This window comes from Aeromonas sp. Y318-3 (assembly GCF_027706185.1).
GTDB classification, from domain to species: Bacteria; Pseudomonadota; Gammaproteobacteria; order Enterobacterales; family Aeromonadaceae; genus Aeromonas; species Aeromonas veronii.
This window is the reverse complement of sequence record NZ_JAPDCN010000008.1, coordinates 1-113959: the sequence shown is the minus strand read 5'-3', so window position 1 is coordinate 113959 and position 113959 is coordinate 1. Positions and strand designations below refer to the sequence as shown.

General features: G+C 59.4%; 106 protein-coding genes, 2 other RNA genes, 1 pseudogene and 1 riboswitch (1 of these 110 cut by a window edge). Of the genes and pseudogenes, 24 read left to right on the top strand and 85 right to left on the bottom strand.

The annotated features are described in order from the left end of the window. The 7 genes from OKB77_RS12875 to OKB77_RS12845 form a co-directional block, all read right to left on the bottom strand. A protein-coding gene (locus tag OKB77_RS12875; protein WP_270817789.1) for a YfcC family protein crosses the window boundary here: on the bottom strand, positions 1 to 1408 show its 5' portion. 68 nt of this gene lie to the left of the window's left edge; the window shows 1408 of its 1476 coding nt (coding positions 1-1408); its start codon is at positions 1406 to 1408; its stop codon lies beyond the left edge, outside the window. A 162-nt stretch (positions 1409 to 1570) separates the two neighbouring features. Then, positions 1571 to 2764, bottom strand: coding sequence for an enoyl-ACP reductase FabV (gene fabV / locus OKB77_RS12870; protein WP_270817788.1), 1194 nt, complete (start codon positions 2762 to 2764; stop codon positions 1571 to 1573). Positions 2765 to 3051: 287 nt separating this feature from the next. Beyond that, the gene (locus tag OKB77_RS12865) at positions 3052 to 4677 is read right to left on the bottom strand and encodes a methyl-accepting chemotaxis protein (RefSeq protein WP_064340992.1); all 1626 of its coding nucleotides are present in this window, start codon (positions 4675 to 4677) and stop codon (positions 3052 to 3054) included. 323 nt (positions 4678 to 5000) lie between these two features. Beyond that, the gene (locus OKB77_RS12860; protein ID WP_270817787.1) at positions 5001 to 5588 is read right to left on the bottom strand and encodes a histidine phosphatase family protein; all 588 of its coding nucleotides are present in this window, start codon (positions 5586 to 5588) and stop codon (positions 5001 to 5003) included. Positions 5589 to 5741: 153 nt separating this feature from the next. Next, positions 5742 to 6395: a helix-turn-helix transcriptional regulator gene (locus OKB77_RS12855; RefSeq protein WP_005334376.1), complete on the bottom strand. Its 654-nt coding sequence runs from the start codon at positions 6393 to 6395 to the stop codon at positions 5742 to 5744. A 64-nt stretch (positions 6396 to 6459) separates the two neighbouring features. Then, entirely contained in the window at positions 6460 to 7749 is a 1290-nt protein-coding gene (locus OKB77_RS12850) for an L-cysteine desulfidase family protein (RefSeq protein ID WP_201991871.1), read from the bottom strand. Between the two features lie 22 nt (positions 7750 to 7771). After that, positions 7772 to 8155, bottom strand: coding sequence for a Rid family detoxifying hydrolase (locus tag OKB77_RS12845; protein ID WP_101530446.1), 384 nt, complete (start codon positions 8153 to 8155; stop codon positions 7772 to 7774). A 251-nt stretch (positions 8156 to 8406) separates the two neighbouring features. Between OKB77_RS12845 and OKB77_RS12840 the strand changes: the two genes are divergently transcribed. The 3 genes from OKB77_RS12840 (at position 8407) to OKB77_RS12830 (ending at position 12466) form a co-directional block, all read left to right on the top strand. Next, positions 8407 to 9702, top strand: a complete 1296-nt coding sequence (locus OKB77_RS12840) for an amino acid permease (protein WP_021229327.1) — start codon at positions 8407 to 8409, stop codon at positions 9700 to 9702. Between the two features lie 201 nt (positions 9703 to 9903). Continuing rightward, a complete protein-coding gene (locus OKB77_RS12835) occupies positions 9904 to 11910 on the top strand; it encodes a methyl-accepting chemotaxis protein (protein ID WP_270817786.1) in 2007 nt (668 codons plus the stop codon). A 268-nt stretch (positions 11911 to 12178) separates the two neighbouring features. Next, on the top strand, positions 12179 to 12466 hold the full coding sequence (locus OKB77_RS12830; protein ID WP_270817785.1) for a hypothetical protein: 288 nt from the start codon (positions 12179 to 12181) through the stop codon (positions 12464 to 12466). A gap of 80 nt (positions 12467 to 12546) precedes the next feature. Here OKB77_RS12830 and OKB77_RS12825 read toward each other — a convergent pair whose 3' ends face one another. Further along, complete coding sequence (locus OKB77_RS12825; RefSeq protein ID WP_216950434.1) at positions 12547 to 12735, bottom strand: hypothetical protein; 189 nt, start codon at positions 12733 to 12735, stop codon at positions 12547 to 12549. Between the two features lie 283 nt (positions 12736 to 13018). Then, a complete protein-coding gene (gene speA, locus OKB77_RS12820; protein WP_005344160.1) occupies positions 13019 to 14920 on the bottom strand; it encodes a biosynthetic arginine decarboxylase in 1902 nt (633 codons plus the stop codon). A 1014-nt stretch (positions 14921 to 15934) separates the two neighbouring features. Between speA and pepT the strand changes: the two genes are divergently transcribed. Then, a complete protein-coding gene (pepT, locus tag OKB77_RS12815) occupies positions 15935 to 17158 on the top strand; it encodes a peptidase T (protein ID WP_247823124.1) in 1224 nt (407 codons plus the stop codon). Between the two features lie 202 nt (positions 17159 to 17360). Then, complete coding sequence (locus OKB77_RS12810) at positions 17361 to 19070, top strand: lysophospholipid acyltransferase family protein (RefSeq protein ID WP_270817784.1); 1710 nt, start codon at positions 17361 to 17363, stop codon at positions 19068 to 19070. 114 nt (positions 19071 to 19184) lie between these two features. On the opposite strand, the gene OKB77_RS12805 is transcribed toward OKB77_RS12810, so the two are convergent. From OKB77_RS12805 to OKB77_RS12790, 4 genes are all read right to left on the bottom strand, one after another. Further along, the gene (locus OKB77_RS12805; RefSeq protein WP_158112392.1) at positions 19185 to 19493 is read right to left on the bottom strand and encodes a SelT/SelW/SelH family protein; all 309 of its coding nucleotides are present in this window, start codon (positions 19491 to 19493) and stop codon (positions 19185 to 19187) included. 76 nt (positions 19494 to 19569) lie between these two features. Further along, positions 19570 to 20694, bottom strand: a complete 1125-nt coding sequence (locus tag OKB77_RS12800; protein WP_139731826.1) for an adenosylhomocysteinase — start codon at positions 20692 to 20694, stop codon at positions 19570 to 19572. Between the two features lie 182 nt (positions 20695 to 20876). After that, positions 20877 to 21614 (bottom strand): hypothetical protein, encoded by a 738-nt coding sequence (locus OKB77_RS12795; protein ID WP_270659762.1) that lies wholly within the window; start codon positions 21612 to 21614, stop codon positions 20877 to 20879. After that, positions 21614 to 22174, bottom strand: coding sequence for a YceI family protein (locus tag OKB77_RS12790; RefSeq protein WP_005334411.1), 561 nt, complete (start codon positions 22172 to 22174; stop codon positions 21614 to 21616). The genes OKB77_RS12795 and OKB77_RS12790 overlap by 1 nt, the downstream gene beginning before the upstream one ends. A gap of 109 nt (positions 22175 to 22283) precedes the next feature. Here OKB77_RS12790 and OKB77_RS12785 point away from each other — a divergent pair, with 109 nt between their 5' ends. Further along, a complete protein-coding gene (locus OKB77_RS12785; RefSeq protein WP_270817783.1) occupies positions 22284 to 23183 on the top strand; it encodes a LysR family transcriptional regulator in 900 nt (299 codons plus the stop codon). A 58-nt stretch (positions 23184 to 23241) separates the two neighbouring features. Here the strand turns inward: OKB77_RS12785 and OKB77_RS12780 are convergent, their stop codons facing one another. Continuing rightward, complete coding sequence (locus tag OKB77_RS12780) at positions 23242 to 23670, bottom strand: hypothetical protein (protein WP_042054625.1); 429 nt, start codon at positions 23668 to 23670, stop codon at positions 23242 to 23244. 67 nt (positions 23671 to 23737) lie between these two features. On the opposite strand from OKB77_RS12780, the gene OKB77_RS12775 reads away from it, so the two are divergent. Then, positions 23738 to 25468 (top strand): formate--tetrahydrofolate ligase, encoded by a 1731-nt coding sequence (locus tag OKB77_RS12775; protein ID WP_270817782.1) that lies wholly within the window; start codon positions 23738 to 23740, stop codon positions 25466 to 25468. 71 nt (positions 25469 to 25539) lie between these two features. Here OKB77_RS12775 and OKB77_RS12770 read toward each other — a convergent pair whose 3' ends face one another. Further along, positions 25540 to 27195: a methyl-accepting chemotaxis protein gene (locus OKB77_RS12770; protein WP_064339754.1), complete on the bottom strand. Its 1656-nt coding sequence runs from the start codon at positions 27193 to 27195 to the stop codon at positions 25540 to 25542. A gap of 411 nt (positions 27196 to 27606) precedes the next feature. Then, a complete protein-coding gene (folE, locus tag OKB77_RS12765; RefSeq protein WP_270817781.1) occupies positions 27607 to 28263 on the bottom strand; it encodes a GTP cyclohydrolase I FolE in 657 nt (218 codons plus the stop codon). A gap of 309 nt (positions 28264 to 28572) precedes the next feature. Here folE and moeA point away from each other — a divergent pair, with 309 nt between their 5' ends. Continuing rightward, positions 28573 to 29799, top strand: coding sequence for a molybdopterin molybdotransferase MoeA (gene moeA / locus OKB77_RS12760; RefSeq protein WP_270817780.1), 1227 nt, complete (start codon positions 28573 to 28575; stop codon positions 29797 to 29799). Beyond that, positions 29796 to 30551 (top strand): molybdopterin-synthase adenylyltransferase MoeB, encoded by a 756-nt coding sequence (gene moeB / locus OKB77_RS12755; RefSeq protein ID WP_270817779.1) that lies wholly within the window; start codon positions 29796 to 29798, stop codon positions 30549 to 30551. Before moeA ends, moeB begins: the two co-directional genes overlap by 4 nt. Before the next feature lie 70 nt (positions 30552 to 30621). Here moeB and OKB77_RS12750 read toward each other — a convergent pair whose 3' ends face one another. The 16 genes from OKB77_RS12750 to moaA form a co-directional block, all read right to left on the bottom strand. After that, positions 30622 to 31398 carry an alpha/beta fold hydrolase gene (locus tag OKB77_RS12750; protein ID WP_270817778.1) on the bottom strand — a complete coding sequence of 259 codons (777 nt, stop codon included), beginning with the start codon at positions 31396 to 31398 and terminating at the stop codon, positions 30622 to 30624. Positions 31399 to 31483: 85 nt separating this feature from the next. Then, positions 31484 to 32584, bottom strand: coding sequence for a molybdenum ABC transporter ATP-binding protein (gene modC / locus OKB77_RS12745; protein ID WP_270817777.1), 1101 nt, complete (start codon positions 32582 to 32584; stop codon positions 31484 to 31486). After that, a complete protein-coding gene (gene modB, locus OKB77_RS12740; RefSeq protein WP_139398562.1) occupies positions 32581 to 33261 on the bottom strand; it encodes a molybdate ABC transporter permease subunit in 681 nt (226 codons plus the stop codon). Before modB ends, modC begins: the two co-directional genes overlap by 4 nt. Positions 33262 to 33372: 111 nt before the next feature. Then, positions 33373 to 34101 carry a molybdate ABC transporter substrate-binding protein gene (gene modA, locus OKB77_RS12735; protein ID WP_270817775.1) on the bottom strand — a complete coding sequence of 243 codons (729 nt, stop codon included), beginning with the start codon at positions 34099 to 34101 and terminating at the stop codon, positions 33373 to 33375. Positions 34102 to 34188: 87 nt separating this feature from the next. Continuing rightward, complete coding sequence (gene moaE / locus OKB77_RS12730; protein ID WP_064340972.1) at positions 34189 to 34662, bottom strand: molybdopterin synthase catalytic subunit MoaE; 474 nt, start codon at positions 34660 to 34662, stop codon at positions 34189 to 34191. A gap of 2 nt (positions 34663 to 34664) precedes the next feature. Further along, complete coding sequence (gene moaD / locus OKB77_RS12725; RefSeq protein WP_005353453.1) at positions 34665 to 34910, bottom strand: molybdopterin synthase sulfur carrier subunit; 246 nt, start codon at positions 34908 to 34910, stop codon at positions 34665 to 34667. Beyond that, positions 34907 to 35431, bottom strand: a complete 525-nt coding sequence (gene moaC / locus OKB77_RS12720) for a cyclic pyranopterin monophosphate synthase MoaC (RefSeq protein ID WP_270817774.1) — start codon at positions 35429 to 35431, stop codon at positions 34907 to 34909. Before moaC ends, moaD begins: the two co-directional genes overlap by 4 nt. A gap of 9 nt (positions 35432 to 35440) precedes the next feature. Next, positions 35441 to 35947: a molybdenum cofactor biosynthesis protein B gene (gene moaB / locus OKB77_RS12715; RefSeq protein ID WP_005344126.1), complete on the bottom strand. Its 507-nt coding sequence runs from the start codon at positions 35945 to 35947 to the stop codon at positions 35441 to 35443. A gap of 242 nt (positions 35948 to 36189) precedes the next feature. Continuing rightward, positions 36190 to 36780 carry a cytochrome c3 family protein gene (locus OKB77_RS12710; protein ID WP_005353459.1) on the bottom strand — a complete coding sequence of 197 codons (591 nt, stop codon included), beginning with the start codon at positions 36778 to 36780 and terminating at the stop codon, positions 36190 to 36192. Positions 36781 to 36791: 11 nt separating this feature from the next. After that, the gene (locus OKB77_RS12705; RefSeq protein ID WP_005334452.1) at positions 36792 to 37247 is read right to left on the bottom strand and encodes a nitrate reductase cytochrome c-type subunit; all 456 of its coding nucleotides are present in this window, start codon (positions 37245 to 37247) and stop codon (positions 36792 to 36794) included. Beyond that, positions 37247 to 38122, bottom strand: a complete 876-nt coding sequence (gene napH / locus OKB77_RS12700; RefSeq protein WP_270817773.1) for a quinol dehydrogenase ferredoxin subunit NapH — start codon at positions 38120 to 38122, stop codon at positions 37247 to 37249. Before napH ends, OKB77_RS12705 begins: the two co-directional genes overlap by 1 nt. Next, a complete protein-coding gene (gene napG / locus OKB77_RS12695) occupies positions 38119 to 38856 on the bottom strand; it encodes a ferredoxin-type protein NapG (protein WP_151287295.1) in 738 nt (245 codons plus the stop codon). Before napG ends, napH begins: the two co-directional genes overlap by 4 nt. A 16-nt stretch (positions 38857 to 38872) precedes the next feature. After that, on the bottom strand, positions 38873 to 41362 hold the full coding sequence (napA, locus tag OKB77_RS12690) for a nitrate reductase catalytic subunit NapA (protein ID WP_270817772.1): 2490 nt from the start codon (positions 41360 to 41362) through the stop codon (positions 38873 to 38875). A gap of 101 nt (positions 41363 to 41463) precedes the next feature. Further along, complete coding sequence (locus tag OKB77_RS12685; RefSeq protein WP_031227438.1) at positions 41464 to 41718, bottom strand: chaperone NapD; 255 nt, start codon at positions 41716 to 41718, stop codon at positions 41464 to 41466. A 29-nt stretch (positions 41719 to 41747) separates the two neighbouring features. After that, positions 41748 to 42290, bottom strand: coding sequence for a ferredoxin-type protein NapF (gene napF, locus OKB77_RS12680; protein ID WP_139493418.1), 543 nt, complete (start codon positions 42288 to 42290; stop codon positions 41748 to 41750). 239 nt (positions 42291 to 42529) lie between these two features. Continuing rightward, a complete protein-coding gene (moaA, locus tag OKB77_RS12675; protein WP_270817770.1) occupies positions 42530 to 43525 on the bottom strand; it encodes a GTP 3',8-cyclase MoaA in 996 nt (331 codons plus the stop codon). Then, a riboswitch (molybdenum cofactor riboswitch) is annotated at positions 43513 to 43653 on the bottom strand. It overlaps the preceding gene by 13 nt. Before the next feature lie 78 nt (positions 43654 to 43731). Here moaA and narQ point away from each other — a divergent pair. The 3 genes from narQ (at position 43732) to OKB77_RS12660 (ending at position 46761) form a co-directional block, all read left to right on the top strand. Next, complete coding sequence (gene narQ / locus OKB77_RS12670) at positions 43732 to 45444, top strand: nitrate/nitrite two-component system sensor histidine kinase NarQ (RefSeq protein WP_005334468.1); 1713 nt, start codon at positions 43732 to 43734, stop codon at positions 45442 to 45444. After that, complete coding sequence (narL, locus tag OKB77_RS12665; RefSeq protein ID WP_005334471.1) at positions 45444 to 46082, top strand: two-component system response regulator NarL; 639 nt, start codon at positions 45444 to 45446, stop codon at positions 46080 to 46082. Before narQ ends, narL begins: the two co-directional genes overlap by 1 nt. 103 nt (positions 46083 to 46185) lie before the next feature. Then, positions 46186 to 46761, top strand: a complete 576-nt coding sequence (locus OKB77_RS12660) for an LON peptidase substrate-binding domain-containing protein (RefSeq protein WP_005334473.1) — start codon at positions 46186 to 46188, stop codon at positions 46759 to 46761. 248 nt (positions 46762 to 47009) lie between these two features. On the opposite strand, the gene OKB77_RS12655 is transcribed toward OKB77_RS12660, so the two are convergent. Then, positions 47010 to 49106, bottom strand: coding sequence for an ATP-binding protein (locus tag OKB77_RS12655; RefSeq protein ID WP_270817768.1), 2097 nt, complete (start codon positions 49104 to 49106; stop codon positions 47010 to 47012). 17 nt (positions 49107 to 49123) lie between these two features. Beyond that, a complete protein-coding gene (locus OKB77_RS12650; RefSeq protein ID WP_270817767.1) occupies positions 49124 to 50308 on the bottom strand; it encodes an FIST signal transduction protein in 1185 nt (394 codons plus the stop codon). 113 nt (positions 50309 to 50421) lie between these two features. On the opposite strand from OKB77_RS12650, the gene OKB77_RS12645 reads away from it, so the two are divergent. After that, positions 50422 to 51336 (top strand): gluconeogenesis factor YvcK family protein, encoded by a 915-nt coding sequence (locus tag OKB77_RS12645; protein WP_005334480.1) that lies wholly within the window; start codon positions 50422 to 50424, stop codon positions 51334 to 51336. Between the two features lie 42 nt (positions 51337 to 51378). Here OKB77_RS12645 and OKB77_RS12640 read toward each other — a convergent pair whose 3' ends face one another. The 3 genes from OKB77_RS12640 to lpcA all read right to left on the bottom strand — a co-directional run bounded on the left by OKB77_RS12640 (position 51379) and on the right by lpcA (position 53553). Continuing rightward, positions 51379 to 51714, bottom strand: a complete 336-nt coding sequence (locus OKB77_RS12640) for an Hpt domain-containing protein (protein WP_270817766.1) — start codon at positions 51712 to 51714, stop codon at positions 51379 to 51381. A 291-nt stretch (positions 51715 to 52005) separates the two neighbouring features. After that, positions 52006 to 52815 (bottom strand): class II glutamine amidotransferase, encoded by an 810-nt coding sequence (locus OKB77_RS12635; protein WP_005334483.1) that lies wholly within the window; start codon positions 52813 to 52815, stop codon positions 52006 to 52008. Positions 52816 to 52974: 159 nt separating this feature from the next. Then, positions 52975 to 53553: a D-sedoheptulose 7-phosphate isomerase gene (gene lpcA / locus OKB77_RS12630; RefSeq protein ID WP_005334485.1), complete on the bottom strand. Its 579-nt coding sequence runs from the start codon at positions 53551 to 53553 to the stop codon at positions 52975 to 52977. Positions 53554 to 53807: 254 nt separating this feature from the next. Here lpcA and fadE point away from each other — a divergent pair, with 254 nt between their 5' ends. Continuing rightward, positions 53808 to 56264, top strand: a complete 2457-nt coding sequence (gene fadE, locus OKB77_RS12625) for an acyl-CoA dehydrogenase FadE (RefSeq protein WP_042054645.1) — start codon at positions 53808 to 53810, stop codon at positions 56262 to 56264. A 179-nt stretch (positions 56265 to 56443) separates the two neighbouring features. After that, positions 56444 to 57718 carry an amidohydrolase gene (locus tag OKB77_RS12620; protein WP_270656078.1) on the top strand — a complete coding sequence of 425 codons (1275 nt, stop codon included), beginning with the start codon at positions 56444 to 56446 and terminating at the stop codon, positions 57716 to 57718. Between the two features lie 81 nt (positions 57719 to 57799). Here the strand turns inward: OKB77_RS12620 and OKB77_RS12615 are convergent, their stop codons facing one another. Next, a complete protein-coding gene (locus tag OKB77_RS12615) occupies positions 57800 to 58147 on the bottom strand; it encodes an RnfH family protein (protein WP_270817762.1) in 348 nt (115 codons plus the stop codon). After that, complete coding sequence (locus OKB77_RS12610; RefSeq protein ID WP_005334496.1) at positions 58140 to 58574, bottom strand: SRPBCC family protein; 435 nt, start codon at positions 58572 to 58574, stop codon at positions 58140 to 58142. Before OKB77_RS12610 ends, OKB77_RS12615 begins: the two co-directional genes overlap by 8 nt. A gap of 169 nt (positions 58575 to 58743) precedes the next feature. On the opposite strand from OKB77_RS12610, the gene smpB reads away from it, so the two are divergent. Further along, positions 58744 to 59232 carry an SsrA-binding protein SmpB gene (gene smpB / locus OKB77_RS12605; protein WP_005334498.1) on the top strand — a complete coding sequence of 163 codons (489 nt, stop codon included), beginning with the start codon at positions 58744 to 58746 and terminating at the stop codon, positions 59230 to 59232. Positions 59233 to 59398: 166 nt separating this feature from the next. Further along, positions 59399 to 59758: a transfer-messenger RNA gene (gene ssrA / locus OKB77_RS12600) on the top strand. A 208-nt stretch (positions 59759 to 59966) separates the two neighbouring features. On the opposite strand, the gene OKB77_RS12595 is transcribed toward ssrA, so the two are convergent. From OKB77_RS12595 to OKB77_RS12550, 10 genes are all read right to left on the bottom strand, one after another. Continuing rightward, the gene (locus tag OKB77_RS12595; protein ID WP_265182620.1) at positions 59967 to 60089 is read right to left on the bottom strand and encodes a hypothetical protein; all 123 of its coding nucleotides are present in this window, start codon (positions 60087 to 60089) and stop codon (positions 59967 to 59969) included. A gap of 206 nt (positions 60090 to 60295) precedes the next feature. Continuing rightward, the gene (locus OKB77_RS12590; RefSeq protein WP_270817760.1) at positions 60296 to 60580 is read right to left on the bottom strand and encodes a DUF2845 domain-containing protein; all 285 of its coding nucleotides are present in this window, start codon (positions 60578 to 60580) and stop codon (positions 60296 to 60298) included. Positions 60581 to 60629: 49 nt separating this feature from the next. Next, positions 60630 to 60866 (bottom strand): hypothetical protein, encoded by a 237-nt coding sequence (locus OKB77_RS12585; RefSeq protein ID WP_005346850.1) that lies wholly within the window; start codon positions 60864 to 60866, stop codon positions 60630 to 60632. Then, positions 60867 to 62774, bottom strand: coding sequence for a hypothetical protein (locus tag OKB77_RS12580; RefSeq protein WP_270817759.1), 1908 nt, complete (start codon positions 62772 to 62774; stop codon positions 60867 to 60869). Beyond that, positions 62774 to 63322: a hypothetical protein gene (locus tag OKB77_RS12575; protein WP_270817757.1), complete on the bottom strand. Its 549-nt coding sequence runs from the start codon at positions 63320 to 63322 to the stop codon at positions 62774 to 62776. Before OKB77_RS12575 ends, OKB77_RS12580 begins: the two co-directional genes overlap by 1 nt. 7 nt (positions 63323 to 63329) lie before the next feature. After that, entirely contained in the window at positions 63330 to 64382 is a 1053-nt protein-coding gene (locus OKB77_RS12570; RefSeq protein WP_270817755.1) for a hypothetical protein, read from the bottom strand. After that, positions 64383 to 64643, bottom strand: a complete 261-nt coding sequence (locus OKB77_RS12565; RefSeq protein ID WP_270817753.1) for a hypothetical protein — start codon at positions 64641 to 64643, stop codon at positions 64383 to 64385. It lies immediately after the preceding gene. A gap of 42 nt (positions 64644 to 64685) precedes the next feature. Beyond that, entirely contained in the window at positions 64686 to 68156 is a 3471-nt protein-coding gene (locus OKB77_RS12560; RefSeq protein WP_270817751.1) for a hypothetical protein, read from the bottom strand. 3 nt (positions 68157 to 68159) lie between these two features. After that, positions 68160 to 68525 carry a hypothetical protein gene (locus OKB77_RS12555; RefSeq protein WP_076495072.1) on the bottom strand — a complete coding sequence of 122 codons (366 nt, stop codon included), beginning with the start codon at positions 68523 to 68525 and terminating at the stop codon, positions 68160 to 68162. Continuing rightward, positions 68522 to 71353: a tape measure protein gene (locus OKB77_RS12550; RefSeq protein ID WP_270817749.1), complete on the bottom strand. Its 2832-nt coding sequence runs from the start codon at positions 71351 to 71353 to the stop codon at positions 68522 to 68524. The genes OKB77_RS12555 and OKB77_RS12550 overlap by 4 nt, the downstream gene beginning before the upstream one ends. Positions 71354 to 71505: 152 nt before the next feature. On the opposite strand from OKB77_RS12550, the gene OKB77_RS12545 reads away from it, so the two are divergent. Next, the gene (locus OKB77_RS12545; RefSeq protein WP_270817748.1) at positions 71506 to 72237 is read left to right on the top strand and encodes a type II toxin-antitoxin system death-on-curing family toxin; all 732 of its coding nucleotides are present in this window, start codon (positions 71506 to 71508) and stop codon (positions 72235 to 72237) included. Positions 72238 to 72300: 63 nt separating this feature from the next. Here the strand turns inward: OKB77_RS12545 and OKB77_RS12540 are convergent, their stop codons facing one another. The 32 genes from OKB77_RS12540 to OKB77_RS12385 form a co-directional block, all read right to left on the bottom strand. Further along, a complete protein-coding gene (locus OKB77_RS12540; protein ID WP_333563163.1) occupies positions 72301 to 73050 on the bottom strand; it encodes a hypothetical protein in 750 nt (249 codons plus the stop codon). After that, positions 73050 to 73496 (bottom strand): phage tail terminator protein, encoded by a 447-nt coding sequence (locus OKB77_RS12535; RefSeq protein ID WP_270817745.1) that lies wholly within the window; start codon positions 73494 to 73496, stop codon positions 73050 to 73052. Before OKB77_RS12535 ends, OKB77_RS12540 begins: the two co-directional genes overlap by 1 nt. After that, complete coding sequence (locus OKB77_RS12530) at positions 73493 to 73906, bottom strand: gp436 family protein (protein ID WP_016350132.1); 414 nt, start codon at positions 73904 to 73906, stop codon at positions 73493 to 73495. Before OKB77_RS12530 ends, OKB77_RS12535 begins: the two co-directional genes overlap by 4 nt. Position 73907: 1 nt before the next feature. Next, positions 73908 to 74369: a Rho termination factor N-terminal domain-containing protein gene (locus OKB77_RS12525; RefSeq protein WP_270817744.1), complete on the bottom strand. Its 462-nt coding sequence runs from the start codon at positions 74367 to 74369 to the stop codon at positions 73908 to 73910. A gap of 103 nt (positions 74370 to 74472) precedes the next feature. After that, on the bottom strand, positions 74473 to 75381 hold the full coding sequence (locus OKB77_RS12520; protein WP_270817743.1) for a Mu-like prophage major head subunit gpT family protein: 909 nt from the start codon (positions 75379 to 75381) through the stop codon (positions 74473 to 74475). A gap of 44 nt (positions 75382 to 75425) precedes the next feature. Next, positions 75426 to 76574 carry a phage protease gene (locus OKB77_RS12515; RefSeq protein WP_270817742.1) on the bottom strand — a complete coding sequence of 383 codons (1149 nt, stop codon included), beginning with the start codon at positions 76572 to 76574 and terminating at the stop codon, positions 75426 to 75428. 223 nt (positions 76575 to 76797) lie between these two features. Next, positions 76798 to 77244, bottom strand: coding sequence for a phage virion morphogenesis protein (locus OKB77_RS12510; protein WP_270817741.1), 447 nt, complete (start codon positions 77242 to 77244; stop codon positions 76798 to 76800). Then, positions 77244 to 77444 carry a hypothetical protein gene (locus OKB77_RS12505; protein WP_016350127.1) on the bottom strand — a complete coding sequence of 67 codons (201 nt, stop codon included), beginning with the start codon at positions 77442 to 77444 and terminating at the stop codon, positions 77244 to 77246. Before OKB77_RS12505 ends, OKB77_RS12510 begins: the two co-directional genes overlap by 1 nt. Positions 77445 to 77463: 19 nt before the next feature. Beyond that, positions 77464 to 78933, bottom strand: a complete 1470-nt coding sequence (locus tag OKB77_RS12500) for a phage minor head protein (protein ID WP_270817740.1) — start codon at positions 78931 to 78933, stop codon at positions 77464 to 77466. Then, the gene (locus OKB77_RS12495) at positions 78933 to 80510 is read right to left on the bottom strand and encodes a DUF935 domain-containing protein (protein ID WP_058059544.1); all 1578 of its coding nucleotides are present in this window, start codon (positions 80508 to 80510) and stop codon (positions 78933 to 78935) included. The genes OKB77_RS12500 and OKB77_RS12495 overlap by 1 nt, the downstream gene beginning before the upstream one ends. Then, on the bottom strand, positions 80510 to 82063 hold the full coding sequence (locus OKB77_RS12490) for a terminase large subunit domain-containing protein (protein WP_270817739.1): 1554 nt from the start codon (positions 82061 to 82063) through the stop codon (positions 80510 to 80512). Before OKB77_RS12490 ends, OKB77_RS12495 begins: the two co-directional genes overlap by 1 nt. Further along, positions 82063 to 82638, bottom strand: coding sequence for a DUF3486 family protein (locus OKB77_RS12485; RefSeq protein WP_058059546.1), 576 nt, complete (start codon positions 82636 to 82638; stop codon positions 82063 to 82065). Before OKB77_RS12485 ends, OKB77_RS12490 begins: the two co-directional genes overlap by 1 nt. Positions 82639 to 82640: 2 nt before the next feature. Next, positions 82641 to 82937: a VpaChn25_0724 family phage protein gene (locus tag OKB77_RS12480; protein WP_005345917.1), complete on the bottom strand. Its 297-nt coding sequence runs from the start codon at positions 82935 to 82937 to the stop codon at positions 82641 to 82643. A gap of 79 nt (positions 82938 to 83016) precedes the next feature. Further along, positions 83017 to 83319 carry a DUF2730 family protein gene (locus OKB77_RS12475; RefSeq protein WP_081042918.1) on the bottom strand — a complete coding sequence of 101 codons (303 nt, stop codon included), beginning with the start codon at positions 83317 to 83319 and terminating at the stop codon, positions 83017 to 83019. Next, positions 83300 to 83527, bottom strand: coding sequence for a TraR/DksA C4-type zinc finger protein (locus tag OKB77_RS12470; RefSeq protein WP_076495051.1), 228 nt, complete (start codon positions 83525 to 83527; stop codon positions 83300 to 83302). The genes OKB77_RS12475 and OKB77_RS12470 overlap by 20 nt, the downstream gene beginning before the upstream one ends. Before the next feature lie 10 nt (positions 83528 to 83537). Beyond that, the gene (locus OKB77_RS12465) at positions 83538 to 83759 is read right to left on the bottom strand and encodes a hypothetical protein (protein ID WP_058059549.1); all 222 of its coding nucleotides are present in this window, start codon (positions 83757 to 83759) and stop codon (positions 83538 to 83540) included. Beyond that, positions 83752 to 84054, bottom strand: a complete 303-nt coding sequence (locus OKB77_RS12460; protein ID WP_270817737.1) for a hypothetical protein — start codon at positions 84052 to 84054, stop codon at positions 83752 to 83754. Before OKB77_RS12460 ends, OKB77_RS12465 begins: the two co-directional genes overlap by 8 nt. After that, on the bottom strand, positions 84051 to 84626 hold the full coding sequence (locus OKB77_RS12455; RefSeq protein WP_270817736.1) for a glycoside hydrolase family 108 protein: 576 nt from the start codon (positions 84624 to 84626) through the stop codon (positions 84051 to 84053). The genes OKB77_RS12460 and OKB77_RS12455 overlap by 4 nt, the downstream gene beginning before the upstream one ends. An 83-nt stretch (positions 84627 to 84709) precedes the next feature. After that, positions 84710 to 85630 (bottom strand): hypothetical protein, encoded by a 921-nt coding sequence (locus OKB77_RS12450; RefSeq protein WP_215783554.1) that lies wholly within the window; start codon positions 85628 to 85630, stop codon positions 84710 to 84712. Positions 85631 to 85780: 150 nt separating this feature from the next. Next, positions 85781 to 86218: a Mor transcription activator family protein gene (locus OKB77_RS12445; RefSeq protein ID WP_333563162.1), complete on the bottom strand. Its 438-nt coding sequence runs from the start codon at positions 86216 to 86218 to the stop codon at positions 85781 to 85783. After that, on the bottom strand, positions 86208 to 86834 hold the full coding sequence (locus tag OKB77_RS12440; RefSeq protein WP_058059554.1) for a gp16 family protein: 627 nt from the start codon (positions 86832 to 86834) through the stop codon (positions 86208 to 86210). Before OKB77_RS12440 ends, OKB77_RS12445 begins: the two co-directional genes overlap by 11 nt. Continuing rightward, positions 86831 to 87001 (bottom strand): hypothetical protein, encoded by a 171-nt coding sequence (locus tag OKB77_RS12435; protein WP_162838756.1) that lies wholly within the window; start codon positions 86999 to 87001, stop codon positions 86831 to 86833. Before OKB77_RS12435 ends, OKB77_RS12440 begins: the two co-directional genes overlap by 4 nt. Continuing rightward, on the bottom strand, positions 86988 to 87224 hold the full coding sequence (locus OKB77_RS12430) for a hypothetical protein (protein ID WP_270817732.1): 237 nt from the start codon (positions 87222 to 87224) through the stop codon (positions 86988 to 86990). Before OKB77_RS12430 ends, OKB77_RS12435 begins: the two co-directional genes overlap by 14 nt. Before the next feature lie 40 nt (positions 87225 to 87264). Then, an RNA gene (locus OKB77_RS12425) (hammerhead ribozyme type II) lies at positions 87265 to 87334 on the bottom strand. A gap of 7 nt (positions 87335 to 87341) precedes the next feature. Further along, positions 87342 to 87536 carry a hypothetical protein gene (locus OKB77_RS12420; protein WP_182932662.1) on the bottom strand — a complete coding sequence of 65 codons (195 nt, stop codon included), beginning with the start codon at positions 87534 to 87536 and terminating at the stop codon, positions 87342 to 87344. A gap of 14 nt (positions 87537 to 87550) precedes the next feature. Then, positions 87551 to 88171, bottom strand: a complete 621-nt coding sequence (locus OKB77_RS12415) for a DUF3164 family protein (protein WP_182932663.1) — start codon at positions 88169 to 88171, stop codon at positions 87551 to 87553. Between the two features lie 10 nt (positions 88172 to 88181). Further along, positions 88182 to 88361, bottom strand: coding sequence for a hypothetical protein (locus OKB77_RS12410; RefSeq protein ID WP_076495035.1), 180 nt, complete (start codon positions 88359 to 88361; stop codon positions 88182 to 88184). Positions 88362 to 88372: 11 nt separating this feature from the next. Continuing rightward, positions 88373 to 88615 carry a hypothetical protein gene (locus OKB77_RS12405; protein WP_016350110.1) on the bottom strand — a complete coding sequence of 81 codons (243 nt, stop codon included), beginning with the start codon at positions 88613 to 88615 and terminating at the stop codon, positions 88373 to 88375. A 64-nt stretch (positions 88616 to 88679) separates the two neighbouring features. Then, positions 88680 to 89231, bottom strand: coding sequence for a hypothetical protein (locus OKB77_RS12400; RefSeq protein ID WP_058059561.1), 552 nt, complete (start codon positions 89229 to 89231; stop codon positions 88680 to 88682). Then, positions 89215 to 89847: a hypothetical protein gene (locus OKB77_RS12395; protein ID WP_152985928.1), complete on the bottom strand. Its 633-nt coding sequence runs from the start codon at positions 89845 to 89847 to the stop codon at positions 89215 to 89217. The genes OKB77_RS12400 and OKB77_RS12395 overlap by 17 nt, the downstream gene beginning before the upstream one ends. A 45-nt stretch (positions 89848 to 89892) precedes the next feature. Then, the gene (locus tag OKB77_RS12390) at positions 89893 to 90615 is read right to left on the bottom strand and encodes an AAA family ATPase (protein ID WP_058059563.1); all 723 of its coding nucleotides are present in this window, start codon (positions 90613 to 90615) and stop codon (positions 89893 to 89895) included. 42 nt (positions 90616 to 90657) lie between these two features. Next, entirely contained in the window at positions 90658 to 92871 is a 2214-nt protein-coding gene (locus OKB77_RS12385; protein WP_270817729.1) for a DNA-binding protein, read from the bottom strand. Between the two features lie 444 nt (positions 92872 to 93315). On the opposite strand from OKB77_RS12385, the gene OKB77_RS12380 reads away from it, so the two are divergent. The 4 genes from OKB77_RS12380 (at position 93316) to fdhF (ending at position 104338) form a co-directional block, all read left to right on the top strand. Then, positions 93316 to 93996 (top strand): LexA family transcriptional regulator, encoded by a 681-nt coding sequence (locus tag OKB77_RS12380; protein ID WP_270817728.1) that lies wholly within the window; start codon positions 93316 to 93318, stop codon positions 93994 to 93996. 337 nt (positions 93997 to 94333) lie between these two features. Further along, positions 94334 to 98431 (top strand): ATP-binding protein, encoded by a 4098-nt coding sequence (locus OKB77_RS12375; RefSeq protein WP_270817727.1) that lies wholly within the window; start codon positions 94334 to 94336, stop codon positions 98429 to 98431. Further along, on the top strand, positions 98424 to 99635 hold the full coding sequence (locus OKB77_RS12370) for an EAL domain-containing response regulator (protein ID WP_270817726.1): 1212 nt from the start codon (positions 98424 to 98426) through the stop codon (positions 99633 to 99635). The genes OKB77_RS12375 and OKB77_RS12370 overlap by 8 nt, the downstream gene beginning before the upstream one ends. Before the next feature lie 536 nt (positions 99636 to 100171). Then, positions 100172 to 104338 (top strand): formate dehydrogenase subunit alpha, encoded by a 4167-nt coding sequence (fdhF, locus tag OKB77_RS12365; RefSeq protein ID WP_270817725.1) that lies wholly within the window; start codon positions 100172 to 100174, stop codon positions 104336 to 104338. Between the two features lie 95 nt (positions 104339 to 104433). On the opposite strand, the gene OKB77_RS12360 is transcribed toward fdhF, so the two are convergent. From OKB77_RS12360 to OKB77_RS12350, 3 genes are all read right to left on the bottom strand, one after another. Next, positions 104434 to 105291 (bottom strand): aldose 1-epimerase, encoded by an 858-nt coding sequence (locus tag OKB77_RS12360; RefSeq protein ID WP_158112416.1) that lies wholly within the window; start codon positions 105289 to 105291, stop codon positions 104434 to 104436. After that, complete coding sequence (locus OKB77_RS12355) at positions 105288 to 106739, bottom strand: sugar porter family MFS transporter (RefSeq protein ID WP_270817724.1); 1452 nt, start codon at positions 106737 to 106739, stop codon at positions 105288 to 105290. The genes OKB77_RS12360 and OKB77_RS12355 overlap by 4 nt, the downstream gene beginning before the upstream one ends. 81 nt (positions 106740 to 106820) lie before the next feature. Further along, the gene (locus OKB77_RS12350; protein ID WP_270817722.1) at positions 106821 to 110099 is read right to left on the bottom strand and encodes a DUF5107 domain-containing protein; all 3279 of its coding nucleotides are present in this window, start codon (positions 110097 to 110099) and stop codon (positions 106821 to 106823) included. 119 nt (positions 110100 to 110218) lie between these two features. Between OKB77_RS12350 and OKB77_RS12345 the strand changes: the two genes are divergently transcribed. Together OKB77_RS12345 and OKB77_RS12340 are read left to right on the top strand one after the other, a co-directional pair. Continuing rightward, positions 110219 to 111415 carry an ROK family transcriptional regulator gene (locus tag OKB77_RS12345; protein ID WP_270817721.1) on the top strand — a complete coding sequence of 399 codons (1197 nt, stop codon included), beginning with the start codon at positions 110219 to 110221 and terminating at the stop codon, positions 111413 to 111415. A gap of 253 nt (positions 111416 to 111668) precedes the next feature. Beyond that, complete coding sequence (locus OKB77_RS12340) at positions 111669 to 113021, top strand: tyrosine-type recombinase/integrase (RefSeq protein WP_042054129.1); 1353 nt, start codon at positions 111669 to 111671, stop codon at positions 113019 to 113021. A 352-nt stretch (positions 113022 to 113373) separates the two neighbouring features. Here the strand turns inward: OKB77_RS12340 and OKB77_RS12335 are convergent. Continuing rightward, positions 113374 to 113959 (bottom strand): annotated as a pseudogene (locus OKB77_RS12335) (hypothetical protein); the annotation flags it as partial.

Sequence of the window (113959 nt, the reverse complement as noted above, 5' to 3'; positions counted from 1 at the left end):
GCAGCACCCAACGCACGAAGCGATCGTAGGGGATCTTGGCGAGCGCCAGACCGGCCACCAGATGAGCGGCGGTGGGGGCAAACAGGTTGATCCAGCCGGAGGCGGACTGATAGGCAGTGATCACCAGATCCCGGGAGATGCCGGAGAAGTCCGCCAGCGGCCCCATCAGCGGCATGGAGACGGTCGCCAGCCCCGAGGTGGAGGGGATGAAGAAGCTCAGGATGATGTGCACCAGATAGGCCATCAGGATGAAGACCGACGAGGAGAGTCCGCTCACCAGCCCTTCAGCCCAATGCAAAATAGTGTCGATGATGACGCCCTGCTCCATCACCACATAGATGCCGCGCGCCACCGCAACCACCAGAGCCACCCCGATGAGATCCCGAGCGCCGCTCAGGAAAGTCGCCACATAGTTGGACTCCGGCATCCGGTTGATCAGCGCAATCAGGATGGAGGCACTGAAGAACAGGGTCGAGAGCTCGTCAAACCACCAGCCAAAGGTGGGCAGCACGTCGATCCCCAAATCCGACCAGGGCACCACCGCATAGATCATCAGCAGGAAGGTGCCGAAGAAGACCAGCATGGTGAGTTTCTGCTTGCCGGTGAAGGCGAGGTTGCCGCTCTTCATCTGGGAGAACTCGTCGTCATAGACGATGTCGGCCAGCACGGAGCGGGATTTGTCCTGTTGCACCTGCTTGGCGTAGCGCATCACGAACCAGGAGGCGAAGATCACCAGCAGCAGCCACTGGATGACCCTCAGGCCAATCCCCTCACCGATGGGGATACCGGCAAAACCGGAGGCGATGCCGGTAGCAAACGGGTTGACGGTGGAGGCGAGCACCCCGACCCCGGAGCCAAGCAGGATAATCCCCGCCGCCACCATGCGATCAAAGCCCGTCGCCATCATCACCGGCACGATCAGCGCCCAGAAGGCCACCGTCTCCTCCGCCATGCCGAAAGTGGAGCCACCGAGGGCAAACAGGGCGATCAACACCGGGATCAGCAGCCGCTCACGGCCGGCAAAGCCGCGCACAATGGCCACCACCCCGGCATCCAGCGCACCGCTTTGCATGGTCACCGCGAGAAAACCACCGATGATGAGCACGAACAGCGCCACGTCGGCCGCCTTGTGAAAGCCCTGAATGGGGGCCTTGAGCACCTCGAACACCCCCTGCGGGTGGGCGGGTAACTCGGTGTAGCTGCCGGGCACCGGCAACAGCCGCTCGTCGCCGCTGTAATCGGCCACGGCCGCAGCCGCCACCGGCTGCTGGGTCTTGGCGGTGACATAGTCATATTTGCCCGCTGGCAGCACCCAGGTCAGGGCGGCCATCAGCGCGATGATGATAAAAAGCAGGGTATAAACTGTGGGGAGTTGGCGCTTCTTGGGCGCCTCGTTTGGAGTGGTCATAGCTTCCGTACCTCGGCAATGCCGTCTGTGATCCGATCAGCGCAAGACTAGCGGGTTTGATATGGGAAAAAGGTGATCGCTGATAATAAAATTCCGCAAATTAGCGGAATGTTTGCCAAAAAAACAGGGCCCCGCGGGGCCCCGTTTTCACTTGAGTCAGACTCAGAGCTCGACCACGTCGAATTTCACATCCGGATTTACATCCGCATCGTAATCGACCTCATCCAGACCGAAACCGAACAGGCGCAGGAACTCCTGCTTGTAGCCGGTGTAGTCAGTCAGCTCGGAAAGATTCTCGCTGGTGATAGATGGCCACAGGTCGCGGCAGGTCTGCTGCACATCTTCACGCAGTTCCCAGTCATCCATGCGGATGCGAGCCTGATCGTCCAGCGCCATGTCGGACGCGTAGAGACGGGTGCGCATCATGCGATCCACCTGCTCCATGCAACCCTCGTGAATGCCCTTCTCCTTCATGATTTTGAAGGCCATGGAGATATAGAGCGGCATCACCGGAATGGCGGAAGAAGCCTGGGTCACCACGGATTTGAGCACGGCCACGTGAGCAGTGCCGCCCTTGGCAGCCAGATCGCCACGGATGGCGGCGGCGGCGCGATCCAGATCTTCCTTGGCGCGGCCCAGGGTGCCATGCCAGTAGATTGGCCAGGTCAGATCGGTACCGATGTAGGAGTAGGCCACGGACTTGGCGCCGTCAGCCAGCACGCCGGCATCACGCAGGGCAGCCATCCACAGCTCCCAATCCTGACCGCCCATCACTGTGATGGTGTTCTGGATCTCTTCCTCGTTCGCCGGCTCGACGGTAGCGGTGATGATCTGATCCTTGTTGGTATCAATGGCGGTGGTGGTGTAGACCTCGCCGATCGGTTTGAGGGCAGAGCGCACCACTTCGCCGGTTTCCGGCATCTTGCGCACCGGAGAGGCCAGGGAGTAGACAACCAGATCGATTTGACCCAGATCCTGCTTGATAAGCTCAATCACCTTGGCGCGGCACTCGTTGGAGAAGGCATCGCCGTTGACGCTCTTGGCGTAGAGGCCCGCCTCTTTGGCGGCCTTGTCGAAGGCGGCAGAGTTGTACCAGCCGGCGGTACCGGTCTTGGACTCGGTGCCCGCTTTTTCAAAGAAGACGCCGAGGGTGGCGGCGCCGCTACCGAAGGCAGCCGCAATCCGGGAGGCCAGGCCATAACCGGTGGAAGCGCCGATCACCAGCACCTTTTTGGGACCATTCTCGATGGTGCCCTTGGCTTGGGTGTAAGCGATCTGGCGACGAACATTGGCTTCACAACCGACCGGATGAGTGGTGGTGCAGATAAAGCCGCGAACCTTGGGTTTGATGATCATATGGGGTCTCGGATCCGTTTAATGGATGAAATCGGGGCATAAGATACCTCATCTTGCCGCGATAAGGTGCTCTGATGTGTTGAACTGCGGCAAAAATGGCCATTCAGGGTGACGGCTGCCGTCAAAAATGCACAATTTTTCGGAAAGCGTCACTTCATCAGTCCGGTAATGAATCTTCACATATCTATGGAAACCGATGACATGTTTCAACGCAGGTGCAGTACGACCAACATGATACAAAAAGGCCCCGAACTCTCGGGGCCTGGGGGTAATGTCATCGAATTATATCAAGCGGCATGTGAGCGCCATTTAAAATGATTAATCTGTGTTCTCATTGACTTGGCCATCTCATCAAGACGCTGACACTTGGCCGAGACATGGGCTGCCGAGTCCGAGGTATGTACTGCGATATCGGCAATATTGACCATGCTGCGCGTCATCTCTTCGGTGACTTTGCTTTGCTCTTCGGCTGCAGCAGCGACTTGCACATTGAGATTATTCAGATCATCCACCGCACTCACAATTTCTTCCAAAGAGACGCCGCAGGTCAGCATCAGGGTATTCGTCTTCTCCACTTCAGATAATCCGATATTCATACTATCAACAGCCATAGTTGCATTCTGTTGCAGGCGATTGACGGTGTTCTGGATTTCTCCGGTAGAGTTTTGGGTGCGCTGAGCAAGTACCCGGACTTCATCAGCCACCACCGCGAAGCCACGCCCCTGCTCACCCGCTCTGGCGGCTTCAATTGCCGCATTCAGTGCCAGTAAATTGGTTTGTTCGGCAATCGAGCGAATAACCCCCATCACTTGGGTAATGTTATTGCTTTCGATAGCCAGGTTTTGCAGCACAGTGGATGTATTTTGCAATTGACCAGAGAGCAGAGCCATATTTCCAATGGTCTCCTTGACAACCGCTTGCCCCTCTTCTGCCTTGTTTTCTGCCTGACGGGCGGCAATTGCAGCACTATTTGTATTCTGGGCGATTTCGTTAACCGTTGCGCTCATCTCATTCATCGCCGCAGCGCTCTGATCTGTCTCCAGACGCTGCTGGGCCATTTGCTCTGCACTGGTTAGCCCCAGCTCGTTCAGTGCATCGGCGCCTGTCGATAACTGTTCGGCCACGTCATCCATTTCGCCAATCAATCTGCGGAAATGGCTAACCATATCATTCAGCGCCCGTGCGACTTGCCCCAATTCATCTTCCCGAATGACGGGGACGGTGACGGTCAAATCCTGCTCATGCTGCAATTTGTAAAGCGCTCTGCGCAAAGCGGTGAGCGGTTGACTGATCCCGCGAAAAATCCAGATCCCCAGCACGGATAAAGCGAACAGGGCAATCCCGGTGATGGAGAGGAAGGCAAATGAGAAATCAACGGCCAGACTTTCCAGGGTACCAACATGCTCATCTGCAAATCTCAGCTGGAGTTCAACCAGCTTGCCCAGCTCCTCATTAAAAGGATCAACCGTGCTGTATAACTGATGAATTGCCTTATCAAGAGGAGCTTTTAATGAAAGCTCACTTTTAATACCATCCAGTGTAATGTCGGCTTTGTTCATCAATACCTGGGCAGACTCCGCAATCGCCCGTTCTTCCGCAGACATCTTCTGGGCCATGTAACGCTTCCATTCCGTTGCGGCTTTTAACTGCGCTTCAGTAACGGAACGTTTTGCCTCTTCACGGGTGATTAATCCAACATGCGCTTTATTGATCGCATCAACGACACTGACCGCATACAAGTCTGAAATCAGCTTCAGTTCGGATAACTGCTGCACCTCCTCTTCATTCACCTGATGGGCAGCCTGATTCATCAGGCGCATCCCCCAAAGGGAGAGAGTGCACAGCAAAATCATACAAAACAGCGGTACCACAACCAGCATCAATAATTTGCTACGAACCGAGATCCCTTTCATGGTGTCGTCCTCATACTCAAGCCACTGGTCGTTTAATATGCAATTGATACACCAAGCATCACGCGACCACTCATTTCAATACAATCTCCCGCTTACCTCATTAAAAAGCGCGGTCTGTGCACCATAGTGCAATGCAAGTTGCAACCTGTTCGCAAAACCAGACCTTAAACACATCACCGCAGGAGAAGGGCTAATGCCCTTATTGATAAGGCGCTTTTTGAGTCTATTCATCATTTCGTTGATGTCTAATCTTCGCAAAGCAAAATCCGTAGCGCGTTGCAGCCTGCGTCGTCCATGCACTGATGGCGGCAACGTCCACGAAACTAGCAGGCAATGCGGGTGATGTGGCCATCCTGCAGCTTATAGAAGGCATCTTGGGGCAACTCCTGTGACCAGGTCGCCTCATAGTCGAGATCGGCATAGACGCCTCGCAACATGGCACCGAGCAGACCGTGGGAGATAACGATGGCCCGCTCGGCGATGGCAGGATCCTGCAACCACTGGTGTGCCCGGCGCTGAATGCTCTCGAAGCTCTCGGCCCCCGGTGCCTGCAGATACCAGTCCCCTTTGCCGGTATCGAGCTCGGGGTGGGCAAGACGCAGCGCCGGGATCTGGCAACTCTCCCACTCCCCCATCCCCAGCTCCATCAACCGATCGTCCCAGACGATGCGATCTGCCGCCAACCCCAGTTGCTCGCACACCAGCAGCGCAGTCTGACGGGCACGGCCAAGCGGGCTGGCATAGACGATCCAGCGGGCGGGATCCGCCAGTTCGGCGGCAAGGCGCCGCCCCATGGCGATGGCTTGCGCCTCACCCTTGTCGGTCAGCTCGGAGTTGCAACGCCCCTGCAGACGCTGCTCGGCATTGAAGCGGGTCTGGCCATGGCGCAGCAGATAGATGAGTCGGGACATGATTTCTCCAGCACGTTCAGATAGATAGAAGAATAAGGGGGGCGATGATAGCAGATGAGCCCGAAGGATGGCCCAAACAGAGAGGCTAAAGCGGGCGTAAAAAACGGGTCAAGGCTGACCCGTTTGCTGCCAATTTGGCCAGAGTGTATCGGCTCAGCCCTTCTTGATCTCCCGCAGATAGCGGTAGATGGAGTGGACCGAGATCCCAAGCTGGCGCGCCGCAATCTGGGCACTGTCTTTTAACTCGAAGATCCCCATGTCGTGCAGCTGGTTGACGATAACCCGGGTCTTCTGGGACGGAGGCACCGCCTCGTTGCCACGCACCTCGGCACTGACGGTGTCGATGGTGCTGTTGAGCGCTTCGTCGATGTTGCGGGCGAACACCTCCGGGGTGGCATGGCTCTCGTGGGGATGCATGCACTCCGGCATCATGGTGCGCAGCACGGATTGCAGCGGAGCATCCATGTCGCTGTTGATGCAGAGCAAGCCGATGGCCCTGTGCTCCCCGTTGCGGATCACGGTCGTGATGGAGCGCAGGGTCTTGCCGGTGGCGCACTTGGTCATGTAGGGGCTGGAGATATCCTGCCCGCTCTTGAGCTTCATCATCGCCAGGTTGGTGATGGGAGCGCCGACACTGCGGCCGGTGATATGGCCGTTGGCAATCTTGACGATCGAGGGATTGCGCGCATCCAGACTGTGGAGCAGCACTTCGGTGTGCTGGCCATACATGGCGGCGATGCCGTCCACTATGTTCTCCATCGACTTGAGGATCTCAAAATCGCTCGGACTCAACTCTTGCAGCTTCACAATGGGACCTTCTTGCAAGGGTTGCTGCCGGACAATGGGCGCCGGGCAGCAACCGACAGGGACATCAGGCGGACATGATATCAATAATGGTGCTGTCTGTGGCAGACATGCCCTCCTTCACCATCTGGCCGACGTTGCGGATGGTCTGATCCACGTCGCCTGCGACGATCCCCTGCCCCGACACCGAGTGGCTGTTGAGGGCCATCAGGAAACCGCGCACCGCCGCACCGGAGGAAGTACTCACCTTCATGGCGCAGGAGGCCTTCGCCCCGTCACATACCATACCGGCACTGTCGCTCAGCACGTTCTGGATGGCGAAGCAGGATTGCTCGAAGCTGCCGCCCGCCAGATAGACCATGGCCATGGAGGCGGCCGCGCTGGTCACGGTATTGCCACAGAAGGCCGACAGCGGCGGATAGTGGGACTTGATATAGATGGCGCCCAGATGGCTCATGATGAGGGCGCGAGCCAGCTGCTCTTCGCTGGCCGCAAAGCGCTCGGCAATCACCATCACCGGAATGGTGGCGGCAATGCCCTGGTTGCCGCTGCCAAAGTTGCTCATGGCTGGCAGGGTCGCGCCCCCCATGCGGGCATCGGAGGCAGCCGCCGTCATCATCACGATGCGGTTCATCACATCCTCGCCGATAAGACCGGCATTGATGTTCTGCTGCATGGTGCGGCCAATCTCCAGGCCATAGGGGTTGTTCATCCCCTCGGCGGAGAGCTTGCCGTTGAGCTCGGAGGCTTTGAGGATGAACCTGATCTGCTCGAACTCCACCTGGGTGGCGAACTCGTAGATGGCGGCGATGCTGATATCGACGCCATCGCAGATGGAACCGGTGGCACCGCCCTGGCTCTGATCGGCGGTGAAGGTCACTTCACCATCGCGGCGCTGCTCGACGATGCGGGTATGACCGCCGCACAGGGTCACTTCGGCGCTGTGTTCTTCACCCTTGTCATCAGAGCCATAAACGGTCACGCGGCAGAAGATAAACTCGGGGGCGGCGGTGCGGCTCACCTGCACCTTGCCGGCATCGATCAGCTGCTGGGCACGCTCCACCTGTGCTGGCTGGATCGCGGCCAGCACTTCCAGCCCGGCGTCGGCGTTACCGCCGATGGCACCGGCCGCGGCCGCAATGGCCAGACCGATCTTGCCGGTGCCCGGCACATAGACACCCATCGAGTTTTTATAGAGATTGTCCGACACCGCAACCTCGAGGCGACCGGGCTCACACCCCAGTTGCCGAGCGGCGACAGCCGCGGCATAAGCGGCGGCGATTGGCTCGGTACAACCCAGCGCTGGTTTGACAACCTGTTGAATAATCTGCAGATACTGCTGCCACGCTTGTTTCATCACTTGAACCTTTTTATCAGCATTAACGAGCGATATGGGCGATCGCTTCCACTTCAACCTTGACGCCCATCGGCAGATCCTTCACTGCGAAGCAGCTGCGCGCCGGACAATCTTTCTGGAAATAGGCTTTATAGACCTCGTTGAACGCGGCAAAATCGCTGATCTCGGCGAGGTAGCAGGTGGTTTTGAGCACGGTATCCAGCGAGCCGCCAGCGGCTTCCAGCACGGATTTCAGGTTTTCCAGTGACTGGCGGGTCTGGGCGGCAATCCCCCCTTCCACCACACCACCCTGCTGCTTGCAGACCGGCAACTGACCGGAGGTAAAGATAAGGTCGCCATAGGCAGTGCCGTGGCTGTAGGGACCGATAGCGTCAGGTGCCGCTGTTGCCGTGATGATGCGTTTCATATAGCCACTCCTGTTTGTGCAATTTTTTTTGCAATCATGAATCTCATTTCGTTCAACATTATTTGCTTTTTATTTTATCCATTCAACAAAAAGATACAAAAATGGCGTTTAAAGACACCTTTCGGCCTCAATATAAACCGTGATCACCATCCTGATTTGAACAAAAGTACTCTTATGGGCATTGTTTATGACAGTTTTATTCAACTATATTTGCGCCGCTTTCCCACATCCCTACAAAAAAGAAGGTTTTAATGGACGCGCATAGCACTACACTCGCCAGCCCCGTGATGGGCACGCTGGAATGGAAAGAAGCGGTTCGCTTCGACAGCACCGACTGGGGCTGGATCATCATGAGCATCGGCATGGCCATCGGCGCGGGGATCGTCTTCCTGCCGGTACAGGTGGGTCTGATGGGTTTGTGGGTCTTTCTGCTCTCTGCGGTGATCGGCTACCCCGCCATGTACATGTTCCAGCGCCTCTTTATCAACACCCTGGCCACCTCGCCGGAGTGCAAGGATTACCCCAGCGTCATCACCGGCTACCTCGGCAAGAACTGGGGTGTGCTGCTCGGCGCCCTCTACTTCGTGATGCTGGTGATCTGGGTCTTCGTCTACTCCACCGCCATCACCAATGACAGCGCCTCCTTCTTGCAGAGCTTCGGCGTTACCGACGGCCTGCTCTCCGAAAACCCGCTCTACGGTCTGGTGCTGATCTGTGGCCTGGTGGCACTAGCCTCGCGCGGCGAAAACCTGCTGTTCAAGATCTCCACCTTTATGGTGCTGACCAAGATCAGCGTTGTTGCGGTGCTGGGCCTTATGATGGTGGACAAGTGGGATGCGGCCAACATCACCGCCATGCCCGCTGCCGGTGACTGGATGAAGGATGCCATCATCATGCTCCCCTTTACCCTCACCTCCATCCTCTTTATTCAAAGCCTGAGCCCCATGGTGATCTCCTACCGCTCGCGGGAAAAGTCGCTGGAAGTGGCCCGCTTCAAGGCGATGCGCGCCATGAATATCGCCTTCGGCATCCTGTTCGTGGTGGTGTTCTTCTACGCGGTCTCCTTCACTCTGGCCATGGGCCACGATCAGGCGGTCAAAGCCTCTGAAGAGAATATATCCGCACTGGCGATGGTAGCCCAGGGGATGCCCGGCCAGACCCTCAAGCTCCTGAGCCTCACCCTCAACATCTTTGCGGTAATGACCGCCTACTTCGGCGTCTATCTGGGCTTTCGTGAAGCCTGTCAGGGTCTGGCGATGAACCTGCTGCGCCGGGTTCTGCCGGAAAACCGCATCAACAAAGGATTGGTAGGCAAAGGGATCATGGTCTTTACCGTCATGCTCTCCTGGGGGGCCATCGTGCTCAACGCACCGGTACTGAGTTTCACCTCCATCTGCAGCCCCATCTTCGGCATGGTGGGTTGCCTCATCCCGGCTTATCTGGTCTATCAGGTACCGGCGCTGCACAAGTACAAGGGCACCTCCCTCTACATCATCATCGTCACTGGCCTACTGCTCTGTGTCTCGCCCTTCCTGGCCTTCAACTGATCGATTGCAAACGCCCTCCTTATCGACTTCGGGCCACCTTCGGGTGGCCCGTTTTCTATTGGCTCGGCTGACGGCGCCCCCGCCCGGAAGTAAAAAGCCAAGGGGATCACAACTTGCAACCGGCCATCACCCAAGGGAGGCCGCTCGGAGTACTATTCAGGCAACACGACTCACGCCCGCACTCCGGTATCGAGGCTTAACATGAAATGGATTTTCAACCCTGCCATCCGGCTGGGCAATCAGCTCTCCTTCAAATACAAATTCCTGCTCTGGTCCTGCCTGATGCTGCTGCCACTGGCCTACAGCATGGCCAATCTGCTGGGGCGGCTGCAGGATGACAACGTCCAGGCCAGCCGCGAGCTGGCGGGAGTGGTCAATCTCGCCCCCGTGCCCGCTATCGAGCAGGCCCTGATCACCCATCGCAATCTGGTGACCCGCCACGCCTATGAAGTGGATCCGGTCGGTGATGATCAGGTCAAGGCTGCCGCACAAGCAGTTGCTCAGAGCCTGCAAGCCTTTGCCGACACCCGCCAGAACAACCCCTCCTTTGAGGTGATCCAGCAGGGCTGGGCCGCCCTGCAGAGTGAAGCGGGCAAGCTGGAAGTGGAGCAGAGCAACCTGCGCCACGACAAGCTGCTGACCGAGGTGCGCCACCTCTACAAGCACATTACTGCCAGTAGCAGCCTGATCCAGGATCCGGCGCTCGGTACCTACTACATGGTGATCCTCGCCAGCGAGCGGTTGCCGCAGCTGCGCGACCTGCTGGCTCAGGTGCGGGATCGCGCCGCCACCATCGCCGATTTCGGCCTGTTTCAGGCCGAGGGCTACAGCGGCCTGCGTTTTCGTCTCGACCTTATCAGCGCCACTCTGCAAGAGCTGGAGGCCGATCTGACCCTGCTCTACCAGATTGAACCCGCCTACCGCGCCGAGCTGGGTCAGCAGACCGATGCTCTGATACAGCTGGTGCGTCAGGGGGTCGAGACCATGGAAAACAAGATGATGAAGGATCAGCTGGTGCAGCTCTCCACCAAGGAGGTGCAAGCACTGGGGGATAAGATGGACGAGGCCATCACCGCGCTGGCAGGCCAGGTACGCCAGCGGCTGGAGGCCGACTTGCATCAGCGGCTGACCGCCAACCAACGCCACTTCTGGTGGGTCACCGCGCCGCTGACCGCCAGCTTGCTGCTCTACCTCTACCTGATGATCGGTGCCTATCTCTCCCTGCGCGAAACCGTGGGGCGGGTGCGTGATATTGCCGCCCGGGTCAACGCCCAGGATCTCAGCCAGCATATCGAGATCGTTGGTCAGGACGAGCTGGCCGCCATCAGCCGGGATTACAACGTGACCCTGGAGACCCTGCGCACCCTGATGCTGCGAGTGCGTGAAAATGGCGTCACCGTGGTGGAGAGCGCCACCGAGATCGAAGCGCGCACCTGCCGCTCGCAGGAGGTCATTGCCGATCAGCAAGGGGAGACCCATCAGGTCGCCACCGCCATCAAGGAGCTGGCCGCCACCTCACAAGACATGGCAGGCAACGCTCTGCAAGCCGCCCGCATGACGCAGGAGGCGCAGAACGTGGTCGGTCAGGGCGAGGATGTGGTGGAGCGCACCATCAAGGCAATCGACCATATCAACCGCGAAGTGCTGCGCACCGCCGACACCATTGGCAAACTGGAGCAACAGTGCAGCCAGATTGGCGGCGTCATCAGCGTGATCCGTAGCATCGCCGAACAGACCAACCTGCTGGCCCTCAACGCTGCCATCGAAGCTGCCCGGGCCGGTGAGCAGGGTCGCGGCTTTGCGGTGGTGGCCGACGAGGTGCGCTCTCTTGCCAACCGCACCCAGGGGGCCACAGTCGAGATCCAGCAGATGATTGAACAGCTGCAATCCGGCGCCCGCGCCTCGGTCACCGCCATGTCGGCGGCCAGCCATGAAGCGCAGGAGGGGGTCGGGCTGGCGCTGGAGGCGAAACAGGCTTTCGGCGCCATCACCGAGAAGGTGGATCGAATGGTCGATACCAACGCCATCATCGCCAGCGCCATCGAGCAGCAGGGCGCCGTGGTCAACGAGATCGAACGCAACGTGGTGCGCATCTCCGATGGCAGCGACGAGGCGCTGCAAGTGGCCAACGCCGCCCGCGATGCAGCCCGCCAGATCCACCAGCTCACCGAACAGCTGCGCGCCATGGTACAGAGCTTCGTGCTGTAACAGAGCGCTGACAAGCCGGGCTCAACGTGAGCCCGGCATTATCCCGGTCTCGCATCTCCCCACAACATCTAGGTTGCGCGGATCATCCAGAAAATCCCTGCGCCCCACTTGCCGGGCAGATGCCAACAAAGTAGTCTCGAACGAAAACAACATGCGGCATTCCCGACACGCACGGTCTGCGATGTCGAGGGAAACCAAGCCGCCTGCGAGCCACAGATTAAAACCAGCGTCACGTCATCTATCACCCGCTTCAAGCGAGAATTTACCTATGGCCAGATACCAGTTTTTTACCATTCCGGCGTCCAATCGGCAGCAATACACCTTTATCGACATGGCATCTCCGACTTTTCTGAGTGAAAAGGCGGCACTGCTGACCCAAGGATTCGAGGTGGAGGAGGACTTTATTGACGCGACCAGTCCACGGGAGGCCGTCGAGAAGTACCAATCCAATTTTCTCTATATATCGGATGAGATAGGCAAGTCCGATAGCAGCTACGCCGCGGCCGTCGCCATGCTGGAGATTGGCAAGGGGTTATTGGGCAATAAAAACCGATGAGATAAGGTACAGCGGTGAAGAGTGGTGGCCATCGTGGCAACGCGCCCGATGGCCATATGGCAAGATATCAATTCGGTAAGTCAGAAGCGCCCCAGCTGCTGGAGCATCTCGATCAGTTCCTCTTCGCTGCTCGGCTCATAGGCCAGCTGAAGGCTCGGCGCGGCGCCTCCCATCAGCATATAGACGTTGGTGCTGCAGTGGTCGTAGTGATACCACTTACCATTGATGCAGACGTCGGTATAGCATCTCGGGTCCCTTTTCAGTTCCATATGCACATCCTTTTGTTACATTCCATCAACATCACTCCTGACCGTAAAATAACCACCGAGGTTCACGCTTGATGCAGATCAAGGGAAACAGCTGAAAGGGACAGATATCTGCCAGATCTGTGGCCTACGGATCCCCCGAGCCACCATAGTTATCCGAATGAAGACAGGCCGAGTGCACCGTCATATCGCCGGATGGCCCCCAGTAACAAAAACGGCGCCCTCAGGCGCCGTTTTTTCATTCCCGTCATGTTGTTTCCACCGACGGGGTAAACAAGCAAGAGGCTTATTCGTCTTCCAGATAGGCGTAGCCTTGCAGGCCCAGCTCCAGCTCGTCGAGCAGGGCTTTGCGAGTGGCATCGTCCAGCGCCGGGTGAGCTGCGATCCGCTGGTAGTTTTCGCGGATCACGGACGGGTCGATGTTGACGTAACGCAGCAGCTGGTCGACGGTGTCGCCGCGCACCACGTTGCGAATGTCCATCTTGCCCTCTTCGTCCAGCCACACTTCCGCGCAGTGGGTGTCACCGAACAGGTTGTGCAGGTCGCCCAGGATCTCCTGATAGGCACCGACCAGGAAGAAGCCGACGTGGCACTCTTCGTTCTCGCCGTAGACCGGCATCGGCAGGGTGCTCTCGACCCCCAGACCGTCGACATAGTGCTCGACCTGACCGTCGGAGTCACAGGTGATATCCATCAGGATACCGCGACGACTAAGCGGACGATCGAGACCAGCCAGCGGCATCACCGGGAATACCTGACCGATACCCCAGGCATCCGGCAGGGACTGGAACAGGGAGAAGTTGGCAAAGCACTTGTCCGCCAGCTTTTCACTCAGTTCGTCAGCCAGCGCACGGTGGTTGCGGTTGACCGGGTTGAGCATCTCTTTGAGTGCCAGACAGGTGTTCTGGTGCAGCATCTCGGCCCAGGCACGCTGTTCAAGGTTCAAGAGGCCCATGGTGTACTGGGTATTCACGTCACCCAGATCTGCCACCGAGTCATGGAAGATCTCCAGCAGGGAGGGATCTTCGCTGCGCAGATCCAGCCAGCCTTTCCACATGTTCTGCAGAATGGTCGGTGCATCTTCGTCCGGCGCGCTGATGTCGTTCATCTCCACCCCTTCGGCACCAATGATATTGGTAACCAGCACGGCGTGGTGGGCGGTCAGGGCACGGCCAGACTCGCTGATGATGGTCGGGTGCGGCAGATCGAACTCGCGGCAGACATCGCCGATGCCCCATACCACGTTGTTGGCGTACTCGGAGAGGCTGTAGTTGGCGGAGCAGTGGCTCTGGGAACGGGTTCCCTCGTAATCCACGCCCAGGCCGCCACCGACGTCCACGACTTCGATGTTGGCACCGAGGCGACGCAGTTCAGCGTAGAAACGGCCGCACTCGCGGATGCCGCCCTGAATGTCGCGGATATTGGCGATCTGGGAGCCCAGATGGAAGTGCAGCAGTTGCAGGCAATCCAGCTTGCCCAGCCCGCGCAGACGCTCGATCAGCGCCAGGATCTGGGAGGCGGAGAGACCAAATTTGGACATGGAGCCGCCGCTCGATTCCCACATGCCGGAGCCGGTGGAAGCAAGTTTGGCACGCACCCCGATATTGGGCTTGATGTTGAGACGAGCTGACTCGTCCAGCACCATCTCCAGCTCGGAGGGCTTCTCCACCACGATGTAAACCTTGTGGCCCATCAGGTTGCCCAAGAGGGCGTGGCGGATATATTCGCGGTCTTTGTAACCGTTGCAGACGATCACCGAGCCTTGCTCATGGTGATGGGACAGCACGGCCAGCAGTTCCGGTTTGGAACCAGCTTCCAGGCCAAGCCGGGGCTTGTCGCTGTAGGACTGGCTGATGGTCTCGATGACACGACGCTGCTGGTTTACCTTGATCGGGTAAACGCAGAGGTAGTCCCCTTCATAGCCTGACTTCTCGATGGCCTGACCAAAGGCGTTGAACAGCGCATCGACCCGACTCTTGAGGATGTCAGGGAAGCGCAGCAACACGGGGGTGGTCAGCCCGGACTGACGCAACTGTTCGATGGCGTCAGAAAGCACGATATGCGCGTCAGGGCGTGATTTGTCGGGGGCGACGGTCACATGACCGGCGTCATTGATATTGAAAAAACCCGCACCCCAGTAGGGAACGTTGTAGACCTTCAAGGAGTCCTTGCTGGACCAGTTAGTCATGGGCTATGCCTCGCAAATGAGCGACCCAAAGTCGCCTTCGTTACCCTCAATCACATCCAGACCATCTAGTGCAGAGTACGGCGAGCGCTGCCATCACGAGACGCAGCCACCCAAACCAACCCTTTGCACATCGCGGCAAGCCAGAGGCTGCCTGGTGGATCTTGGGGAAGTAACGAGTCTTGATGTGGGGCTGGTGGCTTTACATCAAGCTCAACGGTATGCGGTGCCACTATGCCGTGGCGCCGCGGTACTTTGATGACAGACGACATCAGCCACGCCGTCAGTTCATCATTCGGCAGCGATCCCGACAGAAGGAGAGGGTTCCAAGGAAGAGAAGCGAAGGCGCCAGCACGCAAGCGTGTTGATAGACGACAACAACCACAGCCCACCTCACCGTCAGTGACCGCCCATGACAAGGGAAGATGATGAGCCGGTGGCCCACTCGGTCAAATGAAGGATGAGAGTCTGTTGTTCTCCCTGATACCGGAGCCTAACCGGTATTAAAGAAACCATTCCCCAGCAGTGTCTGTCGTTTCTGCGTGCCTCGCCCTATAGGCGTATGATCGGTCGGGTTTCTGGCGGCTCTGCCTGCTTCAGGGTTGCCCTTGGATCGGCGCGGAGTGTACACACTTACCGCGGGCAGTGACAATAAAAAATAGTGTTCAAAATCCCCTTTTAATAAGTCGATCAAATCTTGCTGGCGGGCAGGCAGGCTCTGGGATAGCGCAGGTTATGCGACAGCCCGGTTTCCCCTTGAAAAGTGTGTGAAAACGCCATGATTGGGCTGACGCCTTGCTGTGCGTTGGCTGAGGGGAATTTGGCCCCCACCGCCAGCGCCTAAATATCGCAATAAATGCCACATTTATGCGATCTCCCTCCCGGACGTTGCCCCGCGCGCCGCACATTCGCCGCTCTTCCCTTGCGTCAAAAAATGGGAAAAACCTGCGCTGACGCAATGAGTGCCCCGCACGGATTGGCCACAATGACCGCTCACAATCGGTTAGAGGCTGACTAATGGATACCCTGCTTGAGCGTTTTCTGCGTTACGTAACTTTTCATACCCGCTCCGATGAGACCAATCCAGCCTGCCCCAGCAGCGAAGGCCAGCTGATCTTTGCCCGCGCCCTGCAAGAAGAGATGAAGGCGCTGGGGCTGAGCCAGGTCACCCTGGATGAAAACGGCTACCTCACCGGCTGCCTGCCGGGCAACCAGCCGGACGCCCCCGCCATCGGCCTGATTGCCCACATGGATACCGCCGACTACGAGGCGGAGCACGTAGTACCGCAAATCATCGAAAACTATCAGGGCGGCGACATCTGCCTTGGCAAGGGTGACGAGGTGCTCGCCATCCGTGACTACCGCTTCCTGAAAAACTACCTGGGTCAGGATCTCATCACCACCGACGGTACCACCTTGCTTGGCGCCGACGACAAGGCGGGTATCGCCGAGATCCTCACTGCCATCGACCACCTGCAGGCCCACCCCGAGATCCCACGTGGCGATATCTGGGTCGGCTTTACCCCGGATGAAGAGATTGGCCGTGGCGCAAACCTGTTCCCGCTGGAGAGATTCCCGGCCAAGTGGGCCTATACCGTGGATGGCGGCGAGCTGGGCGAGCTGGAGTATGAAAATTTCAACGCCGCCAGCGCCACAATTCGTTTTATCGGCAATAACGTCCACCCCGGCACCGCCAAGGGGAGCATGATCAACAGCCAAACACTGGCCGCCCGCTTCCACGCCGCCATGCCTGCCGAGCAGACCCCGGAGTGCACCGACGGGTATGAGGGCTTCTTCCATCTGGCCCAGATGAGCGGCACCGTGGAGGAGAGCACCCTGCACTACATCATCCGTGACTTTGACGACGAGCACTTCGCCGCGCGCAAGGCCGAGATGCAGAGCCGGGTGGCCGCCCTGCAGGCCGAGTATCCCAAGGCCCGCATCGAGCTGACCCTGACCGACAGCTATCGCAACATGCGCAGCCAAATAGAGCCGCACATGCATATCGTCGAGCTGGCCAAGGCCGCCATGGAGGTCGCCGACGTGGTGCCGAAAATAAAGCCCATTCGCGGCGGTACCGATGGCGCCCGCCTCTCCTTTATGGGTCTGCCCTGCCCCAACCTCTTCACCGGTGGCCACAACTTCCACGGCAAGCACGAGTTCATCCCGCTGCAATCCATGGAGAAAGCGGTCGCCACCCTGGTGGAGCTGGTGCGCCTCACCGCAGCCTGGCGCGGTTAATCGATTACCATGACAACCAAGGGGGGAGCCGGTTAACCGGCTCCCCCCTTGCTATCTGGCCATCCCCCATCAAGAAAGGGAAACCGGGGAGAGTCGCGCAGGGGCAACTGGCTGCCACTGCCATCAAACTGTCATCCCGCTGACATGTCGCGGGAACAGTGCCACATCATGCTGGGAGCAACGGATCGCCGGAGCCCTCCAGATGTTCACTATCGATACCCTGCTGACCCAGCACTTCCCCCGCCTGCTTGGCTACCCCCTGCTCACCCCGCTGTTAAAGCGGCTGCTGGGCTGGCTGCTCAACGAACGAGCCTTTGCCGACTTTGCAACCCGCTACCCGCACCTGCGCGGCCTCGACTTTGTCGAGCAGGCGCTGACCCAGCTCGATTTCGACTATCGGGTCAGCGAGGCGCAGCTGGAGCATATTCCCGCCAGCGGCCGGGTCATTTTTGTTGCCAACCACCCCATCGGCTCGCTGGACGGACTGGCGCTGCTGCAACTGCTCGGTCGCATCCGCCCCGATGTGAAGATCGTCGCCAACCAGCTGCTGGCCCAGCTCGCTCCGCTGCGCCCTTTGCTATTGCCGGTGGACAATATGGAGGGCAAGACCGATCGACAGGCCATTCTCGCCATGAACGAACACCTCGCCCATGAAGGGGCGCTGGTGATCTTCCCCGCAGGTGAAGTCTCGCGGCTTGGCCTCAAGGGGGTGAAAGATGGCCCTTGGCAGGCAGGCTTTATCAAGCTGGCCCAGCGCACACGCACCCCGCTGGTGCCCATCCATCTGGGGGGACGCAATAGCCTCTGGTTCTATCTCGCCTCCTGGCTCAACAAGCCCGCCTCCGCCCTGTTGTTGGTGCGCCAGCTGTTTCGCCAGCAGGGGCAGACCCTGCCGGTGACCATAGGGGCGCGCATTCCACTTGGCAGTTTTCAGGATCTACCCGCCAAGACGGCGGCGCGGCTGGTGCGCAACCACCTCTACCGGATTGGCCGTGGCAAGGCGGGACGACTGCAGACCGAGGCCCCCATCGCCCTGCCGGAGGATCGCCGCCAACTCAAACAGGCCATCGAAAGCTGCGAGCAGCTCGGCACCACCCCGGATGGTCAGGGGATCTACCTCTACCGCCGCCATGAACTGAGTCACTCGGTGATCCTGCGCGAGCTGGGGCGACTGCGGGAGATCGCCTTTCGCGCTGTGGGGGAAGGGTCTGGCAAGCGGCGGGATCTCGATGGCTTTGACAACGACTATCACCACCTGATCCTCTGGGATCCGGCCCGACTCGACATTATCGGCGCCTACCGGTTCGCCCCGGTGGCGGAGTTGCTGGCCAGCAAGGGGAAGGATGGCCTCTACAGCCACACCCTGTTCGGCTTCGAGGATAAGCTGCTGCCACGACTGGAGCAGGCCATCGAGCTTGGCCGCAGCTTTATCCAGCCCGCCTACTGGGGCAAGCGGGGGCTCGATTATCTCTGGTTCGGCATCGGTGCCTATCTGGCCCGCTATCCCCGCTACCGCTACCTGTTTGGCCCGGTGTCGCTCTCCGGCAGCCTGCCGCCGGCGGCCAAGGATCTGCTGGTGAGCTTCTACCGCCAGCACTTTGCCCCCGAGCTTGCGCTGGCCCCCTCCCGCCGTCCCTACCCCGAGACGCAGCCTCTGTTCGAAGGGTTGGATTACGGCGCCGATCTCAAAGCACTCAAGGCCCGTCTCGACAATCTGGGCTGCGCCATCCCCACCCTCTACAAGCAGTACTCCGAGCTGTGCGAGCCGGGCGGGGTGCAATTTATGGACTTTGGTATCGACCCCGACTTCAACCACTGCATCGACGGGCTGGTGTGGGTCGATGTGAGCCGCATCAAGCCCCACAAGCGGGCCCGCTATATCGGCAGTCATCTGGCCGAGCCGCGCTCATAGCCCTGCAGGCGCCAGGCAAACAGCCAAAGGCAAAAAAGGAGAGAGAGGCCATCGCCTCCCTCTCCTTTCGCTCTCATGCTCAGCACCTTTTCGAGGCGCTCGGCCCATCTGGCGTTACTCGGCCGCCTTGCGATCCGAGTGGCCGAGATCCCGCTCAGGGGCGATGACATCGCGCACCCGCTGCTTGATCTCCTTGGCCTCGGGGAAGCCGTCATCGGCCACCCGATCCCACACCTGCACCCCGCCCACCAGAATGCGGAACTCCCCCTTGCTGGCCGGCACCAGCGCCACCTCCCCCAGATCGCTGTCGAAGGTGGAGAGCAGCTCCTGCGCCAGCCAGGCGGCGCGCAGCATCCAGCGACAGAGGGTGCAGTAGCGTATTTCGATGCGGGGTTTGCTGATCAGGGTTTCAGACTCGGTCATGAGTGACTCCATAAAAAAGCGACAATGGCGGGAAGTGGCGTACTACCGCCCAATGGCCGCTCCCGGTTTGGTCAAATCAGTGCTGATCAACCCCATGAAAATCGGCCAGCCAATGGCGGGCAATGGTACGCATCGCCGATTCTGGCAGCTCGAACAGGCCGGGAGCAAGAGGGCCTGCCGCCAGCATCCGGATCCCTTCCATGATCTCCGCCAGCACCAGATAGACATATTCGCCAATCACGGCGCCATGGACGAAGTTGACCGCCTCACCCCGGTTGAGCAGGTAGATCTGGGTACCATCCGGCCGGTTGAGGGCCAGCACATGGGGGCACACCTCTTCGCTCGGCCACGGCAACTGGGCCAGCGAGAAGGCGAACTCGTCGTCAGCCGAGGTGACCGAGGCCACCATGGTGCCGGGGCGCAGCGCCTGCAGATCCACCAAGTCCAGCGAGCCGTTGCCGGTAGAGCAGATCACCAGCTCGGCACGGCTCAACGCCTCGGCCTTGGTGATCAGGCGAAAACCGTGAGAGAGCGCTTCGACCTGTCGCAGCACATCGGTCTCCACCAGCCCGAGATGGAGGTTGCGACAGCGCAGGTCGCGGGCGATGCTGCGCCCCACCTTGCCATAGCCAAACAGCACGGCTTCGCAGACGTTGAAAGTACGGTTGAGGTTACGAGCCAGCGACTCCGCGGAGTAGACCACGCTCAAACCAATCTGGATATCCTCGGCCTGCTTGAGGGGACTGCGTGCCACCGACACCACGGGGGTCGCCAGCACCTCCTGCTCATAGCGCTGGTGGCCGTTCTCGGTCATCTCCACCACCCCTAGGAAACGGGGGCCGAAGTATTCACTCAAGATCACCTGGGTTTTGGCAAAGTAACCGCCTATATCGAGGATCAGCAACCGCTCGTGAGGGGCCACCAGCGGCGCAATCTGCTGGATGATGCTGTCGGGTTCATTGGTCCAGCGTCGGTTGAGGGGCAGCACCGGATAGTGCTGGGATACCCACTCCAGGGTCGGGCCGTGTACCGATTTCGGTTTGGGCAAAATGGCGCCAATCCGTCCAATCTGACCGAGAGCGTCGATAAAACGGGGGCGATCGGGAAGCAGGTGAGTGACCAGCAGAATGCAGAGACCATCGATACGTCCCTGTCCGGTGAAATGGCGAAAAAACAGATGCTCAGATCCTTGACTGCGCAACTGTGGCCTCCTTATGTGCCGCAAAGCAGGCAAACAGAACCCGGCGCGGCCGGGTTCTGTGTGTGTCCAAATAAAATGAAAATCCTTTTTATCTGAAACACATATGAGGCTCAATCATTATCTGCCAAGAGTATGAGCGAGTATGCAAAAATGACTGTAATTGCCTGTTTTTCATGCAAAAATCAGTACAAAGAAGCAGCAGGCCACACCCACCATAGGCTGAGCCCGGTTCCCGCCGCGGCGAGCAAGATCAACCCCCCCCAACGCACTGGCCAGGGTTTGTCACGCAACACCCACTCCAGCAGCGGCAGCAACCAGACCGGCAGCAACACCACCAGCGGCACCTCCACATATTGCCAGGCCAGCATCTGGATGAAGGCGAGGGCCAGCGCCAGACCGGCGGGTGCTACCTTGATGCCAACAAAGGTGGCAAGCAGGGCGCGAAAACCGGCGAAAGCGGCCAGCGCACCGGCCAGCTGGGCAATCAGCAGGCTGCCATCGATGCCGATCACCAGCGCCAGCCAGATAAAGCCGAGGGCAAACCCGAGCCCTTCGCGGCTGTCACCGCGCAAGGTGCTCCAGCCAAACCAGAGGATGGCGGGCAGCAGCGCCAGCCAGATCCCGGGTTCGCTCGCCAGTACCGATGCCAATCCCTGCCACCACACCAGCGCACTGAACACCGCAAAGAGCAGCAGCGAACCGCGCTGATCGTTCACCTGAGCCGCAATGGCGGGGACCAGCAGGGTCAGCGGCAGCCACTGCCACGCCTTGGCCGGAATACCATAGAGACCGCCGAGCAATGAGCCCACCAGCCAGAGCGCCAGCGCCCCCCACAGATACCCCAGTCGCGGCCAGCGCCACGATAGCAAAGCGGCTCCCAGAGGAGCCGCCAGGGTTTGCAGCAGAAGTTCCGCGCCCATTACTTGCGCACGCCTTCGACAAACAGGTTGATGTTCATCTCGTCCGGAATGCCGGGCAGCATGTAGCTCACGCCAAAGTCACTGCGCTTGATGGTGGTGGAGGCGTTGAAACCGCTGCGGTAGCCGCCCCAGGGATCCTTGCCTTCGCCAATTTTGACCAGATCGAAGGCCACTTCCTTGGAGACGCCGTGCAGGGTCAGGGTCCCTTTCAGCACGCCTTTATCCTTGGTGCCCTCGTAAGCGGAGCTGACGAAGGTCATCTTGGGATATTGTTTCACGTCGAGGAAGTCAGGGCTGCGCAGGTGTTTGTCGCGGGCCTCGTGGTTGGAATCGACGCTGGCGGCATCCACTTCAAAGCTTGCCTTGGCGGCCGCCGGGTTGGCGTCATCCATGCTGAAGGTGCCGCTGAAGGTGTTGAAGCGACCCACCAACTCGGAGAAGCCCAGGTGACCCACCTTGAACTGCACCGTGGTGTGCGCCGCATCCACGTCGTAATCCGCCGCCATCAGAGGGGTAGCCATAAACAGGCAGGAGGCCAGCAGAGCCTTGGTCATTTTCATCCGTTCGTTCCTTCATCTTGGGGTTCACATCAGTGGTTAAAATGCTAACCTCGTTCTGAAGATGAATAATCAGTGATTTATTAAATTCATTATTTACTGAGGATGGAAAATGGACCAGATCGCCGCCATACGTACCTTTATCAAGGTGGTGGAGTGCCAGAGCTTTACCAAAGCCGCCAACCAGCTCGGCATCTCGGTCGCCATGGCCTCCAAACTGATGCAGCAGCTGGAGGAGTCCCTCGCCACCCGGCTGCTGTCGCGCACCACCCGTCAGGTCAATCCCACCGAGGCGGGGCAGTTCTACTACCAGCGCTCCCTCGCCCTGCTGGCGGAGCTGGAAGAGACCCACAGCCAGCTGACCCACCACAACCAGCAGCCGAACGGCACCCTCAAGCTCTCGGTGCCGATGGATTTTGGCTATCTGCACCTCTCCCCCGCCCTGCCGCTGTTTCGCCAGCGCTTTCCCGATCTCAAGCTCGATATCGAGTACAGCGACCGGCGGGTAGCGCTGGTGGAAGAGGGGTTCGATCTGGCGCTGCGGATCGGCCACCTCAGCGACTCCTCGCTGGTGGCGCGCCAGCTTGCCACCATTCGGGTCGAGCTTTGCGCCAGCCCCGCCTATCTGGCACGCAAGGGCAGACCGGAAAACCCCGAGGATCTCAAACAGCACGACTGTCTGATCTACACCCTGACCCAGCCGGAGTGGCACTTCAAACGGGGAAACGAGCAGCAGAGCATCCGGCCACAGGGGCCACTGCGGGCCAACAACGGGGTGGCGCTGACCCGCGCCGCTTGTGATGATCAGGGCATCATATTGCAGCCCACCTTTATCGTGGGGGAGGCGCTGCGGTCAGGACAGCTGGTCAGCCTGCTGCCGGAGTGGGACAAGGGAGATGTGGGACTTTATGCGGTCTATCCGCACCGCCGCTTCGTCTCGGCCAAGGTGCGCTGCTTTATCGAGTTCGTGCAGGAGCGCTATCTCGCCCCGCAACAGTGGGATAAGCCGTGATGATTGCCAGAGCAGAGGATACGGCCTGACTGTCCGGCCTGCTGGTCTGGCTTGAAGCCTAACGCTGGTCGGGTGCGGTGGTGGATGCAGCAACAGGGGTGAGCTTGGCTAGCAGACGCTCCTGCTCGGGGTGCAACTGCCAGCGTGGCAGTCGGGTGCGGACAACCGACAACTGCTGCTCACTGAGGGCATAGGGGAGCGCCACTTCAATCTCGGGGCAGTCAAACATGGCGGCCAGCTGCAGGATCAGAATGAGGTTTGCCTCGTCGGTCTTGTGCTTGTTGACCCGTTTGCGGATCTCGTGGCGCAGCTGGGTTTCGGGGTCCTGGGTCATCGCCTGCCAGCCGAAACCGAATAACGGCACCAGCGCGCTGACAATCCCCAGCGCCGTCATCGGCTGCTTGGGAGGATGATAGAGTGCATTGAGATCCAGCCGAACAGGATTCTGACGAACCTCACCCTCACCAAATAAAATCGTTTTCGTCATTGGATTACCCGTTATATTCCACTAGACTGCGCCGCATATTGTCCCCCGATATGCCAACGAGGTGCTGATGCTAAGCGATATCGAGATCTCCCGCCAGTCCCCCCGTCTCTCAATCCACGCGCTGGCAGAACGCCTCGCCATCCCCCAGCACCTGCTCAGCCCTCATGGCCACTACAAAGGCAAACTCAGCCTCGACCTGCTCACGTCTCAGCCCAAGCAGAGCGGCAAGCTGGTACTGGTGAGCGCCATCACCCCGACCCCGCTCGGTGAAGGGAAGACGGTGACTACCCTTGGCCTCTCCATGGGGCTCAACCATATCGGCCAGCCCAGCATCGCCACTATCCGCCAGCCGAGCCTCGGCCCGGTATTCGGGGTCAAGGGGGGCGCTGCCGGTGGCGGCCACGCTCAGGTGGTGCCGATGGAGGAGATGAACCTCCACCTCACCGGCGATTTTCACGCCCTAACGGCAGCCCACAATCTGGCGGCTGCAGCCCTCGATGCCCGCCTGTTCCATGAGCGCAAACTCGGCGACCAGTTCAGCGCCAAAACCGGCCTGCCGCGGCTCAATATCGATGCCGATAACATCCTCTGGCCGCGCACCCTCGACATGAATGACCGCGCCCTGCGCCACCTCACGATTGGACAGGGGGGCGCTGCCGATGGTGTGGAGCGCAGCGATCGCTTCGTCATCACCGCCGCCTCCGAACTGATGGCCATTCTGGCGCTGGCAAGCGATCTCAAGGATCTGCGCGATCGCATCGGCCGCATCCAGCTGGCCCGCGACATTCACGGCGAGCCCATTACCGCCGAACAGTTGGAAGTAGCGGGCGCCATGACGGTACTGCTCAAAGATGCGATGCAACCAACCCTGATGCAGACCACCGAGCAGACGCCGGTGCTGGTACACGCCGGCCCCTTTGCCAACATCGCCCACGGCAACTCCTCGGTGATCGCCGATCGCATCGCCCTTGGCCTGACCGACTATGTGGTAACCGAGGCAGGTTTTGGCTCCGACATGGGGCTGGAGAAATTCTTCAACATCAAGAGCCGCCAATCCGGTATTACCCCCGCCTGCGTGGTGCTGGTGGCCACGGTACGCGGTCTCAAGGCCAACAGCGGCCTGCTCGATATCCGCCCGGGCCAGCCGCTGCCAGCCAGCCTGCAGGGGGAAGATCTGCCGACCCTCAAGCAGGGCTGCGCCAACCTCGCCTGGCATATCCGGAACGCCCGTCGCTACGGGGTGCCGGTGGTGGCCGCCATCAACCGCTTCCCCACCGACAGCGAGGCCGAGCTGGCGCTGTTGGCCCATGAAGCGCAGCAAGCCGGTGCCTGTGGCGCAGCCATCTCCAACGCCTTCACCCAGGGTGGTGCCGGTGCCAGCGAGCTGGCCCGCGCCGTGGTCGCCGCCTGCGAGCAACCCGGCAAGGTGAAACTGCTCTACCCCGACGAGGCGAGCCTCGACGCCAAACTGGCGACCCTGGTGGAGTGCGGCTACGGCGGCCGCGGAGTGCAGCTCTCCGACAGAGCGCGCCAGCAGCTGGCCCAGCTCTCCGCCGAAGGGTGGGATCACTTGCCCATCTGCGTGGCCAAGACGCCGCTCTCCATCAGCCATGACCCTGCTCTCAAGGGCGTGCCGACCGATTTCGAGGTGCCCATCGACGAGGTGAAGCTCTGCGCCGGTGCAGGCTTCGTCTATGCGCTGGCGGGCCCCATCATGACCATGCCGGGGCTGGGCAGTTTGCCTGCCTATCGCCATATCGATATCGATGAGAACGGCGAGATAGTCGGCCTGAGCTGAGCCCTTCCACAACGCCAGAAACAACAAGGCCCCGCCAATTGCGGGGCCTTCTGTTATCCATGCATCAACCCTTAGAGGGTGAAGCGCTGGGTCATATGATGCAGGGTGTTGGCCAGCTTGCTCAGCTCGACGCAAGCCTGGGCGATCTGATGAGCGCCCTGGGCATTCTCGTCAGCGGCATTGTGAATGTTGACGATGCTGCGGTTGAGCTCTTCGGTCACCGCGTTCTGCTCTTCGGTGGCGGTGGCGATCAGGGTGTTCATGTCGGTGATGCGCACCACGGCACCGTTGATGGTCTCGATACTGGTACCAGCATCCCGTGCCAGACCGACACTCTCCTGCATCTGGTGACGGCTCAGCTGCATGGCGTTGCCCGCCTCGGCGGCGCGGCTCTGCAAGAGCTCGATCATCTTGCTGATCTCGGCGGTGGAGTCCTGGGTACGCTGGGCCAATGAACGCACTTCATCCGCAACGACCGCAAAACCACGACCCTGCTCACCGGCACGGGCCGCTTCGATGGCTGCGTTAAGGGCCAGCAGGTTGGTCTGACCGGCGATATCGCGGATCACATCCAGCACCACGCTGATGTTGGCGCTGTCGGCCTCCAGCTGCTGTACCACTGTGCCCGCCTGTTCAATCTTGACCGACACCTCTTCGATGCTGGCAATGGAGCTGCGTACCACTTCGCTGCCGGCAGCGGAGGTGCGGGAGGCATCCTTGGCGGCGCTCATGGCATCCGTGGTGTTGCGGGCCACTTCGTTGACGGTGGACTGCATCTCGTTCATGGCGGTCGCCACCTGGGAGACTTCGTTCTGCTGGATGGCCATGCCGCTGGCAGACTGGCTGGAGATGGCGCTCACCTCCTCCACTGCGCTGCTGAGTTGGCTCACGGAGCCGGCGATCTCGCTCACCAGATCGGAGAGGGAGCCCTGCATCCGGTTGATGGCGGAGCCCAGCTGACCCAGTTCATCACGGTTGAAGCGGCTGTCACGGATCCACTGCTGCAGTTCGCCCTGACCCAGATCGCCATTGGCAATACGCTGGGCCTGACGGGCCAGCATGATCAGCGGGTCGCGGATCTGGCGAGTCAGTACCACTGAGAGCACCACCACCAGGATCAGACCGATCACCAGCGCGATGGTGACACTCAGATTGGCGGATTGATAAGAGTCGACAATGTCGCTGCGGGATTCAGACGCATAACCATGGTTAATCTGGATAAGGGAGGCCACTGACTTGCTCAGCGCGGTATAAAGGGGAACCCCCTCCTCAAGGAAGATGCGTTGGGCTTCGGCAAGCTGATCGCTGTCTTGCAGCTGTTTGACTCGCTGGTGCAGGGCGACGTAACGATCCCAGTCAGATTTCACCGTATCGAAGGTACGGCGCTCCGCCACATCCTCAGGCCAGATCGTCTTGTCATGGGCAATCAGCTGCTGCGCGATCGAGTTAAGCTGTTGACTGGCAATATTCCGATATTCAGCCCTTTTCAGCGGCTCGGCGGCCACCACAAAATAACCCAGCTCATAACGACGCAGCTCACCGAGAGAATCCCCGATCGCGCTGGTGCGATTGACCGCTGGCAAGATGCTGTCGGTAAACCGGATGGCAACATCATTCATGTTGCCAAACTGGACAAGGGCAAAACCGCCGATAAAGGCGACCATCAAACCGAGCACGGCAAAGCCGGCGGTGAGTTTTTTACCTATGGTCATGGTACTGGTATTCATGGGATATCCTGGTGGTCGTTAAATTCGTAGCACTCGTCCGGTTCACGCCCTCCTGACATGAACTATCTGGCCACCTGTTCAGTGGCGCACCATCCAACCTTGATGAATATCTCTGAATTCCATGAGCGGCAGCGAGAGCCGTGAGGGGGCGCTAGAGTAACCGGATTGTGATGGTTCGGAAAGAGTCTGCCCGGTTACTTTTTGTAAGGTGAAAACGAGGTTTTTTTCGTGTTCGATTAAATATACCGCTCAGATGAATAAATCGGAAAAATGCATAACGTTTGCATAAGGCAAGCCGCGCGAGTCAAGCCGTTGCAGGCCGCCACTCTCATTCGGGACCAATGAAAAACGCCAGCAATGGCTGCTGGCGTCTCGTTTATTCAGCGTGGCGGTTACAAAACAACCGCCATCTTATCCGCGCAGGCCGCCCAGAAATTCGGCCCGGGTATCGGGCTGGGTCTTGAACACCCCGCCGAGGGAGGTGGTGGTGGTATAGGAAGTCGAATCCATCACCCCGCGCGCCTTGACGCAGTAGTGGGTCGCCCTGATGCTCAGCGCCACATCCTGGGTGCCGAGCAGGGTCTGCAGCGCCAGCAGGATCTGCTGGGTCAGCCGCTCCTGCACCTGGGGACGGCGAGCGAAAAACTGCACGATGCGGTTGATCTTCGACAGGCCAATCACCTTGCCACGAGGGATATAGGCCACATGGGCCATGCCGTCGATGGTGACGAAGTGGTGTTCGCAGGTGCTGGTGAGGCTGATGTCCCGCACCATGATCATCTCGTCCACCTGCATCTTGTTCTCGATCACCGTCACCTTGGGGAAGGTGGAATAGTCGAGGCCTGAGAAGATCTCGTTGACGTACATCTTGGCGATGCGATGCGGCGTCTCGGCCAGACTGTCATCGGTCAGATCCAGCCCCAGCGTCTCCATGATGGAGCGCATATGGCCTTCGATCTTCTCCCGCTTCTGCTGGCTGTTCAGCTCGTTGGTGACCAGGGGGGTTTCCAGTCCCTGGGCTTCGAGGGCAGCCCTGACCAGCAAGGCTTCCGGACTTAAGGTTGTCATTATCTTCTCTCCCACGCTCAGGAACTGTGAGGGCAGCTCAAGGAGCAACCCCTTATGTTATGGCTGCGTACAGGGCCGACGGTATCGCTGTAATGGTCGCCACACAGGATGTGACAGCCATCTGTTATGGCGGCATAGTAAACGGCCATTGCCGCCAAGATTCAAGTCAACTTGTGCGTCACCTCATACTTTATGGCCATCAACCCCCGTTTCAGCGCCGATTACCCCGAGATTCCCTTGAGATAACCTGCCCATCCCCGGGGATTTTTGTGATAATCCCGCCTTCAATCATAGAAAGAGGTCATGACGATGGGATTTGATACCAGCGGACTACTCCCCTTAAGCGATGCCCTGCAAGGGATGCTGGAACAACTCGCCTGCTGCTGCGACAGCGAGCAGCAGCCCCTGCCAGAGGCCCTTGGCCGGGTTCTTGCCAGCGACATAGCCTCTCCCCTCGCCGTGCCCCCCTTCGACAACTCCGCTATGGACGGTTACGCCGTGCGCCTTTCGGATCTCGCCAGCGGCACCCCGCTCATCATGGCGGGCAAGGCGTTTGCCGGTCAGCCCTATCAGGGCGAGTGGCCCGCCGGCCACTGCGTGCGGATCATGACCGGCGCCCCGGTTCCCGCAGGCACAGATGCGGTGGTGATGCAGGAAGAAACGCAGGCCGACGGCGATCGGATCACTTTTCTGGCACAACCCGAACCGGGCCAGAATATCCGCCGCGCCGGCAGCGATATCGGCAAGGGCGCCTGCGTGCTGCCAGCCGGTACTCGCCTCACCCCGCGCGAAATGCCACTGCTGGCCTCCCTCGGCGTGGCTACCGTCACGGTGCGTCGCCCGCTGAAAGTGGCCATCTTCAGCACCGGCGACGAGCTCAAACCGGTTGGTACCCCGCTCGCCCACGGCGATATCTATGACTCCAACCGCTATGGCGTACGGGCCATGCTGGCGCGCATGGGCTGCGACTGCCTCGACCTTGGCATCATCCCCGACGATCCCGCCCAGCTACGCGCCGCCTTTATCCGCGCCGACGAAGAGGCCGATGTACTCATCACCACCGGCGGCGTCTCGGTGGGGGAAGCGGACTTCACCAAACAACTGCTGGACGAGCTCGGCGAGATTGGCTTCTGGAAGCTGGCCATCAAGCCGGGCAAGCCGTTTGCTTTTGGCCGTCTGCCCCGCGCCTGGTTCTTCGGCCTGCCGGGCAACCCCGTCTCCGCCATGGTCACCTTCGATCAGCTGGTGCAACCGGCGCTGGCCAAGCTGGCGGGCCAGCACTTCGAGCGCCCGATCCAGCTGCAAGCCATTGCGGCCGAGCCACTCAAAAAGAGCCCGGGCCGACTCGACTTCCAGCGCGGCATCCTGAGTCAGGGACCGAACGGCCTCGAGGTGCGCAGCACCGGCTCGCAGGACTCCGCCGTGTTCAGCTCCCTGTCGCGAGCCAACTGCTACATCGTTCTTGAACGGGAACGGGGCCGCGTCGCCGCGGGCGAGACGGTGACCGTGGAGCCATTCGGGGGATTGCTGCTGTGAGCGAGATCCTGAGCGACGCCGAACTGCTGCGCTACAACCGCCAGATCATCCTCAAATCCTTCGACTTCGAGGGACAGGAGGCGCTCAAGCAGGCCCGTGTGCTGGTGATCGGCGCCGGTGGCCTTGGTTGCGCCGCCAGCCAGTATCTGGCGGTGGCCGGGGTTGGCCAGCTCACCCTGGTCGATTTCGACAAGGTGGAGCTCTCCAACCTGCAGCGTCAGGTGCTACACAACGATGAGCGAATTGGCCACTACAAAGTAGACTCAGCAGCGCAGTCGCTTCGTGCCCTCAATCCCTGGCTCAACGTGGAGACCCACGCGGCCGTGGCCGATGAGGCGCTGCTCGATACCCTGTTGCCCCAACACCAGCTGGTATTGGATTGCACTGACAACCTGGCCATTCGCAACCTGCTGAATCAAAAGGCACGCCAGCACAAAATACCGCTGGTCAGTGGCGCCGCCATCCGGCTGGAGGGTCAGCTCTGCAGCTTCACCTGGCAGGAAGATGAGCCCTGCTACGCCTGCCTCAGCGCCCTGTTTGGCGAGCAGGCCCTCACCTGCGTCGAGGCGGGCGTGCTCGCCCCCGTGGTGGGGCTGGTGGGCAGCCTGCAAGCACTGGAAGCTATCAAACTCTTGGCAGGCATGGGCAAAAGCTACAGCGGCCGCCTGCTGATGATCGATGGCCTGAGCGGCACCTTCCGCGAGATGAAGCTGCCCAAACGCCCCGACTGCCCGGTCTGCTCCCATCATTGACGCAAACGGGATCAAAAAAGCCGAACCCTGTGGTTCGGCTTTTTGGTACCTGCACCTAACAACCCCTTCCTCAATGGGTCGTGAGGATCCGTTGCAACAGGTGATTAAAGCCCGAGGGATCTTCCGCGGGCCAGGCGTGGTGGCCGTTGGGGGTGTGGATGGTGGCGTTGGGCAGGGCGGCAAACTGCTCTACCCGTTTGGCCAGCGGCAGGTAGTCATGACTGGTGGAGATGATGGCCACCGGCTGCCAGATGGAGCCAAGCCGGGCGCGTACCGACCAGCCGGGTAGCGCCTCCAGCAGCGCCTTGTAGGTTTTCTTTTTATTGCGCACGAAACGCAGTCGGAAGGTGTGGCGCACCTGCGCCAGATCCGGGCCCGGGAAGAGCTCGCGCCCCAGCCACCAGGCGAGGGGGCGCATGCCAAACCAGCGCAGCCACTTGAGGCGCTGGGCGTAACGCTCCTGCTCTTTGGGTGTTTCCAGTAGAAACTCGCTAAAACCGTTGACCAGCACCAGCCCCTGCACCTTGTGGGGCAGTTGCAGCGCCAGCTCCAGCGCTACCATGGCCCCCAGCGACAATCCCACGACCCAAGCGGGTTCTGGCTGTGCATCGAGCCAGTTCACCACATCGGCTGCCAGGGTCGCCACATCGAACGGCCCCTCCTGCATGCTCTGACCGTGGCCGCGCAAGTCCAGCGCCACCACCCGGTACTGTTCGGAAAACCGTTCGATCTGCGCCTGCCAGTCGAGGCTCGAGGAGCCCAGCCCATGCAGCAGCAACAGCAAGGGGCCCTCTCCTGCGCTGCGCAGGGCAAGACCGTTGAATTTCATCACCTGATTGCGGCGCATCAGTGTATTGCCTCTCGACTCATCACCTGAACCATCTCTCGTTGTTATGTTGCCCGTGGCCATCCTGCCACGGCACGGCGCCCAATCAGCCTTCGCTGACCAGACTCACCGCCTTGATATAAGCGTAGATCTGCTGCTTAGGCGCCAGCGCCAGCCGCCTGGCGGAGCGGCTGGTGATCCGGGCCAGCAGTATCTGCTCACCCAGCGCCAACTGCAACAGGGTCTGGCCGGGGCGCACCTCGCGCACCGCCAGCAGACGGGTGACGAGACAGTTGGATAGACTGGAGTGCTCGATGGGGGCTGTGGCGATCACCACATCCCGCCCCGCCACCTTGATCTGCAAGGGGCCGCTCTCATCCGGCACATGGGTCATGGTAACCCGCAGCTGCTGCTCGCCAAGTTGCAGGGTCGCCATCTGCTCGTCATCATCATAGTGAGAGAGGGTCGCCGCCAGCATCACCCCAGCATCGTCACGGCTGGCGAGTGACAGGTCGGTTCGGGCGAAGATTTCGCTCGGCCTGCCTTGCGCCTCCACCCTGCCACCTTCCAGCAGCACCAGCTGATCGCAGAGCAGGCTCACCTCCTCCATGGCGTGGCTGACGAAGATCATCGGGATACCGCTCTCCTGCTGCAAGCCCTTGAGCACATAAGCCTGATGGATGCGGCTGCGCCGATCAAGTGCCGAAAAAGGCTCATCGAGCAGCAGCAGATCAGGCTCAGCCAGCAGCGCCCGGGCCAGCGCCACCCGCTGGCGCTGGCCGCCAGAGAGGGCATGGGCAGGCTGCCCCAGCAGATCGACAAAACCGAGCCGAGCCGCCAGCGCTTCGGGCTGCCAGCGCCCTCGCCCCTTGCGGGCCGCCAGTTGCAGATTGCCGAACACCGTCAGATGGGGGAAGAGGCGCGAGTCCTGAAACACCAGCCCGATCCGGCGCGCTTCGGGCAGAAGTTGAGCATACTCCCGATCGCGCCACCGCAAGCGATCCCCGCTTCGGCGATCGAGTCCGGCGATGATGCGCAGCAGTGTGCTCTTGCCGCAGCCGGAGGGGCCAAACAGGCCGAGGATCCCACCCAGTTCGAGGGTCAGTGCGCAATCGAGAGTAAAGGGGCCAAACTCACGCCGAGCATTGAGGCTCAGGGCATGGCGGTGCAGGGCGTTGTCTTGCGGAATAGTGGCTGGCTGGTTCATCCGAACACTCTCCGCTGTCTGCGCTGCAACACACCATAGACCAGCACCAGCATCACCAGCGAGAAGGCCATCAGGCCGCCAGCCAAAATATGGGCGTTCTGGTAATCCATCGCCTCCACATGATCAAACAGGGCGATGGAGAGCACTTGGGTCTCGCCGGGGATATTGCCGCCAATCATCAGCACCACGCCAAACTCCCCCAATGTATGGGCAAAGCCGAGGGCTGCCGCCATTACGAAGCTGGGCAGGGTCATCGGCAAGATGATGTGGAAGAAGCGCTCCAGCGGGCCAAGCCCCAGGGTCGCAGCAGCTTCCAGCTCCTTGTTGCCCATGTTGACGAAAGCGGAGGTGAGCGGCTGCACCACGAACGGCAGCGAATAGAGGATGGAGGCAAACAGCAGGCCAAGAAAGCTGAAGGCGAGCGGGGCGCCAAAGGTGTCGCGCCACCAGGCGCCGAAGCCATATTCGGGGGAAAAGGCGAGTAGCAGATAAAAACCCAGTACCGTGGGAGGCAGCACCAACGGCAGTGCCACCAAGGCCTCAACCAGCGGCCGCAGCCGGTTCTGACTGCGCGACAGCCACCATGCCAGCGGCGGCGCCAGCAACAGCAAAATCGCGGTGGTACAGGCCGCGAGCTTCAGGGTAAGGCAGACCGCCAGCAGATCCCCTTCACTCATTGCCGACCTCCCGGTTGATCAATGCCCCCAACGGCATGGTATCCATCCTCATTGCAAAGAGTGGCCGACCCGAAGGCCGACCACTCAGGGTATCGCATCTGGCCCATCCCCTTATCGGGGCAAGGCATAACCAGCTGCCTTGATCTGCGCCTGACCCGGCCCCTTGAGCCAGGCCACCAGCGCCTCGACCGCGGCGCCTTTTTTCAATACCAGCCCCTGCTGCTCGATGGGGGGATAGAAGCTCGCAGGCACTGCCCAGGCTTCACCAGTCTTGCCCGATTCCACCAGATTGGCCCAAGCGACAAAGCCCAGCTCGGCATTGCCGGTGTCGACAAATTGCCAGGTCTGGCCGATGTTAGCGCCGGTCAGCAACCGGTACTGCTTGGGATCGATCTTGAGATGGGTGAGGGTCGCCATGGCGGCAGCACCATAGGGAGCTGTGCGGGCATTGGCGATGGCGAGGTTGCCTTTCCAGCTGCGCAGGGTCGCCTCGTCAGGGGCCGGCCCCCCCTTCTTCCACAGCCCCAGCTGGCCGATGGCGTAGGTGAAGCGATCGCTCCCCTTGCCCTCTTTTTCCAGCTTCTCGGGGGTCGCCGCATCGGCGGAGAGGAAGAGATCGAACGGTGCGCCGTGACTGATCTGGGTGTAGAGCACTCCGGTGGCGGCAGACGAGATGGCCAGGGTGTGGCCGGTCTTGGCGGTGAACTCCTTGCCGATACGATCTATGGTGCCCTTGAAGTTGGCAGCCACAGCCACTTTCACTTCATCGGCCTGCACGACACCGGTATGCAAGGTGGCGGCGCAGACGCCTACGATGACAACAGATAACAGCGGTTTCATTCCCTTTCTCCTGATGGGGCCCGCACATCCGCGCCCCTTGGCGGGGCCGTGGTTCCCTTTGAACCTGCGCCCCTCGTGATGAACAGGTCAGGCTTGCCAGCGGGCAGCGGCGGCGTTGTCGCTCTCCTTGGCCTCGACCCAGCGTTGCACACCCTCGGCGGTCAGCTCTTTTTTCCAGAACGGCGCCCTGGTTTTCAAGAAATCCATGATGAAGTGACAGGCGTCAAAGGCGGCGTCGCGGTGGGCACTGCTCACCGCCACCAGCACGATCTGATCGCCAAGCCACAGCTCGCCGATACGATGAATGAGGGTACACTCCTGCAGCGGCCAGCGGCGGCGGGCCTCCTGCACGATATCGGCCAGCGCCTTCTCGGTCATACCGGGGTAATGCTCGAGGGCCAGCCCCTTCACCTCCTCCCCCTGATTGAAGTCGCGCACCTTGCCAACGAAAGTGACAATGGCGCCACTGTCTGGGCGGGTGGCTAGGCGGGCATATTCGTCCGCCAGCGAGAAATCCTCCCGCTGGACCAGAATGCGATCGGTCATGGTTGCCTCGCTCATCCTTAGCCTCCGGTCACCGGAGGGAAAAAGGCCACCTCATCGCCATCGTTGATGGGGGTATCGAGGGGCACCAGGGTCTGATTGACCGCGACCAAGAGCTTGCCTGCTTCCAGCGCCAACGCCCACTTGTCGCCGCGTTCACAGAGCGCCGCACGCAGTTGTTCGGCGGTGGCATAGTCGCAGGGCAGGCTCAGCTCATCGCAGGCCACCAGCTCTCTTACTTGCGCAAAAAACAGTACCTTGATCATGCTTGCTCCCCGCTATTTGACCCCAGCTGAAAATGGCCGGACTTGCCGCCCTTTTTCTCTACCAGCCGCACCTGTTCGATCACCATGTCCTTTTGCACCGCCTTGCACATGTCGTAGATGGTCAGCGCCGCTACCGACGCGGCGGTCAGCGCTTCCATCTCGACACCAGTCTTGCCGGAGAGCTTGCAGAGGGTGCGGATATGCACCTTTTGCTGCTCGGGCAGCGGCACTATCTCCACCTCGACTTTGGTCAAGGCCAGCGGATGGCAGAGTGGGATAAGATCGGAGGTCTTCTTGGCGGCCATGATGCCAGCGATGCGGGCGGTGGCGAACACGTCACCCTTGTGGTGCTGGCCGCTCAGGATCAGCGCCAGCGTCTCGGGGGCCATGGCAACAAACGCCTCGGCACGGGCTTCGCGCTCGGTCACCTGCTTGTCGGTCACATCCACCATATGGGCTTCGCCGCTCTGGTTCAGATGCGTCAGGTTGGGCTGGGTCTGCTTGGGATCGATCTGGTTCATCGCTTGCTCTCAGAGGTGGGAGACAAAGTTGCACGGCTTGGTGCGGGCATCGAGCTGATCGCGGATCAGTTGCTCCCAGCCCAGCTGGCAGGCGCCGGTGGAGCCCGGCAGACAGCAGATCAGGGTGCGATTGGCGAGTCCCGCCAGCGCACGGCTCTGCATGGCGGAGCCTTTAATCTCGGCAAAAGAGAGTTGACGGAACATCTCACCAAAACCCTGTACGGTGCGCTCGAACAGCACACCGACCGCTTCCGGCACCCGGTTCTGTTCGTTGAAGCCGGTACCGCCGTTAATCAGTACCACCTGCACCCCCTCATCGGCAATCCACTCGCTCACCCGCGCCCGGATGCGAAACAGGTTGTCCGGGCAGAGCGCCCGATCGGCCAGCTGATGGCCCGCGTCGGTAAGGGCCGAGACCAGATAGTCACCCGAGCTGTCATCGGCGGCGGTGCGGCTGTCGGAGACCGTCAGCACGGCGATCTTGAGGGGAATAAATGCGTTGTGTTTCTGTCCCATCGGGCAGCTCCTTGTGGCTATGGGCCGTCAACGAGGCAGGAAGAGAAGGGGTATGAGAGGCCAGCTGTCAGGGCGCAAAAACGGACGCAGACAGGGGTGACCAACTTGCTCAAGCGTGTGACGGCGGGCTGATTCTATCAAAGGTTTCACGAGATATGGGATTTAAAAGACACACAAATCTGATGCTTGTCCCATATATGAACAAAACGCAGGCCGGGCAAACCCGGCCTGTCGTCGCAGGATCAGAACCCTTTCACCCCGGTCATGTCGGGCAGCTGGTGAGCGATCCCCTTGTGACAGTCGATACAGGTACTTTCACCACTGGCCAGATTGGTAGAGTGCATCTTGGCGGCACGCTGCCCCTGCAGGGAGAAGTCCATGTACTCGAAGTTGTGGCAGTTGCGGCACTCGCGCGAATCGGTCTCTTTCATTCGTTGCCACTCCCGCTCCGCCATCTCGCGCCGGTGCGACTCGAACTTCTCACGGGTATCCACCTTGCCGGTGATCATGCCCCACAGCTCCTTGGAAGCCTGCACCTTGCGGATGATCTTGTAGGTCCACTCATGCGGTACATGGCAATCCGGGCAGCTGGCCCGCACGCCGGAGCGGTTGGCGTAGTGGATGGTGTCGCGGTACTCCTCGAACACGTTGTCCTTCATCTCGTGACAGCTGGTGCAGAAGGCCTCGGTGTTGGATGCTTCCATGGCGGTGTTGAAGCCACCCCAGAAAATCACGCCACCGAAGAAGCCCATCAGCAGGATGACCCAGAGAGCCGCCTTCGATGGTGACTTGAAGGTGGTCCACAGACGCTGGATAAAGCCGGGTAATTTCATCTATGGATTCCTCAGTTCAGCGCTTCAACCGGTTTAAAGGTATTTTCCACCAGCGGCTTGGCATCCGCTTGCGGCACATGGCACTGCAGGCAGAAGTAGCGACGCGGCGACACTTCACCCAGGGTCAGGCCGTCGCGGGTCTCGAAGTGAGTCGGACTGATCTTGGGGGCCTTCATGGCACTGGCATTCTTGAAGCTGTGGCAAGCCAGGCACTTGTTGACCTTGGTGTCCACCTCATAGTTGCGAATGTCGTGGGGGATCAGCGGCGGCTGATGCATGTACTGGCGATCGTAGGGCGCGCCATCCTTGCGGAAGTTTTTCAGGGGCGCGGCGGTGGCATCGGTCACCAGATCGGTGGCGCCCCGCTCGGACTTGAGGCCACCGGTACTGTTGGTGATCTCGGGGGCCGCTGCCATCAAGGATCCCGCCATCAGGCAGGCCAGCATTGCTCCAATCAGCTTTTTCATTATTTGTTCTCCGACGTTTTTTCTGCCTTGACGGCAAAACCTACAGTGATTTCAAAAACTTGTTCCGCGCAGACATCGATGCAGCGGCCACAGTTGGTACACTCCTGAGCCGCAATCAAGGGCCCGTGACCGCGCTTGGCACCGTGAACAGGCCCGCGCAGGATGGGACGCTCCGGGCAGACCGCATAACAATCCATGCAGTTGTTGCACCGCTCTCGCCCCTTGGCAGAAATCTTGATAAATCCGACCCGGTTGACCAGGGCATAGAAGGCCCCTACCGGACAGAGATGACCGCACCAGCCTCGCTCAACCACGAAGAGATCGAACAGGAACAGCACCGCCAGCAGGGCCCAGCCCGTCCCCATGCCAAACAGCAGACCGCGCATGGCGAGCGACACCGGGTTGACCAGTTCCCACACCAGCACGCCTGTCGCCGCCGGTGCCACCAGCGCCATGGCCAGCAGCCAGTAACGGGTAGCACGGCTGAACTGACCGTTGCCCTTGAGGCCAAGCCGCCCCCTGAGCCAGGCCGCAGCATCCGTGATGAGGTTGACCGGGCAGACCCAGGAGCAGAAGACCCGCCCCCCGACCAGCCAGTAACCGACCAGTATAATGGCAGCACCCAGCCAGAGTGAGGTGATGGGCCAGTGGCCCGCCGCCAGCGACTGCAACAGCGTGAGGGGATCGGTCAGTGGCACCATCTCCAGCAACAGCGAGCTGGAGAGGTTGCCCTTGAGGATCCAGATACCCGCCAGCGGCCCCAGCAAAAACAGCCCGAGCACGCTGAACTGACTCAGCCGACGCAGCAGCAGGAAGCGGTGGGAACGCCACCAACCCAGCTTGATGCGAGCCTCTTCCCCCGGATAACGACTCATAACCCCTCCGGTTTGCGGGTGGGCAGGGTGAGCCTGTCGCCGATGAGCGACTTGTTCCCCGCCTTGGCCTTCTCTTCCCAGCCGAGCCGGTAATGATGACCCAGCTCACCTTTGGCGAGCTGGCGTGGCACCACCTTGATGGCGGCCTCCTCCAGCACGCAGGCATGCTCACACTTGCCACAGCCGGTACAGATATCGCTGTGTACCGTGGGCAGGAACATGGCGTGCTTGCCGGTACGCTGGTTATGCTGCAGCTCAAGAGTGATCGCCTTGTCAATCAGCGGGCAGACCCGATAACAGACATCGCAGCGCAGCCCCAGATAGTTGAGACAGGTCTCGTGATCGATGAGCACTGCCACCCCCATCCGGGCCTGATCGATGTCGGTCATCTGCTGATCCAGCGCCCCGCTCGGACAGGCCACCACGCAAGGGATGTCATCACACATCTCGCAGGGCACGGCACGCGCCTTGAAATAAGGGGTACCAGTGGTCACAGGGTCAAACAACCGGGCGAGCTTGAGGGTGTCGTAGGGGCAGGCCTCAACGCAGAGCCCGCAACGCACGCAGGCGCCGAGAAACTCTGTTTCATCGAGAGCGGCGGGCGGGCGCAGCGCCTGGGCAGGCACAGCTTGTGCCTGCTGGCGGGCCACGCCACCGAGCCCCACGCCAAGCAGGCCCACACCGCAGGCCCCCTTGGCCATGTCGGCCAGAAACTGGCGACGACTACGACTCATCTCGTACTCCCCCGCCTTAAGCCTTCATCACCTTGACGGCGCACTTCTTGTAATCGGTCTCTTTCGAGAGCGGATCGGTGGCGTCCAGGGTCAGCTTGTTGACCAGCTGGCTCGCATCAAAGAAGGGCATGAAGACCAGTCCTTTCGGCGGACGGTTGCGACCACGGGTCTCGACACGGGTCTTCACCTCGCCACGGCGGGAAGAGACGATCACCTCTTCACCACGACGCACGCCGCGAGCCTTGGCATCGTCCGGGTGCATGAAGAGCACCGCATCGGGGAAGGCGCGATAGAGCTCGGGTACCCGACGGGTCATGGTGCCGGTGTGCCAGTGTTCCAGCACGCGACCGGTAGAGAGCCACAGGTCGTACTCTTTATCGGGCGACTCGGCGGCGGGCTCAAACGGCAGGGCGAAGATGACCGCCTTGCCATCGGGTTTGCCATAAAAACGCACCCCCTCGCCCGCTTTAACATAGGGGTCAAACCCTTCACGGTAGCGCCACAGGGTCTCTTTGCCATCTACCACCGGCCAGCGCAGACCGCGCGCTTCGTGGTACTGATCGAACGGCGCCAGATCGTGGCCGTGACCGCGACCGAAGGTGGCGTACTCCTCGAACAAGCCCTTCTGGACGTAGAACCCGAAGTGCTCGGCTTCGTCGTTCAGCATCCCCTTGCTCTGCTCTTTCGGGAACTGGTTGACCTGACCGTTGGCATAGAGCACGTCGAACAGGGTTTTGCCCTTCACTTCCGGCATCTTGGCAATCAGCTCAGCTGGCCACACTTCCTCGACCTTGAAGCGCTTGGAGAACTCCATCAGCTGCCACAGGTCGGACTTGGCCCCTTCCGGCGCTTTCACCTGCTGGTGCCAGAACTGGGTACGGCGCTCGGCGTTGCCATAGGCCCCCTCTTTCTCCACCCACATGGCGGTCGGCAGGATGAGGTCAGCGGCCTGGGCGGTAACAGTCGGGTACGGGTCAGAGACCACGATGAAGTTGCGCGGGTCGCGATAGCCAGGCAGACGATCGGTATTCATGTTGGGACCGGCCTGCATGTTGTTGTTGCACATCACCCAGTAGGCATTGAGCTTGCCATCTTTGAGCATGCGATCCTGCAGCACGGCGTGGTAACCCACCTTGTCGGGAATGGTGCCTTCCGGCAGCTTCCAGATCTTCTCGGCGATGGCGCGATGCTTGGGATCGGTCACCACCATGTCGGCTGGCAGACGGTGGGCAAAGGTGCCCACTTCCCGCGCGGTACCGCACGCAGAAGGCTGGCCAGTCAGGGAGAAGGGGCCAGAGCCCGGCTCGGAGATCTTGCCGGTGAGCAGGTGGATGTTGTAGCAGAGGTTGTTGGCCCAGACGCCACGGGTATGCTGGTTGAAACCCATGGTCCAGTAAGAGACCACCTTCTTGCCCGGATCGGCATAGAGCTTGGCCAGTTTTTCCAGCTTCTCTTTGGAGACGCCGGAGAGCTTGGAGACAGACTCCACATCGTAGTCGGCCACAAACTTGGCAAACTCTTCGAAGGTCATCGGAGTGGCATCGCCGCTGTCCGGGTTCTTCGCTTTCTGCTGCAGCGGATCGGTCGGGCGCAGGCCGTAACCGATATCGGTGGCCCCCTTCTTGAACACGGTGTGCTTGTTGACGAAGTCCCAGTTCACCTTGTCGTTCTGGATGATGTAGTTGGCAACATAGTTGAGGATCGCCAGGTCGGTCTGCGGAGTGAACACCATGCCGTTGTCCGCCAGCTCGAAGCTGCGGTGCTCGAAGGTCGAGAGCACGTGCACCTGCACATCCGGGTTGGAGAGACGGCGATCGGACATCCGCGACCAGAGGATGGGGTGCATCTCGGCCATGTTGGATCCCCACAGCACGAATGCATCGGCCTGTTCGATATCGTCGTAGCAGCCCATCGGTTCGTCCATGCCGAAGGTACGCATGAAGCCGACGACCGCAGAGGCCATGCAATGGCGGGCATTGGGGTCGATGTTGTTGGAGCGGAAACCGGCCTTCATCAGCTTGGCGGCGGCGTAACCTTCCCAGACGGTCCACTGGCCGGAGCCGAACATGCCGACAGCGGTCGGCCCCTTCTCTTTCAGAGTTGCCTTGAACTTCTCGGCCATGATGTCGAACGCCTGATCCCAGCTGATGGGGGCGAAGTCGCCATCCTTGTCAAACTGGCCGTTCTTCATCCGCAGCATCGGCTGGGTCAGGCGATCCTGGCCGTACATGATCTTGGAGAGGAAGTAGCCCTTGATGCAGTTGAGGCCACGGTTGACCGGCGCATCGGGGTCGCCCTGAGTCGCCACGACCCGACCATCCTGAGAGCCCACCAGCACGGAGCAGCCGGTACCGCAGAAGCGGCAGGGAGCCTTATCCCAATGGATGGCCGTCTTGTCGGTACTGGTGATGAGATTGGCTGCCAGCGTGGGGGCACTGACACCGGCCACGGCAGCGGCAGCTGCCACCGCGTTGGCCTTCATAAAGTCGCGTCGACTCAGCTTCATGGCATATCCTCACATTGCTTATCGCGTAATAGTTGTCGAATCTGTCGAACGGGAGCCAGCCATCAGCGGCAGAGGGCACACCCGGCATCCCATCACTCTTTTCAGTGACCGCCCAGTTCATCGAACTGGTGGTAAATCAGGGCGGCAGAGAGCACGCCCGGCATCGCCTGTATCGCATCAATGGCCGCCATGATCGGCCGCTGGCTCGGACCTTCCAGGGTCACGACCAGCTTGCCCTCGTCACTGACGGCGTGGATCTCGGCCCCTTCAAGGGCGCCAATCTGCTCAGCGAGCTGATGGCGCAAAGGGGGCTGGGTCAGCACCACCAGACTCGATACATGGAACTCCTGATCCATTGTGGCTTCTGTGTCACACGGCTTCTGACTCATTCTGACTCCTGCTTGAGGGTGGGCTGGCTCGCACCACCGGATGGGGCGGCTCGCCCGTCGACCTTGATGCTACCAACCGGACAATCCTGCACACAGGCGCCGCAGCCATTACAGCGATCCGGCTCGACCGTCGGGGTGGGCACACGCCCCAGCACCGGAATAAAACGAATGGCATTGGGCTCGCAGCTGTCCTGACAGCGCTGGCAGAACACCTGACCATTGGCCAGACAGTTGGCCTCGATATGGGCCTTGTAGTGCCAGGGGGACTCGCTGGTCGGGCGAAACACAGGCGCCTTGCAGACCGTGGCGCACTCGGTGCAGAAGGTGCATTCGCCACGCTGGAAATCGACCACCGGAAAACCACCCTCGCCATTCACCAGGATCTGCTCCGGACAGGCGGCCAGACACTCCCCGCAGCGGGTGCAGTCGGCGACAAATGCCGACCAGTTGACTGACCAGGGCAACTGCACCGGCGGTTCGGCGGTTCTCAGCCGCCCCCGGAACAGGCCGCGGCGGGCAAGATCGATCTCATCCGGCATCTTGACTCCTGTTCTGGTGAAAAAGGGGACAGTGCGAGTCCATGATTGGCATTCTTGATACCAATTATAAGAGTGGGTGTATATTGCGGCCCTGACAAGGTAAGGGATATACCACCAGGGAGATAAACAGGGGGGATTCTTGCGCCAGATCAAAGCCTTGCAGCGCAATAAAAATGGAGGTATCGGTTAAAATACCTCCATGTGAGGATTGCTATTTAATCGTTGGCGATTTTTTGCGGTTATCCGCCGATCGAGGCGAGATGAGGGGTGATACCGGTATTGCCCTCATGGAGACGATGGGTGGCACTCTTGCTCGCCAGTGCCGCGCGAATGCGCTGTTGCAGCTCATCAGATTGCCCATCTGCGCCGAGCAGATCCCGCAGGTCGATGCCGTTGTCGCCAAACAGGCACAGATGCAGCTTCCCCAGCGAGGAGACCCGCAGCCGGTTGCAACCGGCACAGAAATCCTTGCTGTAGGGCATGATGAGCCCCACCCCACCTTGCGAATCGGGGTGCATAAAGACCTGCGCCGGACCGTCATCCGTGCCCCGCAACTGCTGCACCCAGCCGCTCTCCAGCAAGCGCTGTTTGATCTGTTCGCCGCTGACATGGTGGTCACGAAACAGGGTATCCATCTCGCCGGTCTGCATCAGCTCGATAAAGCGCAGCTCGATGGGCTTGTGCCTGATCCAGCCCAGAAAGGCATCGAGCTGGTAGTCGTTGAGCCCCTTGAGCAGCACCGCATTGATCTTCACCGATTTGAAACCGGCGGCCAGTGCTGCTTCGATCCCCTCCATCACCTCGGCCAGCTTGTTCTCGCCGGTGATCTGGTGAAACTGGCGCGGGTCGAGACTGTCGACACTGACATTCAGCGCGTTGAGTCCGGCATCAAACCACTCCTGAGCCCGCTCCTTGAGGCGATAGCCGTTGGTGGTCATGGCAACTTTCTCGATGCCCGGGGTGGTGGCAATCACCTTGACGATCTCGGTGAAATCGCGGCGCAGGGAGGGCTCGCCCCCCGTGATGCGCACCTTACGGGTACCCATGGCGGCAAAACCGCTGACCACGCGGCGGATCTCGTCAATCGAGAGAAAGGGTTGACGCCCCGCTTTGTGACCTTCGGGGGGACGATAACCGTCAGGCAGGCAATAGGTGCAACGGAAATTGCACACATCGGTCACTGACAGACGCAAATAGTAAAAACGACGGGAAAAACCATCTTCAAGTGGCAACATAAACACCTTTCCAAATACGGGAGGCCAGGGCATTTCTTTCCTGACCCTTACAGCTCGAACGTCGGCTGACGGCTGGTTTCCCCCTATCGCTAGGACTTAGGCAAAACCGCTCGGAGTTCATCTAGTTTTTCGATGCTAACACAAGTTGGAGTACACTCCCACGCATCTTGCGGGGTACTTATCACTATTCAGAGGTGCGCATCAGTATGGGAAAACGGTTCAGGGTCCATTCGGTCAGCAGTGCCATTGGCCGCGCCATGGTGTTGATCCTCTTCATGGCCAGCCTGATCGCGCTGGTCGCCATGGTCACCCTCTTCTACTCGGTACCCGATGCCAAGGCGATCAACCTCTCCGGTTCGCTGCGGATGCAGGCCTACCGGATGGCCTACGAAATCGAGCGGGGCGACAGCGTGCTGGGGCGCCTCTCCCAGTTTGAAGAGACCCTGCACGCCGAAGAGCTGCAGGAGACCCAACGCTGGATCACTCCTGCCTCCCTGCGTCGCACCTATGGCGAGGTGCTCGGCCAGTGGCAGGTAATGCGCCAGCACATCGAGGATCGCACCCCCAGACGGTACACCGATAACACCGAGCAGTTTGTGGCGGCCATCGACAATTTCGTCAATCAGATGCAGTACCACGTGGAATTCAAGGTGAGGATGCTGGCACTGGCAGAGGGGCTCGGCCTGCTGGCCATCATCACCATCGCCTGGTTCACTGTGCGCTTCACCCGCCAGCAGGTGGTCGCCCCCCTCAACCAGCTGGTCTACTGTGCCCGCCAGATCCAACGGCAGGATTTCGATCTTAAGCTGCCCGCCCACGGCGAAAACGAGCTGGGGGAGCTCTCGCGTGCCTTCGTCACCATGGCAGACGAGCTGGGCAAGCTCTATCGGGAGCTGGAAAACAAGGTGGAAGAGAAAACCGCCAAGCTGCAACAGGCCAACGACACACTCTCGTTTCTCTACTCGACCGCCCAGAAGCTGCACGCCGCCCCGCTCAGCACCCGCACCCTCATCAAACTGCTGGACCGTGCTGCCGCCCACCAGCATATCGACCATATCCGGCTAACCCGCTTCGAGCACAACGCCATGCCGGTCTACATCTCGGGGCGCACCGGCTGGCCCGGCGATCTCGATGCGGTGGCCAGCTTTTATCTGCAGATGGATGAGCAGGAGTTCGGCCGCCTCGACATCATCAGCCAACACCCCATCGATGAGCGGTTGATTAAAAACTTCACCATGCTGCTGGCTCAGGTGCTGCACAAAGACCAGACCCTGCTGCAACAGCAACGACTGCTGCTGATGGAGGAGCGGGCGGTGATCGCCCGGGAGCTGCACGACTCGCTGGCGCAGGCCCTCTCCTACCTCAAGATCCAGTCCACCCTGCTCAAGCGCTCTTACGCCAAGGGGCAACATGACAAGGCGCAGGAGGCGATGCAGCAGATCGACGAGGGGCTTAGCAATGCCTATACCCAGTTGCGCGAACTGCTCGGCACCTTCCGTCTCACCATTGGCGATGCCAATCTGGGGGAAGCAATCCGGGTGATGCTTGATCAACTGCAACCTCAAACCCAGGCCGAAATCCGGTTCCATTACGGACTGGCCGACAACGACCTGGAGGCGGGCCAGCATATCCACATTTTGCAGTTGATCCGTGAGGCAGTGCTCAATGCCATCAAACATGCAAACGCGCAAGTGATTGATGTTAGCTGTGAGACCCTCGCCAGTGGTAACATTGAGGTTCAGATTTCAGATGACGGTGTCGGGATCGGACTCGCCAGCTCGGCGATCAACCATTACGGGTTGAGCATCATGAACGAGCGCGCCAGCAAACTGCACGGTCTGCTGACCATCAACGAGCAGCAACCACAAGGCACCTGCGTGCATCTGACCTTTCCCACCAGTCTAGCGAGAGACGCCTGATGGACGAGATGAAATACACAGTTCTGGTCGTAGATGACCATCCCCTCATGCGCAAAGGGATTGTGCAGTTGCTGGCTCTGGAAGAGAACATGGAGGTGACCGGTGAAGCCTCCAACGGCACAGATGCCGTGGCGCTGGCCAAAGAGTCCGAGCCGGATCTGATCCTGCTCGACCTCAACATGAAGGGGCTCTCCGGCCTCGATACCCTCAAGGCGCTGCGGGCCGAAGAGATCACCTCCCGGGTGGTGATCCTCACCGTCTCCGATGCCCGTCAGGATGTGGTGGCTTTGCTCAAGGCCGGTGCCGACGGCTACCTGCTCAAGGATACCGAGCCTGATCTGCTGCTGGCCCAGCTGGCCGACGTGATGACTGGCAAGCAGATCCTGAGCGAACCGCTGCGCCCCTATCTCGAAAACATCTACGAGCTGGATCACCTGCAGCAGAAGCTGGAAAGCTTAACGCGTCGCGAAATGCAAATCCTGCGCGAAATTGCAAAAGGCCTCTCCAACAAACAGGTCGCCTCGGTGCTCCATATCTCCGAGGGAACGGTCAAGGTTCACGTGAAGAGCCTGCTGAAGAAACTCGAGGCGCAAAGCCGCGTGGAAGCGGCTGTCATGTATCTGGAGCAGCGCAACTAAGCGCCCTCAACCGCCCGAAAAGCCACCCTCCGGTGGCTTTTTTCATTCTCTGGCACAGTCGCTGCATTGTCATATTCAGCAACTACTCAATGGAGGATGGAACATGAAACTACAACCTTTGGCACTGTTCCCCTTGCCTTCCCACATACTGCCGGGTGGCAAGCTTCCTCTGCGTCTGTTCGAGCCACGCCACCTGCAGATGCTCAAGGAATCATTCATCAACGATCAGGGCTTTGGCATCGTGATGGAAGAGTCGACCACCTCGGGACAATCCGGCCGCATTCTGCCGGTGGGCACCCGGGTCAAGGTGACTGACTTCTACACCCTCAATGATGGCCTGCTGGGTGTGACGGTGCTGGGACTGGAGCGCTTCTGCATCCACGAGATGGAAACAGACGAGATGGGCCTGCGCCGGGCCAAGGTGGAGATGCTGCCCAACTGGCCGAGCACCCACTCAGATTTCAACGACAAGCTGCTGGTCAATCGCCTGCGGGAAGTGTTCGAGCAGTATCCGGAGCTTGATGAGCTCTATCCGGACAAGCGCTTTGAAGATGCCGCCTGGCTCTGCCAGCGCTGGCTCGAGATATTGCCGATGCCGATTTACGAAAAGCAGATGCTGATTGCCAAACAAAACAGCGAAGCGGCCCGTAAATTTCTGCATCGCCTGATTTCACAATGACAAAAACAGCGTTGCAAAATGCAATTATTCCAACAATGAAAATGTGAAATTCGCATTTTGCGAGTAAGTAGGAACGCAAAACGCCATAACAAGAGAGAGCCGCTGCGCTAAACGGCCAAAATTGAACACAAAAGAGTCTAAAAAAGTTGGCACAGATTTTTCATATAGATTTGTACAACCCGATTTATCCCGTGCTCTCTTCAGTATTTGCTGAAGAACTGGTCAACCCACAAAGTTGACCATTTTTTTTATCCGCGCGTCGGCAACCGCTGACCAAAGTGACGCTGCAAACACTCTCTCAGCCGTGACAAGGTGATAGGCTTGGCGAGAAAGTCATCCATCCCCTGCGCCAGACAGCACGCCTTGTCCTCCGCCATCGCATTGGCCGTCAGGGCGACGATAGGCATGGTGCATCCCAACTCCCGCAACCGGCGAGTCGCTTCCAGTCCGTCCATCAGGGGCATCCGCATATCCATCAGGATCAAATCCGGGAGCTGCTCATCCACCTGCGCCAGCGCCTCCAGACCATTGGCAGCCAGCCGTACCTTGCCCACCAGTTTTTGCAGCATCAGCGATACCACCAGCTGATTCACCGGGCTGTCCTCCACCACCAGCACATCCAGTGGCAGCAGTGCCGAAGCCCCCTCCTCCCGCTGCGGCTGACTATGGCAGGGTAGCGCCATGCCGGGCAGTTCGAACCAGAAACAGCTTCCCTTACCCGGCTCGCTCTTCAGGTGGATCTCACCTCCCATCAGGGTAACCAGACGCTTGCTGATGGCAAGGCCCAGGCCGGTACCGGAAAAACGCCGGGTGGCCGAGTTGTCGACCTGGGAGAAGGGTTCAAACAGCAGCGCCTGATCCGCATCGGCGATCCCGATCCCGGTGTCGGAGACCGAGATCAGCAGCTTCTCATCCTGCCAACCCAGGTGCAGTGTCACCTGCCCCTGCTCGGTAAACTTGAGGGCGTTGTCCAGCAGATTGCCCATCACCTGTGACAGACGCATCGGATCCCCCTGCAACTCCCGGGGGACGGAGTCATCGACCCGATAAACCAGCGCGATCCCCTTGGCGGTCGCGCGAGCTTGCAGCGGCTCGACCAGGGATTGGCAAAGCTGGACGGGTTGCAGGGTCTCGCAGTGAAACACCAGGGTTTGCGACTCGATTTTCGAAAAATCGAGCACGTCGTCGATGATGGTTTGCAGCAATCTGGCCGAGTGGGTGGCATGGCGCAGCAGGCTCTGTTGCTCCGGCGCCAGCTCGGCATGCTGCACCAGATCGAGCATCCCCAACACCGCATTCATGGGCGAGCGGATCTCGTGGGTCATCATGGCCAGAAACTGGGACTTGGCACGGTTGGCCGCTTCGGCCTCATCCCGTGCCCGCGCCAGCTCCTCTTCACGGCGGATCTGGTTGCTGATATCCCGGGCAGTGCCGCGATAACCGATAAACAGGCCATCATGGTCAAAACAGGGCTCGGCGCTCACTTCCATCCAGCAGGGGCCGTGTTGCAGCGCAACCTGCATCCGCACCCCTCGCACCGGCTGGCGCAGCGCCAAAAGCTGCAGGTATTTCTGGGCATCGCAGCTCTGCTTGTTGCAGACGTAGTCATAGAGGGTCGGCCGGGTCGCCTGCGGGGTCATCTCATCCAGATAACCCGGCTCAGAGGCATAACTGAGGCGATGCTCGGCATCGGTCTCCCAGAACCAGTCGGAGGCCATGGCGGCGAAGCTGCGAAAACGGCGTTCACTGGCCTGCAGGGCCTGAGTTTTTAACTCAACCTGCTCCTGCAAGCGGGCCCGATAGGCAATGTTGACCAGCGCTTGTGAAATCAACGGACGGCAGCGCTGCATGGCCGCCTTGCTGGTGAGATCGAAGGAGCCGGCCAGCGAGTGCCGACAGAGGATAACGGCGGTAAAGCCGGGGGCCTGCAGCCCGGTCAGCATCAGGCTGGCCCAGCCCGGCTCGCTCGCCAGCGGTGCCAGCTCAGGCAACTGGAACGGGTCATAGATCACCAACGTCTCTCCGGCAATGGCACGAGCAAAGGCCGGGGTCATCAACCAGCTGCGACCGCACTGTTCCGGCTCGGTACTGAGGTGGGTGATGCCCTGTTCCCCACTCCAGGCCACCACATCCGCATGTTCAAATCCAATAAAGGGCTTGAGCACTTGAATGAGGCTCTCCAGCACCTGCTCCAGCGTTTTGGCATCAGCCAGTGTGGCCACCCCTTTCAGCAGGGTATGGGATTCATGACGATACTTGGCCTCGCGCTCACGACAGCGCATAAGATCGACCAGGGTCGCCTGCAGTTTGTCGCCAAGGGCTTCCAATTCACTGTTGCCAATCATCTTGTATCCTGCTCTGCTCAAGCGGTCAGAAAGATCACACTCGATACCATCAGGTTGCCGTGGGCCAGCTCGCCATTGGGCAGCCGCCCCTGCTCGCCGAAGGTAAAGGGGGTGATAAAAGGGATCTTGCCGAGGCGAGCCTGGCTCTGCTCGACAAATTGGCACAACATATCACCTAGCGCCAAACGACAACCAGCACAAAAGATGATGAGAGCGCCGATAGGCTGCAATTCCACATCGACCCCATATCCTGGCTCGACGCGCATGGCATTGAGGCTGCGCTGCAGCAACCCTTCCTGACTGCTGTACATCAACAGCAGACGCTCCCCTTGCACCACATCGGTAAAGAGCCGCAGCCCGCCCTGTTCGGTCACAGCTTCAGGATGGGAGAGTTTGTAGTAAGGAATGCCATCCAGCGCTCCCACCTGACGAGCCAGCGGGGTGAGCGTGGTCTCCCGCAAAATCGCCCCCACCGGCCAGGGCTGCTCGCGCCCGCACCAGCGGGCATAGACCTCAGCGGCAGGCTGATGATCGATGGTGAGTACCTCCCGCCCGTTGCAGGTGGTGATCTCGCCACTGAATTCGGCAGGCACATAACCGGAGTGAAACTGAAAAGCGAGCTGGCAATCGGGATAGAGCACCGCCAGACAGATGCCATCCTGAGCCACCGCCTCATCCCAGCAGAGCTGCCAGTCACCGCTGACACTGCTATCAGCCGCGGATCCACCGACCACCGGCACCGAGGCACCGAGTTCGGCCTCGATACCGGCCAGCAGCCCCTCTTCCTTGCCGGGACTGGCGTGAAACAGGATCAACTGGGGCAGCTCGCCCGGTCGACCACAGTCGCTCATGGCTCGGCGCAGCAACTGCCGCACATCCACCCCGTCACCGCTGGCACCGGCTACCCCGAATGCCCCTTTCTCATCGTACAAGGCAGCAACGGCCAGCCCATATCCATCTCGGGCATGGTGTCCCATCTCGGTCATGACGCCACCGCAAGAGCTGCACCCAAGCAGGCGGGTCGTCGGGAACTGGCGTTTGAGCGCGTCGCGCAGTATCGCCCCCTCATGGGCTTGGGTAAAATAGAGTAACAGCAGGGAGGGGGCCTGATCGGCATGGTGGCGCAGCTGCGCGCAGATATCTTGGGCCGCCAGCGATGAATTCTGGGCGAGGGAGTGAACGGTCAGAAATTTCAACACCATCTCCTTGTTTTATCGAATGGCAGCCTCAAGCAAAAATCATACCTTTATCAAACAATTATCTCGCTTCGCTTGCTAACATAGCGGTCAACTGAGACCAATGACAGGACGCCCATATGTGGCAAAAAAACATCAATGACTTCGATCGGGTCGTTGCCATCGGTGGTGGCCATGGCATGGGACGAGTGCTTTCGTCCCTCTCGTTTCTCGGTCAACGGCTCACCGGCATCGTCACCACCACAGATGATGGCGGCTCGACCGGACGCCTGCGCAAGAGTCAGGAGTGCATCGCCTGGGGCGATCTGCGCAACTGCCTGAACCAGCTGGTGACCGATCCCAGCATCGGCAGCCTGTTGTTCGAGTACCGCTTCGCCGGCAAAGGCGAGCTGGCGGGCCACAACCTTGGCAACCTGATGCTGCTGGCGCTCGATAATCTCTGTGTCCGTCCTCTTGATGCTATCAAGCTGATCAGTGACATGCTCAAAATCGAGTCACAATTGCTACCCATGTCTGAATTTCCCACCGATCTCTGCGCCCATATGGAGTGTGGCACCCAGATCCTGGGAGAGGTATCCATCGATCAACTGGCAACACCGCCTCTCTCCCTCGGCCTGATGCCGGAAGTGCAAGCGACCCGGGAAGCGGTGCTGGCATTGCAGCAGGCGGACATGATCATTCTGGGGCCGGGCAGTTTCCTCACCTCCATCATGCCGCCACTGCTGCTGGCCGAGATCGCCCAGGCCATCAACGAGAGCAGCGCCATGCTGGTTTTCGTCTGCAATCTGGTGGCGGAGAACGGTCCTGCCAGCCAGCTGGATCTGATGAGTCAGTGTCGCTGGCTGGAATCCCGGGTCGGTCAGGGTCGGCTGGATGCCATCCTGGCCCCACAAGGCGCGGGTGATGCGGGGGACTGGCAAGGGCGAGTGATCGAAGCCGAGCTGGGCGAGCTTGAGCTGCCCCATCGGCACGATCGGTTGAAGCTGAAACTGGCGCTGGACCGGATCATCCAGCAACTGCTCAACCAGCGTTAGGCAACGGTCATGGCGCCCCGGCATCCCTGCATAGCGCCGCCGTTACTGATAATCGGCAAGAAACGCCAGCACCCGGGGCAAGGAGGCCTCCAGCAGTTGCAACTGGCGCTCTGCCTCGGCCACATCGGCCTGCTTGCTGGCCATCTCCAGCGCCATCACCTGCTGATAACTCGGTATGGCGCCATAGCTGCCACAGGATGATTTCATGCTGTGCGCCACCCGAGCCAGCGCCTCCCACTCTCCCTGTTCATAGAGGGGTCTGAGCTGACTCAGCTGCTCGCCCACCTCTTCAATAAAGACTGCGATGACCACGGGCAGCATATCCGGACCGATATCCTCTGCCAGCTGCTGCAACACCTTGCGATCCACCCACTCCATGCGAGGCTCCTCCTGAACGGTATTCAAACAGACCATACTATAGATAGTTTTCGATGTCGTGGCTCACGGCCAGGCAGTGATGAAGCACCCGATTGGATGGCTCAGGGAATAAAGTGGCAAAAAATGTGATCAGTATCGAAATAGCGATGCTGAAACGCCCGTCAAGACAACAACTTGATTGCCATAAATTAACAATTGATCAACACTTAATGCCGTCAGAGTGATGATGCTCAGCAACACCTCTCATCCCTTTTGCCTTTTATGGCTGCTGCGAAGAACCAGGGTAGGTATCTACCCTGGTATTTTTTTATCTTGCTCAAACGCGACCTGGTTGGTCGCCACCCGCTCCCCCATGCGAAACAGATTGAATTCGCCGGGCGCCATTTTGACCCAATTCTCATTGCCGGTCAGCGGACGGGTGGTGATCAGGGTCACCACATCGTTGGGGGTGGTCTCCCTTTGAAAGTCGATCACCACCTCCTCATCCAGCAGGCTCGCCTCGCCAAAGGGCGCACAGCGGGTCAGCCAGTGCAGGTTGTTGCTGCAGTAGCTCATCACATACTCCCCGTCCGAGAGCAGCATGTTGAACACCCCGAATGCTCTGAGCTCGTCACACAGGGTGGCGAGATAGCGAAACATGGCGGGAAAGTTTGCCGGACGCTTGGGATATTTTTGCTCCAGTCGATCGAGCAGCCAGCAGAAGGCGTGCTCGCTGTCGGTATCCCCCACCGGCCGGTGGCGGCCGGTTGGCAGCTTCTTGTAGCCGGTGAGCTGACCGTTGTGGGCGAAGGTCCAGTAACGACCCCACAGCTCACGGGTAAAGGGGTGGGTATTTTCCAGTGACACGCAGCCACGGTTGGCCTGCCGAATGTGGCTGACCACGGCGCAGCTCTTGATGGGCAGCGCCTGTACCAGTCTGGCGATGGGAGATTGGGCGCTGGGCTCGGGATCCTTGAAGGTTCGAAAGCCCTTCCCCTCGTAGAAGGTGATCCCCCAGCCATCCTTGTGGGGCCCGGTCTTGCCGCCGCGCAGCATCAACCCGGTAAAGCTGAAGCAGATATCGGTCGGCACATTGGCACTCATGCCGAGCAGTTCGCACATATCCGGCAGACTCCTTTCATGATTTGGCTTGTGTCATGTTCGACCAGCACGCTGGTTCGACAGACAGCAGGGGAAGGCGCAATCCCTTCCCCTGTGACTGGCAACAACCGGCCGATGGCGAACCATGGGCGTTGCCCTTGTCTGGTGACGATGGCCTGATTACTTGGCCATCTCTTTTTCGACCAGCTGGATCAGGATGTGGATCACCTTGATGTGCACTTCCTGAATACGGTCGGCATAGCCAAAGTGCGGCACGCGGATCTCGACATCCGCCAGACCCGCCATCTTGCCGCCATCCTTGCCGGTCAGTGCGATCACTTTCATGCCTTTGGCGCGGGCAGCCTCGATGGCTTTCAGGATATTGCCGGAGTTGCCGCTGGTGGAGATGCCAAGCAGTACGTCGCCACGGCGGCCGACCGCTTCCACATAGCGGGAGAAGACATAGTCATAGCCAAAGTCGTTGGAGACGCAGGATAGGTGGCTCGGATCGGAGATGGCAATACCGGCATAACCCGGGCGGTTCTCGCGGTAACGACCGGTCAGCTCTTCGGCAAAGTGCATGGCGTCACAGTGGGAGCCACCGTTGCCACAGGAGAGCACCTTGCCCTCTTCTTTGAAAGAGTCAGCCAGCAGTTTGGCGGCCGCTTCGATGTTTTTCAGGTTCTGTTCATCAGCCAGGAAGGCCTGCAGCACGCTGGCAGCTTCGGTCAGTTCATTGCGGATCAATTCTTGGTACATGATGTCTCTTCCACTGTTTTTAGTGTGCGTGTAGATCGCGGCTATTCTCGCACAAGCGAATCGCACAGTCGCCCCCCTGCGAGCCACAGCGCTGGCGTCGCGTGAGCGTTATGGGGATCACAGAGAGAAGGTAATGAAGATGTAAACAGCTTGATAACTTTGTGCGTATGAATTACAACAGGGGCCATATCCAACAGGTCAGACCTCTGGATCAGTTACGCCACGTTGGCAATCTTTCACGCAAGGAGCAAGCAATGACGACGACCCTCACTCTGCTCGGGGTGATCTTGGTTATCGGAGCCCTGGCCTATCGCCGGGCATCCCTGTTCATCTCCACCCTGGTCACCGGCGCCGCCCTGGTGCTTGGCGCCATCTATGGTCATGTGCCCTTGCTGGTATGGGCGCTGTTCGCGGTGATCGCCATCCCGCTCAATCTGGTGGAATTTCGCCGCAATCAAATAACCAAGCCGCTGTTCAAGATCTACAAATCGATCATGCCGGAGATGTCCCGCACCGAGAAAGAGGCGATTGAAGCGGGCACCACCTGGTGGGAAGCCGATCTGTTCGCGGGCAACCCGGACTGGAAAAAGCTGCACGCCATCCCGGTCAGCACCCTCTCTGCCGAAGAGCAGGCCTTTATGGATGGTCCGGTCGAGGAAGTGTGCCGCATGGTGAGCGACTGGGAAGTGACCCACGAGCGCGCGGACCTCTCCCCCGAGGTGTGGCAATACCTGAAGGACAACAAGTTCTTCGCCATGATCATCAAGAAGAAATATGGCGGTCTGGAGTTCTCGGCCTACGCCCAGTCATGTGTCCTGCAAAAACTGTGCGGCGCCAGCGCCGTGCTCGCCTCTACCGTCGGCGTACCCAACTCGCTGGGCCCGGGCGAACTGCTGCAGCACTATGGCACCGACGAGCAGAAGGATTACTACCTGCCCCGTCTGGCGGTAGGTAAAGAGATCCCCTGCTTCGCCCTGACCAGCCCGGAAGCGGGTTCTGATGCCGGTTCCATCCCCGACTTCGGTATCGTCTGCAAGGGCGAGTGGGAAGGCAAAGAGGTGCTCGGTATGCGCCTCACCTGGAACAAGCGCTACATCACGCTCGCCCCCATTGCTACCGTGCTGGGTCTGGCCTTCAAACTGCGTGATCCGGAACACCTGCTGGGTGAAGAGGAAGAGCTCGGTATCACCTGCGCCCTCATTCCCACTCACATCAAGGGTGTCGGCATCGGCCGTCGCCACTTCCCGCTCAACGTGCCGTTCCAGAACGGCCCGACCCAGGGCAAGGATGTGTTCGTCCCGCTCGATTTCATCATCGGTGGCCCGGCCATGGCCGGTCAGGGCTGGCGCATGCTGGTCGAGTGTCTGTCAGTCGGTCGCGGCATCACCTTGCCCTCCAACAGCACAGGTGGCGTCAAGATGCTGGCCCTAGCAAGCGGCGCCTATAGCCGCATCCGTCGCCAGTTCAAGCTGCCCATCGGCAAGATGGAAGGGATTGAAGAGCCGCTGGCCCGCATCGGTGGCAACGCCTATATCATGGGCGCCGCAGCCAACCTGACCGTGACAGGTATCGACCTTGGCGAGAAACCCTCGGTCATCTCCGCCATCGTCAAATACCACCTCACTGACCGTGCCCAGAAGTGCATCATCGATGCCATGGACATCCACGGCGGCAAGGCCATCTGCATGGGCCCCAACAACTATCTGGCCCGTGGCTATCAGGGTGCCCCCATCGCCGTTACGGTGGAAGGGGCCAACATCCTGACCCGCAGCATGATCATCTACGGTCAGGGCGCTATCCGCTGCCACCCGTATGTACTGCCGGAGATGCTGGCCGCCAGCCATCCCGACAAGGAGCAGGCGCTGAAAGATTTCGACAAGGCGGTATTCAGCCACGTCGGCTTTGCCATCAGCAACCTGGTACGCAGCTTCTGGCTCGGTATCACCGGCGCCCGCTTTGCCGCGGCCCCTTACAAGGATCAGACCAAGGGCTACTACCAGCAACTCTCCCGCCTCTCGGCCAACCTGGCGTTCCTGTCAGACATGGCGATGGGCACTCTGGGTGGCGAGCTCAAGCGCAAGGAGCGGGTCTCCGCCCGCCTTGGCGACGTGCTGAGCCAGCTCTATCTCGCCTCCAGCGCCCTCAAGCGCTATCAGGACGAGGGACGCCAGCAGGCCGACCTGCCGCTGCTGCACTGGGCACTGCAAGATGCCATGTTCAAGGCACAAGAGGCGATCGACGAGCTGCTGCGCAACTTCCCGAACCGGTGGATTGGCCTTGCCCTGCGCGCCGTGGTGCTGCCGCTGGGTCGTGACCTGAACCGTCCATGCGACAAGCTGGATCAACAGGTTGCCCGTCTGCTGCAAACCCCGAGCGAGACCCGTAGTCGCCTGGCCAAGGGGCAGTATCTGACCCGCGAAGAGGGCAACCCCTTCGGTCTGCTGGAGCAGGCGCTCGATGACGTACTGGCCGCCGAGCCGCTGTTCGAGAAAGTCTGCAAGAGCGATGGTATCAAGCGTCCCTTCATGGCGCTGGACAAGGTGGCCGACATCGGCCTGGCCGCTGGCGTACTGACCCAGAGCGAAGCCGAGCTGCTGCGCCGCGCCGAAGTAAGTCGCCTGCGCACCATCAACGTCGATGATTTTGACCCCATCGATCTGGTGGCCAACAAGAAACTGTTTGAAGCCTCCGCTTACCATCACGCGGCCTGATAACCAGCTATCGACAACGCCTCCCTTGTGGAGGCGTTTTTTATGGGCGCTCACCACTATTCACTGCCCTCACAGCCACCACTCGCACGCACAGCTCCCCCGACCAGCTGCAGCCCCCGTGTGGTCAGCCGGGAAAAAAGGCACAATAGCCGACAAATCGAATCACCAAGGAAGCCAAGATGACCCTTGAGCACCTGATCCTGTGGCGCCGCGACCTGCACCGCCTGCCGGAAGCCGCCTGGAAAGAGTTTCGCACCACCAGCCTGATTGCCCACCACCTGAGCGAGCTCGGTTATCGCATCGTGCTCGGCGACAAGCTGCTGGCCAGCAATCTGATGATGGGCCGTGATGTGGATGTGGCGGCCGAGAAGGCTCGCGCCCGCCGTCAGGGGGCCCATCCCGACTGGCTGGAGCGGATCGGCGATGTCACTGGCCTGATGGGCGAGCTGGATACCGGCCGTCCCGGTCCGACCCTGGCCTTTCGCTTCGATATCGATGCGGTGGAGGTGGAAGAGTCCGACGCCGAACAGCACCAACCGCAGCAAGAGGGTTTTGCCTCCCACAACAAGGGGTGGATGCACGCCTGCGCCCACGATGGCCACACCGCCATCGGCATGGGGCTGGCCAGCCGCCTGATGGCGATGAAGGAGCAGCTGTGCGGTCGCATCAAGCTCTTCTTCCAACCCGCCGAAGAGGGGTGCCGCGGTGGCAAGGCGCTGGCTGCCGGTGGCGCACTCGATGACGTGGATGCCCTGCTCTCGCTCCATATCGGTATTCACGCTGGCAGCGGCGAGCTGGTGATCAACCCCACCGAGTTTCTCTGCTCCACCAAGTTCGACGTCCACTTTATGGGCACCGCCGCCCACGCGGGACTCGAACCCAACGCAGGCAGCAATGCGCTGGCCGCCGCCTGCATGGCCACCACCTCCATGCTCGGCATTCCCCGCCACCGCGACGGCATGACCCGCATCAACGTCGGCCAGCTTCACGCAGGCAGCGGTCGCAACGTCATCCCCGATCATGCCGAGCTGCGCGGTGAGACCCGCGGCGCCGACAGCGCGCTCAACGACTACATGTTCAGTCAGGTACAGCGCATCGTCGAAGGTACCGCCCTAGCCCACGGTGTCACCTACCGCATCATCAAGCAGGGTGAGGCCATTGCCCTCGACAACAGTCCGGCGCTGCAGGCCGAGCTGGCGGCGCTGGCCCGCAAGCAAGGGCTCGCCACTATCCAGACTCGCCGCTTTGGCGCCAGCGAAGATGCCGGTTTTCTGATGGAGCGGGTGCAAAAGCAGGGGGGCGAAGCGGCTTACCTCATCCTGGGGGCCGATCTGGCGGCACCACACCATCACAACGAATTCGATTTCGATGAGCGGGTGATGCAAAGCGGGGTAGAGCTACTGGCCGCCTGGGCCCGTGCCCGACTGGGTGTGGCAGAAGCCACCCTCTCTTGATATCCCCTCGGCAAGCTCACCGGCTAACGGGATCAAAAAAAGGCGCCTCGGCGCCTTTTTTCTGCAAGAAAAACCTGAGCGCTACTCGCGGTGCTTGCGATGCACATCAGGGCGACCACCGGTCACGCTATCGGCTCTCCCCTCCTCTTTGGCCTTCTCGGCCCGCTTTTTGCGCATCTCGCGGGGATCGGCGATGAGCGGGCGGTAGATCTCGATACGATCCCCTTCGTGCAGCGGCTCGCTCCCTTTCACCGGGCGGCTGTAGATACCGAACTTGTTGACCGCCAGATCGATCTCGGGGTGTTTTTGCACGATGCCGGACTGCTCGATGGCCGCCAGCACGCAGGTCTCGGGCGCCACCCGCAGGGCAATCACCGTCTGCTGCTGCGGCAAGGCATAGACAACCTCGATGTTGAGCTGGTCAGACACCGTATACCTCCTTCGCCCGGTTGGAGAAGGCGGAGACCATGGAGCTCACCAGATCGCGGAATACCTGACCAAAGGCCACCTCGATAAGCTTGGAGGTAAACTCGAAATCGAGATCAAACTCCACCTTGCAGGCATCCACATCGAGCGGGGTAAAGGTCCACCAGCCCGCCAGCTTGCGGAACGGGCCATCCACCAGCTCCATCCTGATCTGGCGGTTCACATCAAGCTGATTGCGGGTAGTAAAGGTCTTGGCAATCCCCGCCTTGGCCACATCGACCGACGCCATCATGTAGTCATCGCCAGCCTCGTGGACACGGCTGCCGACACAGCCGGGCAAAAACTGCGGATAGGCATCCACATCGTTAACCAACTTGAACATCTGTTCTGCACTGAACATCACCAGGGCACTGCGCGTAATTCGGGGCATGGCTTTTCCTCATCCAATCGGCGCGATTTTATCACCATGTTTGGGGTTGTGGAGGTAAAACCTCAGCCAAACCGCTCAGAAAGCCACCACTTGACCTGCTGCGCGTTTTACAGCCGCCCCTGCCTACGTATAATACGAGCCTCCTAGTCATTGCCGGAAATCGCCCGTCATGAGCAAAAAAAACAGTAAAAACAAAGCCGGGTCCAGCACCATTGCACTCAACAGAACCGCGCGCCACGAATACTTCATCGAAGAGAAGATCGAAGCGGGTCTGTCCCTGCAAGGGTGGGAAGTCAAATCCCTGCGGGCGGGCAAGGCCAACATCAGCGAAGCCTATGTTATCTTCCGCGATGGCGAGGCCTATCTGTTCGGCTCCAGCTTCCTGCCACTGCAAGCGGCCTCCAGCCATGTGGTATGTGACCCGACCCGCACCCGCAAACTGCTGCTGAGCCGTCGTGAACTCGACAAGCTCGAAAGCCTGATTGCCCGTCAGGGCTACACCATAGTTCCCCTCGCCCTCTACTGGAAACAGTGCTGGGTCAAGGTCGAGATCGGCCTGGTGAAGGGCAAGAAAGAGCACGACAAGCGCGAAGATACCAAGGCCCGCGAATGGGATCGGGAGAAAGCCCGCATCATGAAGAACAAGCATCGCGGCTAACCTGCGACTGGCAGGATCAGAACGCCAGTTCACCTTCCCCCGGCGCAGCTGGCTCTTCAGGCTCAGCTGCGTACAATAAATCGGCAAACAGACTGGCTGCCAGAGGGAATGGGTATCAACGCCTTGCTATGACAGCATTTTTGCGTACAATCGCAATTAACAACTTGGGGCTGATTCTGGATTCGACAAGATTCACGAAACCCAAGGTGCATGCCGAGGTGCGGTAGGCCTCGTTAATAAACCGCAAAAAAATAGTCGCAAACGACGAAAACTACGCACTAGCAGCTTAATAACCTGCATAGAGCCCTTCTACCCTAGCTTGCCTGTGTCCTAGGGAATCGGAAGGTCATCCTTCACAGGATCGTGTGGAAGTCCTGCTCGGGGCGGAAGCATTAAAACCAATCGAGCTAGTCAATTCGTGGCGTGTCTCTCCGCAGCGGGTTGGCGAATGTAAAGAGTGACTAAGCATGTAGTGCCAAGGATGTAGTAATTTTGGACGGGGGTTCAAATCCCCCCAGCTCCACCAATTTAACTAGGACACCGACAGGACAAACCCAGAAAAAACAGCCACTTAGCAAAAACATAGCGACAGTGACTGGACCAAAACTGGAATCGAAATGATCCACTGGTGATCCAAGAGCAAGAAAGCCTGCAGAAATGCAGGCTTTTTTCTTTTCTGCCATCCAGGCATAGAAAAGCCCGCACAGTGGCGGGCCAATCCGAATCCTTCCGCGTCACGCTGACGCGGTGGCTTCATCGCGTAGTTTTTCCAGAATGCGCGCGATCTTGCTCTCCTCCTCAGGCGCCAGGTCCAGCGTCTCAACAAACTCTTCCAGTTCGCTTAGTAGTGATTCCATCCGATTTCCCCCTTGCTCTCCCAGTCTCTCGACTGTGAAACTGTAGCCCGCCGCGAAAAATGAAAAATGTTTTCGCTAAAAACGAAAACCCGCCACAACGGTGGTTTTATCAAACTTGGTGAACCGGTTTCGCAGACTTTGATAAGAGGTATCGAGGCGTTAAACGAAGGTATTTAAATGGCCACATCGCGTGGCCATTGTCTTTCTCAGCGGGTGAGGTCTTCTATCTTGACCACCTTGCCGTTGATGATGGTCACGGCCTGGGGGATAGAGTTCGCGCCTTGCTGATACGTCCAGCGCTCCCCGATCTTGGGGGCATCCAGCAGGCGCTCGTCGATAATGTCCTCCTTCATCTGCGGCTGGCCGCAGCTCTTGAGCACATTGAACGATGAGTCGCCATCGCTGATCAAGGCGCTCTTGCAGCGCATGGCGCCTGCGTTGACAGTCAGGGGCAGCAAGGCGACCAGGCCGAGTAACATCCAGTGTTTCATTTGTCCTCCGATGGATTGAATCAACAGACAAATGGTACCAATTGCACCTCTACACCTCCACTCTGGCAAAGGGCAGATCGGGGAGCTGGGTCACAATTGCACCATTCTCAGCCAGCACCCAACGGCCAACAGCAGCGCCGGTACCGAACACCCGCAGGCGAGAGCCGCCGACTTGCTCGATGAGGCTGGTACCGCGCAAGGTATCAACCAGGATCACCTTTCCCCTTACCCGCACCGTGCTCGGCAGCATGGCCTCAAACTTCTTCCATGGGTTGTTGCTCGCCATCTACGCCTCCATGTCCAAGTGTACTTCCAGGGTGACGTTCTGCCACACCGAGCTGATGCCAGAGGGCGCCAGCGCATTGCTGATGCACAGCGCTCTGGTATGACTGCCATCGGCCCGCAGCACCTTCACCAGCTGACCAGGCACCACCAAGCCAGGCGCCTGGCCCGGACGCATCAGCGGCAAGCGCAGGGTGATCAGCTCCTGCTCGCCCGAGTCAGCAATGACATTGCGGCCCCGCTCGGCATTGACCGGGTGAGTCTGGGCCAGCACATCACTGATATCCTCGCCGCTCTCGCTGCCTGCAGTGCCGGTGCGCACCACTTCGGTGACCACCCCGTGAGTGGTACCAGCAATCAATACCCGCTCAAGGCGGGGGCTGGATGCCGATTCGCTCGATTCTTCCGGGATCATCTCCTCGGGGATCAGATGGCTAAAAGCCGAATCCGGCGCCGTGGCCCAACGCCACGGGCTCACCAGATACCGGGGCTGCACCGTCACCTTATCCTCACTCATATGGGGCACCAGTACCGCCCCGGCGGCCTTGGCCAAGCGAGCCAGCAGCTCCTTGGGGGCCATCCGTTCACTGATGGAGCCCGGCGCAAGCGGCCAATCCGGGGTCTGCACCCACTCGCCATGGGCTGGGCGTTCAAGGGTGAAACCAAGCGGAGTCAGCAGCTCGGCGGCCAGCTGCCATGCGGTCAGCTCATTGGGCACGGCTACATCGACCAGTGAAGCCCACGGGCTATCGAGGAACTGAGTGCGCGAACGGGCCGTGAAGGGATAAACCTCACTGCCCAGGGAGCGGTTGACCCGGTAGCTTTGCACCGCAAACAGCCACGTCCAGCCGTTGATGGTCAGTTCGATATGACGCGGGCCAGTGGCGGTCGGCTTCACATAGGGCAGATTGGTCTTGCCCCGCAGCTCGCCGGTCAGCTCCCACACAAAGCTGTCGATATCCAGTTTCAGGCTCTGGTTGAACAGGGCGAGCGGTACACGCTCGCTGCCATTGACGGCAACACAGCTGATCTCGTTCATGATGATATAGGGCGCCGGTTTGGGGTTGATGGGGGGATCGCGATCGCCGATCTCGCCGCCCGAGTTATCACCGTGATCAAGACCCCAATCAGGGTCGAGCGGCTTGGCACCAACACCCCAGGGCATGGTATCGCTCTGGTCTGCCACGCGGGCATAACCCGCAGGCAAGCCATGGCCGGTATCACGGGGGGCAACGGGGCGGCTCGGTTGGGGCGATGCCAGCGACAGCACCAGGCTCATTGCCTGCCACTCGCCAGTGGCGGCGGTCAGGGCAAAATCCAGGCTGTAGCGGGTGGGTAGCCGGGTTAACAGAGGGGGCTGACCATCCCAGCGCAGCTCCCAGGGGCGATGACTGAGATCGGTGATATGCCAGCTGGTCTGGTTGGTCTGGTCTCGGGCTGGCGGCTGCTGCCATGGCGTGTTGTTGGCCAGATCCAGCGGCTTGGCCGCCTGCTGCCAACTGCCGAACACCGGGCGCTGATCGCGGGCCGTGCTCATCGCCAACCCCTGCCATTGGTTCAGATCCAGCTTGGTGGCCTGCAACCAGCCGCCAGCTTGGGCCAGATCGCGTGGGGTGGCCTGCGTCAGCGGCGCCTGCAGCTGATGATCCCGTACCACGGCACTACCGAACGGCAGCGCCTCACACAGATCGCTCTCGCGCAGGGTGCCAGCGTCCAGTGCCAGTTCGCTATCCGTCACCCGTGCCAGCCCCAACCAATGGCTGGCCACCCTGGACTGGATTGCCGGGGCCAAGGGCGGGCGCAACGCACCGCCCAGATAGAAATGAATGGTGGCGGCGGCGGGCAGGAACACCGGGCTGCGCGGCGTCTTGAATGCCAGCGGGATGGATGTCGCGGGGGGTGGCAGATACATCAGCTCACCTCAATGGCGGGTTGCAGCGGGCCATGGGCCACGATGGGCAGATATTGCCGGGTGCGGAACACCGCGCTGCCAACCTGCACCGCCGCATCTTCCGCTTGCGGCCAGACCGGCTCTTGGGTTCCTGCCGTGCCAGGCTGCTCGCAGACATAGACAAAGCCCGTCCACTCGGAGGGGCTGAGCACCTCCCCCACCTGATAGATGCGCTGCGGCTGGAAGGATTCCCCGAACAGAGAGATCCCCACCACCAGCACCTTGCCCTGGTAGGTCTGCCACTGAGCAGCAAAGGCCCCATCAGCGGCGCTGGTTACCTCGGCCAGCACCCGATACTGGCCATCTATGGGTTCGGCGCTCAGCACCAACACTTCGCGGGCGCGGCCAATATCGCGCACCGTGACCACACCAGCCACACGGCCTGTAATAATGCGTTCCAGCCAATCTGGCACATCGAACAGCACCGATGTGGCTGCGGGGGAAACGTAGGTTGCACTGGCATCAAACAATAGTGCACGAGGGTCAGCGGCCATTAAATAGGGTGTCATCACGACCTCACACGGGTTGCTCAGTGATTACATTAAACAGCACTGGCAGCAACGGGCCATGGGCTTTGGGTTCATAGACCGGCTCTGGGGTAAATTTGGCAGCCCCAATGGTTAATACGGTGGTCGTGCTCCAAGGTTCTGGTGGAATAGTCGCGCCGCTATTGCCAGCCAAGGTGCAACGATACCGAAAGCCGTTGGGGGTGGCCGGGTGAATAATCTGGTTCAGACTATAAGCGGTATTGATGACCGCTTTGGCCCCGATATCGTCATAGGCCAACACAATGACCGGGGTAGTTACATCATTCAGATTCAGAAAAAATGAACCGTCGGCCTTGGTATCCTGCACCTTGTAGCGCAAGCCATTTTCGGTAAACGCGGCCAGATTGCGTTGACGACCGTTACCACCAACTTTGCTTTGGCCTTTTACAGCGTAACGATTGGTCAGGTCTGCAGTCGCCTGAGGGCGAGGTCTTGGTAAGCTAACGCCATCAAAAATCCAATATAACTCATTAAGTCCTACGTAATTATCTTTATTGTATGGGTTACCATCAGCAAAACTATTTACGTTGATTGTATTTGGCGTAGCATTACCAACTTTATAAATACTCACTGCCCCAGCTTTAACACCAAAATATGTTGTGCTTTCCATTACAAAGCCATTGCCACCAGAAACAGCAATGCGAGTTGTAGCTGGTGTAGCGTTGGGGAATTCTATAATTGCATTATTTAAAATGATGGTTCCGGTGGGATTACTAGAAAAAAGATATGAATGGGTAGTTACCACTCGTAAGTGTACATTTTTCAAAATAGAATCATATATCCCACCAAAGTAATAATTCACTTTTAAAAAAAGCTTAAACCCACGACCATCCAGATTAAATTTCCATGATTTTGATGACCAACCATATATGTTAATAATTGAGGCAGAAACATCAAGGTCTGCTGTTAATGCAAACCACTGGCCTGAATCAACCTTCGTTTTAACAAATGCATCAACGTCGGCTAGATTGACCAGCAGATACGGGTCTGCCTGCGTGCCGGAACCAAATTCCAATGCCATCTATGCCTCCACCGGCCCCAGCACCATGGGGGCCAATTGTCGTCCTGTGGTATCCCAGCACATCACGATGACCGGGCCTGAATAGTCGCAATCGAGCTGCCAAGCCCCTGCCACATCGGTGCGGGTATGGCCAATCACCCAGCGCCCCACCTTGGGCGGCGAGGAGCTGGGGATCACCCCGGCAAAGCGCGGCAGGGCCAGCACCACGGCCTCTGCCACCGCAATCCCCTGATCATTGACACTGCCTGATAGTCGCTGCACGGTGCGGCTCCTCGTTATCTCTCATTACTCCAAGATCGCCGCTTAATCGGCATCACCACGCTGGGTGACCTCAAAGCGATCATCCGGGTGGGTCGCCCTGCCAACGCTGACACAACGCAGCAGCCATACCGGCGCCAGGGCCGAGCTGGTATTGAAGCGCACCACGTTGCCGGTGGCCCAACCGCTGGAGAAGCCCGCCGCTTCCAGCACGAAATAGGGGGTGCCGGTGTTGGGGTTGAGCGGCGCCAAGTCGGTGGTCAGGTTGCCGGAGGCAATCAGCCCCCGCGTCTGCGACAGCAGGTTATAGGTGGTGGTGCTGGTGAAGACCAGCGCCCACTTCTCGTCTACCGCGCCGCGATTGGTGACCTGCACCGGATGATCTGCCCAGTTATAGTTGGCACTGATGGCGCCACCGGAGGGAGTGTCCTGCCAGTTCGGGCTGGCACTGTTCCAGCTCTGTTGGACAAAGTTGCTGCCCCAGCTGGCAAACCGGTCACCAAATTGCAGGCAGCTGCTCACCATGGTCTCGCTGGCCGGATACTCATGGACAAGCGGAATAGCCAGGGTCAAATCGCCACTGATCTGCACGTCCTGCACCAGGCTCATATGCTCGATGCGATTGACGAAGGTGAGCGGCGTGGTGACTGTGGTGCCCGCCTCATCCACCAGGCTGTAACCGGCTTTGAGGGTCAGGGTGCCACCATCCCGATCTTCGGTGTACTGGGACGGGGCAAGGCGCTTGCCGTTGGCCCCTACCAGATAGAGATCGGCAACGTAGTCGCGCCCTGCATCCAGCACAGCACCACCGGCTGGTGAGCCCACCGCCTGGGTGGCGGTGTGCGACAGCACCAGCACATCGCCATCCTGATAGATGGGCACCTTGCCATCAGCGGGCAGGCGTACCGGATCCAGCCCGATGCGGGTGGCATCGAGCGGCAGCGCAGTGAGCAGCACGGTGTTGTAGCGGGCCGAGCTGGCCATGATCGGTTTGTTAAACGTGGCCTTCACCACCCCGGTGTTGGTGTTGACCGAACCGGTCACCCCATCACCAACCAGATGGCCAGCCGCATCGGCACTGGCATTGATCAGGGTGCCATCATAGGCCACTGCCGCCAGCTGGAAGTTGGCCTGCTTGAGCGGGCTGCCGGGGGTGCGGAAGGTCAGCTCGGCGGCAAAGCCCGCCGTGATAACGCGGGCACAGGCCAACAGGTTGATGTTGCCGGTGAAGTCGTTCATATCCGAGACGACCACCCGCCCGGCGCCCAGATCCACTCGACCAACCCTGCTACCTGCCCCCGTGCGAGAGTCGGGGTTTTTCCAGAGGATGCCGTCCCGCTCGATGTAGTGGTTGCCGCCATCGATAAACCAGAGTGAACCGGTCAGGATGTTGGGCTTGCCGAGGGAGAAGTCGAGCTCCGGGGCATTGACCTGTTTACTGATGGGAGTGGCACCTGGACCGGTCTCCAGCGCCTGCCAGCTACCGGGGCCCACCATCTCCTCAAACAGGTTGACGGTACCTGTCGTCCAGTTCTGACCGACATAGTATTCGTACTTGTAGCTGTAGCCCTGTGACCATGTGAAGGAAAACACTCCGGTCTGATAACTGATCACCCCGACAATCGCGCTGCCACGCTTGAGATTGCCCGCCCCATCGTCACGAATATCGATATTGTGGGTGGTGTAGTTGCCTGCACCCTGGGCATTGTAGCGACCCGCATAGTTGAAGCGGCGCACCGCATAGCGCAGCAGGAACGAGCCCGGCTTGAACTCCTTGCCCACCGACCCGTTGGCGCTCTGGCTACCCGCACCCGGGATCACCGCCTCCCCCATCAGGCGAATGTCTTTGGTGTAGCTCATCTGATAGAGACCATCCCCCGGCATCACGCTGGGGGTGAACTCAATCAGGCCATCGACATCGCGCACCACGCCGCTGCCGCTACCGGTCAACATTCCCTGGCTGTCGCTGTTGAGGGCATAGTTAGTGCCACCATTGACCCAGGTGATCCGCAGCGAACCGGGCAGGATGCCATCAGGCAGCTCCAGCCGCTGATTCTTGCCAACCGCCTTGGTGCCGAGCAGCAGCTCAACCTCCAGCGCCTGAGAGGGCTGGAACTGGACGATGATCTCGCTGTCTGCATCAGGCAGCGCGGCGGTGGTGATCGCCAGCGAACCGGTCACGAAGTTGATGGTGCCCGACCCCTGCCCCACCAGTTGGCCACTGCCGCTGTCATCTAGCTGCTGCCACTTGCCGAGCGCACGATAGGCCACCCGCAGCGAGCCCGGCATGGGCACAGCGGCCGAAAGGTCGAATGTCCAGTTAAAGGTGCGCGTGGCGGGAGTGACCTCACGGCTGACGCTGATCAGGTTCCCCAGGATCCGCACTGCCGGGGTGTAGGTGGCATTGGCAGACCCGGTGAAGTTGCCCGCATTGCGCCAGGCATCGATCTGGCCAGTCTCGAAGTTGACCTCGACCCGACTGAAGTTGTTGTTGCCGGATTGGTGGCGCAAGGTGCCAGACCCATCACACTTGAAAATCCCGCCATCCAGACTGAGCTGCAGCGAACCGCGCTGCGGTACCCGTTCCAGATAGCTGCGGGACTGGCTACCCGCCACCAGGGCGAACTGCAGCGGGCGACTGATGGCAGGGCCAGCAGGCTGCATGATCGCCAGATCGGCCGCCGCTGCCCGGTCAGTGAGCAGGTTCTCGCTGTAGGCGCTCGGTACGATCGGCTTGTAGACTGAATTGATCCGCACCTGCAGATCCCCCGGCATGGCACGGCGAGCCAGCGCCGCCACCCCATAGTAGCGGGCAGCATCGGCGACCGTGGTGGATAGAATGTCGGCGACCTTGGCACTGCCTGCCGGTTTCGCCCCAGTTGGCCAGGGGATGCCACCATAGAAGGTGGCGGTCAGGCGGGCGGTGATCTTGATGGTACAGACCCGGCGCACCAGAGTTTTGAACTCTCCATTGTGCTCATAGGTGAAGGTCTGCTCGTGCGCCTCATACTCAGCGACCTTGATGTACTGCTCATAGGCGGCCTTGGTATCAGGATCTTCCCCCCGCAACAGCATGGTGCCGCCAAGCTCGGGCTCTGGCGCCGACAGCTCCTGAAAGGCGAGGATCATCCGCTGGCCCTTGTACTGGTCGCCGAGCAGATACATCCGCGCACTGACACCGGGCACCAGGTAGCTCTCGATGTCGTTTTTGACCGTGGCGCGAATATCGGTAGCGGTACCGGCAAAGGCGATCATGTTGACGTGGCTGTCGGCGGCATCCTTGCTCACCATGAAGTGAGAGCCCTGGTATACCTCCTGGGTATCCACCGCCACCCCGCAAAACACCTTACGGATATTGACCCGGCCTTGGGTACGGTCAAGGCGGGAGGTATCCGGGAAAAGGTTGTTCACCTGCCCATCGATCACCTTCTTGCCAGTCGGCAGGCCGCCGCCGTTGTCTTCATCAGTCAGCCGAGCAGACTCATAGATGACAATGTCTTTTGCTGTGATGGGCATTGTTTAAACCTCTGTTAAACGCAAAGTGATGGTGTATCCCAGTTCGGGAAAATCGGCCGAGTTCGAGACGTTCATATCAGGCAGCGCCTGGATGGGTACCTCTTCATGCCGCCAGAGCACCCGGTGCTGTTGCCCGAACAGGATGAGCGTCATCACCTCGGGAGTGCGCAGCAAGAGATAGAGAGCATCGAGCTCAGACCGTTTAGCGCGCCCGGTCAGCGTCATCGGGCGGCCCCCCTTCTTTAACCCTTGCTGAGCAATGAAATCGCCCGTCACGGCGTATTCCACGGATTGGCGCATGGGCGTCCAATCCCATTCATCAGTCCACTCCAGCTCGTCATCCAGGATGACCCCGTTAATCGTGTTCATGTCTGCCCCTCCTGGTAACGCCTCAACACATCCAGCAGGCCCGTTACCTGTTCCTGGGCCACATCAATCCGGGCAGAACGCTCACCCAACTGGATCACGATCGGCTGCAGTTGCCTGGTCACCTGGGCGGTGGGGGTCTGAACCTGGGGGAGAGTGGACACGGGAACGGGTGCGGCCGGTGTTGCTGACTTCTCCAGCTCCTTGGCTTGGGCCTTGTCGAGCTCCTCCTTGAGGCGGGCCCGCATGGCCTCCATCTCCTTCTGGAACTTCTCGCCGTAATACTTGCTCCACTCGCTATAGGCCGGAATGTCCTTGACCTTCTGGCTGTAGCGGGCCAGCTCATCCTCAACACCAGCCAAGGTATTGGCCAGCCCCTCGGCATTGCCGCGCAGGCCATTGAGATCCACGGTTTTGTAGTAGAAAGAACCGGCATTCACGGTGCGGGTGATATCGCCTCGACCACCGCCCCCGCCACTACTGGTGAGGCTGGCATTCGTCTGCTTGGCTTCATCCTGAACCCCTTTAAGCCCCGCCCGCATCGCATCGGTGGCCCCCTTGGCCCGTGCGGCGGCCTCGTCAAAACCATCACCAATGGCCGCGACGGCCTGCTTGGTATCGCCGCTCCCCCCTTTCACCTTGGCCATGGCATCGGCGGCGATGGCCATGGAGCGAGCCAGCGCATCCCCGGTGATTTTGCCCTGGGCGGCCAGTTGCTTCTGACGCTCGATCACCGCATCGATCTCGGCGGTGGTCTTGGCGCTGTTGTAGGCGGCGGCCAGCGCCTCCTCGATGGCGGCACTACTGGCACCCGTGTGTGCCACCAATACATCCAAGGCGCCGATGGTCTTCTGAAATCCCTCACCGATACGGCCATTGGCCTGCTCGAAATCGAGGCCGAGCACCTTAAACGCCTCAGCCAGTTTGGCTGGGCCATCAGCTGCGGTTTGCTTGGCCACCGCATTGATCTCGGCCAGATAATCACGGGTACTCTTGGCCTCATCACCCAGCGCTTTAACGGCTGCTGCACCCTTCTGCCAGCTTCCAGTGGCCTCGTCGTAATGCACCTTGCCCTCGGCGACCAGGCGATCGAGATCCGCCATGCTGGTGATGGCGAAACCGAGCTCTGTTGACAGGGCGGCAAACTGACCGTTGAGGCGGGCTTGAGTCTCGGAGCGCAGTGCCTGAGCCTCCCGGAGCGCCAGCTCAGCCTGCACCAGTTGGCGCAAGGCAGAGGCGAACTGGGTGATCTGGATGATGGATTCGACCGTCACGGCAGCCAGCAACCCCTTGACGGCCAAGCCCAGGGCCCTAACACCGATCGAGGCCGCTGCCGCTGCAGTTCCAGCAGTGGTCATGCCGCCTGCCGCTGTCGCTGTCGCCACCGGCATGGCGATAAACTGGGCATAAAGACCGCGCAGCTCGCCGATCCAGCTGGCAATTTTTAATCCCCACCAAGCCTGGGCCAGCACGGTCAGCGCGGTGCGCCACTCATAGAGGGTCTGGATCAGCGACTTGAGGGTTTCCCCCATGGAGATAAAGCCATCGGATAGGCGCTGCGCCCACTCCTGCAGGCGACCATCATTGGCCATCCTGTCGAATTCAGCGTTAAGGTTGGCCAGCTGGTTTTTGAGCCAGGCCAGCGCCCCACTCTCGGCCACCATCCGGTAAAACTTGGCGAGGTTGTCCTGGGCATTGGAGATAAGTCCGGAAAGCAGACTCATGTTGTCGGCAGCCGCCCCGCGCGATTGGGTGGCAATCTCATTCATCAGCGCAGAGATGGTCTCGCGGCCCAGCTTGCCTGCCTCAGAGAGCTTCTGTAGCTCGGCAGTATTCTTGCCAGTCACCTGCTCCAGCATCTGCCAGACCGGCACGCCCCGCTCAATCAGCTGCAGGATCTCCTCCCCCTGCAGCTTCTGCTTGGCCCAAGCTTGGCCGAGCGCCAGGGATATGCCCTGCACCTCTTCAAAACCGCCGCCCAACTTGAACGCTTGATCGACAATGCCCTGCATGGCCCCCGCCATGGGGTCGATGCCGAACGCTTTGAGCCGCACGAATACCTGGGTGACTTCACTGAGCTGCAGGGGGGTATTCTTGGCAAAGTCCTGGATCCAGGCTGACGCCTCTTTGCCACCGGCAATCGACCCCATCACTGCCTTGAGCTGCACATCGAGGCGCTCGGCCTGATCGCCAGTCTGGAACATGGCCATCAGTTGGCTGGTGAGGGTCTGGATACCGAACCAGGTACCGGCCATGGCCACTAGGCGGCCGGTCAGACTGCCGATGGCCCCTTGAAAACCACCGGCATGCTGCCCACCCTGGCTAAGCTCGCGGCCCAGTCGTTCGGTCTGGGCGACACTCTTGGTCAGCTCACGCTGCAGGCGCTGCTGTTCCTGGGCAAGATTCTTGGTGTCGAGCCCGGACTGCTTGAGCCCTGCGTGCAGGCGGGTATGACTGGCGGATTGAGCGACCAGCTGGCGCTCCAGCTGCTTGACCTCGGAAGTCAGCAACCGCTCTTGTTCGGCCAGCGCCTTGGCGTCACCGCTGCCCGCTTGCTGCTCGCGGCGCAACTGCTCCAGCTTGTCACGGCTGAGCACGGTCGCCAGTTCGAGCTGGGTCAGGGCGGCCTTTGAGTCATTGAACTGCTGGATCAGCGCCTGCTGGCTGCTTAACGATTCGAGGCTCTCGGCCAACTGCGCCGTTTCGGCGGCCGTCTCGTCTGAGATCGGGCCCAGCTCCTGCACCTCACCCGCCAACGCGGCCAGGTCTTCCCGGCCGGTGACTTTGGCCGCCAGCTCCAGGGCAAGTTTGAGGGTGGTAGAGGTGGACATGGGGCATTCCGATCAGATTCAGATATGCCCTATGGTAACGAATAGGGAGTGAACAGGGATTTATGGTGAATTACAGAGATATCTCACATGAATACCGTAGTCTTTCGATTAATCTACGAAGTTCGAGTCTACAGCCATAGGTCAAAACCAACATGGATGCATCCACAATTGTTTTCATTCACGAATATCTAACAGAGTTCTTCGCCGACAAAGATGATCCAATTAGCCCGCCGGGAGTGAAAAATTTGGGTACTATCGAGTCAGCTTCTGCACGACCTTTTTCAACAGTAGGTGGACAAGATGCCTATCCAACTATCTTTTTGAAGGCCGCATCTCTATGTCATAGCATTGCGGGAAATCACTCCTTCCATAATGGGAATAAACGAGCCGCGCTACTTGCTACTTTGTACTTCCTTAGTGAATATGGTTATTTGCTTGATCGGTGCAACGACGATGAAATGTACGAGTTCATGCGAGCAATAGCCGCACACGAAATCTGCCAAGACCGAAATGATGAAGTGCCAATAATTGCCGAATGGCTTGAGCGACATTCTAGAAGGCAACAAAAGGGGGAAAAACCTCTTAAACTATCCGACCTTCGTGAATCTCTCGGGCGATTTGGTTATGAACTCAATGACTTGGGACATAAGCTAGATATCATCGATAACCAAGGAAACATTGTAGAAACCATCCTCAAGAAAGGGGCCCGTGGCTTTGAGGACTACGACCAACCATACATCGCAGGAATAAGAAAACGCCTTGGACTTACTGCCGAAGAAGGCGTTGATAGTGCACGTTTCTACGGCCAGAAAGGTATTTCTGATGACCTGAATCAATTCATGACGCTGCGCATTGAAGTGATGAAACGTCTGGCACAGATTTAACATCAAGCATCCATTTGGCGACACATAAAATGGCGGGATTCCCCGCCATTTTCTTTCCACACATCACACTGTCACTGGCCGATCCACATAGAAGGGGGCGGTCTCGCCATCCACGGCCAGCAGCTCCCCCTCCAGCTCGATCTCGATGGGCTTGTCGCTCATAAAGTCCACCGCCTTCTTGGGGGACAAGCTGGCACGGGGCACTGTCAGTTTGATGGCTTCGCCACTGACGATACTGCGGCCATCAAGCAGCAGTCGCGCCTTGATCTCCGGCTGGATGTTGCCCGCGATGCGGGTACCGGTCACCGCGTTATAGGTACCGCTGACCGTCAAGCTGCCGCCGTCCGCCACCGAGCCACCCTTGATCGCCCGTACCAGCCCGAGCGCATAGTTGACCTCGATATCGGTACCCACTACCAGCGCCGTGGCCCCTTCCTTGATGGCCAGACCGGTTGCGGCAATATTACTCTTGCCAAGCTGGGCCCACTTCGGATAGGCGGGCAGGGTCACCGGCAGATCAGTCAGCGTCCCGGCCCCCTGATTGATGGGGCTCTCCAGCCCCATAAAGGCGGCGGCCAGCAGCACGGGCGGGATCTCGGTGGTCTTGATGGTGACCATGGCAGGCTTGGGAATGTGGTAGTTCTCCCGCGCCTGACCGTATTGCCCCTTGCGCTTGCTGGGAATAGAAATCTTCTGGCTGTCGGGTTTCACTTCCAGGCTATCCACATCGATGGGGCCAATCACCCCGGCCGAGACCCCGTTGGTAAAGGTCTCGATAAAGAGATCCCCTTCCAGGTGCAGTGTTTCGCTCATCATCGCTCTCCTTTGAATTTCACTCGGGTAGTAAAGGCAAGCGGCAAATAAGCCGCACCGCCGCTGTAACTGGGTTTTACCGGTGGGGTGACCCGGCGAAAGGTACTATCACCACATGCTCGCCCACTGACGGCCTGCAGGATGCGGGCAAGCCACACTCCGGCACTGACCTTCTTGGGGCTGGCACGATGCACCAGCACCAGCAACCAGAGCTGATCAAAGCTGCTGGCCCGGCCTGACTGGGTGCCTTCGCTCTCACGTTCGCCCTGATAGACCACATGCACCGCCGGACTGTGCTGGCCCAGGTTGGCGATGGCCGCCACATCGGTGGCCACAAACACCTCCTTGAGCCCCTTGGTTTTCAGGGGGGTCAGCAGCTCACGCAGCCGCTCGCCCGCCTGCAGGTAGTCGAGTTCGGTACCAGACTGGTTGGCGGGTTGGCTCATAGAAAGCCCCCCTTATCCCGCCCGAACACCCGCCCATCCGACTGCAGTTGAGCCAGGTTCTGGCTCTCCAGGGTGGCGCCATCGGATGCCAACCCCAGCGCCAGCTCCCCCTTGCCAACCGATTTCAGAAAGGCCAGGGCCGCCTCATTGCGCTTGGCTATCTGCTCTGGGGCCTGTTCACCATAGAGACGGTGACGGGCGATATCGGCGCAGATAGGTACCAGAGCACTCGGGATATGGGCCAGCGGCAAGGGATAGCGACCCGCCAGATAGCCATCGATCAAGGCGCCTGCATCCTGCAGGGCGATGGTGATGGCCGCCTGATCCAGCTCACCGGTCGGCGTCATGGCTAGGCGCAGCAACTCGGCCTCGCCAAAGCGGATCACCATGTCATTGACGCTGGCGTACATATCACTGCTCTCCGTTCTGGCCAGATGACTGCTCATCCTTGACCGGGTATTGCACTTCGGTCGCGGCGATCGCTGTCACCAGTTCGGCCTTCTTGAGCTTGGCCGCCTCCGGGATACCCATCTGCAGTGCCAGCTCGCGCAGCTCATCGACCTTCATCTCGGCCAGCGGCGTGACCTTGCCAGCCAAGGTGGCAACCCCTGCCAGATAGCCCGAACCGGTCAGGACGCCCAGTGTTGCGTCCAGATCCCCAGGCGCCGATGGTGCATCACCTGCCTGAAGGCTGGTGTCTTCAGCCAACCGGACGACCACCAGACGCGGGTCGTTCTCCAGGGTCGTGCACTGCTCAGGCGACACAACCATCTCAGACTTGCCCGGTACAATCGGCAGGCCCGCGCGAAAATAGACCTGACGAACTGTTGACGTAATCCCCACTCGAATAGCCAGTTCCATCTCTTGTTCCATCTCATGTTTTCCTCGTCGTATCTGATAGAGAGGCTGTTTAAACCGGGGGTTAAACAGTGCCTGGCAGCTGTTTAACCCCGCTTTAAACAGGCATAAAGCAGGGTTATAGGTAGTCAGCCACCACCAGCTCCAACTTGCCTTTCAGCTCGTTGCTGCTGCTGTTCGACAGCTCTCGCTCCAGCATCTGGGTCGCCAGCTTCTCAAGGGAGGGGTGTACCACCAACATGGTGGCCTTCACCCCAAGCTTGCGGCCGCCATCAGCCTGAAACTCCCGCATCTTGGAGTAGGCATCCCACAGGTTGTCGGGGTTCAGCGCCCGCTTGTTGGCAAAGGCCAACTGCCAGAAGCCAAAGCCTGCGGCATCGCGGCAATCGACCCCGTAACGGAACTCCTTGCGGGTGAATACCGCCTCGTCATCGATCTTGGTCATGGCAATCAGCTGCGGCGACTTGCGATCCTGGAAGATGACCGGCTTGAGGGCGCGGCTGGTATCGAGCAGGAACCAGGGCTCCCCCGAGTAACCGGCATCCACCACCACGTTGGCAGTCATCACAGGGGTACCGGTGCCATCGGCCTTGGGATAGACCGGGTGATCGGTGTCGAAGAAATACTGACTGTCATAGCAAGGCGTGGTGAAGCCAGCACCGAGCAGACCGAAACAGAGCTCATCGGGGTGAATGCCCGCCGAACGGCCCATCTCGGCAAACATCGGCGCGTAGATACCCAGCTCGTCATCTTCGATATCGTTGCGATCGACGCCGACGGTGGCCTCGAAGTCTTCGTTGACGATCTGGTAACCGTGCGCCTTCATCGACTCGATCACCCGATCACCGACCCACTTGCGCAGATTGGGGAACTTGCCCAACCAGCCATAGGTGTTGGACTTGGTAGTCGATTTGATCACGGTGGCGATCTTGGTGTACTGGGCAGGCGCTTCACTCTTGGCGTCTTCAAAGTTCTTCTTGAAGCCGGTGAAGAGGGACTGCAACAGCGCGGGTGTAATCATGGCCATACGGGTGTTCCTTCTCTGGATAAATGGCGTGGTAGGGTCTGCGCTTAAGCCTGCTTGGCCTTGGCAAACTCTTCGTGGCTGATACCGAGCTGGTCGGCGGCATACTTGTCATCCGCCGAGAGCACCGCATCCCCCTTCTTCTCGGGCAGGGTCACCTGAGTGGTCTGGCTGGCGGACAGTGCGGCAATCGCCGGACGGGGCTCCAGCAACGCCTTGAGGGCAGCCACCCCTTTCTGGGCGGCATAGGCGGTCAGATACTCCTCTTCGGCGGCAACCACCTTGCCCTGGGTACGGGCTTCCTTGATCAGGGTTGCGGCATCCGTGGTCTCCACCTTGGCGCTTAAGCTCGCCACCTGAGTCACCAGGGCGTTATAGGTCGCCACCGGCACGAATTGCGCCAGGTCAACTTGGCCACCCGGCTGCGCTTTGAGCGCGGCCAGCGATGCCTTCTCGGCGGTGAGTGCCGCCTCCAGCTCCGGCGCTTTCTTGGCGCTGGCCTGCAGGCTGTCGAGCTCGGTGAGCGCCTTCTGCAGTTGTTCGTCAGTGGGATCGCCGGTCAGCTCGATGCCGAGCTTGGCCAACAGCTTTTTCAGCAGTTCATTCATGGATGTCTCCTTGGAGGGGTTGGCCAGCTGGCCAGGTTGGGAAGCGGGTAGCGCACTGAGCGCCGCCAGCGCCTGCATACCCACCACACCGGGATCATTGGTGATGGCGGCCATCCGCAGCTCCAGCGGGCGGCCCTGGGCGTCATAGGGAAAGACGGCAGAAAGGAATCGGTACTCTTTGGCAGCCACCAGGGCAGCGGCACGATCCGTCCAGCGCGGTTTGATAAAGAGGCCCAGCCCCTCGCGCCATTCGATCTCGTCACCGTTGAACCAACCGGCTGCCGGGGCCTCCTTGCCAGTCTTTTCGATATGGAGGGTCTGGTGGTCATAGTCGATCAGGATGTCTTGCCCGAGCGCTTTGGCTCGATTGATCAGGGTGGTGGCGATGCTCTTGTCGAGCTGCCAATGGCCACCAGGAACATCAAAGGGGCGACCATCGCGGGCCTTGAACGGGCCGACCGGCAGCAACTGGTACCAACCGTCGTCGCTCGGGACAATGGCTGCATCGAGCACGGCCAACCCCAGGGCGGTTGGCCTTGCATTCAAGATGGCCACGGCAATGGCGGAACTGGTGGCAGATAGGGACATCACTCTCACTCCGGCTGGTCACAGCAAACCTCATTGCGGCCAGTGTCATCGAACTGAGAATTGGGTGGGGTTTATGGTGGGTTACTGCATCACGGGATGGATCGGAGGGTAAGCTGGGGGGCGGCGATACTGTTTAATGGTGTTTAAACGCCATTTTCCTGACCTATTGAGAGGGTAGACATGCCATCGTAGCCGCAAGGGGGCACCAGAGGCGCCCAGAAGCTCACGGAGCCTCGATGACCAAATATCCCTCCAGCGTCTCCAGCACGCTCTGTTTATCCCCTTCTGACAGCCCCAGAACACGGCGCTCTGGTAGGTTGATCTCGGGACGACTGAACTGGTGGGCGGCACCGTATACCATGGGCGTACCAAAGTAGAGGGTCTGGGGATCGACCTGATAGTTGAGGGTATCGCGCAGATCGTCGTTCAGACGCAGTATCTCATCGGCATGGCGCGGCTTGCGAGCGCGGTACTTCTCCGAGAGCGGGGCCCAGGGTTCCCCTTCCGGGCTCTCTTGGGCATCCCAGCGATCCCGGTGCGACAGCATCAATCCTTCGCCAATATCGGCCAGCGGCTCACTAAGATCACCGGTTTGCTGGTAGAGCTTGGCCAGCAGTTCGTGGGCATCGGCCACCCCGTGGTGGCTGATGGCAATAAAGCTACCGGCCATCAGGCATCCTCCTCCATCCCTATCATGTAGGCGAATGCCTGTTCATCGGCATTGAGCAATGCTGCAGACCAGAGATCCCCCAGATACTCGGCCTCTTTGCCAGATGCCTTGGCACAAAGTGATGCCAACGTTTTGACATCATCCAGCGTTAGCAGATCACCCGACTCAAACAAGGCGTTTGCTTGCTCCAATAGCTTCATTGTTCACTCCTTGCCATCGTCATTTGGATTTGGTGGTAGCCTGGGCGGCCTTTGTCAGCATGGCTTCGACTTGGGCGGCCAGCTCTGGGTAGTGCTCCATCAACTGCTCTCTGGCCAGAACCCACGCGGCAAATGCTTCTGCAGCCTTTTCGCGGCGACTCTTGGCGCCATATTCAGTCAGCAATCCCAGCCTGCTGAGATCCGGCTCTCCTGCCCAAAAGTGAACTTGATGGCCAAGCTCATGCAACCAGGTAGAGATGCGCTGGGCAGCGGGCCCCAGGGTGTCACCAACATTAGACGATATACTCCAGTGTAAGCGGAATGAGTCCCCACTGCTACCGCGTGGCTGCCAGGTTCGTGGGCCCTGGTTAGCCTTGGCATCCGAGATAACTTGAGCAACCGCCGCCTGTACTGCCTGCATATCCACACCACCCAGCTTATCGCTGGCTGCCACTTTAATCACCACATGGTCGGCCTGTGCAAAGGTAAAGCCGTTGGTCTTGGTTGCTCCACGCAAGGTGTACCAAGCCCTGACGCTATTAGGATCCATCCCCAGATATTCACCTATCGCAGGTGCTACCTTCAGGCTGGCAGCCCCTTTCCCCATCTCGCTCTGCTTGATAAACAGCGTTTTGACCGGATGCGCCTTGAGGAACGCCGCCAAGGGTTCGCGCTGGGGAGCTGGCAACTGGGTCAGCAGATCACTCAGCCCTTGGGCGGTGACACCTTTGACACTGGAGAAGGCGCTCTCCACTATCCGCTCTGGCAGGCGCTCGGCCAACGCAGGCTTGGCCGCTTCGCGCTTGGTCACCACCTTGGTCAGGTCGGCCGGAGTCTGGGGCCGATAATCAAAGCCGGGGTCGATACCTCTGGGGATCTTGTGCAACTCCCCGGTGGCCTTGTCCACCCACTCATATTCGCCATCGTCCGGGGCCTTGCCGACCACCAAGCCACGCCGCTTGAGGTCTGCCTCGGAGAGCAGAAACTTCTTGCACTTGCAGCCATAGCCATTGCTGGGGCTGTGCGTCTCCCACCAGGGGTGATCAACCGGCAGCACCAGGTTGTTCCACTTGAGGTGCAACTCCCTGGGGTGCTCGGAGTCCCCATGACGATAGAGCGCATAGGGGCGTTTGTGCTTGATACGCTGGATCTGCTCTTCACGCCCGGCGTTATAGCTCTGGCGCAGGTTGGTCTCGAAGATGACGCGGGAGCGCCACGACGCCGGGCCGGTATGCTCCCAACCGTGGCGGGCCACAATCTCCTTGAACGCCTTCTGAAAGGCCCCGATGGATTGCCCTTCACTGATCGCCTTGTCTACCGCCCCGCGCAGGTCAGCCAGCAGATCGGTCTTGGTGGCCCCCGCCACCATAAAGGCGCGGTTATGGGCATCGCGCCACACATCGGCCCAGCGTTCGCTCGGCATATCGAGCTTCTGGCGAAAGAAGGCGATCGCCTCGGCAAAGGACAAGGAACCATAGCGAACGGGCATCAGCGGCCCTCCTCCATCTCAAGCATACCGAGCAGCTCGCTGGCGGCGATGGCTTGCGCCATCAGCGCCCCCAGCTCGTCATGGCTGAGCTCTGGTTCCAGCGCCAACAAGCCATCCCGGATCTCTTCCAGGGTAGTGGCCTGCATCACCAGCGCCTGGACAGCATCGGTCATCCCAGCCAGCAGAGGGGCCGCCTCGGCCTGCAGCCGGGCCAACTGAGCATCGTTGTTATCCCCCTTGTCGGCCTCACCTTTACTTGCAGCCAGCGCGGCCAGTCCCTTTGCCTTGAGCGCGGCCTCTCCCTGCCCGGCCTGTTTGTCAACAATGATCAGTACCTCCTCCCCCTCTTTGGGGGCCGGGATCTGCAACTTATCCCGTACCCACTGCGCCGGGATCTGCATTCCCATCCCCACCAGGGCCCGCAGCGGATAGGCCAAATCGCGCATATCCTCCGGCTCGGTCACATCAAACTCCAACCGGGGGCAACGGCGCGGCCCCTGGTAGCTCTTGCCGTTCAGGGCATAGAGCGGATAAACCAGATCGCGGGTCAGGGTGGCGGCCAGCTGGCGCAGGTCGGCATCCCGAACCTCCTGGCGCACCTCGTTATGGACATTGCCCAGGGCATTGGTCGAGCTCTTACCATCGGCTTGTGAGGTCAAAGTGCCCCCCAGAATGGCCTTGCTCATGGAACGCTCGCACCAATCCATCATCACCACGAAGGGATCAGCCTGACCACTGGCGGCGTTCTGGAACTCAATCTCCATCCCGCGCGGGATAATGCCCCCGGCGTTATGACCGATGGAGAGCACCGCCTGCAGCAGGGTGGCCTTCTCTTTCTCGGTCGCCCCTTCCGGGTATTTCCCCAGCCGCACCGGCAGGCCGTAGATCTCCAGAAACTCGGCAAGATCCCGCACACTGTAGTTCTTGAACAGGAACGGCCAGACCAAGGTGCGGACAAGGCCGGTGCGGGCCAGATACCCCGATTTGGACTTGGCCTTGTGCAGCAGCCAGCCAAACGGGTTGAGAGCAACCCCTTCCTGGCTGCCGTCTCGCAAGCGCAGCTGATTGCGATCGTCCGGGTGGGTCTGGAACCAGGCAGGGTCGCGCCAGATGATACCCTTGGGGATTTGCAGCCCCTCGACCATCTCCCAGCCGCTGAACTCCTGGGCACTGAACCCCTTGAGGATCCCGTCGGTGGCGTCAAAGATGGCATCATCCAACCAGGTGAAGTCCTCCAGCAGCTCCCGGATAAGCTCGGCATCACGCTTCTCGGCCGGGGTGGCGTTGCGGGGTGGCTCGATTGTCCAGCTCACCCCAAGCAGGGCACGGCGGCGTTTGCCGAGCTCGCTCTGCAGGTGGGCATCCTTCTCCTCCATGTCTTCGGCCAGCTCGCACTGGGCGATCAGGCCACCCTCCTCGGCCTCTTTCAGCGCCGCAGCCGCTTTGCCTGGGGTCAGCCCGATGGTCGGATGATCGCTGTAGTGACGGCGCAGCTGGGCCAACTTGGCATCGTTCTCGGTCTGTGGCTCTTTTTCCAGGCTCATGGCTTTGCCATGGATATCAATGATCCTGCCCATTACCAGGCTCCTCGCTCATATCGGTGATAGTCATCGTTGTTGTCGCTGCCATGGTCATCACGTTTACCTGGTAGTGGGGTGAACTCGATGGCTCCCCCCTCCATCCAGCTGGCCCGCACCGCCATGGCCAAGGCCACCGCAAAGTCACCGTGGCGCTGTTGGCCCCCTTGGCCGGTGTTCTTGCCCTTGTCGATCTTGGGGATGCCGTTGATGACCTGGATTTTTCCCAAGTCATCCTGCACGTCCGCATGGCGCGGGATGGTCAGGTTGCCATCCTCAAATTCTGCCTTGAGCTTGGGCATCCACTCCCGATACCAGGGGTCATTGAGCATCACGCACTCGATCATGCTGGCCCCCCAGCGCAATCTGGCAGCCTCTGCCAGATAGCCGCCGTTACCGGTGGCATCGAAGGCCGCCGCCGTGAAACGCTGCAACCCCTGCAGCAGGTAGAACAGGATCTGGCGCTGACTCTCATAGGGGGCATTGACCAGCTCCACCACAAATGGCACCCGTTTGCGCAAGTTGGTTGCAATGGAGAGCGGCACGAACACCGACAAGTCCCCCTTGCGGGCGAAGTCCTCTCCAAACGCATGACGACAACTGTGATCAAGCGCTTCCAGACAGGGCTTGAGGTTCTCCTCGCACCAGATATCCACCAGCGCCTTGCGGGCTTCCTCGCTCGAGAGCTCGAAGTCTTTGGGGGCGGTAAAGCGCAGGATGGGGATATCCGGTTGCATCGCACGCTCAATCAGGGTGCGCTTGATATAGACGCCACTGCTCTGCTTGGGTACGCAGAAATACTCCTCAAGGGCATCCTCTTCGGTGGCGGTGGCCTTGAGCAGCCCCGCCTTCCAGGCGTCCTCAGCTTCCTGTGTCCAAAGGCCACCCTTGACCTGGCAGATCCGGCGATAGAGTCCCTGGCGGCAGGCATCGTCCAGGCTGATGGTATGAATGGAATACTCTTTGCGGCCCGCTCGGCTGTCGTTTACCAGCTGGTTAAACAGGTTATCGACACCGTTATGGGTACTGATCAACCGCACCTTGGCGCCCCACATGGTCAGCGCCATGGCGGCCTTCAACACCTCGGCCAGTCGGTCGTGGAATGCGGCCTCGTCGATGGTCACATTGCCCTGCATCCCCCGCAGGTTGGAGGGGTTGCTGGAGAGCGCCTGCACCTTGAAGCCAGAGGCGAAATAGACCACGAAGGTGAGGATCGCCTTGTCCTCGTCGTCGGTGAACACCTCCTCCTGGATCTCACCGGCCGCCTTGTTGTACGCCTTGGCCCACATCGCCACCGCATCGATAAACTCGCGGGCCATCTCCTTGTTACTGCCCACATAGAAGTGGTGGCAACCGCCAGCCGTCTTGGTCTTGGAGGCCGTCAGGGCCGCGTCGGCCGCCTCCGCCCAGGTGATACCGGTACGGCGGCTCTTCTCGGCGATCTTGAGCGGGCTCTCGTCGGCAATCCAGATGCGCTGGTACGGCAGCAACACCTCGTCGGGGTTGTATTCGGTACCCAGGGTCTGGGCCAACTGCTGGGCGATCGTGCTCATCAGGCAATCCCCAGGATTTCGCGGCGTATCTCGGCGGCGGCTTCGCCGCTCAAGCCCGCCTGAGTCACGATGGCTTCAGTCTTGGCGGCGATCTCTTCGGCAAATGCCTGGCGGATCTCTTTCTCCCGCTTGTGACTCTGCATCGCGGTCGATTCGAGCCGCTGGGCCGCCAGCATGGCGTTCTTCAGCATGTCGATATCCACCGCCTCCTCCGGGTTCTGCACCTGAGCCAGCATCGCCTTGAACAACTGGGAACGGCCCAGCTCCAGAATGAGCTTGGTGGTCTCCCCCATCGGCTTGTCACCAAGCTGGGAGGTCAAGGCGGCCGTGGTTTCGCGCAAATCCCGCAGGTGCTGGCCGACCTGTTCAACCTGGCTGGCATGACGGCTTAACCCGGAGCGGGAGAGCTTGAGATCATCGGGCAACCCCGCCTCCTCGATCAGGCCGTTGATTTCATCCAGGATGGCGGCCTGACTGTTGCCCTTGTCCCGCAGCATCTCGTTGAGCGCGTTGCGGATGGACTCAGGCAGCAGCCACACCTTGCTGGCGCGGCCTCGGGTCGGTTTCTCGGCCATGCTTAATCCTCCGCTCGGGGCTTCTTGACGCCGGGCACCGTTGCCCGGCCCTCTGCCGCGTCCTGGCCCCGACCGGTCAAGTGAGCCACCTGCACCGTGGCCAGTCGCTCGATGCGCACCAGCCCCTGCTCTTCCAGCCAGGCCAGCAGGGTCTTCACCCGATCCCGCGTCACCCGGCCGGTTCCCAGCTGGTCGAGGCAGTCATTGAGGATTGACTCGTTGGCGGCACCACCGATATCCAGCAGGGAGCGCAGGATCACCAGCCGCTGCTGGGCGTCCAATATTTGTTGAATGCTCATGCCTGCTCCTTAAGTGCGATTGGTCGCGGCAGCCTGATGAAACACTGCTGGGCCTCCCATAACAGAACCGCTTGAATACTCATGCCTTCTCCTTGAGTTCATTTTCCAACAGCAGATCGGCAAGGCGACGGGCTTGGCGCAGCTCCGGCTTCACCTCCCGCAACTCCCCCCGCAACTCGCTGATCTCCAACTGCAGCTTGTGCAGCTCACGCTCGCTCGGCAGGTCAGCCAGTACCTGCTCCACCCGCTGGACTCTCTGCACCAGGGCAGTGAGGTCTTCGCGCTTGGCGTAGGTTTTGGAGAGCAAGATGATGACCACCAGACCCACCAGGCTGGCCAACGCATAGAGCGGGCCCCAGTTCTTAACGATGAATTCCCACACGGGTCGCCTCCTTGCGCTCATACAGGGTCTGGCACTCGATACAGCGCTCGGCACCAGGCTCGGCTGCAAGGCGGGAGGGCGGGATGGCTTCGTCACAATCGCAGCAGATACCATCGCCGTGTGGCCTTGCCCTGTTCTGGTGGGCTTCGATAATGCGCCCAGTCCGATCGGCATCGGCCTGCTGGGCGCGGTCTATGAGGTTTGTCACATGACCTCTCTTACTTGACGGTATGAGTCGCCTTGATGCGGCCCCAGATGGCGAGCAGGCCACCCACCGCACTGGCCAGATCCACCAAGGTGGATGCCAAGCTGGCTTGGGTACCCGCATCGACCGGCACACCGAACAGGCCCGCAATACCGGCCCCCACGGCAATCACACCGCCGATCACGGTGCGGCTTTTGAAGGCAGACTTCGCTTGAGGTAACAGGGAATCAGGCATGATGGACTTCCTTTTGTTGAGGTTGGGAATGACGGGCACGGGCCCGCAGGCGATCCAGTTCGGTCACCGAACGCAACCCTTTCTCGAACAGGGATTGACGGGTCTGGTGGTGGCTATAGAGCGGGATCGCCTTCGGGTCAGCGATCTGATTGGCCAGAGCGGCCTTGAGATGGGCTTTGCGCCCATCCTTGAAGCAAGCGAGATAACGGGGGTTCTTGAGCTCAGGGATGCCAAAGCAGCCCGCAGCCTGGATCGCGGCCGCCGACTTCTGTTGCTTGATGGTCAGCACGCTCATGCCACCACCTCGCCAACCACGTCGGAAAGGAGGTAGCTCTGCAGACGCAGCAGCCGGTTGATCCAGCCATCGGCATTGGCCCACTGGCTCGGGTCTTTGCGCACAATGCCGTGCATGAAGCTGGCTCGCTGCATCATCAGCGCCAGCAGGAACGGGCCTTCGCCCTTGGCGCCCAGTTGCTGTTTGAGCCTGCCAATCGACACCGGGCCAAGGCGGCCATCTGCCATCACCCCCAAGACCTGCTGCAGCTGTTGGATGGCGCGTTTCGGCCCGTGATGCACCGCTGCATCAAACACGGCGATAGAGATGGCCGGGCTTAAGCTCGCAATCAGGTCACAGCGGGCGGGCGCCCAGTAGTTCTGGCGGTAAAAGGGCTCGGTATGGGCCGGGGTCAAATCACCGATAGCAATATCGGGTACCCCATCCCGATCGAGGTCGGCCATGCCGTCCTTCTTGCCATCGGCGGCATCGGCGATGCCGTACTTGGTATGACCACCACGGTCGGCGGGATGGTTGACTTCGCCCCCTTCCACATCGGGACGAAGCAGCCATTTAAGTGCGAGTGATAACATAAAGGCCCCTCGGTGAACTGCGTTATCAGCAGCGTACCGAGGGGCCTCTATGGCATGGGTTTATGGTGGGTTAGTACAGTGGTCTATTCAAAATTCATAGGAAGCTGGCGAAACGCAGTAATGTGTTCCAACACTTCATCAATGACATACTCAGAACGAATTTTGTTACCTTCTAACCACTGAGTTTTGGTGTACCTAACACGTAAGGTATCCCCGCTGCAGAATGCCTCTTGGCCAGAAGCAACTCTTGCAGTAAATCGATCATCCTCAACCAGAGCATAAATCTCTGCTGTTCCATCATGGAAACGCCACTTATTATCATCCTTGAACGTTAAAGAGACCAACCGAAACAGCCCTGTTCCACTGGTCGTCTCTGGCGTCACGTCCTCTGGCTTGGGTGAGTTAAACCATTCCCGCTCAGATTTGAGCACTTTGAGGTTCGTTGAACCTTCAATACCTGTTGAGAACAGCTCAATCCCTTCCTCAGCAAGTGGTGCCATCACCCCTTCCAAGGATTGCCGAACCTCATAAGAGCGGTACAAATCCAACACTGGGCGATCAATCTCAATTCGCTGATCCCCCACAATAACGATGACAGTATCTTGGTTAACGATCTCAACGCGATCGACACGACGGCCTTGTAGCATTTTAATCAAGTGTAACAGCCCGTTTTTAGCTGTAGCCACACCTGTCACACCAACGCCCAAATACGCAAGTAAATTGAGCACGGCGGTCGAATCATTACCAGTTAACAGGTCTTTGGTTTGTTGCCATAGATCGGAGGCAACAACAGCGATGTCAACACCGAATGACCCAGCTACAAAAGAGGCATCAACTCGTGCTTGAACACGGAACTTGGGGCCATTAACAAGCTTGTTGGCTTGCTCCAACATCTGCCCCATTGCCATTAATGCAGGAGCGATAACTTTCACATCCATTTGATGCCCTTGTAACGCTGGGCCATCGTAAAAGAATCTGAATTTCATATCTTGCTCATCTGCCATCCAAGCTCTCGCTTTCAGTGTATCAACCTAACGGGCGCCGATGGTATATGACGGCGCTTGCATTTTTCAACAATTACTCCATTACCAACTTTTTGTGTAAACAAAAAAACCGCCGTAGCGGTTTTCTTGTGATTAATGTGAGTCGCATCGCTATTGATAGCCAAACAGGTCAGGTTGATGGCGGCGGCGGGTCAGTTCGCGCTGTTCGGCCACCACCGCATAGGTCTGTGGCACTGAGAGGCCATGCTTACGGGCCAGCACATCGATATTCCGCCCATTGAACTCGTCCCAGATAGCCCGGTCACGTAACGCGGCCTTGAGATGATCCCCCGTGGGGATGTAGTAGGCACGGCCCCCCATGTAATGGGCCTGTACCAGCGCCAACTTGCGGGCCTGAGCCTTGGCCAGCTCCAGCTCCATTCCCCCTCTGACCAACTCGCAGGCCAGCACATCGACCAACTCTGCCAGGGCTTTGGGCCATTTGGCCGTCAGTTCGGTGGTCGGGATCTGATCCAGGCGATCGACAAGCTGCCCCAGCGACTCATGATCATCGGCGAACAGGTCGAGATTTTCAGCGTTAGCGTCCATCATTCATCTCCTCAAACGCCGCCACAACGGCCTGATAACCGGCCACTCGCCCGGACTTCTCATTGGTGGGGACGGTTTTCTCGGCCGCGACAAGGCGGGCAACCAGCTCCCGCTTGTGCCAGTTTTTCAGTGACTCAAGCACCTGGTACGCCAACCCATCTGTGAGCCAGGCCACCTCTGCCACGCCGATGCCGTTGTTAAGCCGCACCGTTTGCCGCTCAACATAGTGATTCAAGGCCGTCTCACTGCCATCGCGCAGCAGGCCATGGCGGTGCATGGTGATCCATACAGCCCGGATCACGTTTATCTCGGCGGTTTTGGCATGAGCCCCACGGGCCGGGCTTAAACGCTTGTGCCCTCCCGCTTTAACAGCCCCTTTAACAGGGCGTTTAACCGTCGGTTTAAACCCTGCCCCCTTCATAGCCAGCAGCACCTTGTCCAGCTCCGGGATCGTCAACTCGGCCGCCGAACGCTTGCCGCTCTGCTGCTCCAGCAACGCCCGATAGGTCTCCTCATCGAGCCCCAGGGTGCGCCTGCCAACCTGAACCAGACGGATCAAGCGGGTACGATCACCACTCTGCGCAGCATTTGGCTGATTGTTAGCTAAGGTGTTCAATTTCCCCTCCCCGTCTTTTTCATCCAGATTTGCCCGGCCGCCATCACATCCGGCCCACTGCGCCACTGAGGGCAATGGCTATCGAGCCACTGCTCTGCCTGCTGCTGGCTCAGGTTGCCAAACTTCATCACGTAGGCCAGCAGTCGTTGCCAGTTAGACATAGCCATGGCTGGCCTCCAGCGCCACCGCTCTGGCTTGCTGCAGTTCAGCCACCAGTTGCCAGCGCATCTGGCTTGCTTCCCCCGCCAGGGCAAATAGCCCTTGGGCGCGGGCCTCTCGAATAAACTGTTTGAGCTGTTTGCACACAGCCCGTTTTTCAGCGGCCGCCAGTGCAATGGCTGCGGTGCTGAATATCTTGGTAAGCCGAATATCCATCTCTGTTTTAGTCATCGCCGTGCTCCTTTATCGAGGCGGTGAAGACCTGGGCCCAGGTCGGCTGCTCATCAGTGCCCGATCACCACATCGGGCAGACAGGGAGGCATCGCCGCCCTGTTTCGCATCGGGCCATTACTCGAACTGCAGTGGCTTCGCCCCTTGATACTCCTCGACATTGAGGGGGGCAGGCCCCAGCCCCAGCGCCCAGAGCAGGGCGGCCTTGATGCCATCCTCATAGGTGTCGTCGGGGTAGCAGGTGCCCTCGGTTTCAGTGATCTGCTCACAGAGCTGCAGTTGCTCCTCGGCCATATCCACGTTGATTTCCATCGCGTCTCCCTCCTTTACAACTTGGCCAGATCCAGGCTCATCTGGATGTAACGCCCCTGGGCGTCACGCTCATAGAGCCGCAGATATTGGCTGGTACCGGTCACTTGAATGGCATCGGCGATCGCCTGCATGGCCTGCTCCCAGTCGGCGTCTTCGATGTTGAGCTGACGCAGGGAGAGCACCTGGTTAACGTCGATATGACCGGCTTTGGAAACCCGAAAAGCGTGGTCAACCAGGGCCCGCAGTTTAGGACTGGCCCCATCGCTCCAGCGGGCGATGCACTGGTCAATTAGCACCTTGGCAGCCTGGATCCGTTCATCAAATTTGCGGTGCTCCCCCACGGCCCGGATCAGCTTGTAACGGCCGTCGAAACTGAGCAGGGTCACGTTGCCCTTGGCGCCGCCCCACGCCACGCCGTACTGCTCGGATGACAGGTCAACAAAGTCGTTGATCTGCTGCATGGCGCCAATTTTGAAGGCGGCCAGCTGCGAACGCTGCTCGCGGGCTGCCGCAATGATGCCCATCACCACTTCATCGCGCAGCTTGTCAGCCGGAGTGATCAGGTTTTCCGGTACCCAGTGCCCTTGGGCGTTCTGACGCATCGGGGTGGTACTGCCGGTTTGTGCTTCTTGCATAGGGTTCTCCTTAATGGATCTTGTTGCTGCCGGGCATCTGATAGCACACGGCGGCAGCCTGCTGTTTCGCTGGGCCGAGTACCTGCTCTTCCAGGTGAGTCGCACGGCAAAATTCGAGGAACTTGGGTAATTGACGCAGCACGACCTTGGCCAGTGCTTCGTCTTCGATATCGAGCTCTATCTTGGCCATCTCCATTCTCCTTATTGGCGCCAGTGCAGCAGGCAGCCGCCAAAGCGCACCAGGGCGACCTCCCGAACCACGCCAGCCAGGCATTCGCGGCTTAACACGGCGCGGGCCTTCATCGCTTGTGGCAAAGGGCCAGTGACGGCCAGCAGCGGGGTGTGGCGCACCTGACTGGTGCGGACTTCATATCCTCTGGCCGTCAACCAGTGGCTGAGCTGTTCGGCAGTTTTGTGCAAATTGCTGCGCAGATTCTTTTTCATCCCGTTCTCCTTGTGATTCATCACCGGGCCCACTGCTTATTCCGAGCCCAACCCCCGCCAACCGTTATTTGCCTTCTTGCTTGTCGAGCAGTCGGTTGTATTTGATACCCATGATTTTCAGCTCTTCCGCCAGCAGCTCACTCAGGATGCGCAGCGACGAACTGGCATTGTCGCCATCGCTCTTGGCCTGACGGCGTAACCTGGAGAGGGTCGCCTCGGCGTCATAGCGAGCCGTTTTCTGTGACCCTTTGCCCTGCTCCACCGATAACCGCATCGGGCGGCGTAGTTGCTGCTCCTCCGTCAGCTGGCTATGGGGGCAGCCTGAGCGGCAAGCCTTCCAGAGCTTGATATCCATCGGGCTGCTGCCCACATCACTGGGGCCACGGCGCTGATGGGCAAGGCACTGATGAACAGGGATCGCACCAAGAATGGGGCAAATCACCTTTTGACCCATCAGGTTGCCCTCAACCAGCATCTGCACCCGCTCCAAGTCACCGGGGTATTTCTCGTTACACACCTGGCTGATAAGGGTGCGCGACAAGCCGAGCTTTTCAGCCACCACAGCCAGTGAAGTGGCGGCGACCTCTGCCTTTAACACCTCAAGCCACGTTTCCATGTTCACCCTCCTCAACCAGGAACGGATAAAGCCGTTGCTGGTTCTGATCCCAACAGCCGTTATCTCTTCTGATTGGAGCAAATCGCCCTGTATCTCGAATTAGCTGGTAAATATTTGCCAACCCATATTTGTCTTGTACTGACATCTTGGGATTAACATGAACGGCCAGCCTCACATATCCAGCGCGTACCAATTCATTGGTGTAATGCCATGCGGTATTACGATTGGTATTCGCGGTAATCATCAAATCAGCCAAGGTAAAGCGGCGGCTAATCTTCATGGTGTTCCATATCTTTTGCTGAACCGTTTTCTTGCGATTTCTGCGCTTTTTATAAGTGCGCTTACGCTCATTCCCTTTTGAGTCAGCCTGTCTGACGCCACTCCCAAGGCGGGGTGATACAGACGTGTCCGCCACTTGATAGATCCGTTCACGTTTCTTAGCTATCGGGGTAATGAGTTTTAAAAATCCGTTATCAACCCAAGCACTGACAGTCCGATAAATCTGCTGCTTATTGATCCCGACACCATCGATAACTTCCTTTATTGAAAATTGGGGTTGCTCACACATCCACAACCACGCAATTTCCGTCTTGGATTTACCACTCATATCAACCACTGGTATCCCTCCCGTGCTTTGTTGTTATTGGGGTATATCTGGCAGCTAACGGCTGCGGCGCACGTCATGCAGCAGTTCGCTGGCGTCTACATCCTCCAGGCGGATGATGCGAGCGTCAGAGGCCATGGCCATCTTCTCGATCTTGTCGAGGGCTGAGACGATGGTACGAACCACCCCGTTGGAACGTTTGCGAATGAGATCCAGCAAGGCATCGTCAATTTCCACGTCCACCTCCAGCATTTCGCTGGCAATCAGGGACACGTCATCGAGATCGGCCGGTTTGAACTCAATCCATTGGGAGATACGGTTAAACAGCTGCTTGCGCTGGCTAATCCGGCGGGCAATCTCTTCCATCCCGACCAGGATCAGGGGTTGTTCGGTGGCATCGTAGATATCGCGTAGGGTCTCCATGATGCGGGCATTACCGACCACGTAATCGGCCTCGTCCACGAAGATGGCCAGCTCTTCGGCCCGCACGGCTTCGACAATGCTATCGACCTGGGCTCGCAGGTTGTGGCGCTGGGGGATGCCGATCTCTTTGGCTATCTGCTCCAGCAGGCTGGTGACGGTATCGGCCTTGTAGCAACGCACATAGATCCCGTTCACTTCGTCCTGGTTGAACAGCCATTCCACGGCGGTGGTCTTGCCAAAGCCGGAGGGGCCGTGGATCAGGCCAATGCCCGGCACTATGCTGGAGCGGTTGAGCAAGTTGTCGAGCAGTTGCTCGGTCTTGATCATGTTTTTGACTTCAACGATCTTGTGTTTCATAGTGTTTATGTCCTTTATCTATGGTTTAAACAGGGCTGCACGTTATCCATTTGCCTGGTTCTGACGTGTGGCCCTAACTTCATCCAGATGGCGATTGATCCGTTTTGCCATCAGCTTGTGGCTGTAGAGATACTTGGTCAGCCACTCCTTCTCCCGCTCGGTCAGCGGTGAATCCAATTCTTTTTCGGCCAAATGGATGGCCTGTTCGTATTCGGTTTTAAGCGCCCGAGACTCCTGCCCTGCCGTCGCTTCTAGTCGCTTGGCTTTCTCCTCGCGTCTTGCTTCGATGGCAGCCAGTTCTGCCACACTGAATCCGACCGGTTCACTGGGCGCCGCAACCCCTGTCAGGGCGGCCAACGCAGGGTTGTCGAGGTTCAGATCCGAGCGTTTGAACTGGGCCACATCCTTGGCCTGCTCAACAAAGTGAGTGACCACATCCTGGTGCAACTGGTCGATGCCAAATGTCTTGGCCACATTGCGCATCTCGCGGCGGAAGCGGGCCAGCACCTTGGCATCCTCACGCTTGGCGGCACGGAATGCGTCTGGACTGATGCCATTGCCGAGCAGTTCGGTATTGATTGCCTCCACTCGCTCTCCCCAATCTCCGGTGCGGTACAAGGTGGCGCGGCCCACATCGTTCGGATCGAGAAACACGCTGACCCGCTGGCCCTTCCAGGTATGCTCCAACAGTTCAGGGGCGCTGTATTTCAGGCCACCGGCCTTGATAAAGCCTTTGGAAACGGTCGCCTCACCGATATGGTTGAGCAGCAGATCCAACGCAGACTCATCGGTAATGGCCCGGCGCTGATAACGGGCGCTCTGGTACTTCTCGTTTGGGGTCATCCCCAGTGAGCTGTGCTTTTTGTTGTGGTAACGGGCATCCAGCCAGTTATCGAGCAGGGTCTGCAGCTCTTGGGCTGTCATCGCCAACTCATAAATTTCTTTTTCCGCATCCGGTTTGCGCTTCTCTTCCAACCGCTGGGCAAAGCTCTTGCGGGCTTCAATCACCTGCCGGTCAGCCACGCAGTGGCCTATATAGGAGGGCAACAACTCGATCAGACCGTGGCTCAGGGTGCGGAAAAATCGCTCGATAAAGGGCTTTTCCCAACCCGAATAGGCATTGGAGCGGCTGACATTGATATCCAGCAGGGTGCAGATCGACATGACCCGCTGGCTCACGTAGTCAGAACCGTTATCGGTGCGCATCACGCCGTTGTCGTTGAGCGTGCCCCAGGCCAACAGGGTTTTGCGCAGCAGCAGGCAGATCCCCTCACTAGAGGAGCTCTTGGCCACCAGCAGACGAACGCGGCGAGTAAACACGTCGATCACCGCAATAATGCTGTGACGGCCATCCACCAACATGGCATCGACCGGAGTGCTGTCGAACTCCCACACATCGTTCGGCTGACCCATCCAGGGGTACATCTCCTCAATAGCTGTGCGGTATTTGTTGTTGTAGGCGTCCGGGTTGGTGGCATAGGTAAAGGCCACTTTGTTTTCAGCCAACCACTTGACCATCCAGCGGCGCAGGGATGACTGGCTGGGGATGTGCCATCCCAACTTGTTCATCTCGTTGTACTCGGTGGCAAGCTCATGCAGAGCGCCCCACTTGTTGGCAAGGTGTGGCTTGGCCGTCACCAATGCGGTGAGGAACTGGGCCAGCTCAGGGCTTTGCTCAACGGTTGATGGCCGTTCACGCTGATAATTGCCAGCCAGTGCAGCTGGGCCTTCATTAGCCAGCGAGCTTTGCCAACGGCGCAGCGTGATCAGGCTGAATGGTTTTTGCCGCTCATAGACGCTGGCTGGCAACTGCAGGCTGCGGGTACGGTATGCCTCGATAAAGATCCGGCGACCAACCTCCCCTTGCTGGCAGGCGTGATAGGGCGCCAGAAAGATATCGGCGGCCTGCAAGATAAGCAGTCTGGCGTCTACTTTTTTGCGGGGGGCTTCGCTCAGGGTCAGCAGCTTACGGCCAGCATCAGGCTTGGCTGGGCGTTCCCGCTCCAATAGCTTGGCCATCGCCTTGCCACCAGCACTGTGATCGGTCACGGCATGACCTTGCTCAGCCACAGCCTGTTCAGCCAGATAACGGCGAGTTTCTGCTGGCAAAGAGCTGATATGATATTCGCTACCTTTCTTGTCAGAACATTTGCGCGCACTGAATTGTGCTGTTTTGGCTCGGTATCTGACTCCCTGAACTGTGGCAGGCATTCCGGGCAGACTCACCAGCTCCATTGGTGTGAACCACTCTTTCATTTGTTACCTCCGTACAGGTCAACACCAAGGGTCGTGCCAAGAGCCTGCATAACTCTCGATGAAACCGTGCCATTCGCTGGTTTTCTCTGTTTGCACGGGGCATAAGTGTGAATACACTCCTGCACAGTACGGGGCCGAAAACCATGCTCAATGGCCCAGTTCCTAACGGAGTAACCTCTCTTCTTAAGCTCTCCGTAGATGTGATTGGCTGTACTTATGCTCATGGGGTCACCGTGATACAATTTGAAAAATCTTTCGCGCATTGCGCGAACAATTTGATTGTTGATCATCTCAATAGAGATGACAACAAGAGTTTTATTACTTTCTCGTGCAAAATAATCTCTTTTGAGATGATTTTGATTTTTTTCATTAAGTTTCAATTGGTTACAAGAAAAGAAAGTAAGACAACGAAAAGAAAGTGCTCTTTCTTTTCCAGGGGGAAGAATGGAAAGTGAATTCAAGGAGCGGTTAGAACAAGTTCTTGCGGGACAAAGTGCGCGCTCTTTTGCAGCAAAGGCCGGAATGGCAGATACAACTTTGCGGCAATACCTCTATGGTCGTTCAGAACCCAACATGTCCCAGCTCATCAAGATCGCCAAAACCGCAGGGGTAAGCATTGATTGGCTCGCCACTGGGCGTGGCCCAAGAGAAGAATGTGAGTACCACAAGGTAACTAACTCTGAAGGTACTGATTTATTTGAAGAAGAATACGCACTGATCGATGGTTACCACATTGCCGTCAGCGCCGGACATGGCGCGTTTAATGATGACCATTGTGTTAAACGCAGGCTGGCGTTCCGCCGTAAGTGGCTCAAATACCGCCAGTTGAACCCAGATAACCTGGTAGTGGTGTTTGCCAAGGGGGACAGCATGGAGCCAACCATCCATTCTGGCGACTCTATCCTGGTGGATATAAGCCGCAACCAGATCCAGGATGGCGGCCTGTTCGTGCTTCGTCTGGGGGATGAACTCTATGCCAAGCGGCTGCAGAAGCGGGTTGATGGCGGGGTGAACATCATCAGCGACAATAAAACCGGATACGAGACCCTGGCGGTTATGCCGAACGAACTAGAGTCGTTGAGCATCATTGGCAAGGTGGTTTGGCTCGGTCACGATTTTTTTTAACCACCCCCGCTTCATTTTGGGGTTTAAACACCAGATTAAACCCCAAAATGCGTTGCCGAGACCCCACCCCTAGTTTTCATTTTTGGCGCATTGTTTCTTCGAGTCGTGCGCAATCTTTCATTTTGGCGCCGCGCGCGCCTGGTACCCTCCGATCGCCGTCTAACCCTTGTCAGCCTTGAGTTTGTCCCACGAACTCCCACTTACTTTCGGCTGCTCCCGGTTTTTTCATTCTCTGTGGTCGGTTACAGCGGCGCACGCCATTACCAGTCTGAATGAAGACGAGTTTGATCTGTCTGAGCGCGCCTGGCTGTCATCACACCAGGAGTTGGTCATCGGCATGCCGATGATGGGTGACCCTCCATACAGCTATAAGGATGCAGATCAACGCTTTACCGGCCCAGTCCCCGACATCGCGCAGCAGATTGCCAGAACGCTCGGGTTGACCCTGCGCTACAAGGTTTACCCCTCCTACGTGGATGCGCTAACCGGGCTTGGCCACGGCGCAATCGACATACTGGTGAACGACCAGCCAAGCGAACAATGGCGATCCAATATTGTCTCCCTCCCGTTTTTGCTCTCCATGCCGCGCGGCGTGCTGCTCAACAATGGCAAAACGAAGTTGTCACGACAGGATGCCCATGGTTTGCACTGGGTCTGTGTCACGGGAGTCAATGCTTGCAGTGAATTGAAAAAACTGGGATTTCTCCGTGTGACCGAGGCAGAGAGTCGCAGCGAAGCAGCGTTTATGCTCAAAAAGCGCATGGCTGACGCCTATCTTGCTGACATGCCGTCACTGGTGATGGTGAAAGATCAGCACTCCAAGGCTGGCTTCACCATTGCAACCCCGGAGTGGGTAAGCGGCACGTCTCTCTCCATCAATATGCACAAGAGCGACCCGGCACTGGTCAGCCTGGTGAGCAAGGCATTCAACGAGATACCGGTTGAAGATCGTCGTCATATGCTGGCAGCTACCACGACTAGCCAACATGCGGACTCAGGAGCGGTAAAGTCTGTGCAGTTTACCCCTGAGGAGCAGGAGTGGCTCAACCAGCATCCTGAGCTGACTTACGGCGTCTCTCCGGACTGGACCTCCATGAGCGAATTCAATTACCGGGGCAGGCTGGTCGGTTATGTGGCGGATCTGATGGCGCTGATGCAGCAAGTCTCCGGGCTAAAGTTCTCTCTGGTTCGCACCAAGAGCTGGGGGGAAACCCAAAATCTGCTGAAGTTGCGGCAGATCGATTTTATTCCGGCCATCTCCCCCAACCACGACCGCGGCCAGTTTGCGCTGTTCACCCCCGGCTATCTGTTTGTCGATCGGGTAGTCATTGCCCCCAAACGCAGTGCCGATATCACCGATCTCTCACTGCTGCGAGGGAAACGGGTCGGCATGGTGCATGGCTCGCTGGATAAAGAGCTGCTGACCCACATCGGCGCCCATCCGGTAGAGGTCAACAATGACAACCGCTTGCTGGAACTGCTGGACACGGGCGATGCCGACTACGTGATGGTCACCCTGCCATCCATCAACAAGCGGGTGAGCGAACGCTATCAGGTGGTCTATGCCGGCAAAGACTTGCGCCTGCCGGTCGCCATGGCCACGCGCAAAGATCCCATGCTGCAGCGGATCCTTACCAAGGTGCTCTATTCGATACCGCCGGAGGAGCTCAATAAAGTGGAGAGACGCTGGCTCTCCATGAGCGTGCAGACCGGCATCAACAGCGAAACAGTGCTGCTCTGGTTCGTAATAGGTGGCACGGCTGCCACTCTGCTGTTTGCCCTGTTCTGGGCGTGGAACCGCACTCTGAAACGGGAGATCGTGCAGCGACAACGGGCCGAGAAGACACTCAATGAACAGTTGGTGTTCATCCAGACCCTGCTCGACTCCCTGCCCAATATGGTGGCGCTGCGGGATCGCGATCATCGCCTGACCCTCAGCAACCGGGCATACCGCGAGCTGTTTGTCGGTGATGGGGAAGAAGGTGATCGCTGGGGCTATATGACCGAGGACGAGCGGCAACAGATGCTGCGCGAGGAGCGTGCAGTCTGGGAAACCGGCCAGATCTTCGAAGGATCGGGTTATACCCAGCGCGAGGGGGATGTTCCCCTTCACGTGGTCTACGTCAAGTTGCCCTATCGCGCAGCAGACGGCGCGATTCAGGGGGTGCTGACGGTATTGACCGATGTCAGTGCCCTCAAGGCCGCCGAAAACAAGGTGCGGGAAGTGGAGGGCAGGCTGCGGGACATCACCGACAGCATGCCGGGTCTGGTTTATCAATATCTCTGGCAAGGGGCCGGCAAGGGGAAATTCCTCTATCTGTCCCAAGGAGCCAGCGACATTCTCGGGATGACCCATCAAGAGTTGATGGCAGCCGAGTCTGGCGGCGTGATCCTCGGCTTGAACGACGAGGCGTTGGCAACCTTTATCGATAAGGTGGCCAAACATGCGCAAACCCTTGAGCCGCTCGATATGGAGGTGCTGGTGCCCTCTGTTCAGGGGGCGCGCTATATCCAGATCCGCGGCAACTTTGTGGCGCAACAGGGCCATGATCGCCTGCTCAACGGCGTGGTGCAGGACATCACCGCCATCAAGCAACAGGAGCATGAGCTGCGCGAGGCGCGTGCCGCGGCCGAGCAGGCGATGCAGGCTCGCAGCCGTTTTCTGGCCACCATGAGCCATGAGCTGAGAACCCCCATCTCGGGCATGCACGGCATGCTGGAGCTGCTGCGCATGAGCGAGCTCAATGATGACCAGCGCTATCTGCTGCGCAATGTGGAGAGCTCGGCCAACCACCTGCTCTATCTGGTCAACGATATCCTCGACTTTTCCAAAATCGAGGCGGGTCAACTGCACCTCAATCGCCAATCCTGCCGTCTGCAACCAGTGGTGTGCGACGTGATCCGCGGCCATGCCGCACTGGCCTACAGCAAGGGGCTGAAGGTCACGCTCCAGTGGGAGGAGCAACTCCCCGATCTGGCCGATATCGATCCGGTCAGAGTGGGCCAGGTGATTTCCAATCTGCTCAACAACGCGGTGAAGTTCACCGAGCAGGGCACCATTTCGATCCAGGTCAGCTATCAGGACCAGCAGCTGGTTATCGCGGTGACGGATACCGGCATCGGCATCGCCGAAGAGAAGCAAGCGCTGCTCTTTACCCCGTTCGAGCAGGTGGAGTCCGATATCAATCGCCGCTTTGGTGGCACCGGTCTGGGCCTGGCCATCTGTGAGCAGTTGGTGAGGAAGATGGGCGGCACCCTGACGGTCAAGAGCCAGCTCGGTGAAGGGGCCTGTTTCCGCTTCAGCATCCCGCTGCTCAATGTCCTGTGGGAACCACCCGCACTGGCGGGCAGCGAATGGTGGTGGCTGGGTAGCGATGCCGCCTTGCAGGCCACCATGGCACGGCTCGGCGCCCGGTTGACCCCCCTCGAGATCCACCAGCTCACCGCCGATCTCGACGGCCTGCTGTTGGCGGAAGAGGCCGCGCTGGAGTCCAGCATGGGGAGCGATTGGCACACCTTGCTGCAGTCCGGCACTCTCAAGGGGGTCATCCTCTCCCCCCGCGAAGCGTTGCGGGGGCGCATGGGCTCGGAGAACTGGTGGCGCCTCGGCCAATCCCCCCTCTATCCGGATCTGTTGCTCGAAAGCTGCCGCGAACTGATCACCGGGCGAGCCGTGACCACCCATGCCGCCAGCATCGAAAAACTGGGCGGGCGGGTGCTGGTCGCCGATGATCATCTGGTCAATCGCGCCCTGCTGACCCGTCAGCTGGCGATTCTGGGGGTGGAGTGCGAGGTAGTGGAAGATGGAGAGAAGGCGTTGCGCGCCTGGCAAACCCGGGATTTCGCCCTGCTGATCACCGACTGCCACATGCCGCACATGGATGGCTACACCCTGACCCGCCGCCTGCGGGAACAAGGGGAGCAGGCCCCCATCATCGGTGTCACCGCCGATACCTCGGAGGAGGCGGCAGCCAATATGACGGCAGCCGGCATGAACGGCATGCTGTGCAAACCCTATTCGCTGGAGTCACTGCGCCAGATGCTGCTGCGGTGGTTGCCCGCGACTACGATCACAGAGAGAGTGCCCGCACGACAGGCCATCAATCTCGACATGATCGGTCGCTGGCAAGATCTGTTTGGCGATGAAGGGATTGCCAAAAGCATGGCAAGGGAGTATCTGGCCTCCAACCGGAAAGATTGCCACGCTATGATGAGCGCGCTCTCCTCCGATGATAGCCAGGAGCTGGTGGAGATCGCCCACCGCATCAAAGGGGCAGCCAGAATGGTCGGGGAGCTCTCCCTGGCCGAGCAGGCGGCGCAACTGGAATCGGCGGCCCGCCTCAAACAGTTGAGCGAGCTCGCGCTGCTGACACAGAGAGTGGAAGAACAGATGAACAATATTGAACGTGAAATGGGATTGTGGCTCGATGAGTAGAACGGCAGACAAGTTGGTCATCATGGTGGTCGAGGATCACGGGTTTCAACGCAAGACCCTGATGCACCAGATCCGGGCGCTCGGTTATCAGCAACTGCTGGAGGCCGCAGACGGCATCGAAGCCCTGGCGCTGTGCCAGAGCCACACTGTCGACATCCTGTTCTGCGATCTGCGGATGCCCGGCATGGATGGCATGGCGCTGCTGCGCCGCCTCTCGCTGGGTGGCTTTCGGGGCGGCATCATCCTCTCCAGCGCGCTGGAAGATGACGTGGTGGAGGCCGTGCTGCGCATGAGCGCGGCCTATGGTCTCCATGTACTGGGTCGCATCGAGAAACCCTCCAGCCCGCAGCGACTGCGCCAGCTGATTGACTCCTGGGCGCCAAAGTCGGCCCCCTCGGGCAAGGACGATGGCCTCGTCCTGTCGGTGGACGAGCTCAAACGCGCCCTCGACAACGACCAGTTGCTGCCCTGGTATCAACCCAAGGTCGGCTTTGCGTCCGGCCAGTGGGTGGGGATGGAGGCGCTGGCCCGCTGGCAGCATCCGGAATATGGGCTGATCTCACCCGGCATGTTTATCCCGCTGGCGGAAAACAACGGCCTTATCGACCAGCTGACCGATGTCATCATCAACAAGTCGCTGCAGGATTGCCATCTGTGGGGCCAGACCGGCCTCTCCCTCAATCTGTCGATGAACCTCTCCACTACCTCGCTGATCGAGGGGGATCTCTGCCACTTCCTGATCAACCAGTGCCAGCGTTGGGGCGTCAATCCCGAGCTGATCACCCTGGAGGTGACCGAAAGCTCGTTTGTCGAGGATATCGGCAAGGCACTGGAGGTGCTGACACGACTGCGGATGCACGGCTTTGGCCTCTCCATCGATGACTTCGGCACCGGCTACTCCTCGATGCAACAGCTGGCGCTGCTGCCCTTTACCGAGCTCAAACTTGATCGCTCGTTTGTCGATCGCTGCTATGCCGACCCCTCCCGTCTGGCCATCATCGAATCGAGCATCGAGCTGGCACGCAAGCTGGGGCTGAAATCAGTCGCCGAAGGGGTGGAAGATGTGCAGACCTGGCAACTGCTGGCCAAGCTGGGGTGCGATATCTGTCAGGGCTTCTTCACCGCCCGCCCGATGCCGCGCAGCGAACTGCAGCACTGGCACCAGATCTGGCAAGCCCGGCTGCCGACCCTGATATCCGGCTGACCTCCCGCGACCAACCCTTTGGGCCAACAGGGCACCGATCGGCAGCGTGAATGGCCACCTTGGAAAAGGTGGCCATTTTCTTTGTGTCGGGCTCGCCACTCACGCATGCCCGCCCCCTATCCACCAACCTTTTATCCAACCGAGTGCCACCCACCCCCTTTGCTCTGTATGCGCCGCATGCCTTCATCAGAGCCACCATTTATGCAAAATAAGTTGCATCACAAATGGTGCTACTGACGGATAACACCTATCGCGAGCGAGAGCAGCCTCTCTTCTCCCAGACGCATAAACTGACAATAAGACAATGAATCGCCTGCTGTAACAGGAATAGTTCTCAACGATGCGCCGTGCCGATGAGGTAGACAAGACAACCTGAAATCGTTTTCCCTTTTGAACAATAAGCTGTCTAAAATCAAATAAAGTTGTAAATAATCTTTGTTATGGTGAGCGTATAGCAAGCGACCTCCCTGTCGCTTCCCCTGCTGGCTCCGCCAGATGCAGCATTTTCTGCGCCTTGAAAGCGAGTTTATGACGCCATGATCACCATCACCCTCGATGGGGCTCAGTTGACGGTTGACCCGACCAGAACCCTGCTCCAGATAGCCAAACAGCACCAGATCGATATCCCCTCCCTGTGCGGTGACAACACCAGCGGCCCCAAGACCTCCTGCGACCTCTGCGTGGTCGAGATTGCCGGTCTCGGCATCCGCCACGCCTGCGAGACGCCCCCCGAGGCAGGGATGGTGATCACGACCCAAAGCGATACCCTGCGCGTACACCGCCAGCAGGCGCTCGGCCGCATCCTCTCGGACCACTACGCCGATTGCGAAGCCCCCTGCCAACGCGCCTGTCCGGCCGGGGTGGACATTCAATCCTATCTGCACCATATCGCCATGGGGGATCACGAAGCGGCGATGGCCGTCATCAAGCAGACCCTGCCGATGCCCCTCTCCATCGGCCGGGTCTGCCCCGCATTTTGTGAGGCACAGTGCCGCCGCGCGCTGGTGGATGAACCGCTGGCCATTCGTCAGCTCAAGCGCCATGCCGCCGATCTCGATCTGGCCGAGATTGCCCCCTATCAACCGGCAAAGAAGCCCACCAAGGGCAAGCGGGTGGCCATTATCGGCAGCGGCCCGGGCGGTCTCACCTGCGGTTACTATCTGGGTTACGAAGGGTTCGAGGTCGATCTGTTCGAGGCGATGCACGAAGCGGGTGGCTGGCTGCGCTACGGTATCCCCGAATACCGACTGCCCAAGGCGATCCTCGATCAGGAGATCGGCCTGATGTGCCAAAGTGGCATGCGGATCCACACCCAGCAGCGACTGGGCAACCAGATCACCCTCTCGGCGCTGTGCCGCGACTATGATGCGGTCTGTCTGGCGGTTGGCGCTTCCAAGGCGGTGCCGATGGATTACCCGGGCAGCACCCTGGCCGGTTGTTATCTCGGGGTCGATTACCTCAAGGATCGGATGCTGGCCAAGCGGCTCACCACCGGCAAGAGGGTTGCGGTGATCGGGGGTGGTAATACCGCGATCGACTGCGCCCGCACGGCGGTGCGCCTCGGCGCCGAAACCACCCTTATCTATCGCCGCACCCGCGCCGAGATGCCCGCTGAAGCCTACGAGATTGACGAGGCGGAGCACGAAGGGGTGCGCTTTATGATGCTGACCAATCCGGTAGAGAATCTGCCGGATAGCCGTGGTCGCGTCTGTCAGGTGCGCCTCGAAAAGATGGCCCTCGGCGAGCCGGACGCCTCCGGTCGCCGACGCCCGGAGCCCACCGGTGAGTTCTTCCTTGAAGAGTTTGATACCGTGATTGCGGCAGTGTCGCAGCAGCCGGATCTCAGCTTTATGGAAGGGGAGCCCCTCACCCTCCCCTTCACCCGCTGGCAGACGCTGGAGTCCCACCCCGAGACCATGCACAGCGGCCACGGCAACCTGTTCGCCATCGGCGATCTGCGCCGCGGGCCCGCCACCGCCATCGAAGCGGTCGCCGATGGTCGCAAGGCCGCGCTGGCCATCGATCAGTTCCTTCACGGTGACATGATTGATCCGGTGCGCCCCTTCAACGCCTGCAAAGCCCCCACACTCAAGCAGGTCGATCCCGCCCAGTTTGCTCACCTGAAAAAAGTCGCCCGTACCATCATGCCCCATCTGGCAGAGCAGGATCGCGAGGGCAGCTTTGCCGAGGTGGAGCGCGGGCTGAGAGATGCCGATGCCCGCAGCGAGGCCAGCCGCTGCCTCGAGTGCGGCTGTCAGGCCAACACCGATTGTGCACTGCGCGACTACGCCACCGAATACGAGGTCGAGCAGAGCGCTCTCAATACCAGCCAGAGCCAGAAGTTTGCAGTGGATAACAGCAGCGAATTTATCGTGTTCGATGCCAACCGCTGCATCGGCTGCGGCCAGTGCGTGCAGACCTGTGGCGAACAGGCGGTACAAGGGGTGCTGCGCTTTGCCAAAAACAGCGATGGTACCCTCTCGAACCGGCCACAGTTCGACACGGGACTCTCGATGGGCGACTCCCACTGCGTGCAGTGCGGCGCCTGCGTACAGGTCTGCCCCACCGGGGCCCTGGTGGATGCCCGCGACAAGTCGCAGGGGCGCACCGAACTGCTCACGCCGGTCAATACCATCTGCACCTACTGCGGGGTCGGCTGCGGCGTCACCCTCTATGTCGATGAGGCGCGCAACCGCATCCGCTATGTGGAGGGGAACCGCAACTCACCGGTCAATAAGGGGCTGCTCTGCGTCAAGGGGCGCTTCGGCTTTGACTTTATCCAGAGCGAGGAGCGCCTCACTACCCCGCTTGTCCGCAAGGATGGCAAGCTGGTGCCCGCCAGCTGGCAGGAGGCCATTGAGCTGGTTGCCAAGCGCTTCACCGCCCTGCGCCAGCGCTATGGCAGCGATGCACTGGCGGGCTTCTCGTCGGCCAAAACCACCAACGAAGAGAACTACCTGTTCCAGAAATTCATGCGCCGGGAGCTGGGCACCAACAACGTGGATCATTGCGCGCGGCTCTGCCACGCCTCCACCGTCACCGGGCTGGAGGCGTCGCTCGGCAGCGGCGCCATGACCAACGACATCCCGAGCATTGATCACTCTGACCTCATCTTCATCATCGGCTCCGACACTTCGGCGGCCCACCCCATCATCGGCTCCCATATCAAGCGGGCCGTCACCACGGGCAAGGCGCGGCTGGTAGTGGCCGATCCCAAGCGGATCGAAATGGCGGACCACGCCAGCCTCTATCTGGCCCACCGCCCCGGTACCGACGTGATGCTGCTCAACGGCCTGATGCAGCAGATCATCAAGAACGAGTGGCACGACAAGGCCTATATTGCCGCACGAGTGGAAGGGTTCGAGGCGCTGCAAGCCGAAGTGCTCTCCCCCGCCTATGCACCGGACAAGGTGGCCCTCGTCACCGGCGTGCCGGCCGAGCAGGTGATCGCGCTCGCCCGCCTCATCGGCACCGCCGAACGCACCGCCATCTACTACTCGATGGGGATCACCCAGCACACCACCGGCCACGACAACGTGCGGGCCATCGCCAACCTGCAACTGCTGTGCGGCAACATCGGCATCGAAGGGGGCGGCATCAACCCGCTGCGGGGCCAATCCAACGTGCAGGGGGCCTGTGACATGGGGGCGCTGCCCAACTGCCTGCCCGGCTATCAGAAGGTGGCCAACCCCGAGGTGCATGCCCGCTTCGCCACCGTCTGGCAGCAACCGGACTTGCCGCGCACGCCCGGCCTCACCCTTACCGAGACCATCGATGCCGCCTGTGCGGGCAGCATCAAGGGGCTCTATGTGATGGGGGAAAACCCGGTGCTGAGCGATCCGGATCAGCACCACGTCATCGAGGGGCTCAAGCAGCTGGAGTTTCTGGTGGTGCAGGATATCTTCCTCTCGGAAACCGCACAGCTCGCCGATGTGGTGCTCCCCTCCTGCTCCTTTGCCGAGAAGAGCGGCCACTTCACCAACACCGAGCGGCGAGTTCAGCGCATCTCCCCCGCCCTCAAGGCACCGGGCGAGGCGCGGGAGGACTGGTGGATCATCCAGCAGATCGCCAACGCCATGGGTGGCGACTGGCGCTATCAGAACGCACAGGAGATCACCGCCGAGATCTGCCAAGTCACCCCGCAATACGCCGGCATCCAGTGGGACAAGGTGGGAGCACAAGGGCTGCAGTGGCCCTGCAACGACGCGGCACCCGAAGGCACTCGCCTGCTCCACGGCAAGCAGTTCACCCGTGGCAAGGGGGAGATGGTCGCCACCCCGTTCCGCTATGCCGCCGAACTGCCCGACGAGACCTATCCCATCGTGCTCACTACCGGCCGCCTGCTGGAGCAGTTCCACACCGGCACCATGACCCGCAAGACCAAGGGGCTCGACAAGCTGGCCGGGCCGCGGGTGATGATGAACGTGGTGGATGCGCAGCGGTTGGGCATCAGCAACCGCGAGCGGGTGAAGGTCACCAGCCGCCGCGGCCATATCGAACTGCCCGCCTTCGTCACCAAACGGATGCAGCCGGGCGTGGTCTTTATCCCGTTCCACTTCGCCGAAGCCCCGGCCAACCGGCTCACCATCAATGCCACCGACCCTCACGCCAAGATCCCCGAGTTCAAGGTGGCAGCGGTGCGCATCGACAAGCTGACCAGCCAACACACCTCGACACCACAGCCAGAGATGGAGATAGCCTGACCGGAGATCAGGTAACACGCAGGATAATCCGCAATAAAAAGAGCCACCCGACGGGTGGCTCATTGCGTTCACCAATACCACAAGCCAGATCATTATCAGCCCCCGGACGCCACTGTCAGGGTCATACCGATACTCATGCGGTCACCTCTGGCGAGTAGCCGCAAACCGGGGTGACCGGCCAGGTGGTGGGCATTGGCGGCGTGACTCTGGGGCTCCAGACAGACGAAGCCACTCCCCTCATCGGGCTGATAGAGCATCAGGAAGGCACACTCGCTTGAAACCAGCAGCCGCTGCTGGCGGGCAGGATGGTCAAGCTCGGCCTGACCGCGCCAGCCGCCGTAACAGTTGTTGAGCCACCCTTGCGGGCGAGCCCACTGGCGAAAGTCGAGGTGGGGAGCAAGCCTGCTCGACCAGTTGATCGGCAGATGATCTGCTCCCTCTTGCCAGACGCCGCTCGCCAGAAAACGGATGCGGGTCTGCTCGTCGCGCCAGAAGAAGGGGTGAAAACCCGCGCCGTAGAGACAGGGGCTCTCCCCAAGATGGGTCAGGCTGATCCGCGCCACCAAGCTCGCCCCCTGCAGCCGATAGTCGATCTCCGTCAGATAGTGAAAAGGGCCGCATTGGCTGGTCAACTGCAACGTCACCGAACTGGTAGAACCCGCCACCCACTGCAATGACTGCAACCAGCCATCGCCGTGCAGGAAAAAGTCGGGATCGACGGGACTTTCTGGCAAGCGATGCTCCTCCCCCCACAACTCAAAACGGTTGCCTGCGACCCGGTTGGCCAGCGGCAACATGGGAAACAGCGCGCTCTGGCCGGGATGCCAGGGCTGCGCCAGGTCAGTGTCGCGCAACAGCGGGCGCCCCTGCTCATCCTCCAGCCCCAGCAGACAGGCCCCTTGTGTTGAAACCCGCATCCGAAGATGCGGGTTGCTCAATGTGTATACCGTCATGCCGAAGCGCTCGCCTTGGTCGGCGTCAGTTCGACCTTGCCCTGGGCCAGCTGGGCTTCCAGTGCCTCCAGCGTCACCCCTTTGGTCTCAGGCACCTTGCGATAGATAAAGATGAGACCGGCAAAACAGATAAGGCCATAGAGCAGGAAGCTGCCCGCAGCCCCCAACCCGGCATTGAGCAGCGGGAAGGTGTAGGTCAGCACGAAGCAGGCGATCCATAGCGCCAGCGTACCGGCCGACATCGCCAGCCCCCGTACCCGATTCGGGAAGATCTCCGAGAGCAGCACCCAGGTGACCGGCGCCAGGGTCAAGGCATAGATGGCGATGGCCGCCAATACCAGCAGCAACACTGGCAGCCCCAGTACGCCTGTGGCGTAGGCCGCCGCCATCATGCCGTAGATAATGGTTAGTCCCGCCGAGCCAATCAGCATCAGCTTGCGACGGCCAATCTTGTCCACCATGGGCAGTGCGATCAGGGTAAACAGCAGGTTGATAAGACCGGTGGCGACGATGGATTTGAGGGTGCTGTTGATGTCAAACCCGGCGGAGGCAAAGATCTCCTGCGCATAGTTGAAGATGACGTTGATGCCGCACCACTGCTGGAAGACCGCCAGCACAATCCCGATGATGAGGATCGGCCGCACCGAGGGTTTGCCCAGCTCCGCCAGCGAGACCTTGTGGGTCTCGCCCACCAGAGTCTGACGGATATCGGCCAGGGTCTGCTTGGCATAGGCATCCCCGCCAATCTTGCCGAGCATGCGGGAGGCTTTCTCATACTGACCATCTTTGGCCAACCAGCGCGGCGACTCCGGCACGAATAACATCAGCACCAGAAACGCCAGCGCAGGTACCAGTTCGGCACCGAACATCCAGCGCCAGCCGGACTGACCATTCCAGGTCGCCAGAATATCGGCCTGAGTCGCATTGCTTGCCACCGGATCGGCGATCATCAGATTCACCAGCTGAGCCGCCAGTACCCCGATGACGATGGTGAGCTGGTTGATGGCCACGAACTTGCCGCGCTTGTTGGCCGGGCTGATCTCGGCGATGTACATGGGCGAGAGCGCAGAGGCCAGACCGATGCCGATCCCGCCGATGATGCGATAAACCACAAACAGATCGAAGTTGCTGGCCGCAGCAGTGCCCCACGCCGAGATGGTGAAGAGAATGGCGGCCAGGATCAACGGCTTCTTGCGACCGAAGCGGTCGGCTGACCAGCCGGAGATGGCTGCGCCCAGCACGCAACCCACCAGCGCCGAGCTCATGGCCCAGCCGGACTGGGCCGGATCCGTGATGGCAAAATAGGCCTCATAGAAGGGCTTGGCCCCGCCAATCACGACCCAGTCATAACCAAACAACAGGCCACCGCAGGCGGCCACCAAACAGATCATCCAGATGTAGCTCATATTGAGCCCATTCGTATCCAATTGATTTTTCGTGCGTTCCATGACTCATCCTTTCTATCTTGTCGATTGTAGGGTGCAGTGGCGCCCCTCACCGTGGCGGGGCGCCGGTTTTTGTTATGAGAGTTATGAGTGGAGTGACAGCTCGCGGCAGATCAGGGCAAAGAGGTGCCCCTTGTCGTGAGCCGGGTTAAGGGTGAGCAGCTCTCGCAAGGTCTGTTCACAACCATCCCGCTGACCCAGCCCCAACAGACCGAGTGCTCTGACCAGCAGACAGTGCTGGCGATGTTTGTGTTGCGGGTCGTCATCCAGCACGATGAGATCCGGCAGTGAGACGGCGAAGAAGTCCGCCTCGACAGACTCGCCCATCGCCTGCTCGGCCCAGCCGACCATTCCTTCAAAGAGACGCTGCGCCTCCGCAACCCGACCAAGACGTGCCAGCGCCATACCCTGATAGAAGAGATAATCCACCGGCTGATCGTTGTAGTAGCGGCTGGCCCCGAGCGATCCTTGGCCGAGGCAGGCCAGTTGCAGGCACTGGGCCGCCAGACTCTGGTTGTCACAGGCCAGATGGCAGAGCGCCAACAGGTAATGGATATCGTTGTCGGTCTGTCCTACCAGACGCCCCTCCCCCAGATTGAGGGGGTAGTGCAACGCCTGTTGCAGCAACGGAATGGCCTGCTCGTGGCGTCCCTGAATCATCAACGCCAATGCCCGGCGTTGCTGATTGATGAGGTACTGGCCGGTCACCTTGCCCTCGCCCCCCTCCCAGGGGTGGAATTCGCGCAGCCGCAAGATCTCGGCCGCCACATCCAGCTGGCCGGTGATGTGATAGAGGCCGAGCAATTCGGCGGTCAGATCATCGCGCTTGAGGACCACCTCACGATGCGCCTCCAGCAGCGCCAACCGCTCGGCGGGTGCCATGGCGCAGCGCTTGTGCAGTTGATCCAGCTCGAACAGCAGGCGTGCATCGTCCTGCTTGAGGGAAAAGGCTCGGCTCAGGCACTGCTCGGCCGCCACCGGATCGCCGCTCTTGTTGAAGTGATAGATGCCAAGGTTGCGCCATGCCGGGGCAAACCCGGGCGCCTGCTCGCACACCTGCTGCCACAGGGCAATGGCTTGCGGGTAGCTGCGCTTGCTGTAGTGGAAGCAGCCCAGCAGATAGCTGGCAAACCAGCTGTGGGGCAGTTGCGCCAGCATGGCCACCTCGCCAAGGGTATTGGGGAAGCGCACCTTGCAGCCAAAGGCCTGCTCGGCTCGAGCCAGCAGGGCATCCTGCGCCTCACCTTCCGGCAACAATGCAGCCTGGAACAGCAGCGGCAGGGTCTCCTCCACCGGCAGTGTTGAGAGCAGTTGCTGCGCCAGCTCGGGGCGTCCCAGCGCCAACAGATCGCTTGCCAGGAAGCAGAGATTCACCCCGCGCCCGTTGCACAGAGTGCGCAGCGCCTCGAGATCGGTCGACTGCTCGCTTGCCAGCCAGCGCAGGAAGGCCAGTTGATAGTGAAGTGGATAACGAACGCGCTGCTCGTCGATATAGGCGATGGCCGCCTCCTGCTCACCAGACTCCAGCAGCGCCAATCCCTTGAGGGCGATAGCGCCGTAGTGGGTGCCGTTGACGGCAAGACTCTTCTCGACAAATTGCAGTGCCTGCGCGGGCTCCCGGCGCACCATGGCGATACGGGCCAGCCCGAAGAAGCCGCTGTCGCGGCAGTTACCGCTCCAGGTCGCCTTGTAGAAGTCATCGAAGGCGGCATCGAACTGCCCCAAACGTTCCTCGATGTGGCCGCGCAGCAAGCTCGCCTTGCCACACTGGGGGTTCTTGTTGAGGCGATGGGCACGGACCAGCGCCTGATTGACGTAGGTCAGCGCCTGCTCATAGTTGGCGCGGTTGTACTCCAGCGTTGCCAGCGCCAGGTTGCAGCGATAGTCGCCGCCATCGAGCTCCAGTGCCCGCAGGTAGTAATCAAAGGGCGAACGACTGGCGTGCAGATACTGCTCCAGATGCTGGCCGATGAAGTAGAGCTCGTCGACCGAGTCGAGATTGATGGCGGGCTCCGGCGCAGTGGCAGGATCAGGCAGGGCTTCGCCAGCGGGCTGATGCTCGAGATAGCTCAGGATCGACTGGCCCTGCTCATCCAGCAGGCGTACCTGCAAGCGTCCCTCGCTGGTGATGGCCTGCGGCTCAAGCCAGGCCTGACCCGGCTGCAAATCCAGAGGCTGCGTAAACAGTACTCCGCCCTCGTCGCTTACCTCGAAACTGGCCCCGCGAATTGGCGCCACCGCATAGACCCCGCAGACGAGGCCGTCATCGCTGCGCTCCAGCTTGATGGCGGCGCGGGTGTTGGCGTTTTGCAGGGTGCCGAGGGTGTTGTAGGGCAGGAAGTTCTGCACGAACACCTTCTCTTCCCCCGCATCCAGCCAGGTGAAGTCGGGCTGATTGTCGGTGTAGACCCCGGTCATCAGCTCGATATAGGGGCCATTGTCATCGGTCAGGTTGCGATCCCAGGCCAGACCGAAGTCACAGTTGCCCCAGCTCCACTGCTTCTTGCCCGGCGAGACGTGGTGATCCGCCACGTGCAACAGACCGCCTTGCTCGTCATGGCAGTAGGCACCGACGAAGTCGTAGTCGGACCTGTCCGCCATATAGGAGGTGGGCACCGGAATATTGCGGTAACGGGAGATATCGACCCCGGCGGAGTAGTCCACCTTGTAGTAGGTACCGCGGGCGATGGGGAAGGCACTGACGTCGCGCTTGCCGTGGTCATAGACGGCGGTCACATCGGGCGGGAAGACGCTCTGGTGGGCATCGCCCCCTTTCACCGCCGGGTTGGACCACCAGAGGAAGTGGCGCGGCGTGTCGTTGCCGTTGAACACCTTGCCAGTGATCTCGATGAGCGCCTTGTCGGGATAGAGGGTAAAGCCCGCCATCACCTGCAGACCACGCATCGGCTCCACCTCGCCGAGCCAGACGGTCTTGGCGCCGCCCTCCCGCTCCGTAATGGCGAAGTCCACCGGCATGAAAGTGGTGGGTCTGTGGTGCTGCGGCCAGTTGAACTCGATGCCGCCGGAAATCCAGGGCCCCACCAGCCCCACCAGCGCCGGTTTGATCACCTCGTTGTAATAGACGAAGTCGCGATTCATCACCTTGTCGTAGGCACGGTGGATACGCCCCCCCAGCTCCGGCAGCAGCATCACCTTGATAAAGTCGTTCTCCAGCCAGACCGCCTGATAGGACTTCATCTGCTTCTGGCCGGTGAGGGTGTCGATCACCCCATAGGGATAGACAGCCCCCGAGGAGCCCTGATAGACCCGCTTCTCGAGAAACATGGGGTTGGGATCTTCGGCGCCTACCTCGTAGGTCGGCAGTGAGATGGTCTCTACCCAGACCTTGACATCAGCTCTCATTAATCTCGCCTCACTCAACATTTGTTAGTAAAGTTTTCAGTGAGACCAGATTAGAATGGTTAAACCTGCATTAATTGCTGAAAGATCACGCAATACAGTAAGCGGAGTTTAGTGAAGCGATGAGCATAGGGTTGAACAACCAGAAGGTCCGCCACCACAACAAGCAGGTGCTACTTGCCCTGCTCTATCAGCTAAAAGAGGCGAGCAAGTCCACCCTGGCGCGCTACTGCGAACTCTCCATTCCTGCGGTCAGCAAGATCCTTGACGAGTTGGTGGCCGATGGCGCCATCAGCCACAGCGATCAGAACCTCTCCCAGCGCGGCATCAATGGCGGCAGCTACCGCATTGCCAGCGGCCAAGGGGCCATTCTTTGCCTTAATATCAGCCCCACCCATCTGGAGAGCATCCTGGTGGATAACCTGATCACCCCGCTGGGTGAGTTCAGCGACCAGAAGATTGCCCCACAAACCCCCGATGAGCTGCTGCACCTGATTGAAGCGCACTACTACCAGCACAAGCGCCGCCACAAGGGACTGGCGATCCGGCTGGCCTTGGCGGTACACGGTCAGGTCAACCCGGCGACCGGGGTATCGCAAACCATGCCGCAAGCCCCTTGGCACGCGCCAGTTGAGCTCAAGTACCTGCTGGAGGAGCGGCTGGGTTGCGAGGTGATGGTGGATAACGACTGCATCATGCTGGCGCTGGCCCAGAAGTGGCAGGACCGGGAAGGGAACGGGGATTTTTGCGTCATCAACGTCGATTACGGTATCGGCTCGGCCTTTATCATCACCGACCAGATCTACCGGGGCGCTCTGTTTGGCAGCGGCCAGATAGGCCACACCATCATCAATCCGGACGGCAGCGCCTGTGCCTGCGGCCGCTATGGCTGCCTGGAGACGGTCGCCTCGCTGTTTGCCATCAAGAAACGGGCTAGGGTCTTTCTCAAGCAACAAGCCAGTGCCGACAACCCGGCGCAGACTGGTGTAGAGCTGGATACCGCCCAACTGATCACGCTCTACCATCAGGGGGATGCCATGATCCGCGCCCTGGTGGACGAAGGGGCCCGCGCCATTGGCCTGAGCCTCTACAACTTCCTCAATATCCTCAATATCAACCGCATCTGGCTCTATGGCCGCAGCTGCCACTTTGGTGAAACCTGGCTGCAAACGATCGTCAGTCAGACCGGCGCCAACCCGTTCGACTGCAGCGATGCGGTCAACGCCACCCATATCCGTTTCGGCCAGCTCAGCCGCGCCCAGCAGGTGATGGGGATTGGCTATCTCTATGTGGAGCGAGCCTTGGCAAAAGCCATGTAAAAAGGGCAGGTTTCACAAATGAAACCTGCCCTCACGATCTGGTGCCGATAAGGGGAATCGAACTCCTGACCTTCGCATTACGAAGTCAATAAACTCACGTTTAATCCTGTCTTGATAAAGCCAACGAATAAATTCATTTTCATTAAATTCAATGACTTAATATCACATCAAATTCACTCTTGTCCAACGACATACAACCCTATACGATGCCAAATGTGGTACCCCATGTGGTACCCCAACACGAGGTTTTAGGATGATTTCTCAAGATCGACAAGTCGCGGCAGCAGAGCTTAAAGAAGGTGCAACCGCAACCCGATTTGCTATCAGCTCTAAACATGGTAACGGGTTATCACTCGAGGTTCGGGCAGGTAAGCAAAAACGCTTCGTGTATAGATTTAGGCTACTTGGCAAGCAACAAACCATGGTACTTGGACTATACCCTGCTATGGGACTTGCTCAAGCTCGTGAGCGACATTGTGTTGCGGTGGGGCAAGTCAAACAGGGCATCGATCCCCGTCAGGTTGTTGCAGAAGCTAAACAAAAGAACGAACAGATGCTCGTGCTTGATGAACTGTTTGAGCAATGGCTTAGCCACAAAGCCAGCGTAAAACGCCGTGATGGCGTTCGATCAGAGATTAGCCTTCGAACCGTCACTGATTATCGTCGAATCTACCAAACACACTTGCAAAAGGTCCTTGGTAAATATCGAGTTTGCGATATCACCATGGCCGTCCTCCACCAACACTATCAGAAGCTACAGAAGGTCTCTCTGGAAGGGCTTCGCAAAGCAATGGGGATAATGAACCAGGTGATGGAGGAGGCTATGCGACGACAGCTTATCGAGATGAGCCCCACGTTGGCACTCAAACCCAAAGTGTACAATGCGACCCCCAATCCACCTCGAGATCGCTGGCTACCAATCTCTGAATTACGAGCCTTGTGGCATGCATTAGAAGAGGGCGTTGAAGGTGGCGGAGCGTTAACAGCTGGTGGCCGTGGCATTGCTACGACTTCTGTTCTTTCTGGAAGTGTCGCCAATGCAATTAAAATCGTCATATTGAGCGCGGTTCGTCGAGGTGAAGTGATATCGATGCAATGGGCACACTTGGATGGTGATCGCTGGACGATCCCGGAAACCAAGAATGGGCGCCCGCATGTGGTGACCTTGTCGCCTTTGGCTCAGGAAATCATTTCAGAGCAGCGAATTATAACCTCCTCTACCAGTCCATATGTGTTCGAATCCACGACGAAGCTGGGTCATGCCATCACTGGTGACGCACTTATGCGTGCCCTTGACCGGCTACAGAAGCGTAAGCTGGCTGAACTTGAGCCTTTTAGCGTACACGACCTGCGGCGCAGTGTTGCAAACTGCTGTGGAATTGAACTTGGTGCAGGACCTCTAGAGATTGAGCATATGCTGAACCACCAGATCAGTGACAAACTCCTGCGAACTTATCAGGCGGGTGCTTTACGTAACCCTGAAAAACTGAGGAGTTTATTTCTTCGGTGGGGGGATATTGTGAAACATCAAATAGCCCAACATGAAGTAGAAAAATCACCTGATGTTATGGGGAACGTAATCCAAGGGACATTCGGTAAACGCTGAGTTTTCAGCTCAATCAGACCTAAGAAGGAAGCGGCCGATGGCCGCTTCCTTCTATGAGCCTGTTTAGCCTGATATGCTACGCAGCCACCTGATGGGCACATAGCTGATGCGGCGCCTTCCCTGGCCATTAGTCCTGCCTGTCAGGTGGTCTGTTGCAGGTGCTCCTGATAGACCTTCTGCCACTTGGAATGCTCAGACTTATCGCCTCTGGCCAGCCAGAAAGCACAGATATGAGCAATACTTCGCTCGAGCCATGAAAGTATAACGCCAAAAGCTGCGAATTTAGTTTTTTAGCGTGTTTGAGTAATCCATTGCTAAATTTTGTGGATTTACTTTCATCCTTGGGCTGTTGCTAAAATTTATATTTAGATCTATTCCTTACTGGCTTGCATTGCGCTCCCTTACCAAAAGAGCGTGCTTTTTTACCATTTGGAAGGATTGTGTCCACATGGGCTAAAATATCCTGCCTAAATAGAGATTCTAACTCTTCATATAAAGCATGGCTACTATTACCACCATCCATCAAATTAAACTCATACCGATCTCCAGGATAAGCAAAAACATCCCCTTCGCCGTCTTTTATGATAGTACTTTTCCAGAGCTGCCCGATCGTCTCTCTTATGTCAAGTTTATGCTCCCACCCTCGACCTAAAAACAAAAAAACATGCATGTAGTATCCTCTGACAGAGCAATAGTCCAACTTCCAAATATATCCATCTACATGCCTAAACAATCGATTTCTCGAGCAGTTTATGAAAAGCTTGCGCCGTCCTTCTACTAACTCTTCTAGCTTATCTTTGAAGCCTTCGGTTTGGGAAGCAATTTTCAATGGTTCCTTATCCAAGCCTTTTGTTTCAGGCTGTGTAGCTACATTACTAGACTCGATATGGATGTCATCATCTTCAGCATACATATTCTCTATCTCTGGTTTGAAACCC

Excerpts from the sequence above, each read along its gene's own strand:
- fabV (WP_270817788.1), bottom strand. The coding sequence starts at position 2,764 with ATGATCATCAAACCCAAGGTTCGCGGCTTTATCTGCACCACCACTCAT.
- OKB77_RS12865 (WP_064340992.1), bottom strand. The coding sequence starts at position 4,677 with ATGAAAGGGATCTCGGTTCGTAGCAAATTATTGATGCTGGTTGTGGTA.
- OKB77_RS12860 (WP_270817787.1), bottom strand. The coding sequence starts at position 5,588 with ATGTCCCGACTCATCTATCTGCTGCGCCATGGCCAGACCCGCTTCAAT.
- OKB77_RS12850 (WP_201991871.1), bottom strand. The coding sequence starts at position 7,749 with ATGAAACAAGCGTGGCAGCAGTATCTGCAGATTATTCAACAGGTTGTC.
- OKB77_RS12845 (WP_101530446.1), bottom strand. The coding sequence starts at position 8,155 with ATGAAACGCATCATCACGGCAACAGCGGCACCTGACGCTATCGGTCCC.
- OKB77_RS12840 (WP_021229327.1), top strand. The coding sequence starts at position 8,407 with ATGGACGCGCATAGCACTACACTCGCCAGCCCCGTGATGGGCACGCTG.
- OKB77_RS12835 (WP_270817786.1), top strand. The coding sequence starts at position 9,904 with ATGAAATGGATTTTCAACCCTGCCATCCGGCTGGGCAATCAGCTCTCC.
- OKB77_RS12830 (WP_270817785.1), top strand. The coding sequence starts at position 12,179 with ATGGCCAGATACCAGTTTTTTACCATTCCGGCGTCCAATCGGCAGCAA.
- OKB77_RS12825 (WP_216950434.1), bottom strand. The coding sequence starts at position 12,735 with ATGGAACTGAAAAGGGACCCGAGATGCTATACCGACGTCTGCATCAAT.
- speA (WP_005344160.1), bottom strand. The coding sequence starts at position 14,920 with ATGACTAACTGGTCCAGCAAGGACTCCTTGAAGGTCTACAACGTTCCC.
- pepT (WP_247823124.1), top strand. The coding sequence starts at position 15,935 with ATGGATACCCTGCTTGAGCGTTTTCTGCGTTACGTAACTTTTCATACC.
- OKB77_RS12810 (WP_270817784.1), top strand. The coding sequence starts at position 17,361 with ATGTTCACTATCGATACCCTGCTGACCCAGCACTTCCCCCGCCTGCTT.
- OKB77_RS12805 (WP_158112392.1), bottom strand. The coding sequence starts at position 19,493 with ATGACCGAGTCTGAAACCCTGATCAGCAAACCCCGCATCGAAATACGC.
- OKB77_RS12795 (WP_270659762.1), bottom strand. The coding sequence starts at position 21,614 with ATGGGCGCGGAACTTCTGCTGCAAACCCTGGCGGCTCCTCTGGGAGCC.
- OKB77_RS12790 (WP_005334411.1), bottom strand. The coding sequence starts at position 22,174 with ATGAAAATGACCAAGGCTCTGCTGGCCTCCTGCCTGTTTATGGCTACC.
- OKB77_RS12785 (WP_270817783.1), top strand. The coding sequence starts at position 22,284 with ATGGACCAGATCGCCGCCATACGTACCTTTATCAAGGTGGTGGAGTGC.
- OKB77_RS12780 (WP_042054625.1), bottom strand. The coding sequence starts at position 23,670 with ATGACGAAAACGATTTTATTTGGTGAGGGTGAGGTTCGTCAGAATCCT.
- OKB77_RS12775 (WP_270817782.1), top strand. The coding sequence starts at position 23,738 with ATGCTAAGCGATATCGAGATCTCCCGCCAGTCCCCCCGTCTCTCAATC.
- OKB77_RS12770 (WP_064339754.1), bottom strand. The coding sequence starts at position 27,195 with ATGAATACCAGTACCATGACCATAGGTAAAAAACTCACCGCCGGCTTT.
- folE (WP_270817781.1), bottom strand. The coding sequence starts at position 28,263 with ATGACAACCTTAAGTCCGGAAGCCTTGCTGGTCAGGGCTGCCCTCGAA.
- moeA (WP_270817780.1), top strand. The coding sequence starts at position 28,573 with ATGGGATTTGATACCAGCGGACTACTCCCCTTAAGCGATGCCCTGCAA.
- OKB77_RS12750 (WP_270817778.1), bottom strand. The coding sequence starts at position 31,398 with ATGCGCCGCAATCAGGTGATGAAATTCAACGGTCTTGCCCTGCGCAGC.
- modC (WP_270817777.1), bottom strand. The coding sequence starts at position 32,584 with ATGAACCAGCCAGCCACTATTCCGCAAGACAACGCCCTGCACCGCCAT.
- modB (WP_139398562.1), bottom strand. The coding sequence starts at position 33,261 with ATGAGTGAAGGGGATCTGCTGGCGGTCTGCCTTACCCTGAAGCTCGCG.
- modA (WP_270817775.1), bottom strand. The coding sequence starts at position 34,101 with ATGAAACCGCTGTTATCTGTTGTCATCGTAGGCGTCTGCGCCGCCACC.
- moaE (WP_064340972.1), bottom strand. The coding sequence starts at position 34,662 with ATGAGCGAGGCAACCATGACCGATCGCATTCTGGTCCAGCGGGAGGAT.
- moaD (WP_005353453.1), bottom strand. The coding sequence starts at position 34,910 with ATGATCAAGGTACTGTTTTTTGCGCAAGTAAGAGAGCTGGTGGCCTGC.
- moaC (WP_270817774.1), bottom strand. The coding sequence starts at position 35,431 with ATGAACCAGATCGATCCCAAGCAGACCCAGCCCAACCTGACGCATCTG.
- moaB (WP_005344126.1), bottom strand. The coding sequence starts at position 35,947 with ATGGGACAGAAACACAACGCATTTATTCCCCTCAAGATCGCCGTGCTG.
- OKB77_RS12710 (WP_005353459.1), bottom strand. The coding sequence starts at position 36,780 with ATGAAATTACCCGGCTTTATCCAGCGTCTGTGGACCACCTTCAAGTCA.
- OKB77_RS12705 (WP_005334452.1), bottom strand. The coding sequence starts at position 37,247 with ATGAAAAAGCTGATTGGAGCAATGCTGGCCTGCCTGATGGCGGGATCC.
- napH (WP_270817773.1), bottom strand. The coding sequence starts at position 38,122 with ATGAGTCGTTATCCGGGGGAAGAGGCTCGCATCAAGCTGGGTTGGTGG.
- napG (WP_151287295.1), bottom strand. The coding sequence starts at position 38,856 with ATGAGTCGTAGTCGTCGCCAGTTTCTGGCCGACATGGCCAAGGGGGCC.
- napA (WP_270817772.1), bottom strand. The coding sequence starts at position 41,362 with ATGAAGCTGAGTCGACGCGACTTTATGAAGGCCAACGCGGTGGCAGCT.
- OKB77_RS12685 (WP_031227438.1), bottom strand. The coding sequence starts at position 41,718 with ATGGATCAGGAGTTCCATGTATCGAGTCTGGTGGTGCTGACCCAGCCC.
- napF (WP_139493418.1), bottom strand. The coding sequence starts at position 42,290 with ATGCCGGATGAGATCGATCTTGCCCGCCGCGGCCTGTTCCGGGGGCGG.
- moaA (WP_270817770.1), bottom strand. The coding sequence starts at position 43,525 with ATGTTGCCACTTGAAGATGGTTTTTCCCGTCGTTTTTACTATTTGCGT.
- narQ (WP_005334468.1), top strand. The coding sequence starts at position 43,732 with ATGGGAAAACGGTTCAGGGTCCATTCGGTCAGCAGTGCCATTGGCCGC.
- narL (WP_005334471.1), top strand. The coding sequence starts at position 45,444 with ATGGACGAGATGAAATACACAGTTCTGGTCGTAGATGACCATCCCCTC.
- OKB77_RS12660 (WP_005334473.1), top strand. The coding sequence starts at position 46,186 with ATGAAACTACAACCTTTGGCACTGTTCCCCTTGCCTTCCCACATACTG.
- OKB77_RS12655 (WP_270817768.1), bottom strand. The coding sequence starts at position 49,106 with ATGATTGGCAACAGTGAATTGGAAGCCCTTGGCGACAAACTGCAGGCG.
- OKB77_RS12650 (WP_270817767.1), bottom strand. The coding sequence starts at position 50,308 with ATGGTGTTGAAATTTCTGACCGTTCACTCCCTCGCCCAGAATTCATCG.
- OKB77_RS12645 (WP_005334480.1), top strand. The coding sequence starts at position 50,422 with ATGTGGCAAAAAAACATCAATGACTTCGATCGGGTCGTTGCCATCGGT.
- OKB77_RS12640 (WP_270817766.1), bottom strand. The coding sequence starts at position 51,714 with ATGGAGTGGGTGGATCGCAAGGTGTTGCAGCAGCTGGCAGAGGATATC.
- OKB77_RS12635 (WP_005334483.1), bottom strand. The coding sequence starts at position 52,815 with ATGTGCGAACTGCTCGGCATGAGTGCCAATGTGCCGACCGATATCTGC.
- lpcA (WP_005334485.1), bottom strand. The coding sequence starts at position 53,553 with ATGTACCAAGAATTGATCCGCAATGAACTGACCGAAGCTGCCAGCGTG.
- fadE (WP_042054645.1), top strand. The coding sequence starts at position 53,808 with ATGACGACGACCCTCACTCTGCTCGGGGTGATCTTGGTTATCGGAGCC.
- OKB77_RS12620 (WP_270656078.1), top strand. The coding sequence starts at position 56,444 with ATGACCCTTGAGCACCTGATCCTGTGGCGCCGCGACCTGCACCGCCTG.
- OKB77_RS12610 (WP_005334496.1), bottom strand. The coding sequence starts at position 58,574 with ATGCCCCGAATTACGCGCAGTGCCCTGGTGATGTTCAGTGCAGAACAG.
- smpB (WP_005334498.1), top strand. The coding sequence starts at position 58,744 with ATGAGCAAAAAAAACAGTAAAAACAAAGCCGGGTCCAGCACCATTGCA.
- OKB77_RS12595 (WP_265182620.1), bottom strand. The coding sequence starts at position 60,089 with ATGGAATCACTACTAAGCGAACTGGAAGAGTTTGTTGAGACGCTGGAC.
- OKB77_RS12590 (WP_270817760.1), bottom strand. The coding sequence starts at position 60,580 with ATGAAACACTGGATGTTACTCGGCCTGGTCGCCTTGCTGCCCCTGACT.
- OKB77_RS12585 (WP_005346850.1), bottom strand. The coding sequence starts at position 60,866 with ATGGCGAGCAACAACCCATGGAAGAAGTTTGAGGCCATGCTGCCGAGC.
- OKB77_RS12580 (WP_270817759.1), bottom strand. The coding sequence starts at position 62,774 with ATGTATCTGCCACCCCCCGCGACATCCATCCCGCTGGCATTCAAGACG.
- OKB77_RS12575 (WP_270817757.1), bottom strand. The coding sequence starts at position 63,322 with ATGACACCCTATTTAATGGCCGCTGACCCTCGTGCACTATTGTTTGAT.
- OKB77_RS12570 (WP_270817755.1), bottom strand. The coding sequence starts at position 64,382 with ATGGCATTGGAATTTGGTTCCGGCACGCAGGCAGACCCGTATCTGCTG.
- OKB77_RS12560 (WP_270817751.1), bottom strand. The coding sequence starts at position 68,156 with ATGCCCATCACAGCAAAAGACATTGTCATCTATGAGTCTGCTCGGCTG.
- OKB77_RS12555 (WP_076495072.1), bottom strand. The coding sequence starts at position 68,525 with ATGAACACGATTAACGGGGTCATCCTGGATGACGAGCTGGAGTGGACT.
- OKB77_RS12550 (WP_270817749.1), bottom strand. The coding sequence starts at position 71,353 with ATGTCCACCTCTACCACCCTCAAACTTGCCCTGGAGCTGGCGGCCAAA.
- OKB77_RS12545 (WP_270817748.1), top strand. The coding sequence starts at position 71,506 with ATGGATGCATCCACAATTGTTTTCATTCACGAATATCTAACAGAGTTC.
- OKB77_RS12540 (WP_333563163.1), bottom strand. The coding sequence starts at position 73,050 with ATGAGCGAAACACTGCACCTGGAAGGGGATCTCTTTATCGAGACCTTT.
- OKB77_RS12535 (WP_270817745.1), bottom strand. The coding sequence starts at position 73,496 with ATGAGCCAACCCGCCAACCAGTCTGGTACCGAACTCGACTACCTGCAG.
- OKB77_RS12530 (WP_016350132.1), bottom strand. The coding sequence starts at position 73,906 with ATGTACGCCAGCGTCAATGACATGGTGATCCGCTTTGGCGAGGCCGAG.
- OKB77_RS12525 (WP_270817744.1), bottom strand. The coding sequence starts at position 74,369 with ATGGAACAAGAGATGGAACTGGCTATTCGAGTGGGGATTACGTCAACA.
- OKB77_RS12520 (WP_270817743.1), bottom strand. The coding sequence starts at position 75,381 with ATGGCCATGATTACACCCGCGCTGTTGCAGTCCCTCTTCACCGGCTTC.
- OKB77_RS12515 (WP_270817742.1), bottom strand. The coding sequence starts at position 76,574 with ATGTCCCTATCTGCCACCAGTTCCGCCATTGCCGTGGCCATCTTGAAT.
- OKB77_RS12510 (WP_270817741.1), bottom strand. The coding sequence starts at position 77,244 with ATGGCCGGTAGCTTTATTGCCATCAGCCACCACGGGGTGGCCGATGCC.
- OKB77_RS12505 (WP_016350127.1), bottom strand. The coding sequence starts at position 77,444 with ATGAAGCTATTGGAGCAAGCAAACGCCTTGTTTGAGTCGGGTGATCTG.
- OKB77_RS12500 (WP_270817740.1), bottom strand. The coding sequence starts at position 78,933 with ATGCCCGTTCGCTATGGTTCCTTGTCCTTTGCCGAGGCGATCGCCTTC.
- OKB77_RS12495 (WP_058059544.1), bottom strand. The coding sequence starts at position 80,510 with ATGGGCAGGATCATTGATATCCATGGCAAAGCCATGAGCCTGGAAAAA.
- OKB77_RS12490 (WP_270817739.1), bottom strand. The coding sequence starts at position 82,063 with ATGAGCACGATCGCCCAGCAGTTGGCCCAGACCCTGGGTACCGAATAC.
- OKB77_RS12485 (WP_058059546.1), bottom strand. The coding sequence starts at position 82,638 with ATGGCCGAGAAACCGACCCGAGGCCGCGCCAGCAAGGTGTGGCTGCTG.
- OKB77_RS12480 (WP_005345917.1), bottom strand. The coding sequence starts at position 82,937 with ATGAGCATTCAACAAATATTGGACGCCCAGCAGCGGCTGGTGATCCTG.
- OKB77_RS12465 (WP_058059549.1), bottom strand. The coding sequence starts at position 83,759 with ATGCCTGATTCCCTGTTACCTCAAGCGAAGTCTGCCTTCAAAAGCCGC.
- OKB77_RS12460 (WP_270817737.1), bottom strand. The coding sequence starts at position 84,054 with ATGAGCGTGCTGACCATCAAGCAACAGAAGTCGGCGGCCGCGATCCAG.
- OKB77_RS12455 (WP_270817736.1), bottom strand. The coding sequence starts at position 84,626 with ATGTTATCACTCGCACTTAAATGGCTGCTTCGTCCCGATGTGGAAGGG.
- OKB77_RS12450 (WP_215783554.1), bottom strand. The coding sequence starts at position 85,630 with ATGGCAGATGAGCAAGATATGAAATTCAGATTCTTTTACGATGGCCCA.
- OKB77_RS12445 (WP_333563162.1), bottom strand. The coding sequence starts at position 86,218 with ATGGACGCTAACGCTGAAAATCTCGACCTGTTCGCCGATGATCATGAG.
- OKB77_RS12435 (WP_162838756.1), bottom strand. The coding sequence starts at position 87,001 with ATGGCTATGTCTAACTGGCAACGACTGCTGGCCTACGTGATGAAGTTT.
- OKB77_RS12430 (WP_270817732.1), bottom strand. The coding sequence starts at position 87,224 with ATGACTAAAACAGAGATGGATATTCGGCTTACCAAGATATTCAGCACC.
- OKB77_RS12420 (WP_182932662.1), bottom strand. The coding sequence starts at position 87,536 with ATGGAAATCAACGTGGATATGGCCGAGGAGCAACTGCAGCTCTGTGAG.
- OKB77_RS12415 (WP_182932663.1), bottom strand. The coding sequence starts at position 88,171 with ATGCAAGAAGCACAAACCGGCAGTACCACCCCGATGCGTCAGAACGCC.
- OKB77_RS12410 (WP_076495035.1), bottom strand. The coding sequence starts at position 88,361 with ATGGCCAAGATAGAGCTCGATATCGAAGACGAAGCACTGGCCAAGGTC.
- OKB77_RS12405 (WP_016350110.1), bottom strand. The coding sequence starts at position 88,615 with ATGAAAAAGAATCTGCGCAGCAATTTGCACAAAACTGCCGAACAGCTC.
- OKB77_RS12400 (WP_058059561.1), bottom strand. The coding sequence starts at position 89,231 with ATGGAAACGTGGCTTGAGGTGTTAAAGGCAGAGGTCGCCGCCACTTCA.
- OKB77_RS12390 (WP_058059563.1), bottom strand. The coding sequence starts at position 90,615 with ATGAAACACAAGATCGTTGAAGTCAAAAACATGATCAAGACCGAGCAA.
- OKB77_RS12385 (WP_270817729.1), bottom strand. The coding sequence starts at position 92,871 with ATGAAAGAGTGGTTCACACCAATGGAGCTGGTGAGTCTGCCCGGAATG.
- OKB77_RS12380 (WP_270817728.1), top strand. The coding sequence starts at position 93,316 with ATGGAAAGTGAATTCAAGGAGCGGTTAGAACAAGTTCTTGCGGGACAA.
- OKB77_RS12375 (WP_270817727.1), top strand. The coding sequence starts at position 94,334 with ATGCCGATGATGGGTGACCCTCCATACAGCTATAAGGATGCAGATCAA.
- OKB77_RS12370 (WP_270817726.1), top strand. The coding sequence starts at position 98,424 with ATGAGTAGAACGGCAGACAAGTTGGTCATCATGGTGGTCGAGGATCAC.
- fdhF (WP_270817725.1), top strand. The coding sequence starts at position 100,172 with ATGATCACCATCACCCTCGATGGGGCTCAGTTGACGGTTGACCCGACC.
- OKB77_RS12360 (WP_158112416.1), bottom strand. The coding sequence starts at position 105,291 with ATGACGGTATACACATTGAGCAACCCGCATCTTCGGATGCGGGTTTCA.
- OKB77_RS12355 (WP_270817724.1), bottom strand. The coding sequence starts at position 106,739 with ATGGAACGCACGAAAAATCAATTGGATACGAATGGGCTCAATATGAGC.
- OKB77_RS12350 (WP_270817722.1), bottom strand. The coding sequence starts at position 110,099 with ATGAGAGCTGATGTCAAGGTCTGGGTAGAGACCATCTCACTGCCGACC.
- OKB77_RS12345 (WP_270817721.1), top strand. The coding sequence starts at position 110,219 with ATGAGCATAGGGTTGAACAACCAGAAGGTCCGCCACCACAACAAGCAG.
- OKB77_RS12340 (WP_042054129.1), top strand. The coding sequence starts at position 111,669 with ATGATTTCTCAAGATCGACAAGTCGCGGCAGCAGAGCTTAAAGAAGGT.